Below are 115,343 nucleotides of genomic sequence, written 5' to 3'. Positions count from 1 at the left end.
GGCACCTGCTCGCGGTGTTCCTGCGGCGGGGCGGCGCGCCGCCGCCGGAGGAGCGGCCGTCGTTCCCGTACGTCGCGCTGCTCGCCTCGGGCGGGCACACGGCGATCTACCGGGTGGACGGGCCCTCGCTCGGCGCGATCCGCGAGCTCGGCGCGACGCGCGACGACGCTGCGGGCGAGGCGTTCGACAAGGTGGCGAAGCTGCTCGGCCTCGGGTATCCGGGCGGCCCGGTGGTCGACCGGCTCGCGGCGACGGGGGATGCGGCGGCCGCGTCGGAGGCGGTGCCGGCGGTGATGGCGCGGAAGGAGTCGCTCGAGTTCAGCTTCTCGGGCATCAAGAGCGCGGTGGCGCGCCACGTGGCGAAGCGGGGTCGGCCCGAGGGGCAGGCGCTCCACGACCTGTGCGCGGCGTTCCAGGGCGCGGTGGTCGACGCGCTCGTGCAGAAGACCGTGCGGGCGGCGCGGGTCGAGGGGGTCGAGCGGGTGGTGCTCGCGGGGGGCGTCGCGGCGAACCGGGGGCTCCGGGCGAGGATGGCGGCGGCGTGCGAGCGGCGGGGGCTCGCGCTGTTCGTCCCGCCGTTCGCGAGCTGCACGGACAACGGGGCGATGATCGCGTATGCGGGCGCGCTGCGGCTCGCGGCCGGGGAGCGGGACGCGCTGGATCTCGCGCCGGAGACGAGGACGGCGCTGCCGCGGGTCACCCGGAAGGGCGGCGGCGCGCGGTGAGCGGAACAGGCCGGTAGCGGGGCGTCGCGGGGAGCGGCATGGGCGCGGGGCGCGAGGTGTGTGGGGCCATGGCGGGCGCTGGCGAACGGTGGCGAACGGTGAAGGCACGGCTGGTGCCGGGGACTACCTCGGACTTGTCGGCTGCGGCGAGCCGTGGTCTGATGAGAGCTCAGGACTCAGGCCGGCCCGCGCTGGCCGTTTTTCCGGCCTCACGGGACAGGACAGCTTGGGATAGCCGCCCGTCGGGGCGCGAGGTTTGAGGGCCATGCAGGTTGTTCTACCGATTGTGCTTGGGTTGGTTGCGGTGGCGTGCGGCGCGGGCGTCGTGTTCTTGCTGATGCAGGTGGCGCCGCTGAAGCGGCAGCTGAAGGACGCGAACCAGCACATCGAGGCGCTCCGGCAGGCGAAGAACCAGCTGGAGCAGATGCGGGGGCAGTACGCGCAGCTCCAGCAGGCGCTCGAGATCGCGCGGGGCGAGGATCGGCAGAAGGTCGACTGGCTCGACGCCCAGCAGAAGGAGATCGACTGGTACAAGAGCGAGCTCGATAGCCGGCCGAAGATCACGCAGAAGCGCTACAAGATCCTGACCCTGGGCATCAAGTGGACCGGCAAGACGTCGCTCACGCTCAAGTGGGCGAATCCGCTCGTGGATCTCGGCACGCTGCAGGGGACGAAGATCGAGCGGTACGAGCGGACGGTCAGCCACGTGCTCACGAAAGAGGTCTTGACGGAGCACGTGTTCGAGATCGGCGACTGGGGCGGCGAGCACATCGTGGACGCGCAGCAGGAGCTCATCATGGAGGAGATCCATGGGCTCCTGATGGTGGTGGATCTGGCGGGCAAGGACGGGCAGAAGCTCGAGCCGTCGCGGATCCAGGAGCAGCTCCGGGAGTTTCAGCCGCAGTCGCTGCAGTTCTTCTTCAGCCCGAAGACGCTGGCGTCGTGCAAGGCGGTGGTGCTGTTCATCAACAAGTCCGATGTTCTGTCCGGGACGCCGGCCGAGGTGGAGAAGGAGGCGCGCGGGTATTACAAGCCGCTCATCGACAGCCTCGAGCGGTACAAGAACCACATCGACATTCGGGTGCTGGTCGGTTCGGCGAGCTACGGGCACAGCACGCACCATTTGTTCTCGCACTTCGTGGAGCGGATCCTCCCGAAGAACGCGTATGATCCGCAGCTGCTCCAGCGGATGAAGGCGGACATCGGGCCGAATCCGGCGCTGTCGCGGACCGCGCAGCTCCCGGCCCCGCAGTTGCCGCAGCAGCAGGTCAGGCCCAATGTACGGTAGCGAGGGCGCCTCGGGGTATGTGATCCCGCGGTACCGCGCGCCTGCGGAGGCGGCGTGGTATCACGTGCTGCACGGGAACATCCCTGGGCATCAGATCGATTTCATGTACTGCCCGGAGGTGCCGCAGGGGGCGCTGACGACGACGCATTTCAGCCACCTGGCGCGGCTGATGAAGTACATCGAGCCCGCGACGGGGGCGACGCATGCGTTCGCGATCGGCAACCTGTCGCGCGACGACACGCAGCACGAGCCTGGGCACGGCGCGGTGGGGCTCATCTTCGGGTTCCGGATCGGCGGGGCGATGGATCACGCCGGTCGGGGGAATCCGCCGTTCGCGCACGGGCTCGTCGCGGTGGATCGGGACCTCGGGTACACGTCGCTCCTGGAGGCGTCGGCGACGTTTTACCGGCACGTGATGAACGCGACGGAGGTCAACTCGTCGGCGGGCATGTTTTACCGCGAGTACGTGGGCGCGGTGCGCGACGCGCCGGAGCGGGTGGCGCACGTGCTGGAGCGGTACGTCGAGGAGTTCGGGGATCTGCCGTACCTGCGGCGGAGCAGCGCGACGTGGGACTGGGTGGCGGACGAGGGGTCGCTGCCGAAGCGGGTCGTGATCGTGCACAAGCACGATGAGCCGTTCGGGGCCATCGCGCACGCCGCGGCGAGGATCGCGACGGTGCTGTACCGGTCGAACATCAAGTGGACGTCGATCACGAGCGGGCGTGAGGCGGACATCCCGGGTGGGGTGTCGGTGCGGTTCGTGCGGGAGCGCGACGTGACGATGGAGGATCGTCACGGGGCGCTGCTGCGGATCGAGGACGTCTCTGAGGACGAGGGGGAGATCGCGCGCAAGCTGTTCGGGGCGCGGCCGCAGGGCGAGACGGGGGACAAGCCGCAGTTCGGCGGGTGGCGCGAGCGGTACGCGGCGCAGCAGGCTGGGGGCGCGGCGCACCTGGCGCAGACCGCCGGGGGGGCGGCGCCGGTGCCCGCGGGGCCGGTGTCGGAGCGGGGGCGGGTGCCGTCGGCGCCGCCGGCGCAGCGGCGGGTCGAGGCGCACGCGGTCGAGGGGGCGAGCGCGGGGGCGGCGTCGTCGGCGATGGGGCCGAAGGGGACGCTGGTCATCGACGCGGAGAAGCTGCTGCGCGAGGCGGGGCTCGTGGAGGCGGCGGTGGGGAATGCGGTGATCGGCGGGGTGCCGCCGATCTCGAGGGGTCCGGCGGACGTGGCTCGGCTCGGGGCGGGGGCGCCGCCGTTGCCGATGGCTGCAGGCAGAAGCGTGCAGCAGGCGCCGGCGATGCCGCCGGTCTCGGCGCGCAGCGCCGCGGGGGAGGACGAGGGCGGGGAGATACCGATCGTCGTCGAGCAGCCTCAGAAGTCCCGGAAGGCGCTCTGGGCGGTCGCGGGGCTCGGGTGCGCGGCCGCGGCGGGGGCGGTCGCGTGGGCGGTTGTGTCGAGGGGCCCGGGAGCGCAGCCGGCGCCGCCGCCGGAGCTGCCCTCGGCGGCGCCGACGACGGTGGGCGGGGCGCCGGGCACGAGCGTGAAGGAGGGGGCGGAGGCGGCAGCGCCGCAGGCCACGGCGGGGCCGCAGGCGACGGGGGCCGCGTCGGCGCCGGAGGGGGCGGCGAGCGCCGGGGAGGATGCGCAGGCGAAGCCGCAGGCGTCGGCGTCGACGGCGAGCCAGCAGCGGAAGACCGGCGGCGGCAGGGCGGGCTCGAAGCCGTCCGGCGCGCAGCAGCAACGCGGCAAAGACGGGAAAGAGACTGCGCGCGACCCGGAGGACCAGAAGCCGGTGGGCGCGATTCAACCGAAGGTAAAGTTTTGATCATGCGTCTCGCGCAGAGTGTTCCGTGGATGTGCTTCGTCGGCCTGCTGACGGCCGCCTCGCCGAGCGAGGCGCAGCCGAAGGGCGGCGCCTCGCCGAGGGGCGCGGGGCAGCAGGGCGCAGCGGGCCAGACGGCGATCCAGGCGCCGCGCGCGCCCGGCGAGGCGATGAGCGACAAGGCCAGGAAGCTCTACATGGAGGGCGTGACCGCCTCGGAGAAGGGGCGGTGGGCCGACGCCTATGCGTCGTTCGTGGCGGCGTGGGCGCTGCAGAAGCACTACACGATCGCCGGCGGGATCGGCACCTGCGAGCTGATGCTGCAGCGCTATCCGGACGCCGCCAAGCACCTCGCCATCTACGTGCGCGAGATCGAGAAGGACACGACGGCGACGCCGGAAGAGCGCGCCGCCGCGCTCAAGACGTACGCGCAGGCGCGGGCGAAGGTGGGCGCGGTCAAGCTGCACGTCAACGTGGAGGACGCCGAGGTGCGCGTGGGGCAGGAGGTCGTCGGGACCGTGCCGCTCGAGGACCCGGTGTTCCTGGAGCCGGGGGCGCATACGATCTCGGTGCGGCGGCAGGGATACGAGCCGGCGAGCGTCGAGGTGGAGCTCAAGGCGGGGGAGGAGATCGAGCGGAGCGTCGAGCTGAAGAGCGCGCGACCGAGCGAGGGGCCGGTGGGGGAGAGGCCGAAGAGTCCGGGACAAGGGACCATCGTGGCCCACCCCGTCCCCGGGCCTAACAAGACGCTACTCATCGCTGGAGGAGCGGCGGCCGGGGTGGGGCTGATCGCGGGGACGGTGCTCACGATCCTATACTTCGGGAAGGCGGGCGATGCAGAGGCTCTACGTCAGGATATCCTTTCCGGCTCCGGCGGCGCGCCCGAAAGATACTGCCCCAATGCCAACTCGCCGCCAATCTGCGCAGAATTGAACGATACGGTCGACGTCCAGTACGTCTTCGCCAATGTAGCCGTCGGCAGCTTCATCGTCGGGGCAGCCGGGGTGGGGACGATGATCTACGCGCTCGTGGATAGGCCGTCCGTACCGGACCGTCGCGTGCAGGTCGCGCCGCTCGTGGGATCGGGCGTGACCGGCCTTTCCCTGAACGGTCGGTTTTGAGCGGAGAACGCGTGAACCGGGGAGTCGGTAGAATGGGTCATCGTCTTGGTTGTCGCTTCGCGGCGACGCTTCTCTTGGCGGCGATGTCCGCGGGGATTCAGGCGAGCGGATGCTCAGCTGAAGAGTGCGACAGGTTAGAGCTGCCGATTTGCCTGAGAATCGCTGACGGGACCGGCGGTACGGGCGGCGACGGCGGCAGCGGTGGAATCGTTCTTCCGCCCCCAGGGTGTGACCCGGAAACGGCCGACGGTATCGTCGGCGATGATTGTGGGGTATTCGTGTCCACGAACGGCGTCGATGGCGCCGACGGCACCAAGCAGGCACCGCTCAAATCGCTCAACGAGGCCTTCGGGCTCGCTGCGAGCGACGGCAAGAAGCCGGTCGTCTACCTGTGCGCCGGGGTCGAAGACGAGGGCTTCGACGAGATCGTCACCATGCCCAAAGGCATGACGGTGTACGGCGGGTTCGACTGTGAAAACTGGGAGTGGAACCGCACACGCTTAACGGTCCTGACAGCACCACAAGGGATGGTCCCGCTTACACTGAACGCGACTGGCGGGAGCGTGCGAATCGTCAACTTGCATGTCAAGGCTCCGACCATCGTCATCAATCCGAACATCCCGAGCGATACCGCCAAGTACAGCAAATCCTCGATCGCCGCGATCGCCGATGGCGGCAGCGTCGAGCTCGTGCGGTGCACGTTGGAGGCGGGCGATGCGGCGCGGGGCGCACCGGGGGGACCTGCCGACCCCGACCATCCGCGCGCCGACGATGGGCACGACGGCAGCGATGGTAGCAAGGCGTGCACGGCAGTTACCGTATCTTCAAACCCAACTCCAGAGAACGACTGCGGAACACCGGACGACCCCAACGACGACCCCATCGGCGGACTAGGTGGCAACGGCGCGCGCAACCAAGCAGCCCAGGGCGCCAACGGTCTTCCCGGCGACATTACAAATCCCAATGCCGGCACTCGCACCGAGACTGGAGAGTGCGGCGACGGTCGTGTGGGCAGCGATGGCAAGCCCGGTGGCGCAGGCGACAACGCAATCGGAAAGGGTACCATCTCCAACATGGGGTACACCGGCTTGTCTGGCGATGATGGCAAGCCCGGAACCCCCGGCCAAGGGGGCGGAGGCGGCGCGGGCGCAAAGGGCAGCGGCGCATGCAGCGGCAGTGCAGCGAACTACGGCGGGGCCAGCGGCGGGTCCGGTGGCAACGGCGGCTGTGGCGGCAAGGGCGGCAAGGGCGGCGGATCAGGCGGCTCCAGCATCGCGCTCGTCAGCATCGAGGCAGAGCTCGTCTTTCAGGATGTCCGCCTCATCGCCGGGTCCGGCGGCAACGGCGGCACGGGCTCCGAGGGCCAGCCCGGCGGCAACGGCGGCGACCCGGGGCTCGGTGGCGAAGGTCCGACCGCGCTGAGCACTGGCTGCAACGGTGGCATAGGCGGCAAGGGCGGCAACGGCGGCAAGGGCGGCAAGGGCAGCGACGGCCATTCCCTTGGCATCGCCTTCCTCGGCTCCCAGCCGCCAGTGGAGAGCGACGGTGTGGTCACCATCGAAGTCGGTGCTGCCATTGGCAACGGCCTCGCGGATAAAACGCTAGATTTCACCAACGCCTCGCCGTGAGGTCCTGCCGACATCTCGGCCCGGCGCTTCTCCTCGGGCTCACGCTCCTGGCCACCGCGCCCACCACCGTCGCCCAGCCGTCCCCGCCGACCGCCGAGGCAAAGCTCGCGGCCAAGGCGCTCGCCGACAAGGGCTGGGAGCTCTTCAACGCCGGCCGATACGAAGACGCGCTCACGGCCTTCCGCGACGCCGAGGCCCAGGTCCACGCCCCGCCGTTCCTGGTCATGGCGGCGCGCTCCTGTGAGCGCCTCGGTCGACTGGTCGAGGCGCGCTCGCACTACCAGCGCGTCCTAGACGAGCCGCTGGCGGCCAACGCTCCGCACGCCTTCCAGCAAGCGCAAGCCGATGCGAAGGCCGAGCTCACTGCCCTCGCTCCGCGCATCCCGACCCTGGAGGTGGCCCTCGGCCGCACGCCGCAAGGGGCGGTGGCGCTGACGCTCGACGGAGAACGCATCGCCCCGGCGAAGCCGGTAGAGGTTGACCCCGGCGAGCACACGGTGTCCGGCGTCGTGCCAGGGCGCCCTCCGGTGACAAGGACGATGCGCCTGGACGAGAGGGCGAAGGGATATATCGTCCTCGACTTGATGCCGCCCCTCGCCGAAGCTCCGCTGGCGCGCAGCGCGCCAGCCGCGTCAGGACGCGATCTGCGAAAGCCGTTGCTTATCGGCGGCGGAGTTGCGGCCGGGGTGGGCATCATCGCGGGCACCGTGTTCACGGGTCTCGCGCTCGGCGACGGGAGCGACGCCGAAGATCTGCGCGGAAAGGTCGATTCCGACCGCGAGCTCCGCGGGTATTGCCCGAGCACCCAGCACCCGCCGTTATGCGCTGAGCTGAGTGACACGGTCGACCGTCAGTACGCATTCCTCAACGTGGCCATCTACAGCTTCATCATCGGAGCAGCCGGCGTTGGGACGGCGATCTACGCGCTCGTCGATCGGCCTGCGGCGCCGGCCAGTCGCATGCGGGTCGTGCCGCATGTTGGAGCTGGCTCGACAGGCATTTCCTTGATGGGTCGATTCTGAGCGGAGGCACCGATGAGCCGAGGAGTCAGCAGGATGGGTCATCGTCTTGGTCGCCGCTTCGCGGCGACGCTCCTCCTGACCGCGGTGAGCATGGGGCTCCATGGGAGCGGATGCCTCGTAAGAGCTGACGATGCAGACAAGAGGCGCGATGGCTCACCCGGCACTGGCGGAAACGGCGACACTGGTGGGGATGGCGGCACTGGTGGAATCGTTCCTCCGCTTGAGGGATGCGACCCGGAAGCCGACGGTGGCGTCGGCAAGGATTGCGGGGTGTTCGTGTCCGCGGAGGTCGTCGAAGGTGCGGTCGGCACGAAAGAAAAGCCGTTCAATTCGATCAACGATGCCATCGCGCTCGCGGTAAGCAGCAACAAGAGACGCGTCTATGTCTGCGTCGGGGAGTTCAAGGAAGTCGTCTCCGTGCCGAAGAACGTGACGATTTTCGGAGGGCTCGACTGCAAAGCGGAAGGGGAGAAGTGGCCATGGGCGCGCATGGAGAAGACGGTCCTCACGACGCCGTCCACCGCGTCGCCAGGGACGGCTCCGCTCACGATAAGCGCTGCGGGCGGCAGCGTGGAGATCAAGGATTTCCATGTCAAGGCACCAGCGATCGTGGTCGATACGGAGAACCCCGGGAACCCTGAGAATACTGACAAGTACGGGAAGTCGTCGGTGGCGGCGATCGCCGACGGGGGCACCGTCTCCTTCGTGCGGTGCATCTTGGAGGCGCACGATGCGGCGCCGGGAGCTCCGGAGAAAGCTGAGGCGTCGGCCGCTAGGCAGGGGGAAGATGGCAGCACAGGCAAGGCGGCGTGTACGGATAGTTTCGTGACCCCGAACCCGCCCCCGGAGAATGATTGCAGCACAATAGACCATCCGAATTACATCTCGATCGGCGGACCGGGCGGGAACGGTTCGTCAACCCAGGCCGGCGCCGGTAACGCAGGCTCTCCCGGCGATACGACAAATCTCAACGGCGGCACGCGCACGGGCGACCAGTGTGGCTACGGCAAGGCGGGTCTCCCCGGCGAAATGGGTGACGAGGGCGACCCGGGGAGCGGAATCGGAACGATCGCGAGCGCCGGTTACACGGGCATCCCTGGGGGGAACGGCAAGCCCGGAACCCCCGGCCAGGGAGGCGGAGGCGGCGCCGGCGCACGGGGTGGCGACAGCGCCTGCCCCACCGGATCCATAGGCAAAGGTGGCGCCAGCGGCGGCTCCGGTGGAGCCGGTGGTTGTGGCGGCATGGGCGGCAAGGGCGGCGGACCGGGAGGCTCCAGCATCGCCCTCATCAGTATCAATGCAACGCTCAGTTTACAGGAGGTCCGGTTGAGTGCCGAGGCCGGCGGCGCTGGCGCCAGCGGCGCCCCAGGCCAGCGCGGCGGCCGGGGTGGCGATCCGGGTCTCGGTGGCGCTGGGGGGATAACCGCCTTCAGCAGGGGCTGCGACGGCGGCCGAGGCGGCGAGGGCGGCGAGGGCGGCCCCGGCGGCAAAGGCAGCGACGGCCATTCCCTCGGCATCGCCTTCCTCGGCCCCCAGCCGCCAGCGGAGAGCGAAGGGGTGGTCACCATCGACGTCGGTGCTGCAATCGGCAACGGCGTCGCGGAAAAAACGCTGGATTTCACCGCCCCCTGACTCCCGACAACGATCGCCGCCCGCTGGACCTGCTCCTCCTCCCCGCCCCACGGAGACCCGCCCCGAGACGGATCGACCGTCCAGGCCGCCTCGCCAGCCGCTACGTCAGCGCCAGTCCCGCAGCAACACGACCGGCCTGCCCAGGTAACGACGCCCGACGAGCCGCTCGACGCCCGACGAGAGCCGCTCGATCCTTGCGCGTCCCACCACAGCATCCCGACGCCCCGCCCCCTCGTCGAGCCCGCCAAAATCCGCTGCGAGCGCTCCGACCGCAGGTAAGATGGTCCCCATGCGCCCCTCCCAGGTCGTCCCGCTGCTCTGCCTGCCAGCGCTGCTCGCCTCCACCTCGCCGGCCGCCGCGCAGCCGAAGAGCAGCGCTCCGCCCACGAGCGCCCCCGCGCCGAAGGCCGCCCGCCGCCCCAGGATCCAGCGCGCGCCCAGCGATGCCATGAGCGACAAGGCGCGCAAGCTCTACATCGAGGGCGTCGCCGCGTCCGAGCAGAACCGGTGGGCCGATGCCTACGCCTCGTTCGTCGCGGCCTGGGCGCTGCAAAAGCACTACACCATCGTCGGAGGCATCGGCACATGCGAGCTGATGCTGCAGCGGTACCGGGACGCCGCCGAGCACCTCGCGATCTACGTGCGCGAGCTCGCGGAGGACACGACCGCGACCCCGGAGGAGCGCGAGGCCGCGGCGGCAGCCTACGCGCAGGCGCGCGCGGAGGTGGGCGCGGTGGTCGTGAGCGCCAACGTGCCGGGCGCGAAGGTGCTGGTGGACGGCTCCCCCGTGGGGACGACGCCGCTCGTCGACCCGGTGTTCGTGGAGCCGGGACCGCACACGATCACCGTGCAGCACGACGGCCATGCACCGAAGAGCAGCGCGGTGGACGTCGCCCGAGGGGGCCAGAGCGAGCGCGCCTTCGAGCTCGAGAAGCTCGAGGTCAGCGCGCCGCCGGAGCCGGCGCCAGCGCCACCGCCGCCCGACGTGGCGGAGCGGAGCTCGGCGCCGATCGTGGCCGGCGCCTCGGCGGCCGCCGCGGGGGTGATCGCGGGGGTCGTGTTCACGCTCGTCGCGAACGCCAAGGCGAGCAGCGCGAGAGAGCTGCACGCGACGATCAAAGGGACGAATGTGAATGAGGGAGGCGTGAACTGTACGAACCCCGCCGGCACCGAGCAGAGACAGCAGTGCAACAGGCTGAGAACGCTGGTCGACGACAGAGATCTCTTCAGCAACCTGGCGCTGTGGAGCTTCGTCGGCGGAGGCGCGATCGCCGTCGGGACGCTCGGTTACTGGCTTGCCAGCCCATCGACCCCCACGGAGAAGCGGCACGTCCGCGTCGTTCCCCTCGTGGCGCCTGGCGGCGGGGGGATCGTCGCTGGCGGTGTTTTTTGAAGCGAGGAACGCATGAACCGACACGCTAAGAGGGCAATGCGGCTCACCGCTCACAGCGCTTCGGCGATGGTCATGACATCGCTGATAGCGGCGGTGCTCGCGGCGAGCTGTGTCTATCAGACTCCATCCCCCAACTGCGAGGACCGGCATGAAGACTGCTTCTACGCAGGCGCAGGCGCTGACGCTGGCACGGATGGGCAGGTGCCGGATCCTCCCGACGCTCCCGACCCTCCCGACGCGTCGGAAGACGAGGAGGAGACATGCGTACCCCGTGACAAACCCGATGGCGTGGACGACTCCTGTGGCGTCTTCGTGTCGGCGCGCGGTGGCGCATCCAATAAGGCGGGGACCAAGGCGGAGCCGCTCAGCTCGCTCCAGGAGGCCGTCGATCTCGCGAAGGAGAAGGGAACCCTGCGCGTGTACGCGTGCGCCGGCGCTGGCGACGGCGATGACTTCAACGAAGCGGTTGTGGTGCCGGGCGGCGTGGCGATCTACGGCGGGCTCGACTGTGACGACGGCTGGAAGTGGATCGGCGGTACGAAGAAGACGAGCCTTACGGCGGGTAAAGGGGTGATCCCGCTGACGATGCGCGGGCTGCCGGGAGCCGTGCACATCGAGGATCTGCACGTCGTGGCGCAGTCGACGGCGCAGCAAGACCAGAACGGAGCAGGGCTATCGTCGATCGCGGCCCTCGCGCACAGCACGAGCGTGGAGCTCGTGCGATGCGTGCTCGAGGCCGGCCTCGCGGCATCGGGGGCGGTCGGGGCTGCTCATATGGGCACTGCCGCGCAGGGCGCGCCGGGGGAGGCGGGAGGCAATGCATGCTCCGCCGGCCGGGACGTCGACGTGCGCGGCGGCCGCACGGTAACGAATCAATGCGGCACGCCCGACGATGCGGCCGATGACTCGTGGGGGGGCAAGGGCGGGAATGGCTCCGTGAGTGTCGGAGACCGCGGATACGATGGTCGACCCATTCTCTCATCCACGGATGGATCCGAGAACGGCGGCTTCGGCCACAACGGCATACACGACTGCGCGCCTGGCCGCCCAGGCAACGCCCTCGACGACGGCGCGCCTGGAACAGCGGCCTCTGGCAGCCCTGGCGTGGACGCCGCGGGCATCGGAGCGATTTCCCTGAACGGCTACGCTGGCGTCTCCGGCGGTGATGGCGGCCGTGGGGCGCCTGGGCAAGGCGGCGGCGGCGGCGGTGGTGAGCGGGGTGTGATTACGGCAACGGAAACCCGTTATTGCCCGGGCGGTCGTCCGGGCGACGAGCAAAGGCGCGCCGGCGCGGCTGGCGGCTCCGGCGGCGCCGGCGGCTGCGGCGGCGCCGGCGGCCGAGGCGGCCTGCCGGGCGGCTCCAGCATCGCGCTCATCAGCCTGGATGCCGCGCTGTCCTTCGAGGACGTGACCCTCAAGGCCGGCGACGGAGGCAACGGCGGCCAGGGCGGTCCCGGACAGCCGGGCGGAGAGGGTGGCGAGGGGGGCCCAGGCGGAAGCGGGGCCACGGGACTACGAGCAGCCTGCATGGGCGGCAAAGGCGGCAACGGCGGCAACGGCGGCAACGGCGGCGGCGGTCAGGGCGGCCACTCCGTCGGCATCGCGTTTCGCGGAGCCCCGCCGTCCACCGACGGCGCCGCCATCGAGCTCGGCAAAGCCGGCACCGGCGGGCAGGGCAGCGATGCCGGCCACAGCGGCGTCCCTGGGATGGCGAGCAATACGCTGGAGTTCAAGTAGACGCCCTACCGCCTAGATGCGCTCTGCAACCATGACCATCCGCCGACATCTCCGCCTGGGTCTGCTCCTCGCGCTCACGCTCTCCGCCGTGCCGGCCACCGCGGTGTCCCAGCCTGCCCGGCTGGACGAGCAGGCCAGGGCCGCGGCCCGAGCCCTCGCCGACAAGGGCTGGGAGCTCTTCAACGCCGGCCGCTATGAAGAGGCGCTCGCGGCCTTCCGCGACGCCGAGGCGCAGGTCCACGCCCCGCCGTTCCTGCTCCTCGCGGCGCGCTCCTGCGAGCGGCTCGGTCGCCTGATCGAGGCCCGCGCGCTCTATCGACGCGTCGCCGACGAGCCGCTCGACGCCGGCGCTCCGCGGGCGTTCCATCAGGCCCAGGCCGACGCGAAGGCCGGGCTGGCCGCCCTGGCGCCGCGCATCCCGGCCCTGGAGGTCGCTGTCGCGGGCGCAGCGCCGAGCGCGGTGGAGCTGACGCTGAACGGAGAGCGCATCGCCCTGGGGACGCCCGTGGAACGCGACCCCGGTGAATACAAGCTGGTCGCGACCGCGCCGGGCTACACCCCGGTAACGAGAATGTTCCGGTTGACGGAGGGAAAGAGAGAGCGCGTCACCATCGAGCTCTCGCCTGCCTCCACCGCGGCAGCAACGGCGCCGCTCCCGGACCGCGCGCCTCCAGCAGCGGAGAGCGATGCGAGGACGATCGCGCTCATCGGCGGGGGGGCAGCTGGAGCTCTGGTGCTCGCGGGCGTCGCGTTCACGCTCGTCGCCAATGGCCATGCGAGCGACGCGAGACAGCAGTGGAGGACGGTCAACGCCATGGCCGGCGGTCCGGTGAACTGCTCCAGCCCCGCCGGTAACGATCAGGCGATTCAGTGCCAGAAATTGAGCTCGATGGTCGACGACAAATACCTTTTCAGCAACCTCGCGGCGTGGAGCTTCATCGTCGGTGGAGCGAGCGCGCTCGGAGCGCTCGGCTACACCTGGCTCGCTGCAACGCCGAGCGAGCCGGAGAAGCAGATGCACGTCTCGCCGCTCGTGACACCGGGCGGCGCGGGGCTCGTCGCTGGCGGCGTGTTCTGAGTCGACGACGCCATGAACCGACGAACCAAGAGGGCGATCCGACTGGCCGCACGCGGGGCACCGACGCTGGTCATGATCTCGATCGCAGCAGCGATCCATTCGTCGAGCTGCCTTGGACCAGACTGCTTTGAGCTGCATCAATGCGGAGGCGCTGCTGCAGCCACAACATCGCCGGAGTCGCCGGATCCGCCGGACAACCCTCCCGACCCGCCCGACCCGGAGGAGGCGAAATGCATGCCCCGCGAAAACGTCGATGGCGTGGACGACACCTGCGGCGTCTTCGTGTCGGCGCGCGGTGGCGCATCCAATGAGGCGGGAACCAAGGCGGAACCGCTCAGCTCGCTCCAGGGGGCCGTCGATCTCGCAAAGAGGAAGGGAGCCCCGCGCGTGTACGCGTGCGCCGGCGACGGCGAGGACTTCATCGAAACGGTCGTGGTGCCCGGCGGCGTGACGATCTACGGCGGGCTCGACTGCAACGACGGTTGGAAGTGGGTCGGCGATACGGAGAAGACGATCCTGACGGCACAAAAAGGGGTAATCCCGCTGACGATGCGCGGGCTGCCGGGAGCCGTGCACATCGAGGATCTGCACGTCGTGGCGCAGTCGACGGCGCAGCAAGACCAGAACGGAGCAGGGCTATCGTCGATCGCGGCCCTCGCGCACAGCACGAGCGTGGAGCTCGTGCGATGCGTGCTCGAGGCCAGACACGCGGGAGCGGGGGCGGACGGGGCTGATCATCTGGGCACTGCCGCGCAGGGCGCGCCGGGGGAAGCGGGAGGAGACGCGTGCTCCGCCGGCCGGGAGGTCGACGTGCGCGGCGGCCGCACGGTAACGAATGAATGTGGCACGCCCGGCGATGCGGCCGATGACTCGTGGGGGGGCAAGGGCGGGAATGGCTCCGTGAATTTCGGAGACCGCGGATACGATGGTCAACCCATTCTCGCATCCATGGATGGAGCCGAGAACGGCGGTTTCGGCCACAACGGCCTACACGACTGCGCGCCTGGCCGCCCAGGCAACGTCCTCGACGACGGCGCGCCTGGAACAGCGGCTTCTGGCAGCCCCGGCGCGGACGCCACGGGCATCGGAGAGATTTCCCTGAACGGCTACGCTGGCGTCTCCGGCGGTGATGGCGGCCGTGGGGCGCCTGGGCAAGGCGGCGGCGGCGGCGGTGGTGAGCGGGGTGTGATTACGGCAACGGAAACCCGTTATTGCCCGGGCGGTCGTCCGGGCGACGAGCAAAGGCGCGCCGGCGCGGCTGGCGGCTCCGGCGGCGCCGGCGGCTGCGCCGGCGCGGGCGGCCGAGGCGGCCTGCCGGGCGGCTCCAGCATCGCGCTCATCAGCCTGGATGCCGCGCTGTCCTTCGAGGACGTGACCCTCAAGGCCGGCAACGCAGGCAACGGCGGCCAGGGCGGTCCCGGACAGCCTGGAGGAGAGGGAGGCAATGGGGGCAAAGGCGGAAGGTTTCCGGACAGGTCCGCGGGATTCCGAGCAGCCTGCGATGGCGGCAAAGGCGGCACCGGCGGCACCGGCGGCAAAGGCGGCGGCGGGCAGGGCGGCCACTCCCTCGGCATCGCATTCCGCGGCGCCCCGCCTTCCAGCGACGGCATCACCGCGATCGAGCTCGGCGAGCCGGGCACCGGCGGCCGAGGGAGCGCCGCCAACGGCAGCGGCGCGCCTGGGATGGCGAGCAACACGCTGGAGTTCAATTAACGCCCAGATTGCGTGCGGCGCACAGTCGGTGGCTCCACCGGCGGTTCACGCTGCCGCATGCACCGCGAGCTCCACACCGCCTCGCTGCGACGGCCGCTTGCGCCGCTCCGACCTCCGCTGCCATCGGTGGAAGCCGTACCTCGCCCCATCGGTGTCCGCCTTCGTTCAGGCGAAGCGCAACATCGGTCGCTCGATGTCCGCCTTCGGCCGCTCGAAGCACCGCATCGATTTTTCGATGCCCGACATCGGGTTAACGACGTCTCACATCGCTTTTTCGATGTGAGACGTCGATTTACAGCAATTACCCTTTGACAAGCGCCTGCACCGAGCAAAGCACCGCGCGCTTTCTCAGAATCCCCAATCTGGCTGTCCGGGTACCGCCTTCTGAGGCGCCGCTGCTCTTGCCGGCTTTGACCCACCTGGACTGGAGGGTTGCGCTCCCCCCGAACGCTTGTCCTTGGGTGCTCCCCCCTGCACCGAGGGCGCCGGCGCGGCGCTCGTCCCCGGCGAGCCTGTCGGAGCAGGCTTCACTTCCTCGGGCGGTGCGCTCGCTCCAGCGTCGCTCTCCGGCGCAGGCGCGCTCAACGCCGGCCCCGGCAGCAGCGCCGGCTCCTCGCCTGTCGCCGCCGCAGGCGCCTCCCCTGTCGCCACCGCAGCCGCCGCAGCTCCAGGCGCGCTCGCCGCGACCTCCGCGGACGCCCCCGCCACCGCCACCGGAGCCGCCGGCTCCTCCAGGGCACGCCGCAGCGCAACCCCCAGCCCCAATCCCATCACTGCGAGCCCCACGCTGCCCGCCAGCACCCAGGCCACCCGCGCGCCCCGCGATCGCGACCGCTGCGACGCCGCCACACGGATCGCATCGGTCAGCGTCCCCGGCTGCGCCTGCACCTCATGCCCCGCGGCCGCTCCATGCCCCCCCGCCTCACCGCTCGCCCCCACCCCCGGCGCCCCACCCGCAGCGCCATACCCCGCGCCCCTCCTCCCGCCGGCGCCCGCCCCTGGCCCCCCGCCCGCGCCGCTCCCGCCCGCACCGCCTCCCCCCGCGCCACCCCCGCCGCTCCCCCCCGCTCCCGCCCACGGCGCCCCCGCCGCTCCCGTCACCCCCACCGCCCCCACCGCCGTCCACCCGAACGGGCTCGACCCCCCGATGCCCGACGACGTGAACACCGGCATCCCCGTCGCCCGCCCGAACTCCTCCACCATCTCGCGCACGCTCTGGAACCGCTGGTTCCGGTCGCGCGCCAGCGCCCGCGTGAAGAACGCGTCGATCGCCGGCGGCAGATCCGGCGCGAGCTGCCGCGGCGACGGGATCGGCTCCACGAGGATCCGCGTCATCACCTGCGCCAGCACCTCACCCGGGAACGGCAGGTACCCCGTCACCATCCGGAACAGGATCACCCCCAGCGCCCAGAGATCGCTCCGCGCGTCGATGTCGCGCTCCGCGCGGAGCTGCTCCGGGCTCATGTAGTGCGGCGACCCCATCACCTCGCCGGTCGTCGACGCCTCCGACACGAGCTTCGTCGCCGTCTCCTTCGCGATCCCGAAGTCGATCAGCTTGAGCATGTCCTCGTCCTCGCCGTCGACGCGCGCGAGGAACAGGTTCGCCGGCTTCAGGTCGCGGTGAACCAGCCCGGCGTCGTGGACGCTCCGCAACGCCTTCCCGGCGTGCACGAGGAGGCGCTGCGTCTCCGGCAGCGAGAGCCGGCGCACCCGCGTGAGGCGCGCGCTGAGGTCCTCGCCGCGCAGGAGCTCCATCACGAGGTACGGCACCCCCTGCTCGAACCCGAAGTCGTGCACCTGCACGACGTGGGGGCTCCGGAGGTGCGCCGCCGCGCGCGCCTCACGCTCGAAGCGCGCGCGGAACGCCGGCGACCCGGCGTAGGCCGTGCCCATGAGCTTGACGGCGACGTGCGTGCCGAGCTGGACGTGCTGCGCCACCCACACCGAGCCCATGCCGCCCGCCGAGAGGGCGCGCTCCAGGCGGTATTTGCCGGCGATGATCGAGCCTGATTCGAGCTGCATGCGCCGGGGCGCCTCCTGCGGGTGGGAGCAGCGTACCCGATCGCACGCCGGACGCGCAGGCCGAGCGCGACGGACGCGGCGAGAGGGCGCGGCGCACGGGCAGCGCCTCGAGGCGAGCTCGAGCGCGGCGCCGTGGCGCGACGTGCGCCGAGGCGACGGGCCAGCCTGCTCAGAACGGCCGGGGCGGCGGCGTCTTCTCCGCGGCGCCAGCCGGCGACACGGCGCGGGCGGGAGGCGGCGGATATGGCGACGGCTCGTCGTCGTACACGGAGTCCGGGGCCGTCACCGGCTTTCCAGGGACGGACGCTCGCCCGGGCGACGGCTTCGACGTTCCCGTCGCAGCGGCTGCCGTCCCCGTCGGCGGCGACGGCCTCCCCTGGTCCGATGTCCCTCCGGAGCCAGACGAAGCCGGCGGAACCTCCCCTTGCTGCGGCGCCGCTCGCGACGGCGGCGCCGTCTGGGCCGCGCTGGCCTCCCGGGCCGCCCTGGCCTCGTGTTGCTCCCGCTCGATCGGCGCCGCCCCCTCGACCCCCGCGTCCGCGCCCTCCGCGGCTCTCTCCATCGCGGCTGGCTGCCCCGGCCCTGCGGCAGCATGCGTCGCCGCTGCCGCAGCCGGAGCCCTCTCGCGCGGCATCGCCTCCGCCGCGCCCACGGCTGGCTCGCTGCCTCCATCGGCTCCCGCCGGCGGGGTCGGCTTTTCCGAGCCGAAGAGCCACGTCGTCGCGACCGCGCCCGCGATCACGCCAACCACCAGCGTCACGGCCACGGCCGCCGTGGCCTTCCCTCCCCTTCGCCTCGCCTTGCCGGCGGCTCCCACCTGCGCTGCGGGTTGCGCGCCCGCGGCGCGCGCGCTGGCCTGCTGCGCCTGCGCCGCGCGCATCCTGGCCATCGCCGCCTGAACCTGCGCCTCGGCGGCCTCCCCTTGCATCACGAGCGTCCCGCGGAGCGTGACCACGGGTCCGGCTCCGGCGGCCGGGGCGGCGGCGCTCGTGCTCGGCGCGGCTGCTCCTTGCAACACCCGCCCGGCCGCCGCCCCGCCCTGCGGCGCGTGCGCGCGCTGCTGCCCCGGCGCGCTCTGCACCACCGACGGCGCGCTCTGCACCACCGACGGCGCGCTCTGCACCACCGACGGCGCCCCCTCCATCGCGTGCGCGCCCTGCGCGCCCACCCCCCATCCCTGCGCGCCCTGCCTCACCGCGCTGTTCCCGCCGCCGCTCTCCCTCGCCGGCGCCCCCGGCCCCGCCAGCGGCGCCGTCGTCGCGAGCTCCTCCGCGGACGCCGCGCGCCCCTGCCCTCGCGCCGGCGCCACCACCGTCTCCTGCTCCACCGCGCTCCCCAGCGGCAGCGCGGTGCGCTCCCCCGTGACCCGCAGCCCCCCGCGCCCCGCCTCCCCCGCGTCCTCCCGGAGCCCCCACGCCTCACCGGCGGCCGGCAGGACGAACGCCGCCAGCTCCCGCGCCACCTCCTCCGCCGTCCCGAACCGCTCGTGCCGCTCCCTGCGCAGGCACCGGTCGACGATCCACACGAGCCGCTCGTCCACGCGCCGCAGATAGCGAGACACCTTCGGGATCTCCCCCGACAGGATCTGCGACAGGAGCTGCGGCCCCTCGCCCTGGAACGGCCGCACGCCGGTGAGCATCTCGAACAGCATCACCCCGAGCGACCAGAGATCCGCCCGCGCGTCGAGGTCCTCGTCCGCGCGCAGCTGCTCCGGGCTCATGTAGAGCGGCGAGCCCACCACGTCGAGCGTCGACGTCGCGCCGCTCGCGGCCGCGAGGCTCTTCGCCACCCCGAAGTCGAGCACCTTGACCACGAAGTCGCCCGCCTCGCTCGGCCGGTGCAGGAACACGTTCGCCGGCTTGAGATCGCGGTGCACGATCTGCACGGCGTGCGCCGCCCCGAGCGCGCCCGCCACGTCGCGCGCGATCCGCGCGGCCAGCGGCGCCTCCAGGCGGCGCCGCGCCTCGAGCAGCGCGGCCACGCTGTCGCCCACGAGCAGCTCCATGATGAGGCACGGCTCGCCGCTCTCGGTGCGGGCCACGTCGATCACGTCGACGATGTTCGGGTGCTGCAGCGCGCCGCAGGACTGCGCCTCGCGGAGCAGCCGCTTGCGCAGCGACGGATCGGGGCGCGCGATCACCTTCAGCGCCACCTCGCGCCCGGTCGCCTCGTTCCTCGCGGCCCACACGACGCCCATCGCGCCCTGCCCGATCTTGCGGCCGAGGCGGTACTTCCGCGCGAGCAGCATGCCCGGAAGAAGCCTGTACGCCTCGATCGGTTCCGACATATGCCCCCCGGGTCGCGCCCCAAGCCCAGCGCGGGCTTACCATCGCTCCCGCGCGACCGGAATCGCGGAACCCGGGCCCTGGCCGCCGAGGCCGCTCAGGGGGCGTATGGATCCCGCTTCCGCTCGTTCTCCCGCAGGCAGTTGGTCCGCATGAACCCGGTCTTCCCCGCGCACGGATCGACCTTGGGCCGCTTGGCGGCGGGCTGCTGCTGCGCCGTAGCCGCCGGCGCGGGCGTTTTCACGGGAGCCTTGCCCCCGGGTTGCGCGGCAGCGGCGAGCCGCAACGCAGGCGACGCCGCCGCTGGCGCCGCCTTGGCCGGCGCTGCCGCCGCTGGCGCCGCCTTGACCGGCGCTGCCGTCGCAGGCGCCGCTGCCGCAGGCGCCGCTGCCGCGCCGGCCGCCGCCGCCGTCGCCGCTGCGGCCGGCGCGCTCGGCGCCGGTGGCGACGATGCGTCCGCCTGCGCCGGCTCCGCGCTGCTCGCCACGCCCGCATCCGTGTCGCCCTCGCTCGGCTCCGCCGCCGCCGGAGCCTGGGGCGCGGACGCCGCCGGCGCAGCCAGCGTCTCGGCCGGTCGGGCGACGCTGCTCTCGACGCTCTCGCGCTCGCCGCCGGCCTCCATCGACGCGTCCGGCCCTGCGGACACCTCGCTGTCACCCGCGGACCCGCGCAGGGCGAAGAAGAGCACCGCGCCCACGAGGCCAGCGCCAAAGGCAGCCACCAGCGCCAGGATCGCGCCGGGGACCTGGATCCTCCCCGGGCGCCGCTTCGGCTCCGGCGGCGGCATCGGCGGCGGCGTCGCGCGCGCTGCCCACGGCGACGGCTGCGCTGCCGCCCGCCCCGCCTCCGGACCCGGCGCGGGCGTCGATCTCCCCGCTCTCCCCGGCTCGTCCTGACCCCACGTCGGCGAGGCGCCCGCTCCCGCGTCCGCGCCCACCATGACCTCCGGATCGAGCTTCTGGGTCAGCTCGGCGTTCCACACCGGCTCGGCCGCACCGCTCGCGCCTGGCAGCGGCGGCAACCGCGCCGGCGCCGCGCTCGCCCCCAGCGCCGCGGGCAACCCCGCCGGCACCACGCTCGACCCCAGCCCCGCCGGCGCCACGCTCGCCCCCAGCGCCCCCGCCGGCACCACGCTCGCCCCCAGCGCCGCGGGCAACCCCGCCGGCACCACGCTCGACCCCAGCGCCGCGGGCACCCCCGCCGGCGCCGCGCTCGCCCCCAGCCCCGCCGGCATCCCCGCCGGCGCCGCGCTCGCCCCGAGCACCGGCGGCGATACCGGCGCCACGCTCGACCCCAGCCCCGCCGGCATCTCCGGCGCCGCGACGCCGCCTCCACCCCCGCTCCCCACGGCGGCGCCCGCCCTCCCGCCCGACCTCGCGCCCGCGGCCGTGTACCCGTCGAGGAGCTCCGCCAGCTCCGCCGCCGACCCGATCCGCTCGTCCCGGTGGCGCGCCATGCACCGCGCGACGAGCTCCACGAGCCCCGGATCCACTCGCCGCAAGTACCTGGAAATCTTGGGGATTTCGCCGGTCAAGATCCCGGTGAAGACCGCCCTCGCGTCCCCCTGGAACGGCCGCGTGCCGGTCAGCATCTCGAACAGCACCACGCCGAGCGCCCAGATGTCGGCGCGGTGATCGACGGTCGGATCGGCCTTCACCTGCTCCGGGCTCATGTAGAGCGGCGACCCCACCGCGCCGCCGGTCGCCGTGCGGATGCCGTCGTTCGTGGCGAGGTTCTTCGCGACGCCGAAATCGAGCACCTTCACCACCGGCTCGTCCGTGTCCGGCTCGCGGTGCAGGAAGATGTTCGCCGGCTTCAGATCGCGGTGGACGATGTGCGCCGCGTGCACCGCGGCGAGGCCCCGCGCCACGTCGCGCCCGATCGCCGCGGCCACGTCCGCGTCGAGCCGGCGCCTGCGCTGGAGCAGCTCCGCGAGCGTCTCTCCCGTGAGCAGCTGCATCACGAGGAACGGCTCGCCGAACTCGGTCTCGCCCATGTCGTACATGTCGATGACGTTGCCGTGCCGCAGCGCCCCGCCGTTCCGCCCCTCGCGCTGGAGCCGCCGCCGGAGCTCGGGATCCGGCCGGTGGATCAGCTTCAGCGCCACCTCGCGCGACGTGGACAGGTTGAGCGCAGCCCACACCACCCCCATGGAGCCCTCGCCGAGCCTCCTCACCAGCTTGTACTTCTCGGCGATCACCAGGCCGGCAGCGATGTGCGTGAAGGACTTGGACATCGAGCTCAACAGGGTTGTTCGGGGCGCAGCAGCGGAGCGCGCAAGGTATCGTGACGTACCACGGAACGAAAGGGCGTCACCACGAGGTAACACGCGCGCCACCGCGACCTTCGGGGGTCTCCGCCCCGGCGCGCAACAGCAGGTACCCCGCGGCCATGCCGATCCCCACGAGGACCACCGCGGCGAGCACCGCCAGGGCGATCCACACCGCCGCCGGGCGAGCCACCGCGGGCGGCGATCGCTCCGGCATGCGGAGCGTCTCCAGCGGCACGGTGCCGCCCCCCGGCGTCGGCGCCGGCGCCGGCTGCGGCGCGATGGCACCGGCAGGACGCGCCTGCGCGGCGACGAGCGCCTGCCGATGAACGTCCGCCGCCGCCGGTGAGAGCTTGATGGTCCCGTGCTCCCCCAGCAGGGAATGGCTCGACATCGGCGGCCGAGGCGCCGGCGCCGCCGGGCTCCCGTTCGCCGGAGGCGTCGGCGACGCGCCCGCCCCTCGCGGCAGCGGCGTCAGCGACGCGCCCGCCCCTCGTGGCAGCGGCATCGGCGACGCGCCCGCCCCTCGCGCCGACGTCGCCGGCGGCGGCGCGCCGCCGTGCCCGTGCGGGACCTGCAGAGACGCCACCGACGCCGGAAGCGGCGTCGCGGTCGCCGGCATCGGCCCGGGCGCCGCCCCGCCCCACGGCCCTCGCCCCGGCTGCTGCAGCACGTCGTACCGAAGATCCGGCGACGAGCCCGGCGACGAGGCGCTGCGCGGCCGCGGAGGCGGCGTGACGAACGGCTCGAGCGCCGCCGCCACCTCCGCCGCCGAGCGCGGCCGCCGCTCGCGCTCGCGCTGGAGACACTGCGCCACGAGGGCGTCGAGCCCGGGGTCGATCTGCCAGACGATCTGGGAGACCGTGGGGATCTCGCCCTGGAGCACGTTCCTCAGGAGCTCGTGCGCCCTGCCCTGGATCGGCCGCCGGCTGGTGAGCATCTCGAACATCACCACCCCGAGCGCCCAGAGGTCCGCGCGCGTATCGAGCTCGCCCTGCGCGCGCACCTGCTCCGGGCTCATGTAGGCGGGCGAGCCGATGAGGATGCCTGTCGCGGTGCGGATCTGATCAGCCCCCGTGGGGAACTTGCTCACGCCGAAGTCGAGTATCTTGACGACGTAGTTGCTCTCGCCAGGGTCGGTGTGAAGGAAGATGTTGGACGGCTTCAGGTCCCTGTGGATGATGCCGCGCTCGTGCGCCGCGGCGAGGCCGCGCGCGATGTCGCGCCCGATGCGCGCGGCCTCGGGGACGTCCAGCTTTCGCTTGCGCTTGAGCAAGGACGAGAGCGTCTCGCCCGAGAGCAAGGGCATGACGAGGAACGGATCGCCCTCCTCGGTCTCGTCCGCATCGTAGATATCGACGATGTTCCGGTGGCTCACCGCGCCGCAGGCCCGCGCCTCCCGGAGGAGCCGGACGCGGAGCTCCGGGTCGGGCCGCACGAGCAGCTTGAGCGCGACCTCGCGCGAGGTGGCCTCGTTGTGCGCGGCCCAGACGACCCCCATGGCCCCCTCGCCGATCTGACGGAGCAGCCGGTACTTGCCGCGAACGAGCGTACCTGGCGGCGGGCCGCCGGGAGGCGAGGGAGATGGCATGGATGGGCTCGCGTTAGGGACGACGCGGGGGCAGGTCGCAGGCGCTCTTCGGGGAATTGTCGCAGGTGAGACAGCACACGGTCAAGAACGGGGGCGCGCCGGCGCGGCCGCGGCGTCAGCGCGGGAGACGCGGCGCGTGACCGGGGAACAGAACGCCTATTTCTTGAACCTCGCCTCGCACTTTTGCTTCTCCATGAACTTGAGACCAGCGCACGGATTCGAGGGCGGTTTGGCGGTCTGCGCCGTCCCGGTCGGAGGCGAGCTCCCTCCGGTGCGCGGCTTCGCGCTGCTCGGCGTCGCCGGCGCGGTGGCCCCCGCCGCGGCGCCCGCGCCGGTGCCCGTCGCTCCGGCGCCGACCCTTGTCGCGCTGCCAGCGCCCGCCGTGCCGGTGCCCGCCGCCGTCCCGGCGTTGCCGCTCGCCGCCGGCGCAGCGCTGCTCGCCGGCCCAGCGCTGCTCGCCGGACCGGCGCTCGGCGCCGCCGTCGGCTCGGGCGGCGGTGCCGTCGCGGAGCCTGGCGGCAGCCCCGCGGGCTGCTCCGGGAGCCGGTCGTCCCGCGTACGAACGCCGCCGCCCTCGGGCGGCGTCCCCTCGTCCCGTCCCGAGGTGATCTCGGGCAGCACCGCGCTCTCGGACGGCGCCGGCGCGGCGGGCGCCGGCTCCTGCGATCGCAGCGCGATCAGCATCCCCACGAGGATCAGCGACAGCGCGGCAGCCGCGATCGCCAGCGTCGCGGCCGTCCGCTTGCGCTTTTGCTCGTCGCCCTGCAGCGCTGGCTCCTGGGCGCCCTGGGCCGGGTGCGCCCCGGTCTGATGGACCGACGGGTGGTTCGAGACGAGCGGGGTCGTCGACGAGCTCGCCCCCTGCTGCGGCACGCCCGTGCCGGTGGTCGCGCCCGGCCTGGAGTCGGAGGCGCTCGCGCCCGGCTCCGACGCGAGCTTCACCGTCGACTCCGGGATCCGGCTCGACGACGCGCTGGCGCTGCCGGAGGCCTGCGCGCCGGCAGCGCCGAAGCCCCCCGGCCCCGCCGTCCCCTCCGGCGTCGGCGGCGAGGCCATGCGCACCGTCATCCCCCAGGGACCGCGCTCCGGGATCGCCCCCGGCACGGGGTGCGCCGGCGCGGGCTGCGCAGCGCTCGCGTGAGACGGCCCTGACGCCGCCGTGGGGAGCGGCGTCAGCAGCGCAGCCGCGGGGTGTCCCGCCGCCGGGTGCTGCCCCGAGCCCGCGCGCGGCCTGCCGGCGCCGGCCGCCTCCGCGCTCCCTCGCCCGAGCGGCAGGGTCGCCACGTCCTCTTCCCACAGCGCGCGCCCCGCCGACGCCGCGGCAATGTGCTGGCCCGAGCTCCCGGCGCGCCGAGGCGACGCGACCCCCGCCTGTCCCGCATCCGGGCTCGCGCTTGCCGCCTGCCCGGCGGCCGCCTGCCCAGGGCCCAGCGACGGTGGCGCGCCCGCCCCCGGCGGCTCCTGCACCGGGATCGGAGCCCGCGGCCCGCCGCCGAGCAGCGCCAGCGGCAGCGCTCCCGCGCCCGCGTCGGCGCCCCCCAGCCCGGGCTGCGTCGCCAGCCGAGGTTGCGCCACCGACCCGGGTTGCGCCACCGACCGAGGTTGCGCCACCGACCCGGGTTGCGCCACCGACCCGGGTTGCGCCACCGACCCGGGTTGCGCCACCGACCCGGGTTGCGCGGCGCCGGCCTGCGCCCCCTGCCAGCCGCCGTCCGTGGCCTCGCCCGGAAGCAGCCCCTGCTCCTCCGGCGACGTCTGCCGCAGCGCCGCGTCCATGCCGGCGCCGGCGCCCCGCGCCGCGTACCGATCGAGCTGCGCCGCGACCTCCGCCGCGGAGGCGATCCGGTCCGCGCGGTCCCGCCGCATGCAGCGCGCGATCAGATCGACGAGCCCCTGGTCCACCCGCCGCAGGTACTTGGACACGGTGGGGATCTCGCCGGTCAGGATCCCCATGAACACCGCCTGCGCGTCCCCCTGGAACGGCCGCATGCCGGTCAACATCTCGAACAGCACCACGCCGAGCGCCCAGATGTCGGCGCGGTGATCGACGTTCGGCTCCGCCCGCACCTGCTCCGGGCTCATGTAGAGCGGCGACCCCACCGCGCCGCCCTGCACCGTGTGCAGGCCGTCGTTGACCGAGAGGTTCTTCGCGACGCCGAAATCGAGCACCTTCACCACCGGCTCGTCCATGTCCGGCTCGCGGTGCAGGAAGATGTTCGCCGGCTTCAGGTCGCGGTGGATGATGTGCATCGCGTGCGCCGCCGCGAGGCCGCGCGCCACGTCGCGCCCGATCGACGCCGCCACCGGCGGATCGAGCCGGCGGCGCCGCGCGAGCAGCTCGGCCACGGTCTCCCCCGTGAGCAGCTGCATCACGAGGAACGGCTCCCCGGCCTCGGTCTCGCCCATGTCGTAGATGTCGATGACGTTCCGGTGCCGCAGCGCCCCGCTGTTGCGCGCCTCGCGCTGCAGCCGCAGCCGGAACTCGGCCTCGGGGCGGTGGATCAGCTTCAGCGCCACCTCGCGGGAGGTCGCCACGTTGACCGCCGACCAGACGACGCCCATGGCCCCCTCGCCGATCTGGCGCACGAGCCGGTACTTCTTGTCGATCAGCACGCCGGAGGCGAGCAGCGTCGAGCTCTTCGGCGATGACATCAGCGACTTTCCAGCAGCGCGGCGCGCCCCGCCGTCACGGAGCACGCCCGGACGGACGCGGCCAGCGGGGCGAGGCGAGCCGCGGCCCCCGTCCGGCGCCCCCGCCCAGCGCTCGCGCCGTCCGTTCCCTCACGCGCCTGCTCCCGCGCGACGTAACATCCGATTCCCAGGTCCACGGGACGCGCCTCCTGAGCGGGGCATCTTACAGCAGTTCTCCCCGCCGCGATACGTTCTCTGCAGCGCGGGACGGACGACGAACGACCGACCAGGAAAGCGGGAGAAGCCCGATTCGCGCGTGTCAGGCTCGGACCCACGATCGCGCCCACGCTCGCTGCAAAACCCGGCGAACGACGCGAGGAAAGCGAGGCGCACATGGGCGATACAACCATCATGAAGGTCTCCTCCGGCCGCTCCCCGAGAGGCCAGATGGGCCAAAAATACCTGGCCTCCGGAATCCAGGTCTCGATGCGACTCTGGGAGCGCGAGCCGCCGGGCGACGCCAAACCGCCGACCGTGCGCGATTACGAGACCGTGGGGTTCGTCATCGAGGGGCGAGCCGAGCTGCACCTCGAGGGGCAGATGGTGCGCCTGGAGCCGGGCGACTCCTGGACGGTCCCTAAAGGCGCATCGCATTCTTACAAGATCATCGAACCGTTCACGGCGGTGGAAGCGACGAGCCCGCCGGCCAGCGTCCACGGACGCGACGAGACATGAGGAGGCCCACCGGCGGGGCCTGACCGCGGCGCTGGCCGTCGTGCCCGGGACGAGCTCACCCGGGCCGCCGGGCGGCGCGCCTCAGAGCGCGGTGCCGGCGCCGGCCGCGGGCTTCTCCCGGTCCTGCGCGCCCTTGGCGCGCCCTGCCGGCTTCTTCTCGTCCGCGCCGCCCGGCGCCGGCTTCGTTTCGCCCTCGGCGGTCTTCTTCTCCTCCGGCGCCGCTCCGGCCTGATCGCCCGCGCCCGCCGCCGCCCCCTCGCGCTTCGCCGGCTTCGTCTCGCCCGCCTCGGCCTTCTCGGCCCGCGCCGGCTTCGTCTCGCCCGCGCCCGCCGCCGCCCCCTCGCGCTTCGCCGGCTTCGTCTCGCCCGCCTCGGCCTTCTCGGCCCGCGCCGGCTTCGTCTCGCCCGCGCCCGCCGCCGCCTCCTCGCCCTTCGCCGGCTTCGTCTCGCCCGCGCCCGCCGCCGCTCCCTCGCCCTTCGCCGGCTTCGTCTCGCCCGCCTCGGCCTTCTCGGCCCGCGCCAGCTTCGTCTCGCCTGCCTCGGCCTTCTCGGCCCGCGCCAGCTTCGTCTCGCCCGCACCCGCCGCAGCGCCTGCCGGCGCGCTGCTCCCGTCCTTGGCGCTGCTCCCGTCCTTGGCGACGGCCGCCTTGCGGCCCTCCTCCCCGGCGGCCGTGGCCGCGGCGGCCGTCGCCGGCTTCACCGGCTCGGCGGCCGCGGCCTTGTCGCCGTCGTCCACCGCGCCGGCCGCCTGGGCCGACGCCACGCGGACCTCGTCCTCGCGCGGCTCGCGCGGCTCGACCGGCGGCGGATCGTCCGGCAGCGAGGTCGGCACGTACACCACGAGCCGATCCCCGGGCATCAGCGGGCTCCGCCTCGAGCGCTGGTTGATCCGCTCCAGGCTGCCGACGCTGAGGCCGTAGCGGGTCGCGAGCTTGCTGAACGTGTCGCCCTCCCGCACCGCGATCTCGATGCGCTTGCGCCCCTTCAGCCCCTCGAAGTGCGCGAAGAACTCCTCCGAGCCGACCGGGAGGATGCGCGCGTCCGCCTCGTCGAGCAGGAACACCCCGTCGTAGCGCTGCGACCTCGGGACGAACAGCTGGAGCGTCATCCCCTCGTGCAGCGACGCCCCGGGCGAGAGCGTGTTCCAGCGGCAGATCTCGTCGGGCGTCACCGACAGCACCGCCGCGAGATCCCGGATCGCGTCGCCCGCGACCACGCGGTAGAAGACGCGCCGGCGCCCCTCGTACGAGAAGCGCTGCGCCGGGACCACCACGACCGGCTTCGCGTCCGACGACAGCGGCGCGCCGTTCGCGAGCAGGTGCTCCGCCGCCGCCACGCCCACGCCCTCCGCCGCCGGGACGAACAGGAGCGTCCCCGGGCGCACCGGCTCGCCGGCCCGCAGGCCGTTCAGCGTCTGCAGCGTCCACCGCGTCGTCCCGCGGAACGTCGCGATGTCGTCGAGCGACTCGCCCCAGCGGACCAGGTAGCGCTCGAGCTTCGGCTCGCGCTCCAGGAGCTTCGGCATCGCCTTGGCCGCGCGCGCCCCCGCCCCCGCAGGCACCCGGACCTCCCAGCGCGCCTGCTCCTTCGCGTCCACCGGCAACGGCGGCGTGCGCTTCGCCACGAGCTGCGGGTTCAACGCCTCGATCTCCGGCGCCCCCGCCCCGACCGCGGACGCCACCGACTGCAGCGACACCCCGGACCCGAGAGAGATCTTGTCGAACGTCACCGCCGGATCGAGCTCGACCTCGTCGCAGCCGAACACCTTCAGGTTCCGCGCCACGATCGCGATCGCGAGGATCTTCGGCACGTAGAGCGCCGTCTCGAGCGGCATCCCCGCCTCGAGCCGCGACAGCTCCCAGAAGTCGTTCGTGTTGTACTTCCGGATCGACGCGAGCAGCCCGCCGTACCCCATGTTGTAGGCCGCGAACGCGAGCTCCCAGCCGCCGAAGCGCCGCCGCAGATCCGAGAGGTACCGCGCCGCGGCGAGGGTGGAGCGCTCCGGATCCAGGCGCTCGTCGACCCATCGATCGACGGTGAGGCCGTAGATGCGCGCGCCCTCGGGCATGAACTGCCAGAGGCCGGCCGCGCCGGCCGGCGAGTGGATGGTCGGGTCGAAGCCGCTCTCGACGAGCGAGAGCCAGAGCAGGTCCTCCGGGAGCCCCTGCTCGCGGAGGACGCGGCGGATGGCGGCGCCGTAGCGGCCGCTCTTCTTGATCCAGGAGACCACGGCGGAGCGGCCGCGCGGGTCGTCCTTGTAGTACTCGAGGTAGCGCACGACCCGGCCGTCCCAGCGGACCGGGATCTCGGGCAGCTCGAGCTGCCGCAGCCAGGAGATGTCGCGGGTCTCCTCGGCCTGCGGCGGCGCCACGGACAGCCCCGAGGGCGGCAGGCCGGACGCCTCGAGGCGCGGCTCGCCCGCGCCGAGCAGGAGCGTGCCGTCGACCGGCCACGCGGGCCCGGCGCTCGGGGTCGCGCCGGGGAACAGGGCCTGGTCGATCTCGCGCATCGTGCGGAGCTCGGGCGACTCGGCGACGCTCGCCCCCGCCGGCGCCGCGGTGCCCGCGATGACCCGGCGAGCGGCCTCGTCCGGCGCGCCGGGCTCCCCCGGCTTGCGCGTGATCTTTGTCGCGCCCTTCTTCGGCGCCTTCGATCGCGCCGCCGGCTTGGCCGGCGCCTTGGCGGCCACGCGCTTCGCGCCGCCCTTGCCGCTCGACGCGGCGGCGGACCTGGCCGGCGCGGGCTTCTCCGGCGTGGCCTCCGCCGCGCCAGCCTTCTTCGCCTCCGGCCGATCCGCCTTGCCGTCGGCCGCCGCATCCCGCTTCGCCTCGACCTTGGCCGGCTCGGCCGCCGCGGCCTCCGGGGGCGCGGCGAGGCCGTCGAGAGCGACGCCCGAGAGGGCGGCCATCCAGCCAAGACAGACAAGCCTGCGTGCGGCGCGTCGGATCCGCATGTCAGCGCCCGACCTGTCTCACGATGCGCCCGAGGGGTCAACTTTGGCAGTCAGGCGGAACGGCCGCGAACCGTCCACGACACAGAGGGCTGGCGCACATCGCACCGGCGGAGGTGTGATGAAGAGAGAGATTTCAAACTACAGAGGCACAGAGGATGCGAACCGCGATGGCGGTTCTTCTGCGGATCCGGCTGACTTCCCGCAGCAGCGCTAGGAGAGCAGCGCGATGAAGTCGCCGATCGCCGTGAAGGGCAGGCTCTCGTTCACGACCCCCGCGCGCACCGCGGCCCCGGGCATGCCGTAGACCACCGCCGAGTCCTCGCTCTCGGCCACCACCGTGCCCCCGGCCGCGCGGATCGCCCGCGCGCCGTTCACCCCGTCGTCCCCCATCCCCGTCAGGATGATGCCCACCGCGCGGCTGCCGCCCACCTGCGCCACGCTCCGGAACAGCCGGTCCGCGCTCGGCACGTACCGATCGCCAGGCGCCGGCGCCCCCACCCGGATCCGGATGTCGCCGCTCAACCCCACCCCGCTGCCCGGCGTCACCGCAATCTCCATGCACATCCGCCCTGGACACACGTAAGCCTTGCGGGCCACCACCTGATCGCCGTTCTGCGCCTCGACCACCCGGAGCCCGCCCTTCCGATCGAGCCGCTCCGCGAACGTGCGGGTGAACTTGTCCGGCATGTGCTGCGCGATGAAGATCGCGCCGGGGAAGCGATCCGGGATGCGGTTGAAGATCTCCAGGAGCGCCGTGGGCCCGCCGGTCGACGAGCCGACCGCGACGAGGTGGCGCAGCGAGACCCCGAGCCGCGACGACTCCTGCACCGGGCGCTGCAGCGCAGGCTGCGACGCCCGCGCCGGAGCCGAGGCCGCCGGCATCGGCGACCGGGGGCGGAGGTAGCGCACGAGCAGGACCTTCTGGATGATCTCCTTGCGGATCTGCGCGTCCGCCGTGAACTGCCGGTCCGGCTTCGCCACGAAGTCCACGGCGCCGAGCTCGAGCGCCTTGAAGACGTTCTCCTTGTGGCTGTAGCTCGAGACGATGATGACCGGCGTGGGCTGCCTCGCCATCAGGATGCGGAGGAAGGTGAAGCCATCCATGCGCGGCATCTCGAGGTCCAGCGTGATCGCGTCCGGCCTCAGCTGGGCCGCCTGACGGAGCGCGTCGTCGCCGTCTCCGGCCTTGCCCACGACCTCGATCTCGTCGCTTCCGCTCAAGATCTCGGCGATGTTGCGCCGGTTGTACGCGGAGTCGTCGACGACGAGCACGCGCAGGGGAGCGAATGTCATGAGCGCAAAACCTTCCGCCGGAGGTTCATTCTACCCCACCAGGAGCGCCATGGGACCACCCGTCGCCCGTGCAGCCTCGACTTCGTCGGCGTCTCATCCGCCACGCTCACCGTTCTCCCACTCACCGCCCCCCCGGCTCACCGCCCCCCCACTCGCCGCCCCCGCGCTCACCACCCCCCCACTCGCCGCCGCCCCGCTCGCCGCCCCCCCGCTCCGGAAAGAGCTCCGCGAGCCCGAGGCGCATCGTCGCCGCCGGCTTGCGGTACACGAGATCCTCTCGCAGGTGCACGATCTCGAAGGCGGTCGTGACGTTCAGGAGCGACTCGGAGTGGCCGAGCAAGAGGAACCCGCCCGGCGAGAGGCGCTCGTAGAAGATGTCGATCACCCGGCGCCGCGACTCCTCGTCCAGGTAGATGAGCACGTTGCGGCAGAAGATGACGTCCACCCGCCCGACCACCGCCGCGCGCGACGAGTCGAGCAGGTTGAGGTGGCCGAACTGGCAGAGCGCGCGCAGCTCGTCCACCACGTGGAACCCGTCCGGCCGCTCCGTGAAGTAGCGCCGCTTCAGCTCGGGCGGCGTCACGCGGAACGACGAGGCGCCGTAGACCCCCTTGCGCGCGGCGACCACGCACCGGCGCGAGATGTCGCTGCCGAAGACGCGCACCTCGCGGCGATCCGCGGCGCCCGACTCCCGCGCCGCGATCGCGATCGAGTAGACCTCCTCGCCCGTCGAGCAGCCCGCGCTCCAGATGGACAGCCGGCCCTTGGCGCCCCCGGCCTTGACGATCATCGGCACGATCTCGGTCATGAGCGCGCGCAGCTGGTAGTCCTCGCGGAAGAAATACGTCTCGTTGACCGTGATGAGCTCGAGCGCCTCGTCGAGCTCGGCGCGCCCGCGGCTGTGGGAGCGCAGGTACTCGTGGTACTGCGCGAACGACGAGAGCCCGAGCACCACCACCCGCTCGCGGAGCCGCCGCTCCATGGACGTGCGCGCCTCGGGCCCGAACTGGAGCCCGCAGTGCTTGTTGAACAGGTCCCGCAGCCTCTGGAACTCGTCAGGCAAGAGGCGGATCTCGTCGTCCCGCCGCCGGTTCACAGCACCTTCCCCGACGGCGGCCCGCCGGACATCCCCGAGGTGGACACCGGGCCCTCGCCGCCATCGATCGAGACGGGCGCGCTCAGCCGGTCCCCGGCCTCGCCCCACGGGGGATCCGAGCGGAACGGCGCGCCCCCCTGCGCCGCCGCCGCGACGAGCTCCGGCTCCCCCGACGCGCGCACCAGCGAGAGCAGCTCGCGGGCGCGCGCCCGCTCGTCGCCCGCGCGATCCGAGAGCGACGCGTACAGCCGGCCGAGCGCGCGCGCCGCCGCGAGCCGGACCTCCCGCTCCTCGTCCGCCAGCGAGAGGCTCAGCACCTCGAGCGCCGAGACGCCCGCCGCCGCCGCGACCGCGGTCACGGCCGCGCGCCGCGCGCGCACGTCCCCGACCGACGCGACGCCCGTGAGGAACGCGATCTCCTCCTGGTCCGCCGTGCCGAGCGCCTCGATCACGATCGCCGCCGCGAGGTGGGTCTCCCCCGCCTGCATCAGCCGGCGCGCGAGCGCGCGCGCCGACTCGGGGTACCGCTCCGAGAGCCCCGCGAGCGCGCTCTCCGCCGCGCGCGCGACCGGCAGCGAGATCGCGCGCGTCTGCGAGACGACGAGCGGGAAATCGTCCGCGGTCCCGATCTTCGCGAGGCCGTAGAGCGCGCTGGTCGCCACGAGCGTCGACGGGCTCTTGACCGACCTCCGCACCGCGCCGAGCAGCTCGTCGAGCGTCGGGTCGGCGGTGGGCTGCGGCGGCTGCGGCGGCTGCGGCGGCTGCGCCGGCGCGCCCTCGCGCCCGCGCTGCTCCGCGATCGCCACGGCGCCGTCGATGAGCGCGGCCGTCGCGTCGTCGAGGCCCTCCCAGAGATCCGGATCGGGATCGATGTGCCGCTCGAGGTAGGCGAGCACCGCGGGCAGCGCCTCCCCGCCGAGCAGCCCGAGCGCGCGCTGCGCCGTCTCGACGAGCGCGGGCTCGATCATCGCCTGCACCGCGGCGTCGGCCGCGCCCGGCGCGCGCGCCATCGCCGCGAGCACGAGCGCCTGCGCGCGCCCGCTCACCGGATCGGCGCCGAGGCCGCGCCACGACGGGGGCTCCGCGGCGCCCGCGCCCGGCGAGGCGGCGGCGGCCTGCACGAGGCGGGCGCCCACCTCCTGCGGGGCGGCCCGCAGCGCGTCGACCGCGTGCGACGCGAGCGGCCCCTCGACGAGCCGCGCGAGCGCCCGGACGAGCTGCGCGAACGCGCCGCCGCGCGCCGTCGCGAGCGCCGCGACGAGCGCCCGCGGCGCCTCCGGGCTCTCCGCGAGCGCCGCGGCGACCAGCGCCGCAGGGCGGAGGATCGGGTCGTCGATGAGCTGCGACAGCACCCGCCACGGCACCGGCGCCTCGAGGCCGTTCAGCCCGTTCAGCGCGGTGAGCCGCACGAAGCGATCCCGATCGCCGAGCCGCTCGTACAGGATGTCCGTCACCCGCTCGCGCGCGATGAGCCCCATCCCGGCGATCGCCTCGATCGCGCTCTGGCGCAGGTTGTCGTCCTTCTCGGCGAGCGCCGCGTAGAGCGCGTCGAGCGCCGCCGGGTCGCGCGTGCGGCCGAGCGCGTCGAGCACGAGCTTGCGCTCGTCGCCCTTGAGCTCGGCGAGCGCGCCGACGAGCGCCGGCGTGGCGTCGCGGCCGCAGTAGCCGAGCACCTCGATGGCCGCGTTCCTGAGGCCCACGTCGTCGCTGGTCCGCAGCGCGTCGAGGAGCGCGCCGACGAGGACCTGCGCGGCGGACGGCCGCTCGCCCTCGGCGCCGGCCGGCGGCGCAGCGGGCCGCTCGCCCTCGGCGGCCGGCGGCGACGAGGCCTGGATCAGCCGGTGGCAGGCGTAGGTCGCCTCCTTGCGGACGCGCCAGTCGGGATCCCCGAGCGCGCGCATGAGGAGCGGCAGCGCCTCCGCGACGTCGGCCCGGCCGAGCCGCGCGGCCGCCTGGCGGCGCTCCTCGGCGTCGTCCGCGGCGAGCGCCGTGGCGATCGCCGCGATCGGCATCGGCGTGCTGCGCACGCTGGGCGAGATGGACTCGGGCTCGGTCGGCCACGGGCCCGCGTCGCTCACGCGCGGGCCCCCGTACGGGCCGAGATCGTCGAACGCGCGGCTCACGGCGCCTCCAGGAGCGCGCCCGACGCGGCGAGCGCGAGCGCGAGCTCGACGAAGCGCCCGACGTCGAGCACGAAGATCATCCGCTCGTCGTGGGTCGTCACCCCGACGATGCCGCGCAGGTCGCTGCTGCCGCCCACCGGCGGCGTCGGCCGGTAGTCGCCGCTCGTCCCGAAGACCTCGGTCACGGCGTCGACGACGAGCCCCACCGTGTGCGTCCCCACGTCGACCAGGATCCACTTGGTGCTGCGGCTCGGCTCGACCGGAGGCAGCCCGAACCGCACGCGGAGCTCGATCACCGGAACCACCTCGCCGCGGTGGTTCGCGACGCCGGCGACCTCCGGGGGCGTGTGCGGCAGCGTGGTCACCTCGAGCGGATTCACGATCTCGCGCACCCGCGTGATGTCGATCGCGTACTGCACGTCGCCGACCACAAAGCCGACGAGGCTCTTGTGCGGGTCGGGACGGCTGCGCTCTCCAGTCAACGGCATCTGAGCCTCCGAGCGCCCGGGCTCTACGAGCCGCCCGGGCGCGGACGATTCGTCCGTTAGGACGCGAGTATGGCCTGCAGGTCGAGCAGGATGATGACGCGCGGCTGCGCCTCGCCCTGGGTGCCGTCCGACGCGCTCGCCCCGTGCATGGGCCGGGCGATGCCGGCGATGTAGCCCGCGACGTCGCCCCCGAGCGCCGTCGCGGCGTGCTCGATCTCGGCGTCGGCGAGCCGGTAGACCTGCTGGACCTCGTCGACGAAGAGGCCGAGCGTCTCGCCGTTCGCCGCGTCGACGAGCAGGATGCGCGCCCGCCGCTGCGGCGCGCCCTCGTGCAGCCGCATCCGCCGCCGCAGATCGATGACGGTCACGAGCTGCCCGCGCACGCTGACGATGCCCATCGTCGAGTCCGGCGCGCGCGGCACCGGCGTGAGCGGGGGCGGCTTCAGGATCTCGCGCACGAGCGAGACGGGCGCGGCGTAGGTGTCGCCCGCGAGCGTGAACGCGAGGTACTCGGTCCGCGGGCCGCTCGCCTGCGCGCGCGGGTTCCTCTTCGAGACGGGTATCCGGGCGGGCCTTCGGGAGAGGTTAGCCATGGGTGCTCCGCGGATCGTTGCGCTGCCTGTCGCCGCCGTGGAGGATCTCCTCGATGAGCGCCGGGGCGTCGAGGACGAGCGCGATGCGCTGGTCGCCGAGCTCGGTGGCGCCGGAGAAGCCGCGCACCGACGAGAGCGACGGGCCGAGCGCCTTGATGACGACGTCCTGCTGGCCGATGAGCGTGCTCACGACGAGCCCGAGCCGGCGCGCGCCGACCGACGCGACCACGATGTACTTGCGCTTGCTGCCCCCCTGCAGCCCGAGCGTCGCGCGGCCGTCGCCGCGGCGCCCGCCGGACACGGCGGCCCGCGCCGCCGAGCCGCCGCGCGCCCCGCCGAGCAGGCCGGCGATGCGCGCGCTGAGCTCCTCCTCCTCGTTCAGGCCGAAGAGCCGCGCGAGGTAGCAGAGCTGGAGCGTGCTGTTGCGCAGCGTGATCATCTCGCGGCCGTCGATCTGGCGCACCGTGCTCTCGTCGAGCGCGACCGCCTCCTGCACGTTCGTGAGCGGGATCGCGAAGAGCCGGTCGGCGACCCGGACGATGAGCGCGCTGATGATCGCCAGCGTGATCGGCAGCGTCACCGTCATCTTGGTGCCGATGCCGGGCTCGCTGTGCACGTCGATGACGCCGCCGAGCTTGCTGATGTTCGTCTTCACGACGTCCATCCCGACGCCGCGCCCCGAGATCTCGCTCACGTCGGTCTTGGTCGAGATGCCCGGCTGGAAGATGAGGTTCAGGACCTCGCGGTAGCTCGTGGTGCGCGCGTCCTCCGGGGTCATCACCCCGCGGCGCAGGGCGGCGTCGAGCAGCTTGTCGACGTCGATGCCCTTGCCGTCGTCCTCGATCTCGATGACGACGTGGTTGCCCTTCTGAAAGGCGTTCAGCGCGATCGTGCCGACCGCCGGCTTGCCCACCGCCTCGCGCATGCTCTTCGACTCGATGCCGTGGTCGATGGCGTTGCGCATCATGTGCATGAGCGGGTCGCTGAGCTCCTCGACGATGAGCTTGTCGACCTCGGTCTCGGCGCCCGTGATGACGAGGTTCACGAGCTTGTCGGCGTCGCGGCTGATCTGGCGCACGACGCGGGCGAGCTTGTCGAACACCTGCCCGAGCGGGACCATCCGGACCTCGAGGATGCCCGCCTGCATGGCGGCGAGGTGCCGGTCGAACGTGCGCTGGAGCCGGTGGAGGTCGAGGGAGAGCTCGCGCTCGGTCGGCGCCGCGCGGAGCCGCTCGACGAGGCGGCCGAGCGCCGATCGGACGAGGGCGAGCTCGCCGACGATGTTCATCAGCCGGTCGAGCTTGTGGATGTCGACCCGCACCGTCTGGGCGACGGAGCGGATGGAGCTGAGCTCCCCCTTGCGCCCGCCGCGCGCGCTCGACGGCGGGCTCGCCTGCATCGAGCCGGTCAGGTCGACGGCCCGCGACACGCCCGTCGGCGCGCCGCCGCGCAGCGCCGCGGACATCGACGGCATGCCCGGCGGGGCGACGCGGCCGTGCCCGTTGTTGTTGCGCCGCGGGATCTCCTCGACCGCGGCGCCGGCCTGGTGCAGGGCGCGCTGGAGCTCCTCGAGCGGCGCGCGCGACGCCATCAGGATGTCGAGCTCGATCGAGTCCTGGTCCGCGCCCGCGCCGGTCGGCAGGTAGGTGATGATCTCGCCGTACGGCTTCGCGGTGATCTTCAGGTCGTCGAGGGCCTGGTCGATCGTGGCGAGGTGGAACTGCACGCGGAGCCGGAACAGGGTCATCCCGCTCGCGATGTTCGTGCGCAGCCGGTGCTCCTCGTACTCGGTGAGCACGGAGAGCAGCCCCGGATCGAGGTCGTAGTTGTCGTCCGGGAGGCCGGCCGCGCTCGGGCCGGCGTCCTGGTGGAGCTGGCGCAGGAGGTCGTCGACCTCGGGCATGGGCGCGTCGCGCCCGTCCTTCTCGTTCTGGAGGATGCGCCCGTAGAGCTCGACGCTGCGGAACAGGAGATCGAGGACGGACGCGCTGATCTCGATGCGGCCGAGGCGCAGGTTGTCGAGCAGCTCCTCGAGCTCGTGCGACAGCGTGGCCATCCGGGTCGCGCCGAAGAGCCCGGCGAGCCCCTTCAGGGTGTGCACGGCGCGGAAGACGTCGTTGATGACGTCGGGGTCGACCTTGTTGGTCCGCACCGCCTCGTCGAGCGCGAGGAGGTCGCGCCCGAGCCCCTCGACGATCTCCTGCGCTTCCGAGAAGAACTCTTCTCGCGCTCGATCGCCGCTGTCGACCATCAGCCGCCGCCTTCCTCGCCGGAGCCGGGCTGCTTCGTGCGGGTCACCGGCTCCGGGGCGCGGGCGGCCGGCGGGGCTCCGCCGTCCTCGGCGCCGCCCTCGCGATCGGCCGGCGGCGAGCCATCGGGCTCGGCGAGCTGGGGCCGCCCGTCGAGGCAGGCGACCACCGCGTCGCGCAGCGCCTCGGGCGTGAACGGCTTCGGGAGGAAGCGATCGGCGCCGAGGCGGAGCCCGCGCTGGATGTCGCGCTCGGCCGCCTGCGTCGAGATGATGAGGATGCCGACGCGGCGGTAGCGGTCGCTCTGCCGGACGAAGCGGATGAGCTCGAGCCCGTTGATGTCGGGCATGTTGATGTCGGTGATGACGAGGTCGAACGCGCCGCGCGGCAGGAGCCGGAGCGCGTCGAAGCCGTTCATCGCCTCGACGATGTCGACGTCGCCCGCGAGCCCGAGCACGCAGTCCTCGAGCGTCGAGCGTACGTACGCTCGCATTGCCGGCGAGTCCTCGACGATCAGGATGCGTGCCATGTCGGCGACAGGGTAACGGAAATCCGCCGGGGAGGAGCAACTCGCTGACGCTGACGGTCCGGCGGCGGCGCGCGCGCTTCGACGGCGCGCCGGCTATGTACGGCGGACTCCTTCCCGGTGTAAACCGGCGCGAGCGCTTCCGGGAAGCCTCCCGGCGGCCCCGCGCGGCGGCCGCCGGGCTGGGTCTCCGAGGAGCCTCTGGGGAGGGAGGGCGCCGCCCTGCCCGCGGCGCGGCCGCGCCCGGCCGTCGCGCCGGCCGCCCGTCGGTCGGCTACGGCAGCGAATTGACAGCGCGGCGTCCGATGCGCGCTAATCGCGCGCGTGAAAATCCTCCTTTGTTCTCCAGCGTTCCGGATCCTGCTCGCCGCCCTGTTCGCGCTCTCGAGCGTGGCCTGCGGCGGCGGGCTGCGGGTAACCCGGATCAACTCCGCCCAGAAGAAGCCGAACAACGTCTGGGTGTTCTTCAGCGTCGACGCCGGCGAGGACGAGCCGGTGGGCGGCCTCACGGCCAGCGACTTCGAGATCTACGAGGACGGCGACCTCGTCTCGACGTTCGAGAGCAAGCAGACCATCCAGAACCCCGAGGTCGCGGCGGTCATGTACACGATGCTGCTCGTCGACATGAGCGGCAGCATCACCGAGTCCGGCCAGGCCGACGCCCTCGTCGACGCCGCGCAGTCGTTCAGCGATCGGGTCGGCAAGAGCCAGAAGGTCGGCGTCTACGCGTTCGACGGCGAGGCAAAGATCCACTCCGTCGTCCCGTTCACCGAGGCGCAGGGCTCGGTCCAGGGTGGCCTCGAGGGGCTCCGGAGCTACAAGCCCAAGGACACGTCGACCAACCTCCACGGCGGCGTGGTCGAGGGCATCCGGGAGCTCAAGAAGCAGCTCGACAAGGACCGGCGGCCGCTCAAGTTCGGCACGCTCGTCGTCTTCTCGGACGGCACGGATCGCGCGAACCGCGTGAGCCGCGAGGACATGATGAAGGAGCTCGACAAGGAAGACTACGAGACCTACCAGATCTTCGTCGTCGGCGTCGGCGCCGAGATCGAGAAGGCGCGGCTCGACGAGATCGGGCGCGACGGGACCGAGCTCGCGGCGGACCAGGCCAAGGTCAAGGAGTCGTTCGACAAGATCGCGGCGAAGATCGAGGCGCACATGAAGCGCTTCTACCTGCTCTCGTACTGCACGCCGGCGCGCGCGGGGGAGCACGAGGTGGAGATCAAGGCGATCCGGAAGGATCCGTCGGCCTCGGGGTCGGTCGCGTGGAAGTTCAACGCCGACGGCTTCGGCCCGCCGCCGGAGTGCGACCCCAACACGCCGCCGTCGTTCGATCTGAAGGCGACCTCGCCCGTGGACGATGGAAACGGGGGCGCGGGCGCGAAGGCGAGCTTCAAGGCGAACGCCAACGTGAAGGTCGAGGCGAAGTGACGGGCGTCGCGGCCGCCCTCCGCGGCCGCGGCGCGGCGCCCGAGCGCCGCTAGCGCGGCACGTCGGGGATCAGCTCGGCGCCGAGGCGGAAGATCAAGAAGTCCTTGGTGACGTTGCCGGCGCTGCCGCTGGGCCACAGGAACGGGCTGCCGGCGCTGCGGTCCGGCTCCCACTCGTACCACATCCACCGAGCCTCCTCGTCGATGCCGCAGACGACGGGAAACTCGTTGCCGGGCTCCGGGATCTCGCGTGCGGTGTCGTTCGCTTCGCCGAACACGACGTGGCCGCGCGCGGACGCCTCGGTCGTCACCCAGCCGGCGCTGCTCGTCTGCGGGTCGAGGTCGCCGCGGTTGCAGCTCGCGAGCTGCTGGTTGATGGTCTCCAGCGTCGGCCCGTGCGAGCCGAGGTCGTAGTCCTCGCCCGTCGCGCAGACCTCCCACCCGCCGTTGCCGGTGAAGACGGGCTCGGCCCCCTCGCGGAAGAACTGGCCGATCACGCCCTGTGTCGTGAGCTTGTCGGCGTACGTGATGATGTAGAGGTAGTGCCCGGCGTTCGCGGACTCCGACGGCACGGTGTACGACTCGGGCCCGTGGCCGATGGGACAGGAGAAGATTTCCGCGGCGAGGTTGTTCTCGATGCCTCCGAAATAGCTCAGGAGCGTGTCGCCGGTCCCGTAGCCGAAGCCATACGCGTTGTCGGCCGTGATGATCACGCTCACCGCGCTCGAGAGCCCGGTCCCCCCGCCGCCGCCGGCGATCTCGCCGGGACCGCCCTCGCCGTCGCCGCCGGCGCCCCCGTGACCGGCGCCGGCGCCGGCGCCGGAGTCGCCGGGATCGGAGCCGGCGTCCGAGCACCCGGATGCAGGGAGCGCGATCGCAAGGGTCAAAGCTGAAAGAAGACGCAGGTTCATCGCATCAAGATCGTCGAAGCCGCGCGCATGGTAAAGGCTCGTCGGATTACCATTTTGCGCCATCCTGGCGTCGCGCAGGATCCTGGCTCGGCAGCGGCGGCCTCGGGGGCGCGGCGCGGGCCACCTGCAGGGTCCGCCACACGGTGGCGCCGAGGATGATGGCGCCGCCCGCGGTCGACCAAAACCCGGGGCGCTCCCCGACGAGGAGGAGCGCCCAGATGGGGTTGAGCACCGGCTCCACCAGCGCCAGCAGCGAGGCCTCGACCGCCGGCGTGTGACGCACGCCGCGGCTGAACAGGGCGTACGACAGGCCGATCTGGACCGCGCCCAGGAACATCAGGAGCCCGAGGTCGACCAGCCCCGGGCGGGCGGCGCCGGCCAGCGCCATTGGGAGCGCGCAGAGGCACGCGAGGAGGTTGCCCGAGACGAGCACCGCGGCGTGGTCGTCCGGGAGCGCACGGAAGCTCATAAGGCACAACCCGCACGCGAGCCCGGAGAGGAGCGCCAGGGCGTTGCCGAGGAGCTGTCCCGCCGAGAGCTGGTCCACGAAAAAGAGCCCGAGGCCCAGGAGGAACACGGGGACGGCGAGCTTCTCGTTGCGAGAGGGTCGCTCCCCGAGCAGCCGGGGGCTGAGCAGGAGGACGTACACGGGCGAAGTGGACTGCAGGAAGATCGCGTTCGCCGCCGTCGTCAGCTTGGTGGCCAGCACGAACAGCACCATCGTGACGGCGTAGAGCGCCGCGGCGCCGAGCGCGCGCCGCGACGGCCAGCGACGCGCCCCCGGCATGACCAGGCCCAAGGTCAGCGCCGCGATGAGCGCGCGGCCCGCGATGATCTGCCACCCGTCGAGGGAGATCAGCTTGATGGCGGCTCCTCCGGTGGACCAGAGGACCGCGGCGGCGAGGATCATCAGTCGAGAACGGACCATGCGGACGAGGGCGCCGAGCCTACCCGAACCATCGGCCAGATGCTCAGGCGAGCGGCGTCGCGAGCGCCGCCCGCGCGACCGGCCGCAGCTCAGGGCACGATCTCGCGGACGCTGCCCTTCCGCCGCCGAGGCCGCCGCCGCCGGGACCGACGTTGCTGCTACCGCCGAGGCTGCCTGTGCGCGGCGAGCAGGCGAGAGACGAGCAGGCCCATCAACCCATCACCGCGCATCACGCCTCATCCGGCGAAGAGGCGGTCCGCGCGCGACGGGCGCGACGATCAGGCGCAGCTTGCCCGCGCGCCTCGCCGTCTCCGGTCCGCGGCGCTGCCCTGCGGGCCTTGCCAAGGTGAACAGAGCACCCAAGGTTGGTTCGGTTCATGGAGCTCAAGCGAAAGCTCGCGATCCTCGCGGACGCCGCCAAATACGATGCCTCGTGCGCCAGCAGCGGCTCCAGCCGCCCCGCCCTGCCGCAGGGGATCGGCAGCACGGAGGGCATGGGCATCTGCCACAGCTACACGCCGGACGGCCGCTGCGTGTCGCTGCTCAAAATCCTGCTGACGAACGTCTGCATCTACGATTGCCAGTATTGCGTGAACCGCCTGTCCAGCGACGTCGAGCGCGCGAGCTTTTCGCCCAAAGAGGTGGTCGCGCTCACCCTCGACTTCTACCGGCGGAACTACATCGAAGGGCTGTTCCTGAGCTCGGGAGTCCTCAAGAGCCCCGACTATACGATGGAGCAGCTCGTGGCCGTCGCCCGATCGCTGCGCGAGGAGCACCGGTTCGGCGGCTACATCCACCTGAAGGCGGCGCCGGGCGTCTCTCCCGAGCTCCTCGACGTGGCGGGGCGGTACGCCGATCGCCTCAGCGTCAACGTCGAGCTGCCGACGCAGCGGGATCTCGCGGCGCTCGCGCCCGAGAAGACGATGCCGGCCATCGAGGCCGCCATGGCGGAGATCCACGCGAAGATCGCCGAGGCGCGCGACGACCCGAGCCCACGCAGGCCCGCGTTCGCGCCCGCGGGGCACAGCACGCAGATGATCGTGGGCGCGACGCCGACGAGCGACCAGGAGATCCTCGCCACCGCCTCGCGGCTGTACACGGCGCACGGGCTCCGGCGCGTCTACTACTCGGCGTTCAGCCCGATCCCGCATGCGGACGCCCGGCTCCCGGCCGAGTCCCCGCCGCTCGCGCGCGAGCACCGGCTGTACGAGGCGGACTGGCTGATCCGGTTCTACGGCTTCTCCGCGGGCGAGCTCCTGAGCGCGACCTCGCCGAACCTGGATCTGACGATGGATCCGAAGCTCGCCTGGGCGATCGCGCACCGCGAGTTCTTCCCGGTCGACGTGAACACCGCGCCCCGGGAGGCGCTCCTCCGCGTGCCCGGGCTCGGGGTGCGGACGGTGAAGCGCGTGCTCGCGATGCGCCGCCACCGGGCCGTGCGGATGGCCGACCTCGCCCGGCTCCGCGTCCCGGTTGGCCGCGCGGCGCCGTTCCTGGTCACCGCCGACGAGCACCGCAGCGCCGCGCGGGATCTCGACCGCGCCGGGCTCGCGGCGCGGGTGCGCCCGCCGGCGCAGCTCGGGCTGTTCGAGGCGCGCGAGGTGGCGCGCTCCGGGGAGCAGTGATCCGCGCGCCCATCCCGCCGACGTTCGAGGCTTTCCGCGACGCCGCCCGCGCGCTGCTCGCCCGCCATGCGGCGCCGGAGGACGTCTTCTGGGAGGACATGGTGGAGGGCCAAGGCGTCCTCTTCGACGCGGCGCGCCCGGCGCTCCCCGCGCCGGCCGCGGGCGCGCCGTCCTCCCCGGCGCCGGGCGCGCCGTCCTCCCCGGCGCCGCGCGTCCCGGCCGCGTTCATGAGCCTCGCGAGCGCCGCGGCCTGCCATCGCGATCCCGGGCGGTTCGCGCTGCTCTACCGCGCGCTGTTCCGCCTGACCCACGGCGAGCCCTACCTGCTCGACGTCGCCGCCGATCCCGACGTGGCGAGGCTGCGCGCCCTGGAGCAGGCGGTGCGGCGCGACGTCCACAAGATGCACGCGTTCGTTCGCTTCCGGCGGGTCGAGGACGCGGGCGGCGGCGAGCGCTACGTGGCGTGGTACCGCCCGGATCACCGGATCGTGCGCCTCGCCGCGCCGTTCTTCGAGCGGCGCTTCCCGTCGATGGCGTGGTCGATCCTGACGCCGGACGAGTCGGCGCACTGGGACGGCGCGGAGCTCCGCTACGGCCCGGGGCTGCCGCGCGACGCGGCGCCGCGCGAGGACGAGCTCGAGGAGCTGTTTCGCACGTATTACCGGGCGATCTACAACCCGGCGCGGGTGAACCTCCGGGCGATGCGCGCGGAGATGCCGGCGAAGCACTGGAGCACGCTGCCCGAGACGTCGGTGATGGGCGAGCTCGTGCGGGACGCGGCGTCGCGCGTCGACGCGATGCAGGCGGGCCGCAGCGGGGCGGCGAGCGCGGCGGCGGCGTACGTGCCCGGCGCGCGCGAGCTCCCGGTGCTGCGCGAGGCGGCGGCGTCCTGCCGGGCGTGCGCGCTGTGCGAGCGGGCGACGCAGACGGTGTTCGGCGAGGGTCCGGCGGGCGCGGCGCTGATGCTGGTGGGGGAGCAGCCGGGCGACGAGGAGGACCTCTGTGGGCGGCCGTTCGTCGGCCCTGCGGGTCGCGTGCTCGACGAAGCGCTCTCCGGAGCGGGCCTGTCGCGGGGCGGCATCTACGTGACGAACGCGGTGAAGCACTTCAAGTGGGAGCCGCGCGGCGAGCGCCGTCTGCACGCGAAGCCGGTGGGCCCGGAGATCCAGGCCTGTCGCGCCTGGCTTCAGGCGGAGGTCGAGGCGGTGCGGCCGCGCGTGATCGTGTGTCTCGGCGCGACGGCGGCGCGCTCGTTCCTCGGCGGTCGATTCAGCGTCACGCAGAGCCGCGGGCAGGTCTTCAAGACGCCGTGGGCCGAGGCGTGGATGGCGACGTACCACCCGGCGGCGCTGCTGCGCATGCCCGACGAGTCGGCCCGCGCGGCGGCGCGGGCGCATTTCCAGGCGGATCTCGTGAAGGCGGCGAGCTTGGTGGCGGGTGGAGCGCAGGGGAGCGGATAAGGGCGCTGCGGGGCGTCGAGAGCGATGTCGGCGGCGTGCGTGCCAGATGACTTACGGGGACGGCGTTGTTTTCGTTCGAGGATTGCACCCTTCGCTGTGCTTCGAGCCTGAATCATTCTGAAACGCTGTCCCGCGGGGAGCCCGCTGGGTGGCACCGCGCCGGCCGCTTGAATGGGTGCTGTCCATGCTACAGTACCTGCCCATGTCGACGACGGCCCGTGAGGAGCTCCTGTGGCGGTTCGCCAGGACCGGCGACCCTGAGATCGACGCGCGCCAGGACCGCATCCTGGAAGTCCTGCTCTCGGCCAATCCCAAGATGAAGCAGCGTCTGGTCGACGAGGGCCGCCTCGAGGGTCGCCTCGACGAGGCGCGCGCGGCCCTGCGCCGCGTGCTCGCACACCGGCAGCTCGACCTCACCCCGGAGGATGCGGCGCGCATCGAAGCCTGCGCCGACCTCGCGACGCTGGAGCGGTGGTTCGGTCAGGCGCTCACCGCGCCGAGCGCATCTCAGGCCCTGCGCTGAGCGCCGCCGCCGGCGCTCAGCACCGGAACGGCCGCGGCAGCATGAGCGGCCCTTCCGGGAAGGGCCCGCGCACCATGAGCCGCACCGCCCCCGCGCCGCCGAGGGCGCCGTCGCCATCCACGAAGACGTGCGGCTCCGCCGCTGCCGTATGCCGAGCGCGTCCGGGCACGCGAACAGCTCCACGCGCCGCACCTGCGCCGGCAGCCGGAGCAGGATCTCGTCAAGTGGCGGCAGCTCCGCGGCCACCGCGTCCATGAGCGCCACGAGCGGCGTGCGGAGGCCCGGCTCCGACCAGGATCTGCGCGATGTCGTCATGTGCGCTCTCTATCCCCACATATCGCGGTCCCGATTCGAGGAGAACGGCTCTACGCCGAGGCAGACGAAGAGAGAATCGAACCACAGCGGCAGAGAGGCACAGAGGACAGAGAAATAACGGAACAGAGGTCTGGGCCTTCCTCTCCCCCTCTGCCTTTCCGCTCCCCTTTCTCCCCTCTCCTCTCTGCCCTCTGTCCCTCTGTGGTTCAATTCTTCACATTCATATCTCCATCGCTCGCGGTTCCAGCAGGATTGCGGCCTCCAAGCGCCCGCCCCATGAGATCCCCCGAGCATCGCTCTGCAATGCGGTGCACCAAGGGGGGAATCATGAAGAGTTCACTCGTCGCGCTGGTCCTCGGCGCGCTCTCGTTGTCTGCCGTGCTGTCCAGCAGCGAACCGGCGCAAGCGCAACGACGACCGCCGGAGGGCTCCTATCTCAAGACGTGCAGGGACGTCCGGGTGAATCGAGGCTCGCTGAACGCGATGTGCAGGGACCGGAGGGGGCACTACCACAGGACGCGCATGGTCGACTTCCGGCGGTGCCGCGGAGACATCACGAACGACAACGGCCACCTCCGCTGCGGCCGCCGCTGACGCGCGCCGCAGCCGGACAGGGCGCCCGCCACGCGGCGGGCGCCCTCAGCGGCGAGGGAGCGGGGCCCCCGCCGGGATCCGGCCCTCCTCCACGGCGACCACGTACGGCGGCAGGCGGCCCGCCCGCACCGCGCGGACGTCGGCGCGCATCGTCGCCGCGTCGGGATAACGCTCGACCTTGTGGAACGCGAGGGCGCGATCCACGACGTCGCACACCTCGGAGGGCACGCCCGGCGCACACAGCGCGAGCGACGGCGCCCGCTCCGTCGCCGCGGCGATGAGCAGGCGCGCGTCGGCGACGTCGCCGTGAATCGCGCGGCCGGAGAGCAGCCGGAACATCGTGGCGCCCAGGCCGAAGACGTCGGTACGGCCGTCGATCTCGCGCACCATCCCCGTCGCCTGCTCGGGCGCCATGTACTCGCTCGTGCCGAGCGCCACCCCCGTCCTCGTGGCCGTCTTCTCCGGCAGCTCCCCCATCCCGAACGGCAGCGGATCGAGCACGCGCGCGATCCCGAAATCGAGCACCTTCACCCGCCCGTCGTTCCCGACGTGCAGATTCTCGGGCTTGATGTCCCGGTGAACCACGCCGTGCGCGTGCGCCACGACGAGCACATCGAGGACCCGCTCCGCCAGCGCCATCACCTGGCCCACCGGCAGGCTCCCCGCCCGGGCCATGCGGTCGAAGACCGTCTCGCCCTCGAGCACCTCCATCGCCAGGTAGGCCGCCCCGTCGTCCGCGATGCCCGACTCCAGCACGAGCGGCAGCCCCTCGCAGAGCGGGCCGACCGCGGCCAGGGCGCTGCCGATCGGGCCCTCGCGCAGGAAGCGCTTCCGCAGCTCCTCGATCTGGCTCAACGACGGGTGCAGGACCTTCACCGCCGCGACCTGGCCGTCCGCGCGCCGCCCGAGGAAGACGCTCGCCATCCCGCCGCCCCCGAGCACGCGCTCCACCCTCCAGGTGCCGATCCGCGTGCCGATGCGCCGCGCCGCGAGCTCCTCGTCGTCCATCATCGCGCGCGGAGGTTACCAGACCGCCGCCGGCCCGCTCGGGAAACCCCGCCAGCACCGCGAAACACGCCCGATCCCGCCCCGAGCTACCCCTTCCGCTCCTTCCACGGATCGTCCTGATAAAGGTAGTTCGGCTTCAGGATCTTGTTCTCCATGTTGGTGTGGAACACCGCCATGGTCGACGCCGACATCGGCGGCACGATCCACGTCCAGTCCGCGTAGACCGGGCGCTCGCATTGCCGCTCCTGCTGCTCGAACTTCTTGAAGTACTCCGAGAGCGTGTGGTGGTCGAGCATCCGCACCTTCGCCTGCCGGAACGAGTGCAGCACCGCGATGTTCAGCTCGACCAGCGCGGCGTCCTGCCACAGCGTGTCGCTGCGCGACCGGTCCAGCCCGAGGCGATCCGCGATCAGCGGCAGCTGGTTGTACCGCGTCACGTCGCTCAGGTTGCGCGCGCCGATCTCGGTGCCCATGTAGAAGCCGTTGAACGGCGCCGCCGTGTAGTGGATCCCGCCGAGATCGAGGGCCATGTTGCAGACCGCCGGCAGCGCGTGCCACTTCAGCCCGAGCTCCGCGAACCACGCGTGCCGCGGGTGCTCGATCGGCACCTCGAGCACCCGCTCCCGCGGCAGCTCGAACAAACGCGGCCGCGCGTCGCCGATCTGGATGATCAGCGGCAGCAGATCGAACCGCGTCCGCTCCCCGCCCGGCCACCCCAGCGAGAGCGCCTGGTCCGTCAGCTCCACGTTCGCCGGATCGCCCAGGATGCCCCCGTCCGGGAGCCGGTAGCCCGCGTAGCGGATGAGCTGCCCGTTCCAGATGCGGATCCGCGGCTCCCCCGGCCGGAACACCGACATGGTCGCCCGGATGTCGCCCCCGTTCGTCGCCAGATCGAGGTGCTCGACGAGCGCCTGGAAGAGCTCCTCCTCCGTCTTCAGGTGCCGCAGGTCGCGCACGTGGAGCGTCGACCAGAAGAAGCGCCCGATGCACCGCGAGCTGTTCCGCCACGCCAGCCGCGCCCCGTAGGCGAGCTCGTCGGGCAGGTGCGCATAGGTCCCGTGCTTCTCCAGGCTCGCCCGCACCTCCTGCCAGCGCTCGTCCACGGCCGACGGCACGCCGAGCTCCGCGTAGCACTGGCGCAGGAACGCCTCGGCCTCGGTCAGCGCCGCCGCGGGCGCCGTCGGGGTCAGCTGAAACGACCCGTGCTCGACCGGACAGACGCCCCCGGCCGCACGGACGGCGCCGGCCCGCCGGAGCGGCGCCTGCCGGATCGTGCCCGCGGCGTCGACGTTCGAGGTGAACAGCTCCCGCTGGATGGCGTCCGCCGGCCAGCCCGCCGCGCGCAGGTGCTCGTGCGCGTCGCGCATGAAGCCCTCGGGCCCGCACACGAGCGCCCGCGAGCCCGGCCGGTACGGGTACAGCTCGACCACGTCCTCCGCGGAGAGCCGCCCCTCCGCCTGCGTCGCGCGCAGGCGGAACGCGGCGCCGGGCGTGCGGCCGGCGATCGCGCGCAGCTCCTCCTCGAAATAGAGGAAGTCGGCGGCGCGCGACGCCGACCAGTCCAGGAGGAAGGCCCGCGCCTCGGGGCGGTCCGCCCTCCCGTCGAGCGCCCGCAGCATCGCCATCGCCGGCGTGACGCCGATCCCGCCCGCGAGGAACACCACCCGCTCCACCGGCGGCGCCGGGAGGACGAAGCCGCCCCGCGGCGCCGAGGCGCGCAGCAGCGAGGCCGCGGCGCGCTCGCACAGCCACCGGGAGAAGACCCCGAGCTCCTCGCGCTTCACCGTGATCTCGTAGTCGCCGCCCGCGCGCGCCGGCGCCGAGAGCGTGTACGCGCGCGCCACCCAGCGCCGATCGAGGTAGCCCTGCACGAGCACGTGCTGCCCGGGCACGGACGCCGCCGGCGCGCCGCCGACCGGCGACAGGGCGATCTGGAAGATCCCGGCGGCGAGCTCCCGCGCGCCCTTCACCTCGGCCTGCACCAGGCTCGACCCGCCGAACATCTCCTCGATCGCCGGGACGCAGCCGCCGCAGATCTGGCCCGCCCGCGTCCGCTCCGACAGCTCGGCCACCGTCGCGCACCCGCCCTCGATGAGCCCCGTGATCTGCCCCCGCTTGACCCCGGCGCAGTTGCACACGACCTCGTTCGGCTCGCACAGCGCCGCGGACTGCTCGAGCTTCAGCTCGCCGAGCTCCCGGAACGTCGCGAGCTGCCAGCCGGGCAGCGGGGCGCGCGTCATGAGCTGCCGCATCGCCGAGGGGAGGCCCTGCCACTCGCCCTCGACGTGCACCCCCGCGAGCTGCCCGCCCGACACGAGCAGCGCGCGGCGCTTGTCGCGGTCCCCGCACGTCACCCACCGGAGGCTCTCGGCGGGCGCGTCGAGCCACCGCGCCGAGACGCCGCTCCCGTCGAGCGCGCGGAAGAGCGTGAGGATCCGGCCGCCGCCGTCCACGATCGACGAGACGGCGGCCTGCTTGCCGGCCAGCGCGCCCATCGCGGCGCCGTCCTCGACCGTCGCCTCGCGCTGCGAGAGGAGCCCCTGCCCGGGGAGCAGGTGGACGTTGACGTAGTCGAGCGCGTGCCGCTCCGCCCACGCGTCGACGCTCGCGGGCGGGAGCTCGAGCCAGGCCTCGGCCGGCCCCTCGGGGATCCCTTCGGCGGCCACGCTCGCCCAGCCCTCCACCAGCGCCTCGGCCGCCGCCCGCCGCAGGCCCGCCCGCACCAGCGCGGCGACGGCCTTGTCCGCCGGCGTGTCGACGTACCGGATCTCGAAGGTGTCCTCGCGGAGCAGCTGCTGGACCAGGTTGTCGAGCCGCCCCCGCAACCCGGCGGTGAACTCCTCGAAATCGAGCGTCCCGTCCCCGGTCGTGTCCGCCGCCACGAGCAGCGCCCTCGCCTCGTCGGCCGGGATCCCGAGCCCGGTGAGGTAGGGCAGGAGCTCGTCCTCGCTGAGCGCGCGGTTGTTGTCGCGATCGATCTCCTCGAACCTGCGCCACGCGAAGCGCTCGCTGGCGAGGGCGGCCCGGACGGCGCGGGAGAGCGCGGCCGCCACCTCGGCGCCGGTGCACGCGGCGGGGCCGCGGACGACCGGCGCCTCCACGCCGGGCTGCTCCAGCGCGCGGATCGCCATGCGGGCCACGTCGGCCGGCGCCACCCAGGGCAGCGCGGCGCCTCCGAGCGGCAGCGGCAGCGTGCGACGGAGCCGGATGTCCTCGCGCCAGAGGTTGAGCGCGCTGAGCAGCGGCCCGTGCCACACGGCCGTCACCCGGTGGCCGGAGGCGCGCACGAACGCCTCAGCGTCGCGGATCTGCTGCCCCAGCGGGCTCGAGGGAGGAACGTAGGGCGCCACCCAGAGCAGGTGCGACGCGCCCACCTCCTTCGCCGACGCGACGAACGTCCGCGCGGCGACGTGCGGATAGGCGAGATCCGCGGTGCTCAGCACGAGCGCGACGACCGGCTCCGCGGGCTCGATCGGCAGCGACTGGAGGAAGGAGGCGAGGTCGTTCTTCGGCTCGGAGCAGACGATTTTGAGGAAGCTCATGGTGCTCGGCGGGGGCAGCGCGGAGGAGCGGAGCTCGCCCTTCCGCGCGCCGGTCGATGTCGATGGATGCGGGCAGGCGCGCGATCCCGCCCGCCAGGATACGGCGCAACGCCCGCGTTCCGCGGGCGAAACGTCGGCCCGGCGCGTCAACGCGAAACGTCAGCTCGATGCGTCGCACATGGTGGCGTCAAGTCGCCAAAACACGCGGAGCGTCAGGGCATCCCGCATTTTGAGTGAAGGGAATCCGTCCGCGCGTAACAATCTGCCCCATGGGGCACTTTGGCGCCCCGGTCAGCGCTCTCACCGTGTCGGGTAGATGGCGCTCCTGTGACCACCGCGCGCAGGTCCGCTCCGGATAGCCGCTGACGACCGCCGACGGCCTCGCGCGCTCGCCCGGGGTTTCGGGTCGACGAACTCCGCTGGATTCGCGGGAAATCACGCGAGCGCGGGCGCGGTGGACGAGCGCGCCTGCGGCGCTGGCGCGCGCTCGAGCTCCGCCCGGCGCGGCTCACCACACCTCAACACGGTGTACGACTGCGAACCGGACATACGGGCACGATCCTTGAATTCGCTCGCTCAGCGCAGCCATGAAGACCCTTACTTCCGACCGGCCCCTCGCGATGGTGAGCAAGCAGACGCGGTCCTCTGCCGCGTGCCGTCCCGCGGACTCCGCCGCGCGTCACGCCATCCTGCAGGGGATGACGATGAAGCCGGCGAACGTGGCGGAAGCGCTGGTGGCGCTGGAGACGGTCGCGGCGCGGCTGCGCGAGAGGAACGACCCCCGGGCGGTGTTCCCCGACGTCTACGCCGTGATCACGCGCCGCGTGAAGGAGGCGGTCGTCGACGGCACCGATCAGCGGTTCCTCGAGCCCGCGTGGATCTCTCGCCTCGCCGGGATCTTCTGCGAGTACTACCTGACGGCGCTCGCGGCGTCGCTGGACGGGCGCTCGACGGGCGTGGAGGCGTGGGACGTCGCCTTCCAGTGCAGCCGCACCGACGGGACGGCGGCGGCGGTGCACGCGCTGCTCGGCATCAACGCGCACATCAACTACGACCTGGCCCTCGGGCTCTACCGGAACATCGTCCAGCACGGCGCAGCGCAGGACGCCCGCCTTCTCCACCGCTACCGGCACGACCACGATCTTGTGAATGAAATTCTCGCGGCAGCGATGCCGGAAATCTTCGCGATCCTGAGCGATCGTTATGGCTGCCCGCTCGCCCGGATCGCGACCTTTACCAAGGACGTGCAGCGCACCGTGTCGAGCGTCGTGCTCTTCATGCTCAAGGGCTGGCGCGACCGGGTCTGGAGCGACCTGCTCTCCTTGCTCGACACGGTCGAGGCGGCCGACGCGATGGCCAAGCGCGCTGTGGTCGTCCGGATGAACCAGCACTCCGGGAAGGTCGCCCGCACGTTCGCGGCGGGCAACGGGGCGCTGCGGGTGGGCGCGCCGTTCGTCCGGAGCGCCGCCCTCAAGCTGGCGCTGGCTGCCTGACGCGGGCCATCCCCGCGAGCTGGCCGCAGGCGCCGCCCACGTCGCGCCCCCGCGGCCGCCGCACCAGCGTCGTCACGCCGTGGCCGGACAGCCGCGCCACGAACGCGTCGAGCCGCTCCGCGGACGGCGGGCGCAGCGCCGGATCCGGGCCGGGGTTGCAGGGGATGACGTTCACGCGGCAGCGGAGCCCGGCGACGTACGCGGCGAGGAGGTCCGCGTCGTCCGGGGCGTCGTTGTACCGATCGAAGAGCACGTACTCGAACAGCACGCGCCGGCCCGGCGGCAGCGATCGCGCGAGCGCCTCCTTCAGCGCCGCCATCGAGAAGCGCGCGTTGACCGGCATGATCGCCTGCCGGCGCGCGTCGTCCGGGGCGTTGAGGCTGACGGCGAGCTCCGCCCGCGCCTCGCGGAAGAACGCCTCGATCTTGTCCGCGACCCCGACGGTGCTCACGGTCACGTGCGACGGCGCGAACCGGAACGCGCGCGGGTCGGTGAGCAGGCGGATGGCCTTGAGCACCTCGCCGAGGTTGTCGAACGGCTCGCCCATGCCCATGAAGACGAGGTTCCGGAGCGGCGCGCCGCGGCGCGCTCGTCCTTCGGCGAGCGCGAGCGCCTGCGCGATCCGGACCTGATCGACGATCTCGCCGGCGGTGAGCTGGCGCGCGAGCCCGAGCCGCCCCGTCTCGCAGAACGCGCAGGCCCGGGCGCAGCCGACCTGGCTCGAGACGCACAGCGTGGTGCGGGCCGGCCCGGGGATGAGCACCGACTCGATGAGCGCGCCGTCGCGCGCGCGCAGGACCAGCCGGAGCGTGTCGTCCTCGGACGGCGCCCGCTCGGCGACCTCGAGCGACAGGCCGGGCTCGAGCGCGAGCAGCGCCTCGTGCGCCCACGCTCCGACGCCCAGGGCGGCGAGCGCGGCCGCGTCCCACGCCGGCGCGGGCCGCTCGGCGCCCGGCTCCGCGCCGAACGCGTGGCGCACCACCTTGCCGGCGACCGCGCGCGCCGCGGACGCCGTGCCGCCGGCCTTGCGGAGGAGCTCGGCGAGCGAGGCCGCGTCGTGGTCGGCGAGGCGCGCGCGCCAACGCGGGACGCGCGCGCTCCTCCGGATCAGCGGTCGCGCCGGGACGGGCGCCGGCGGCGGCGGATCGCCGGCGCCGAGGGCCGGCGCGCCCTCTTCGGGGATTTCCGGAACGCGCATGCGCACCAGCTAGCACGCCGCGCGCGACGCCGCGCGGCCCTGCGCTCGTGGCCCCCGCGCCCGGCGCGGCGCCCGCGCCCGGCGCGGCGCCCGCGCCCGGACGGCCGCCAGGGGGCCGAGCACCCCGGCGAGGCCCCAGCGGCCGCCGGGTCCGCCTCCACAGGTCGTCACGCGGCTGTCAAGGAAGACCGGACACCCGGACCCGGCCATCCCCTTCGGTGCCCGCAACGGGGACGAAATCTGACCCCTGTCTGGGGTCATCGGGTGTCCAAGCTGTGGACAAGCGGTTGGGCTTTCAAACACGGCTCAGATGCGTGATTTTTGGGTTGCAGATCGGGCTCGGAGGAGGGAGTTTAGCGCCCGGAAGTTCTGCGGCGCGTCGGGCCGCGGAGTGCCCGAGATCGCAGAAAAAAATCGGTGGCATCGGTGTGGGCGGCGCGTCCATGCCCGGGCTGGCGTTGGCCGGCGCCGGCGCTTGGAGGAGCTGCCGCCCCGCGAGCGACGCAGGACCCGGGCAGCTTCCCAGAAGATGTCGAGGGACCCCGTCTGGGTATTCCACAAGCTGGGAACAACCTGTGGATTATTTGTCCGTGCTGCGCCCTCCGTGCGGCGGAGGCCGGCTGGGCGGTACACCTGCCGCGGAGTTTTTGTAGCGCTCGCGGCCACACCGGTGGGCTACGTTGCGGCCCGATGCCCCTACGCAACGGCTCCGCTCTCCGCGCGCCGCGCGCGCTGGTCGCGATCGCGGCGGGGGGGCTCTCCGGGTGGCTCGTCGCGGGCGCGGCGGCCGCGCAGGCGCCTCCCCGGGATGCGCAGGCGGAGGCGGCCCTGAACGAGGCGATGGGGGTCGACTACTTCGAGACCCGGTTCGATCAGGCGGAGCGCAAGCTGCGGGCCGCCATCGACGCCTGCGGCGCGTCGGAGTGCTCGCCCGCGATGAAGGCCAGGCTGTTCGTCGCGCTCGGCTCCGTGCTCGCCCAGGGCAGAAAGGAGCTGGGGGACGCGCGCGACGCGTTCGCGGACGCCCTGCGCATCGATCCGTCGGCGAAGCCGAGCCCGGATCTCGCGACGCCGGAGGTCTCGTTCGCGTTCGAGCAGGCGCGGGCCGCGACCGGCGTCGCTGCGCCCGCGGCGTCCGGGCCGCAGCTCACGATCGCGCCGCCGCCCGAGCAGCGCATCCGCACGCCCGTCCCGATCTATGTCGAGGTCCCGGCCGAGCTGCTGCCCAGCGTGAAGCAGGTGACGCTCTGGTACCAGGCGCCCGGCGAGCGCGAGTACCGCCCGCTCGTCATGAAGAAGCTGCGCGGCCAGGGGTTCGGGATCAACGTGCCGTGCGCCGCGACCTCCGCGGAGGGGACGCTCCGCTATCACGTCGCGGCCGTCGACGAGGACGGCGCGATCCTCGCGAGCGCGGGCGCGCGCGACGCGCCGCTCACCACGGAGATCGAGGCGCGCATCACGTCGGCGCCGCCCCGCTGGCCGGGCCACGCGCCGCCGGCGATGTGCGCGGCGCCGGAGCGGGAGCGGCCGCGGCAGTGCATCGACGACCGGCAGTGCAGCCGGGGGCTCGCCTGCGTCCGCGGCGCGTGCGTCGAGAGGCCCCCCGCGGAGGTCGCGCCCAGCGTCTCGCGGAACTGGGTCGGGCTCACCTTCTCCCCCGACGTCGCGCTGCTGTCCGGCAGGGAGGTGTGCTCCCTCGCGTCGCAGGAGCGCCGCAACTTCGTCTGCCTGCGCGGCGACGGGACCCGGTACGACGGCGCGCCGACGCCGGACGTCGCGAACGACGTGAACCTCGGCTTCGCGCTCGCGACGTCGCGGGTGGCGCTCGCCTATGATCGGCTGGTCCTCGACAACCTCACGGTCGGCGGCCGCGTCGGCTTCGCGGCCGGCGGCACGACGGGCGGCGGCGCCTCGTTCCTGCCGCTCCACCTCGAGGCGCGGGCGCAGTACTTCCTCATGGCGCGGCCGTTCGAGCAGCTCGGCGCCCGCCCGTTCGTGCTCGCCGCGGCCGGGGTCGCGCAGGTCGACGCCGAGGTCGACGTGGAGGTCCTCGAGGACGCGGCCGCGTGCGGGGCCGATCCTGACGACATCACGAGCCCGTGCACGAGGCCCGGCCGGAGCGGGAGGGTCGAGGAGCGCCAGCAGACGCTCGCCGCGACCCGGCAAGCGGGCCAGGGGTTCGCGTCGCTCGGCGCGGGCGTCGCCTATGCGCCGCTCGAGGCCGTATCGCTGAACCTCGCGCTCCGCGCGAGCCTCACCTTTCCTGCCGTGACCGCCGTCCTCTCTCCGGAGGTCGGCCTCTCCCTGGGGTTCTGAATGGCCGATACGTCGGATCAGCGCCGGGGCGCGACGCCCCCGGGCGCGCTGCGCAACCCGAAGATCGACGCCGCGATCGAGCGCGCCGTGCAGCTCGGCGACCCGGCCGAGCTGCTCGCGCTGCTCGATCGCAGCTCCGGGCTCCCTGCCCGGCGCGGCGGGGGGCGCGCGCCCGGGCCCGACCTCGGCCCGAACGCCCCCTTGCCGCGCGTGAACCTGGATCTCGCGCGCGCGGTCGGCGCGGCGATCGCGGACCGCGGCGCGCCGGCCGAGCGCCTCGTGCGGGCGCTCTGCTCGAGCGCCGAGGAGTACGCGCTCATCGTGGCGGCGCAGGCGCTCGCGGCGATCGCGGCGCAGGGCGCGCAGGCGGAGGTCGCGGCCAGGTCGGGGCGGCCGCCGCGCGCGCGGGGCGGCCGGGGCGGGCTCGATCCGCTGGGCGAGCTCGGGCAGCTGGCCGAGGATCCGCGGCGCGTCGTGCGCGACGGGGTGGTGGCGGCGCTCCGCGCCGTCATCGCGGCGCGCGGCGACGCGGTGGTCGGCGAGCTCTCGTCCTGGACCGACGGCTACTTGCAGGCGTACGTGGCCCTCGAGGCGCTCGCGGAGCGCACGCTGCTCACGGGGCTCTCGGCGGGCGCGGAGGTGGTCGCGCGGCTCGAGGAGGCGTTCGCGATCTCGGATCGCTCGCCGCGGGCCGACGAGCGGCTGCAGGGGCTGCGCCTCCTGCGGCAGGGGATGCCCGCGCAGATCGCGACCCTGGCGGGGCGCTTCCCCGAGGTGGTGCGCTGGCTGGAGGAGAAGGCGCAGGCGGAGCGCCCCGAGTCGCGCGACGTCGTGGGGCAGGCGATCGCGGCGCTCCGGAAGGGGTCGTTCTCGGACGCGGAGACCGATCGGCTCGCCGCGGCGCTCTCGGCGACCGCCCCGCCGCCGCGCGACCCGTCGCGCATCGTCCAGGGGACGCGCAAGCGGAGCAAGGGGCGGCGGTAGAGGGGCCGGGGGGGCCGCGTGCTGCGACGCTGGAGAGTCGCTGGCCGCTGGCCAGCCATGCCGCCCCCGCGCCCTGAATCAGACGCCGAGCCGGCGGACCTCGCGGCGAGCCTCCGTCAGGGAAGGGACATGCGTCTCTTCATCGGCGGCGGGAGGTGTCCAGGCATCCACCGCGCGCTGCGGTGAGTACTCGCCCCGCTCGATCTTGCGACCGACGACACACCCCGCCTCGTCGTCCTCCTTGTAGCGTGTTTGCTCGTCCACCGGACGATGACCGCATAGCCACGCGATCCACGCCTCGATGTGCCAGGTGGGGACGACGATGGCGACCGGATCCGAAGGGGCGATGGGCTCCAACCTGGAGTCCTTGAGCTTCTGTGCGAGCTGTTGCCGGCGTCGCGCGACGCCGTGCTCGTCGCCGTCGACCACGACGAGCAGTCCCACGTTCGGGTCATGGCTCTCGGCTCGCCACTGCCTCACTGCGTCCGTGTAGCGCTCGATCACGTACTGCGCTGCGGATCCGCGCGCCTTGGGCGAAGCGTCGATCTTGCGCTGCCTCGGTCCGATCCCCCACCGGTCGGCGAGGCGCTCGACGAACCGCTGCTGCAACGCATCCTCGCAGAGCACGTAGAGTCTACGACGCTTCTTCATGCTCGTCCTCGTAAGCCCATGGACGTGAGAGCCACTCGGAGATCCGAGCTCCGCCAGCCGTCTCCAGCGTTACCTCATCGATGCGTACCGGTCCTCCGGCAGGTCGCGAGAATCGGACCGTCCGAGCCGCAGCCATATAATCGATGACCGCGGGATGATGCGAGGTCACGACAGCCTGACCATCGTGCTTGTCGAGCGCGGCCGACATCGCGGCAAGCCAAGGCTGCATCTCGTGGGGCGCGAGGCCGGTCTCCGGCTCATCGAGGAACGCCAGCGTGGCATGCTCGATTGCGCCGAGGAGAAAGCCATAGAGCACGACCAGCGTCCGCTGACCGTCCGAAAGCTCACCCGCCGACAACTTGTAGTCCGCTCCTCCAGTCCGAAATGTCAGCATCAGCTCGCGCACTTCGCTGCTGATGCGCTCGAACGCGACGCTCCGTAAACCCGGCAACGTGGGGCTCAGCGCCTCGAGCAGCGCGTTGCCTAGCCCGGGTCGCTCGACGAGGACACCTCGGAACCATGACGAGAAGTTCCTCCCGTCCCGATCGAGCCATGGAGCCTCACCCGCCGTCGTCGGATCGAGGCGCCGCGGGGAAGGCGCGAGTAGCCATACCTTCGCGAGCGCCTCGCGGAAGGCGATAGTACGCTGATTGTCGTGACGTGGCTCCATGTCCGGCAAGAAGGAGCGCTTGCGGCCGAATGGAAAGCTCGTGCGCGGCGCTCCCATCGGGCTGTCCCCATAGAGACGCACGTCGCCGTCGAGCGCCTCGTAGAGTGTCTTTCCACTGGAGGTCAGCTCTTCGCGCCGGATTGACGCCTGCTGCCGTGCGATATCGTGAACGATCTCGATTTCGTAGTGATACGTCTCTGCATCGAGATCCATGTCGATGGCGAACCGCTGCACGGGGTCACCGTTCAGCCAGCGAGTGAGCGAGCGCGTGGGGAACGCGCTCGCTGCCTCGGTGCTACGGACGATGAGGTCCTGAAGACCGGCGAGCGCCTCCCATAGGCTCGTCTTCCCCGACCCGTTGCTACCGACGACCAGGAGCCTTCGTGGAAGCTCCATCGCGAAGTTCACGAAGCAGTTGTAATTGTGGATGAAGACGCTGGTGAGCATGAGCCTGCCGTGCGTACAAAGTATCACGCCGACGAGCCCTGGTCCTCTCTCTGTTCCGCGGGCGCTCCTGCGCCTGGCTCAAGCCGCCTGCTGCGACCCCTCCGCCCCCCCGGCGCCGCCCTCCGGCCGCTCCGCGGCGGCCTCGGCGAACAGGAACTGCAGCGCCCCCGGCGCGCGCCGGCGCCACGCGTCCTCGGAGTGCGTCCCGCCCTCGTCCGGGCAGAAGAGCAGGTTCGGCTCGCCGTAGCCCCGCTCGCGCAGGTGCTCCACCAGCCGCGCGGCGTCGCGCAGCACCGAGCCGCCGTCCTCCTGCGCGCCGGCGTCGACGTACAGCCGCGAGCCCGGAGGGACGGGCTGCGACGCGATGACGTCGAAGATCTTCCGCTCCGCGAACCAGAGCGACGGCGACATACAGAGCGCGGCCCCGAGCACGTCGGGGCGGCGGAAATGCGCGTAGAGCGCCGCGAGGCCCCCCATCGACGAGCCGCCGATCGCCGTGCCGGCCGCGTCGCGCCGCACCGGGAAGCGCTCCCGCACGGCCGGCACGATCTCGGACGCGATCCAGCCGAGGAAGTCGTCGAGCCTCCCCTCGCTGCCGTCGCCCGGGAACGGCGACAGCTCGGTCAGCCGCTCGCTCCCGCCGTGATCGATCCCCACGAGGACCGGCGCCACCTGGCCTCGATCCGAGAGATCGCGCACCGCCTCGTGCAGGTGCCAGCCGCCGCTGTAGGAGGGATCGTCGTGAAAGACGTTCTGCCCATCGAACAGAAAGAGCACCGGCGACGGCGCGGCGTGCGCCCCCTCGCTGGGCAGATAGACACGGACGTTGCGCTCTCCCTGAAAGCCGGGAATCCGATACGGACCGAGGAGATAGATGATATGTTCCGCCATGGGCTCTTCCAGACGGAGGACCCGCGCAGCCCGATCGCCCGAGTCCTCCGGTCGTTCGCGATTCTTCGCCTGCGCGGAGGTCCGTTCCGCCGCCCCGGTGTGAAGCAATCGCCAGGCCGCCCCTCGTTCGCGGCGTACCGGCCGCGGCCCGCGGCGCGGACCTGGGCCTCTTCCGCCCAGATCGCGCCGCGCCGCCGTGGCAGAACGCCTCATGCGTGACAGGCTGCTCCGCGCCGTCGGCGGCCGCGCACGTGCGCGGCATCACGGGTGCTCGCCGCTAATTGCAGCTCGCGTCCGACGCGCCGCCGAACATCGTGGTCCAGTAGGACCCGTACGTCCCGCCTCCGGTCGCCCGCCCGATGCCGATGACCTTGTAGGACGACCCGAGCATGTTCTTGTTGTGGCCGTCCGAGTTCTTCCACTGGGTGAACGTCGCCTGCGCCGCCGAGTTGCCCGCGGCGATGTTCTCGGCCATGGCGGTCCTGCCGGCGGACGCATAACAGGCGTTGGCCGCGCGATCCCACGGCGTCCGGCCATCCTGGCTCGCGTGATCGAAGTAGTTGTGATCGCGCATGTCCTCGCTGTGCCCCTGGGCGGCGCGGCTCAGCGCGGTGCACGCCGAGAGCGCCCCGAGGCCGTTCTGCGCGCGGTACTGGTTGATGATGGACAGGAACGCCTGCTCCTCGGCGTCGAGCGGCGTGGTGCTGGGCCCCGCGCCGCCGCACGTCTCGCCGCCTGTACCCGTCGAGCCGCCTTCGCCCGTCGAGCCGCCCACGCCCGTCGAGCCGCCCACGCCCGTCGAGCCGCCCTCCCCCGTCGAGCCGCCCTCCCCCGTCGAGCCGCCCTCCCCCGTCGAGCCGCCCGTGCCCGTGCCCGTCGAGCCGCCGTCCGGCGCCGCGGGGGCGCACGCGACCTGAACGTACATCCGCTTCGCGCTCCTCCTGCACGGATCGCCGAAGGTCGCGTTGCTCGCCCGCACGGTGCAGCTCGACTGCCCGAGGCACGCGCGCTCCACCACCGCCTTCGACGTCGGCGCGTTGCACGAGGTCGCGCGGTAGCTGCCGCAGACCCCCCGCGGCGTGCCGTAGCTCGCGAACTCGACCGCCGTGATGACCTCGCCGGCCGGACAGGAGAGCGAGATGTCCGAGCCCTCCGGAGCGGTATCGCAGACCGCCCCCTCGACCGGCTCGGACGCCTCGCCAGACGGCTCGTGATCGACCTCGGTCGATGCGAGACAACCGACGGCCGAACAGCCAGCGATGAAGGCGAGGACCAGCGTCCGGTGCAAAGCGCTCATATGCATGCTCCTTGTGATTAAGCCCGTCTGAGCTCGGCCCGCCCCGGCCCCGCGGCTCGCGCCGGCAGGTACGCCGGGGCACACGGCGCCATGGCGGGCCACCCCAGTACAGCGTTGTTCAGGGGGCGGAGTAGCGCCCAGCGCGATCCCGCGCAGCGCAGCGCCTCCCTTCAGTTCGCTGACAACACGGTGTCACCTGACCGCTGGCATGTCCAGATACGAAACACCCCCAACCGCATGATTTACCGCCGAATCACTGAACCTTTCCACGACGCGTGGAATCGACCTTCACAAGGCTCCATGAGACAGGATTTCTTCACTCGAGGCCGGTGCGCGACAGGGCGCCAGCAGGACACCCCATCTCCCTTGAGCCGAAGGGTAGGTGTTCATGCTCCGAGAGGAGACCGAGACCAGCGATCCGTCGATGCCGGCAACACCGTGTCAGCGAGACCACGACTGACCTGCTGGACAGGGCCCCTCCAGCGGCCGACGCTCGACGGGAGCGGCCTTTCCCGGCCCGCGCGCGGCCCCGTCGCCCATCGGCGCGCTGGACCGAGCCGGGCGCCGCAGCGTCGCTCGGCCGCCACAGCCCACATCCCGCGGCCCACCTCGACCGCCCGGCGCGCTCGTCCCGCGCTCGTCCGGGGCGAGCTGCGCGCCATGCGTTGAAAGCCCCCTGACATCCGAGGCTCCCGGCCGATCGTCGCCGCGTCGCTCTGCGCCCTTCGGAGCCCTCGCTCGCTCCCGTCCACGGCAGAGCCTGTCCTCGCGCCTCGCGCCTCGTGCCGCGCGCGACGCCCGCGCGGGGCGTCGCGCGCAGCGTGGCGTCGCGTGGCGTGGCGGACGGCCGCGCGCGATCACGCGATCACGAGATCGCGCCGCGGGCCCGCACCCTCGCCGGGTCCTGTGCTATGACCGCCCTCCATGCGCCTCAAGGACCGCGTTGTCTTCATCACCGGAGCTTCCCGCGGCATCGGTCGGGCCGTCGCCCTCGCCTGCGCGCGGGAGGGCGCGGACATCGTCGTCGCCGCGAAGACGGAGGTCGCCGAGAACCCGCGCCTGCCGGGCACGATCCTCGACGTCGCCCGCGAGGTCGAGCAGCTCGGCCGCCGCGCGCTGCCCGTCAAGCTCGACGTGCGCGACGACGAGGCCTGCAAGGCCGCCGTCGCCTCGGCCGTCGAGCGCTTCGGGCGCGTCGACGCGCTCGTCAACAACGCGGGCGCGCTCTGGTGGGCCGACGTCGCGGACACGCCCATGAAGAAGTTCGACCTCATCATGGGCATCAACGTGCGCGCGTCGTTCGCCCTCTCGCAGGCCGTCCTCCCCCACATGATCGCGCAGAAATACGGCCACATCATCATGATGTCGCCCCCCGTCGAGCCCGAGGCCTGCGCCCACCACGGCGCCTATGCGGTCTCGAAGTTCGGCATGACGATGATCGCCAACGCGATCGCCGGCGAGTACGCCGAGCACAACGTCACCGCCCACGCCCTCTGGCCCGCGACCGCGATCGAGAGCTACGCGACCATGAACTTCGGCCTCGGCGGCCCGGAGCTCTGGCGCAAGGCGGACATCATCGCCGACGCGACCGTGGCGCTGCTCGCGCGCGAGCCGTCGGCCCGCCCCGGCAAGGCGTGGATCGACGAGGTCCTGCTCCGCGAGGAGGGCGTCACCGACTTCTCGAAGTACCAGTGCGTGCCCGGCGTGGAGCCGCCGCACTTCCCCTTCAGCGCGATCCCCAAGGCGACCACCACCAAGAAATGAGGCGCGACGCGTGAGCCGCGACGACGACGACGAGAAGACGCGCCCCGGCGCCGGCGGCGGCATCGATCCCGGGCCCGAGGTCGCCGCGGTCTTCGACGATCTCGAGACGCTGCTCAAGAACGGCGACGTGATCGCCGCGCTCACCGCGCGCGGGATCAACGCGAGCCTCGCGCTGCTCGCCGCCGACGCGCTCCGCGCCTACCTCGCGGGCCGCAAGGCCGAGGCGGCCGAGGACTTCGCGACCGCCGCCGAGGAGATCCGCGGCCGGCTCGCCGTGAACGCCGAGGGCTCGGGGACGGACGCAGGATCGCAGGGGGAACCGTCACGCTCGAACGGGAGGCGCTGAATGAGCACGAGCTTCGAAGCAGAACAGAGGTCGCAGCAGGCAGGCGACGGCGCGCGGCTCGCGCCGCCGTGGGCGCCGGCCGAGGCCATCTCCGGCGCGGACTACTCGGCCGTCGAGCTCGCGCAGGGCGACGACCGCGTGTTCCTCCTCGAGCAGCGCGACCTGCCCGAGCGCGAGCGCTACGTCACCGCGACCGACGCCGCGGGCGTCGCCGAGGCCATCCGGACGATGGTGGTCCGCGGCGCCCCGGCGATCGGCATCGCCGCCGCGTACGGGATGGCCCTCGCCGCGCGCGCCGCCCGGAACGAGATCGCCTCCGGCTACCTCGCCGCCATGCGCGCGGCGGGGGAGCACCTCGCCTCCGCCCGGCCCACCGCCGTGAACCTCGGGTGGGCGGTGCGGCGCGCCCTCGCCCTGGCCCTGGAGCACGCGGGGCGCCGCGGCGAGGAGCGCGCGCGGGAGCTCGCCGCGCTCGCGCGCGAGATCCACCGCGAGGACGTCGCCGCCTGCCACCAGATGGCCCGCGCCGGCGCCGCGCGCCTGCCCGAGTCGGGCACGGTCCTCACCCACTGCAACGCCGGCGCGCTCGCGACCGGCGGCTACGGCACGGCGCTCGGGGTCATCCGCGCCGCCGTCGCCGAGGGCAAGAACATCCGCGTGCTCGCGTGCGAGACCCGCCCGTACCTCCAGGGCGCGCGCCTCACGGCCTGGGAGCTCCAGCGCGACGGCATCCCCGTCGAGGTGATCTCCGACTCGATGGCCGCGTGGTTCATGCAGAAGGGCGAGATCGGCGCCGTGGTCGTCGGGGCCGACCGCATCGCGCGGAACGGCGACGTCGCCAACAAGATCGGCACCTACGGCCTCGCCTGCCTCTCGCGCCACCACGGCGTCCCGTTCTACGTGGCCGCCCCGTGGAGCACGATCGACCTCGCGACCGACACCGGCGCGTCGATCCCGATCGAGGAGCGGACCCGCGACGAGGTCGCCGTCGTCGGCGGCCGCCGCGTCGTCCCGCCCGGGGTGCCGGTCCGCCACCCGGCCTTCGACGTCACCCCCGCGGAGCTCATCACCGCCATCTTCACCGAGCGCGGCAAGCTGACGACGCGCGAGATCAGCCGCTCCGTGCCGCCGGGCGGCTGACGCCGGCCGCCTCCCCCTCGCGCGCACGCGCCGCATGGGCTAAGGACACCCCTGATGGCGCAGTTCTCGCCCAAGCCTGAATGGCTCAAGGTCCGCGCTCCTGGAGGCGACACCTACCACCACCTCAAGGAGACGTTCCGCAAGCTCGATCTCCACACGGTCTGCGAGGAGGCGCGCTGCCCGAACGTCGGCGAGTGCTGGCGCGAGGGGACCGCGACGGTGATGCTCCTCGGCGACGTGTGCACGCGCGGCTGCCGCTTCTGCGCGGTCACGACCGGCGACCCGCGCGGCGCGGTCGACGTGCGCGAGCCGGAGCACGTGGCCCGCGCCATCGCCCGGCTCTCGCTCCAGTACGTCGTGATGACGATGGTCAACCGCGACGACCTGCTCGACGGCGGCGCCGACCACGTCGCCCGCACGGTGAGCCGCCTGCACGCGCTCCGCCCCGACCTGCTCATCGAGACCCTGGTCGGCGACTTCCAGGGCCACATGAGCGCCGTCGACACCGTCGTCGACGCCGGGCCCGACGTCTTCGCCCACAACGTCGAGGTCGTCCGCCGCATCACCCGCGTCATCCGCGACGTCCGGTCGAGCTACGACCAGTCGCTCGCCGTGCTCCGGCGCGCGAAGGACCGGCAGCGGCGCCTCGCCGCGGACGCGGAGGGGCGCGGCGCGCCGGCGCCGCGGCGGCTCACGAAGAGCTCGATCATGGTCGGCATCGGCGAGACCGACGACGAGGTGCTGGAGGCGCTGCGCGACCTGCGCGAGGCGGGGGTCGACATCGTGACCATCGGCCAGTACCTCCGCCCGTCCTCGAAGCACGCGCCCGTGCAGCGCTTCGTCGAGCCGGACACGTTCGCCGCGTTCGAGCGGGCGGCGCTCGAGATGGGCTTCCTCTACGCCGCCAGCGCGCCGCTCGTGCGATCGAGCTACAAGGCCGCGGAGGTCTTCGTCCGCAGCCTCGTCGACCGCCGCCCTCCGGCGTCGCAGGACGGCGCCCCGGCGGGCGAGGCCCCCGCGGGCGCGCACGTCGAGGCGCTCCTCGAGGAGCGGCTCGCCGTGGCGCGCCGCGAGGCCGCCCGGATCGAGGCGGAGCTCGCGCCCGACGACGACGAGCCCCGCCAGCTCGGCGCTCCGGCGGCCGCGCCCGCCGCGCGGCTCGTCCCCGCGGCGTCCCTCGTCCGCCGCTAGTCCCGCGGGCCGGGTCGGACGAGAAACCGAACGGATTCGCCGCGCGCTGCGGCGGCCGGCGCAAGCGCCTTGACGCTCCCCGGGGATTGTCCGAGCGTTGAAGGCGGCAGGAGGGTCAAAGACCACGATGTCCGCTCCCATCGACAGGCGCGCCCGCGGCATCGCTCCGGGCGGCATCGCTCCCGGCGCGTCACGCCTCGGCGCGGAGACGCCCCGCGCGCGCGTGGCTTCCATCATCGCCCAGGCGGCGAGGGCCTACAGCGCGCGACCCCCGATCGAGGACATCACGATGCCCACCGGCTTCGATCCGGCCGCCGTGGCGCTCTTCGAGACGATCATCGAGGCCGCGTTCCTCGTCGCGAACGCCGACGGCCACTTCGACGAGGCGGAGCGCAAGCGCTTCCAGGCCATCGTCGTGGACGCATGCCAGAACCTCGTCCACGAAAAGCAGCTCGAGGCGCTGCTCGCCGACCTCGGCGAGATGCTGGCCGAGGACGGGATGGAGAAGCGCGTCGCCATGGTCTCCCGCACGATCGGGCGGACCGAGCACCAGCGCGAGGTGCTCCGCGTGGCGGCGTTCATGGCGCAGGCCTCCGGCGGCGTGAGCTTGCACGAGCGCGGCGTGCTCGAGCAGCTCGCGCGCGGGTTCAAGCTCGACGCGGCCGCGGTGGACGAGGCGCTCGCGCAGGCGGCCGAGCCCGGGAACGTCTAGCCGGGACATCGACACCGCGGCGTGCGGTGTGCGACGTGCGGCGAGGCCGCGCGCGGGCCCGTGATCGCCGCGGCGAGTCAATCCGGACGCGCGCTCGCTGCGACGAGTCAACGTCGCGCGTAAAGCGAATGAGCGAACGCCGCGTCTCGGCACTGGTCTCGGGCAGCGCCTTTGATTAGTGTCCACGCGAGCCGATGAGCACCGCGACGTACTCCACCGACCGCCCGCCGACCGTCTCAGGGGCAAGCCTGGAGCCGCAGGCTGCCGTCGCCCGGCACCCGCTCGACACGTGTGCCGACGACGTGATCAAGGTCCTGCGCGACGACGGCTCGCTCGATCCCGCGCACGATCCGAAGCTCGACCCGTCGGAGGTGAGCGCCCTCTACAAGTTCATGGTGCGCGTGCGCCACCTCGACGAGCGCCTCGTGGCGCTGCAGCGGCAGGGGCGCATCGGGTTCCACGTCGGCTCGCTCGGCGAGGAGGCGGCGATCCTCGGCAGCGCCTACGCGACGCGGCCTCAGGACTGGATGTTCCCGTGCTACCGCGAGTTCAGCGCCGCGCTCTGGCGGGGGCTGCCGCTCCAGCGGTACATCGACAACATGTTCGGCAACGCGAACGACACGGTGAAGGGGCGGCAGATGCCGGACCACTACACCTACCGCGAGGGGCACTTCGGCTCGGTGAGCTCGCCCATCGGCACGCAGATCACGCAGGCCGTGGGGTTCGCGTGGGCCGCGAAGCTGAAGCGCGACGAGCTCGCCGCGCTCGTCTACTTCGGCGACGGCGCGACCAGCTCGTCGGACTTCCACAGCGGCCTCAACTTCGCGGGCGTGTTCAAGGTGCCGGTCGTCTTCTTCTGCCGCAACAACGGCTGGGCGATCAGCGTGCCGACCGAGCGCCAGACGTCGAGCAACACGTTCGCGTGCAAGGGCGTCGCGTACGGCGTCCCCGGGGTGCGGGTCGACGGCAACGATCTGTTCGCCGTCGTGAAGGTGACGCGCGACGCGATCGCGCGCGCCGCGCGCGGCGAGGGCGCGACGCTCATCGAGGCGATGACGTACCGCCTGTCGGGCCACTCGACGAGCGACGACCCCAAGGCGTACCGCCCCGACGCGTGGCTCGACCCGTGGCGCCGGCTCGATCCGATCGCGCGGCTGCGGCGGCACATGGAGCGCGCCCACGGCTGGACCGAGGCGCAGGATCGCGAGATCGAGGCGGCGGTCGACGCGGAGATCAAGGCTTGCATCGCGGTCTCGGAGAAGGTGGCGCCGCCGTCGCTCGACTCGATGTTCGAGGACGTCTATGCGGAGCCGCCCTGGCACCTGGTCGAGCAGCGGGAGCAGCTCAAGGCGGGCCCGAGGCCCAAGGGCCACGGCGGCCACTAGCGCGTGCGGGCGCGGCGTGGACGACGGCGCGGTCGGCGGGGCGGCTCGCCGGGCGGCGCCGATGGCCGGGGTGGCGCCGCCGCCCGCGATCGATAGGGTCCCCAGGGGAGCGGGGGCGCCTGTGAGGTTGCATTCCCACCTTCTGGCCGAGAGACGGAGACGAAGAGCATGCCTCAGATGAACATGGTCCAGGCGATCAACGACGCGCTACGCCACGAGATGCGGCGGGACGCGCGGGTCGTCGTGCTCGGCGAGGATGTCGGCAAGGTCGGGGGGGTGTTCCGCGTTACCCAGGGCCTGTTCGACGAGTTCGGGGACGACCGGGTGATCGACACGCCGCTCTCGGAGGGCGGCATCGTGGGGACGGCGATCGGCATGGCGCTCTACGGGCTCGTGCCGATCCCGGAGATCCAGTTCGCCGATTTCATCTATCCCGCGTACGACCAGATCGTGTCCGAGCTGGCGAAGTACCGCTACCGCTCGGGCGGCGAGTACCCGTCGAAGCTGGTCATCCGCACGCCGGTGGGCGGCGGCATCCGCGGCGGGCACTACCACTCGCAGTCGCCCGAGGCGCAGTTCATCCACGTGGCGGGCCTGAAGGTCGTGTGCCCGTCGAACCCGGCCGACGCGAAGGGGCTCCTGCTCTCGTCGATCCGGGATCCCGATCCGGTGCTGTTCTTCGAGCCGAAGCGCATCTACCGCGCGGCGAAGGGGGACGTCCCCGAGGGCGACTACACGGTCCCGCTCGGCCAGGCGAGCGTGGTCCGGCCGGGCTGGCACGTGACGCTCGTGGTCTGGGGCGCGATGCTCTACGAGGCGCTCGACGCGGCGAACCAGGCGGCCGCGCAGGGCATCGAGTGCGAGGTGATCGACCTGCGCACGCTGTGGCCGCTCGACATCGACACGGTGGTCGAGTCGGTGAAGCGGACGGGCCGGTTCATCGTGGTGCACGAGGCGCCGAAGACCTGCGGGTTCGGGGCCGAGATCGTCGCGCTTGTCAACGAGAAGGCGTTCCTCCACCTGGAGGCGCCGCCGCTCCGGGTGACGGGCTTCGACACCCCCTTTCCTTACACCCTCGAGAACGAGTACCTCCCGCTCTCGCATCGTATCCTTCCGGCGATCCTGGAGACGGCGAGGTACTGACGCATGGGCAAGTACGAGTTCAGGCTTCCGGACATCGGCGAGGGCGTCACGGAGGGGGAGATCGTCAGCTGGCTGGTGTCGCCGGGCGACGTGGTCGTCGAGGACCAGCCGATGGTCGAAGTGATGACCGACAAGGCGACGGTGACGATCACGTCGCCGCGCTCGGGCCGGATCGTGGAGACGCGGGGCAAGGTGGGCGGGGTGGTCCCGGTCCACTCGGTGCTCGTGGTGTTCGATCTCGACGACCGGTCCGCCGCCGCGTCGCCGGCGCCGGCGCCGCCCGGCGCGGGCGCGCACGGCCGGCCTGCGGCGCCGTCGCCCTCGTCCGGGGCGGGGATGCGTCAATCCGCCGCGAAGACCGGCCCTGCCGAGCCTGCGGCGACGGCGGTCGGCGACATCCGGGAGGACCTCCCGGGGATGAACCTGATGGTGCCGGCGCGGCCCGCGTGGGCGAACGGCAGCGCGGGCGCCGGCGCGGCGGCCTACTTCAACGAGAAGCCGCTGGCGACGCCGGCGACGCGCAAGCTGGCGCGCGACCTCGGGGTCGACCTGCGGCGCGTGCCGCCGACCGGCCCCGGGGGCCGCGTGACGAAGGACGACGTGCGGGCGCTGGAGGCGCCCGAGGCGGCCGAGGTGGCGCCCGTGACGGCCCCGGCGCTGTCCGAGGTGGCGCCGAAGCGGCCGGCGGGCGCGCCGGAGCGGGCGGCGGGCGCGGCGGCCGTGGAGGCCGAGCTGCTGGACGAGGCGCCGGTGCGCGTGGCGGCCCGGCCCGAGGGGGAGCGCGGCCGCGGGCAGCCGGCGGCGGCGGGCGACGAGCGCGTCCCGCTGCGCGGCGTGCGCAAGCGGATCTTCGAGGCGATGTCGCGGTCGAAGCACACGGCGGCGCACTTCACCTTCGTCGAGGAGTGCGACGTCTCCGCGCTGAAGGAGCGCCGCGCGCGCCTGCGCCCGCTGGCCGAGAAGGCGGGCGTCAAGCTCACGTTCCTGCCCTTCTTCGTGAAGGCCGTCGTCGCCGCGCTCAAGAAGCACCCGACGCTGAACAGCACCTTCGACGAGGCCGCGCAGGAGATCGTCGTCCGGAAGAGCTACCATATCGGCATCGCCTCCGCGACCGAGGCCGGGCTCATCGTGCCTGTCGTGCGCGACGCGGATCGCCGGAGCGTGCTGGAGATCGCGCAGGAGATCGTGCGGCTCGGCGAGGACACGAAGGCAGGGCGGGTGAAGCCGGAGGATCTCGGCGGCTCGACGTTCACGATCACGTCGCTCGGCCAGCAAGGCGGGCTGTTCGCGACGCCGATCCTGAACTTCCCCGAGGTGGCGATCCTCGGGATCCACCAGATGAAGCAGAAGCCGGTGGTGCGCGACGGGCAGATCGTGATCGGCGAGGTGATGCTGCTGTCGCTGTCGTTCGATCACCGGATCATCGACGGTCACGTGGGGGCGGCGTTCGCCTACGAGATCATCGGGTATCTGGAGGATCCCGATCGGCTGTTCCTCGAGATGAGCTGAGCGCGTCCCCGCGTCGCCGCGCTCGCGAGCCCACCTGGTGGGCTCGCCTGCGCGCTGCGCCGAGCGAGCGCCCCCTGTCTCACCGGGCTCGCGAGCCCACCTGGTCGGCGTCTTCTTCGACGAGCCCTGTCACGATGTCATCGACAGGGCGGCGCCGGTGTGGGCGCGGCGCGCGCTGGTTCGCGGAGGACGGACGATGTCTGGCGCATCGCCCGCTCGAAGCGATGGGCGATGCGCGCCAACGCATGGCAGCATGTGTCGCGATGACCCGTAGCAGGGCGCCTGCGGACACCACCATTCCCGTCTTCTCCAATCACGGTGCGTCGTCCCGTTACGCCATCATCGCGGTCCTCTACGAGGGTTCAGACACCCTTCTTTACCGGGGCGTACGTGAGGGCGACGGCCTTCCCGTGGTGCTCAAGATACTCCGGCGCGAACACGCGAGCCGCCGTGCCCGCGAGCGGCTGCGTCACGAGTACGAGGTTGCTCGGGCGCTCGAGAGCACGGCGATCGTCAAGCCCTATGCGCTCGAGATGCTCGGCGATCAGCCGGCGCTGGTCCTGGAGGATTTCGGCGGCGTGTCGCTCGATCGGCTCCTGGACGGGCCGATGCCGCTCGAGCGCTTCTTCCCCCTCGCCGCCGGCATGGCGGAGGCGCTCGCCGCGGTGCATCGGCACGGCGTCGTTCACAAGGACATCAAGCCTCAGAACGTGCTCCTCCACCCCGCCACCGGCGAGGTGAAGATCACCGACCTGGGGATTGCGTCCCAGATACCCCGCGAGCTCCAGCATCTCGAGCACGTCGGGCTCATCGAGGGGACCCTGGCCTACATGGCCCCGGAGCAGACGGGCCGGATGAACCGCTGGGTCGACGAGCGGACCGATCTGTACTCCCTCGGCGTCACCTTCTACGAGATGCTGACGGGCGCTCTGCCGTTCCGGGCCAGCGATCCCGTCGCGTGGGTCTATTGCCACATCGCCCAGAAGCCGGTCCCGCCGCACGCGCTCGTCCCGTCGATTCCCCCGCTCCTGTCGGAGGTCGTGCTCAAGCTGCTCTCCAAGGCCGCCGAGGAGCGTTACCAGAGCGCGGCCGGCCTGCGGTACGATCTGGACGAGTGCTTCGCAAGGTGGCGGGCGAGCGGCGCCATTCCGCCCTTCGCGCTCGGTCAGCGCGACGTCTCCGACCGGTTCCAGGTGCCGCAGCGTCTGTACGGGCGCGAGCGCGAGGTGGAGGCGCTGCTCGCCGTGTTCGAGCGGGTGGTGACGCAGGGCCGGCCAGAGCTGGTGCTGGTGTCGGGCTATGCGGGCATCGGCAAGTCGTCGCTCGTCGCCGAGCTGCACCGGCCGATCGTGAGGGAGCGGGGGTTCTTCCTCTCCGGCAAGTTCGATCAAACCGCGAGGGACGTCCCCTACCGCGCTTTCCTTCAGGCGTTCCGGGCGCTCCTGCAGGAGATCCTCGGCGCGAGCGAGGAGCAGGTCGAGCGCTGGAGACAGCGCTTCCGGGAGGCCCTCGGCGAAAGCGGCAGGCTGCTCGCCGATGTGCTCCCCGAGCTCGGGCTGCTCCTCGGCCCGCAGCCGCCCGTGCCCGAGCTGCCGCCCACCGAGGCCCAGAGCCGGCTGCACGCGACCCTCCAGCGCGTCGTCGCCGCGTGCGCCCGGAAGGAGCACCCCATGGCGCTCTTCCTCGACGATCTGCAGTGGGCCGACGCGGGAAGCCTCCAGTTGCTCGAGCAGCTCGCCACCTACGCCGGGCCCGAGCACCTGCTGCTGATCGGCGCGTACCGCGACAACGAGGTCGGCCCCGCGCACCCGCTGCGGCTCACGCTGGCCGAGGCGCGCAAGCGCGGCGCCGCCGTCTCCGAGCTCGTCCTCGAGCCGCTCTCCGCCGCCCACGTCGAGGCGCTCGTGGCCGAGACGGTCCACGCGCCGCACGCGCCCGCAGAGCAGGTCGAGCCGCTCGCGCGGCTCGTCTACGAGAAGACGGGCGGCAACCCGTTCTTCGTGCTCCAGTTCCTGCTCGCGCTGCACCAGGAGGGGCTCGTCACCTTCGATGCGGAGGAGGGCAGGTGGCGGTGGGACATCGCCGCGATCCGCGACAAGGGGTTCACCGACAACGTCGTCGAGCTGATGGCGGGCAAGCTGTTGCGGCTCTCGGTCCCGACGCGGGACGCGCTCAAGCTCGCCGCGTGCCTCGGCAGCAGCCTGGACCTCGACACCCTCGCGATCGTCGCGGGCCATCCGGCGGCGGAGCTCCGCGATGCGCTCGAGGAGGCCGTGCGGGAGGGGCTGCTCCTCCGCCGAGACGGCGCCTATCGATTCCTCCATGACCGGGTGCAGCAAGCCGCTTACTCGCTCATCCCGGCGGGACAGCTCGCCGAGATGCACCTGGGGATCGGGCGGCTGCTCCTCTCGGCACAACGCGCGGAGGAGCGCGACGACGCGCTCTTCGACGTCGTCGGCCACCTCAACCGCGGCGCCGCGCTTCTACGTTCCCAGGCGGAGCGGGATGAGGTCGCGGCGCTGAACCTCCGCGCCGGCAGGAAGGCCAAGGCCGCCGCGGCCTTCCAGTCCGCCGCCGCGCTCTTCGCCGCGGGCCTCTCGCTGCTCGCGCCGGCCTCGTGGGAGGCGCGGCACGAGCTGACCTATGACCTGGCCTTCGAGCGCGCGCACATCGCGTACATCACCGGCAGCTTCGAGGAAGCCGAGCAGCGCCTGGAAGAGCTCATGGCTCGCGCGAGGACCCGGCACGAGACGGCCGCCGCCGCCGCGCTCGTCGCCGCGCTGAACGTCACCCGCGGGAACTACGCCCGCGCGGTGGAGATCGGGCTCTCGTGCCTCCGCGCGTGCGACGTTGATCTGCCGCTCCACCCCACCGACGCACAGATCGAGAAGGAGACCGAGAGCGTCTGGCAGGCCCTGGGCGATCGGGCCATCGAGGACCTGATCCGCCTGCCCCCCATGACGCACCCGGACATCAAGATCACGATGGGCGTCCTGCGGAGCATGTCCCTCCCTGCATTCTTCGTGGACCCGAACCTGTACAATCTCGTCGTCATGCGCATGGTGAAGCTCAGCCTGCGCCACGGCAACGCCGAGCACTCCGCTGTCGCGTACGCCGCCTTCGCGATGGTGATCAGCTCGAGGTTCGGGCGATACCAGGAGGCTTACCTGTTCGGCAGGCTTGCCCAGGACCTGGCGGACGGGAGCGGCCTCCTGACCACGAAATCGGTGGTGGTCGTCCTCTTCGGACACCATGTCGTCTTCTGGACACGCCACTACCGAGAGACGTATCCGTACACGCGCGACGGCTTCAGCGCCGCGGTCGAGTCCGGCGACCTGAACATGGCGTGCACCAACTGCATCTGGGCCGCGCTGTTCCCGCTGCTCGCTGGCGAGCCGCTGGAGGACGTGCTTCACGAGGTCAAGGAGCGCCTCGATTTCGTGCACAGGGTCGGTTACCCGTTTGCGCACAACGCCCTCCTCGGCGGCCACGCCATGATCCAGACGCTGCGCGGGAGGCCGGTCCGCTTCTCGATGCTGGACGGGTCCGAGCTGGATCCGCCGGCCTTCGAGGCGCAGCTGGAGGAGGCTGGGAAGCTGGAGGCCGCTCGCGACTTCTATTACAGCTTGAAGGCGCAGGCGCTCTTCGTGCTCGGCTCTCCCCGAGAGGCGCTGGCGGCGGCGACCCGCGCGATCGCCGAACACCCCCCCAGGGTCGTGCCGCACGCGGTCGTCGCCGAGAGCTTTTATGTTCTCGCGCTCGCGCTCGCGACCCTCTTCAACGAAGCGCACGAGGCGCACGAGGCGCAGCCGTCCCCGCTGGGGGCGCTGCCCGAGGGGCTCCTCGACTGCGAGCGGCAGCTCGGCGAGTGGGCCAGGAGCGGCCCCGACAACTTCCTCCACAAGCACGCTCTGGTCCGCGCCGAGATCGCCCGGCTCCGGGGGCACGAGCCGGAGGCCAGCCGGCTTTACGAGCAGGCCATCACATCGGCGCGGGAGGCCGGCTTCGTCCAGCACGAGGCGATCGCCTGCGAGCTCGCCGCGGGGTTCTACCGCGCGCGCGGCCTCACCACGCCCGCCGACAGCTACCTGCGAAGGGCACGCGCTGCCTACTTCACGTGGGGCGCTCACGCCAAGGTGGAGCAGCTCGATCAGCGTTATCCCCACCTCGCCCCGCGCAAGCCGATCGCCCCCACCATCACGTTCGCCGTGCGAGCCGAGCAGTTCGACGTCCTGCCGGTGGTCAAGGCCTCGCAGAGCATCTCCGGTGAGCTCAAGCTCCCGCGGCTGCTCGAGACGCTGCTGCGCACCATGGTCGAGCACGCGGGCGCCGAGGAGGGGCATGTGCTCCTGCTCCGGGAGGATCGCCTGTCGACCGCGGCGGCGATCGGGGCGCCCGGAGGCGCGGTACGGCTGCTCGGCGCGGGCGAGGCGCGGTCGGATGCGCTGCCGCAGTCCGTCCTCAACTACGTTCGCCGGAGCCACGAGCGCGTGCTGATCGACGACGCCGCCGCCCGGCACCCCTTCATGGAGGACGAGTATTTCCGGCGCAAGCGCCCGAGATCGGTGCTGTGCCTCCCGATCGTGCGGCAGGCCCGGCAGATCGGCCTGCTCTACCTGGAGAACAACCTCGTCACCGGCGCCTTCACCCCCGGCCGGCTCAGCGTCATCGAGCTGCTCGCCTCGCAGTCGGCGATCTCGCTGGAGAACGCGATGCTCTACGCCGAGCTGGAGCAGGAGAACGCCGAGCGTCGGCGGGCGGAACAGGCGCTGAAGGCCAACCAGGAGATCCTCCAGGCCATCGTCGATAACTCGGTGACGTCCATCTACGTCAAGGATCACGAGGGTCGATATCTGCTCGCCAACCGGCATGTGGGCACCTCCGTGGGCCTGCCGAGCGAGCAGCTCGTCGGGAAGACCGACGCCGAGCTCTTCCCTGCGCCCGTCGCCGAGATGATCCGCGAGCACGACCGGAAGGTGCTCGAGGCGGGCGCGGCGATGGAGTGGGAGGAGGAGGTGCCGCTTCAGGGCGGGCCGCACACCTTCCTGTCGGTCAAGTTCCCTCTCGGCAATGGGCACGCGCCCCGCGCGGTCGGCGGCATCTCCACCGACATCACCGACCGCAAGCGGGCCGAGCAGGCCGAGCGCTTCCTGGCCGAAGCGAGCCGCAAGCTGATGATGCTGGGCTACGGCGCGACCTTCGAGAGCGTGGCGCAGCTCCCGGTGCCCGAGCTCTCGGATCAGTGCGTCGTCGAGGTGCTCCTGGAAGACAGGACGCCGGGTGCGACGGCCGTCGCAGGGGTGCCCGGCGAGCAGCTGGGAGCGCTGAAGGACGCGCTGCGCGCTCTAGCAGAGGCGTCGCCGGCCGGATCCGAGGGGGAAGATGGCCGCGCCACGCCGCTGTTGCAGCAGGTGCATTCGCTCGACCCCCGGGTCAGGCCACCCTGGGATCGGCTCGGCGTCCGTTCCTTCCTGCGGGTTCCGCTGCTCGCGCGCGACCGGTACTTCGGCGTCATGACCCTGCTGGCGACCGCGCCCGAGCGCCGTCATGGTCCCGCCGACCTGCAGCTGGCCGAGGAGCTGGGGCGCCGCGCGGCGCTCGTGCTCGACAACGCCCGTCTGTATGCCGAGGCCCAGGAGGCGATCCAGCGGCGGGACGAGTTCCTCGTCGTCGCGTCTCACGAGCTCAAGACGCCGCTGACCTCGCTGCAGATGCAGGTCCAGGCGGTCGAGCGCGCCCTGCGCCGCCGCTCGCTCGCGGACGTCCCCCCGGAGCGGTTCGAGAGGATGTTCCAGACGCTCGGCCGCCAGACGTTGCGGCTCGGGCGCTTGGTCGACGAGCTGCTCGACGTCACGCGGCTGAACGCCGGGCGGCTGACGCTCGCGCGGGCGCCGGTCGATCTGACGGCGCTGGCGCGCGAGGTCGTCGACCGGATGCGCCCGCAGCTCGCGGACGCCCGCTGCCCGCTCCAGCTCGATCTGGACGAGCCCGTGGTCGGCGACTGGGACGCGTCTCGCGTGGAGCAGGTCGTCATCAACCTCCTGTCGAACGCGATGAAGTACGGCGCAGAGAGGCCTATCCTCGTCGGCGTGCGGCGGAAGGCCGATCGCGCGCTGGTGGTCGTCCGGGATCAGGGCATCGGGATCGCCGAGGCCGATCAGGGCAGGATCTTCGAGCGCTTCGAGCGCGCGGTGTCGGTGCGGAACTTCGGCGGCCTCGGCCTCGGGCTGTACATCGTGCGCTCGATCGTGATGTCGCACGGCGGATCCATCCGGGTGGAGAGCCATCCGGGCGCGGGCGCGACGTTCGTGGTGGAGCTCCCGCTGAACCCGCCGGAGGCGGGCGAGCCCGGCTAGTCGGGTAGGCAGGGTCCCGATCGGCTGTTCCTCGGGATGAGCTGAGCGCCAGGGCGCCGATCCGGGCGCTCGCGCCGCGGCCCCCAGGCGACGGACCCACCGCTCAGTGGCGCGTCCTGAGCAGATCGCGTTCGGTGGGCGCGTTCCTCGCGCTCGTTCCGCGGTCGCCGCGGGGAGCACGCGCGCTCCGCGGCGCCGGGCGGGGCTCGACCGGGCGCGCGGCCTGTTGCGCGGCAAGGGGGCGCGGCGCGGCCGCCGGGGCGGCGGCCTCCTCGGGCGCGGGGGCGTAGGCGGCGGCCGCCGCAGCGTCCCCCGAGCGCGCCGCTGGGCGCGGGCTCGCCTGGGCGGCGATGCGCGCCTGCGCGGCGCGGACGATGGCCCCGGCGCGCGCGTCGACGCTCGCCGCCCGCAGCGCGCCGGGGACCTGGACCTGCGCCCACAGCGCGCCGGTCGACAGCACGACGCCGAGCGCCACGACGAGGCCGGCCGCGAGGCCCAGCTTGCCCCGGCGCGCGGGCTCGGCGCGCGCAGGCGCCGCCGACGCGCCGACCGCGGCCTCGTAGGCGGCGACCATGGCCTCCATCGAGGGGAACCGCTCCGTCGGATCCAGGGCGAAGGCGCGCGCGAACCAGCCCGAGAGCGCTGGCGGCGCCGCCGGGCACAGCGACGACCGCGGCGGCGGCGCGCTGGCCAGGATCGAGGCGAGCACGTCGCTCATGGTCTGGCCCGGGAAGGGCAGCTGGCCCGTGAGCGCCTCGTACGAGACGACCGCGAGCGCCCACATGTCCGAGTGCGCGCTCGTGTCCCCGTCGCATGCGTGCTCCGGGCTCAGGTACGCCGGCGTGCCCAGCACCACGCCGTCGGCGGTGCGACGGGGGAAATCGGCTGGCAGGTCTTTCCGGATCCACTTGGCGATGCCGAAGTCCGCGACCTTGGCGCGCACCTCGCCGCTCCGCTCCTCCTCGAGCAGCACGTTCGTCGGCTTGACGTCGCGGTGCACGATGCCGAGGCCGTGCGCGACCGAGAGGGCCTCTCCGATCTGGCCGAGCAGCGGGGCGAGCTCCGCCGGGGACATCGGCCCCCGTTCCTGCATGAGCTGCCTCAGCGACCGGCCTCGAACGTAGCCCATGACGAGGTACGGACCCGCCTCGGGATCGCTCCCGACGTCGCGCACGGCGACGACGTGGTCGGTCTTCTGCGCCAGCTGCGCCGCGACCTGGGCCTCGAACCGGAAGCGCTCCAGCGCGGTGCCAGCCTGGCTCTCGCGCTGGACGGTGAGGAGCTTGAGCGCGACGTCGATGCGCAGGGCCCTGTCGTGCGCGAGCCACACCTCGCCCATGGCGCCGCGGCCGATCAGCCGCAGGAGCTTGTACCGCCCGGCGACGACCTGGTTGCGCCGGGGGTCCTGCGCGACGTCGCCCCGCCCGGCTGCGGAAGAGGCGGGGCCGGCGTCGCCGGAGCGGCCGGCGCGCGCCAGAGCGGCACGCGCGCTGATCGGGGGATTGGCGTCAGATTGTCCAGCGGAAGCCGATGCTTGCCACACGAGCGGTACCCTCCGTGCCGTCGCCGTGTCCAAGCTCGTTGACGCGCTGATGCGACAACGCTCCTGGCCACCGAGACCGGGGCATGTCGGCTACGATACCACCGGGAAGGCGAAACTGGAATCAGGAATGGTGGAAGCGCCTCGCTCGGGAGTCGCCGGATCCACCATCATGTGCGCAAGGGTGGTGAGTTGGCGCATGATGGCGGCGACCTCGCCCAGGTCGGAACGTGATCTTGTCGGCCGTGGTGGACGACCTCGATGGTGATTCCGTCGGCGTCGCGCACGAGCGCGGCGGAGCGGCCAGGGCGGCATGGGCGCTCGCCGGGAGGGCCGGGCGCGAGGTGGGTATGCACAAGGGGGCTCGATCCCTTCGACGAAGAAGGACGATTTCCTTGATCGCGCTTTGATCCCTTTGGGGATTCCGCGACGGCGACAGACTTTACGCCGACTTCATTTCCGCTCGCGCGTCGCTCATGGCTCGTAGTGCCGAGCAGCTGATCTCCGGCGGCAGCGCGGCCTTCTCGTGACCGCCAGCGGGAGCTCGCCACGTGGAGAGCAGCTCGATTCCGGCTGCGCGGTACGTGGCGGCGCGCTCGCGGTAGAGAACACGCGATCCGGGGGGCGGCGTCCTCATCACCCGGTTGGACGGGCGCCTCCTGGCGCGCGAGCGCCTCGATACCTTCCGCGTGAGCGCACCGTTGAACGATCTCAGAGCGGGCGGGCACTCACCGAAGGAGCACCGACGCCAGGTCGCCGGCCCGTCCGTAGACCTGGGTCGCCGGTGCTCTCACGCGCCAAGTCTCCCGCTGTTCTCGGGAGCTCGCGGCGCGCGCTCTTCTTCCACCCAATTCGACGGCGTTTTTCGGAATCTCGTTCTTCGACCGCCCTTTCAAAAAGCTGCAGATCAGCGCTCGATACCCTCGAACGCCGATTCAGGTCGCACTTTTCCCCGAGGAGCTCGCATGAATCGTAGTCGTTATTTGTTCTCGGCGCTGTCCTTACTATCCGCTCTCGTGGTCGTCGCGTGCAGCGACGCCGAGAAGGGCAGCAGCGGCTCATCCCGCTCCGGTCCGGAGAACGGCGACGCGGAAGCGCTGCCGTGCGACGTCGACAAGATCCTCTCCACGAAGTGCCAGACCTGTCACGGGGCGTCCCCTAAGTTCGGCGCGCCGCTCCCGCTGGTCGACCGGAGCGATCTGGTCGCGCCCGCGGTGAGCGATCCCAACAAGAAGGTCTACGAGCTCGTCGCCGCACGCGCCCGCGACACCGCGCGCCCCATGCCTCCGCCCCCGACCGAGCGCCTGACCGCCGCGGAGCTCGCGATCTTCGATCAATGGATCGCCGCCGGCATGCCGGCCGGTAAAGAGACGTGCGTCGACCCGGGCGGCGGCGGAACCATCGACCCTCCGACCCTGAGCTGCACACCGGATGTCCTGCTAGCGCCGTCCGCGCCGTACGTCATGCCGAAGGACGTCCAGGACCAGTATATGTGTTATGGGGTCGATGTAGAGATCGGCCAGAAACGACACCTCGTCGGGATCGCACCCCAGATCGACAACAGCACCATTGTACACCATATCCTGCTCTTCAAGGCGGATGAGGCGTCTCCCTCGACGCCCACGCCCTGTGAGGGGGGCGACATCCAGGGGGCTCTTTTGTCCGTCTGGGCGCCCGGCGGCGAGGCCACGGAGCTGCCGCTAGAGGCGGGCTTCCCGCTGGAAGGCACGGCACACTTCGTAGTCCAGGTGCACTACAGCAACATCAAGGGCCTCGACGGGCAGCAAGACAGCACCGGCTTCAACGTCTGCACGACGACGGAGCTCCGCCCCAACGACGCCGGCATCTTCTCGTTCGGCACAGAAGACATCAACATCCCGCCTCACGGCTCGCTCGACGTGAGCTGCGATTACCAGTTCCCGCGGGATATGGGGACGATTTCGGTGATCAGTGTTATGCCGCACATGCACAATCTCGGCAAGCACCTGTCGAGCAACACGGTGCCCACGGACGGCAGCGAGCCGAGCAACCTGGGGCTCGCCGATCCGTGGAACTTCGACAACCAGATCTGGTACGACAACGATACCATCCTTCGAGGCGGCGACACCGTGAGGACGCGTTGCGCGTGGGACAACCCGGGCAACAGGGCCGTGGAATTCGGGGAGCGGACGGTGGATGAGATGTGTTATAATTTCGTGATGTACTATCCGTCTCAAGAGATAGAGTTGACTACTCCGACGGACGACGCGTCCTGTGTGACGACAAAATAGACCAGCTCGTGCAAGACGCGCGGCCTGTGCCCAAGCGGAGGCGCGCGCCGTTCGGCGAGAGCGCTCGTAAGCCTGGCGAACAGGAGCACCGCGCGCGCCGCCGGGCGCCTTCCAGGGTCTCTTCGATCCGCGCGCCACCCCGACGGCCGCGTCGATCGCTTCGCTTTCAGCGAGCGGATAGGACAAGCAAACGCGTTCCGCAAAGTCGAGATTCTCGGAGCCGTTCCTGACTCGTGCAGTCCGACTGTACGAGCTCATCGACAGAACGGGCCTTGTGTGATCATGCAGGCCTTCCGCCTGGGCGGCGGAGAGCATCGACCTCGGCCTGGGTCTCGGCCACGTCGCGCCGCTGGTGCTCGGCCCGGCCGTCGTGCCCGAGATCACCGATCCAGCCGAAGCGGCGTCGGAGACGGAGCTCGCCGTGCTCTCGGCGGTGACGCACGGCAACGGGCCGAACGGGCTCGCCGTGGTCCAGGCCGCGCTCGCTGCCCTTGGCCGGCTCGACCACGAGCACGCGATGGTGTATTTCAGCTCATCTGGAACGCGTTGCGTGAGCCGATGCGGCAGGCTCTGGAGGCGTTGGTCATGGAACGGCAGATCGAAGGCGAGGCGACGTTTCCCCCGTTCGTGCAGAAGCTCATCGATCGCGGCATGCGTGAGGGCGACCTCAAGGGCATGCGTGAGGGCAAGCTCGAGGGCATCCGTGAGGGCGAGCTCAAGGGCAAGAGGGATACGCTGTTGCGGCTGCTCGCTCGTGCAGGGATGGCGCTCACCGAGGACGAGGGCGCGCGCATCCAGGCATGCACGGACGTCGCGACCCTCGACCGCTGGATCGATAACGTCCTCGGGGCGAAGACTGCCGCCGAAGTGCTCTCCTGACGGGTGACGGATGCGGCCCGACAGGGCGATGAATCAGACGGGCTTCGCCCGCTGATTGTCGCCGGGCGTTGGGCGGACATGGCGTGGTGAGGAAGCCGTGAGCGACCATCGTGTTCAGTGTCCCTGCTGCGACTACTTTTCCTTGCCCTGCCGGGGCGAGTACGAGATCTGCGAGGTCTGCTTTTGGGAGGACGACGGCGGGGCTCTCGGCGATCTCGATGAGTATTCCGGGCCGAACCACATGACGCTTCGGGAGGGACGCGACAACTTCCGTCGGATCGGCGCCTGTGACGATCGAGCGCTCGCTCACGTTCTTCCTGTGGCGGACCGCGTCCGGTTCCGGCGGGTGCCTCGATGATGCTGCTCATCCGCGAGCTCGCCGGAGCGTCACGCGCGTCCGTACCGTCGCTGTCCGTGCACCACCACGGCGCGCGCCTCGCGCTCGGCGTCTTGCGTCTTGATGGCCTCGCGCTTGTCGTAGATCTTCTTCCCCCTCGCCAGCGCGATCTCGGCCTTGGCGAAGCCGCTCTTGAAGTAGAGCCGGGTAGCGATGGCGGTCATCCCCTCACGGGCGATCGAATGGTCGATGCGCTCGATCTCGCGCCGGTGGAGCAGGAGCTTGCGCGCGCCCTTCGGCAAGTGGCCGAAGGCGGCGCCGGCCATCGCGGCGATGCTCACGCCGTGCAAGAACGCCTCTCCCCGCAGGACCGTGCAGAACGAGTCGGTCAAGTCGGCCTTGCCGTCGCGGAGCATCTTCACCTCGCTCCCCTTGAGGACGATCCCCGCCTCGAACCGGTCACCGAGATCGTAATCGAAGCCTGCGCGCTTGTTGCGCGCGATGAGAACCTCGCCCGGCCTGACCTTTTCCTTCGGCACGGAGGGACCTTAGCACGACGCTCCCGTGCCCCCCGACCATGGAGCCGCGCGAGCCCCCTGCCCGGCTGCTTCGAACAGCGATGCGCGCACCGTGGCTCAGCCAGCGCGAATTCCGTCGCCGCGGGGCGGCCCTGGGTCGAGGTCGGGGGCCGCTCCGCGCAGCCGGGAGAGCGGATGCCGCTACTGCTGCCGAGCCGAGGTCGGCCAGCGGCGGAGAGAGAGCGCTAGAGCCATTGACCTCGGGGCTGCCTCATCGTCGTTCTAGGTGACGGGCGGCGCGCCGTTGGTCGCCGCGCCGGATACCGCCGCGGCCGGCGGCGCAGCACCGGATGCCGCCGGCGCCGCCGTGGCCAGCGGCGCCACTGGAGGCGCAGGCGACGCCGGCGCCGTCGGGGCGGTCGGGGCGTCGTCCTGCGGCGCCGCGGCGTCGCTCGACGATGCCGCGCGACCACCGCGGCCCTTGTAGAGCGACGGCGCGATCGTGTCGGCGTCGCCCTCGTTCCAGCGGAGGTAGGCGATCGCGCGGCGGGTCTGATCGTAGGCGTGCACGAGCAGCGCGAACGCGCGCGCCCTCGTGTCCGCGGCCTCGGTCGGCCCGGGCCCCTTGCCGTGCTCCCTCACGCCGAGCGCGGCGAGGAGCTGCGGCCCGAGCTCGCCGGCGCGATTGACCTCCTCCTCGGTCGCCGCGGTCTTGCCGGCGATCTCCGACCAGCTCCCGCTGAACAGCGCCGAGAGCGCGACGAGATCGTTGGCCGTGTCGATGTGCCCCTGTCCCGCGCGGATCTCCGCGACCGTCTCCGCGTCGAGCAGGCCGCGGCGGGCGAGCGCCTCGGCGTCGCCCAAGAGGTTCTCGCGGAGCGGGACCGCCTCTTCGACGAGCGGCTTCAGCGCGCTCTCGGTGCCTCCGCTGGACAGCCATACGAGGTGCGCGTACCACGCGGCGAGCGCGTACGTCTCCAGCCGTTCGAGCAGCGCGACGTCGTGCTTCTGCAGCTGCTCGGCGATATCGGGGCGGAGCGCGAGGAGACCGGGCAGCACGCCCAGCACCTGGGAGACCACCCGCGGAATGTCGAGGTTGACGGCGATGAGCCGATCCGCGCTCAGCGCCTCGATCTCGGGGAGGGCCTCGTTGAACGCGGTCGCCGCCTTGAGCGGGGCCGCGGGCTTCTTGGGCGTCGGCTTCTTCTTGTTGGAGAACGGTCTGGCCATGAGGGAATCACCTCTCGTCGATGTGCGCCGCGGAGAGGCGGAAGAATAGATACGCCATGCTCCCCCACCCCCGTGCTGGACGCGATGTGACCGCCCGGCGCGCGCCGGACGTTCCGGTCAGGGATAGTCACCCTCATCTTGCTGTCAATTCCGAACGCGTGCTCCTCAGTGTCGTAATGTTGCGCCACGGCTTGTGTCGTAATGTTCCAGCATAGGTGGCGTGCCTGCATGGGCCGACGGGAGGGGCCGCCCTGCCGCCGCGCGCGCCCCTGGCATCTTGCGGGGCCGGCGCCGTGCGGGGCCTGGAGGCCGAGGGTTATGGATCGGGCAGACCCGTTCGGGCGAGGGCTGCCGAGCTGCCTGCCGGCAACCGGGTCCGGTTCCGAGAGGGCTGCCCAGCTGCCTGACCGCAACCGGGTCCGGTTCCGCGAGGGCTGCCCAGCTGCCTGTCGGTAACCGGTTCCGGTTCCGCGAGGCTGCTCAGCTGCCTGCCCGTAACCGGTTCCGGTTCCGCGGGGGCTGCCGAGCTGCCTGCCCGTAACCGGTTCCGGTTCCGCGAGGCTGCTCAGCTGCCTGCCCGTAACCGGTTCCGGTTCCGCGGGGGCTGCCGAGCTGCCTTCCGACAACCGGTTCCGGTTCCGCGAGGCTGCTCAGCTGCCTGCCCGTAACCGGTTCCGGTTCCGCGGGGGCTGCCGAGCTGCCTTCCGACAACCGGTTGCGCGACCGGGCTTCTCGCAGCGCTCCTCCTCCGCGGCGATGCGCCTCGCGAGCGCTTCCCGCGCGCCATCGAGCGCTCTCATGCGCCACCTGTAGACCGTGCTGGCGGGTATCCCTCGCATCTCGGCGATGTCTCTCACGGCGATCTCGTGGAGGTCGTGCTGGACGAGCACCGAGCGCAGCTCGAACGGCAACTCCAGGACGAGTGCTCTCAGCAGGCGCCGCCGCTCCGCCGCGAGCAGGCGCTCGATCGCCGTCGCGCTGCCGCCGGCCTCGCACAGCGCTGCGGGATCCGTGAGGATCTCGTTCCGTCGAGAAGCCTTCGCGTGGTAACGCGAAGCGACGTTCACCGCAATGCCATTCAGCCACCGCGCGACCTCGCCACGCGAGGGGTCGTAGGTGCCAAAGCCCATGATGGCCGCGAGAAAGACATCCTGGCTCAGATCGCCTCGATCGCGCTCGGGTACGCGGAGCTTCCCGAGCCACCGGTGAACGCGCCGAGCCGTCTCGGCCCGAAAGAGATCGTGAAACGCGTCCGCCCGGTCACGGGATGTCGCGCGCTTCGCCTCGTTCTGCCGAGATCCCAGCACCGCCTTCGGCACGAGCGCCGCCTCGCGCTCGGCGATGGCCCGCTGCGCGCTCCTCACCGGATCCGATCCAGCAGCGCTTCGCGCTCGCGCGCCATGCGGCCCCGCGGGAACCTGCGTCCGTGCTCCTCCAGCATGCGTCGCGCCTCGACGAGCGACGCGACATCACCGGCCTCCACGGCCGTCCGCGCGCGGGCGACCAGATCTCGCTCGCGTGCGCCGATCGCCGGGCGCCGCGCCGCGGGCCGGCCTGGCGGCACGGCGGGGCCTGCCGGCATGGCGAGGGCGGCAGTGGCCGCCACCGCCGCGGCCAGCGCCCGAGGCGCCGTCACCGCGCCGTCCAGCGCCTGGTCCACGCGCGCCGGCTCGGCGGGATCCCGCCCGGCCTGCGCGGTCGCCGGCACGAGCGTGCTCCGGGAGACCACGGCGGCCATGGACGTGCGGAGCGGCTCGACGGGCTCCCTCGGGCCCGCGGCCAGCGTGCCGAGCGCCGCCGCGCACGCGATGGCGAAGCCCGGCGCCACCCAACGCGCCGAACCACCACGCCGGAACGAGCGCCGCTCCAGGAGCCAGGGCGCGAACAGCACGGCGCGCAGCCGCCGGACGCCGCGGCCCCGCTGCCTCGCCTCCCAGCGGGCGGCCGCCTCCTCGAACTCCACCCGGGCGCGGCGCAGGCGACTCCGCGCGGTCTCCAGCGGGATCTCCAGCTCTCGAGCGACGTCGGCGATCGGCCGCTCCAGGAGCTCGCACGCGATGAAGACCGCGCGGCGCCGCTCGCCGATCTGCTCGATCAGCTGCCGCACCAGCGCCGCCTCCTGGCGCGCGATGGCGTGCTCCTCGGGGCTCTTTCGCTCGTCGCAGAGCGCCGCCTCGTCGAGGCCCGTGAGCGCCTCCTCGCGCCTGCGCGCCGCACGCCGGTGATCGCGGGCCGCGTTCAGGACGACGCTGTCGCGAAAGGCGCTCGGATTCGCGGCCGAGCGCGCCTGCTCTCGCTTCTCCCACAGCCGCACCATCGCGTCCTGCATGACGTCGTCGAGATCCCGCGCGGGCACCCCGACGTAGCTGGCGAGCGATCTCACGCGGGCGGGTAGAAGGCAGGTCGGCGTTGCTCGGTCCACGACCCACCAGACGATCCGAGCCCGGCCCGATGGTCCAAAAATCGACCGGGCCCGCGAGAGAGGGTGGGACAGGCGGCGCCACGCACGGCACACGATGGCGACATGGCGACGAGGCGGGACGCGGGCCCGGCGAGATGTCCTTCGTGCAGACTTGCAGATCCAGCCTGCCGGCGGAGCTGAGCCGTTGCCCAGCTCCGCCGTGGCCCCCTGCCCCATTCCGGCCTCTGACCTCCGGTCCCCCGCAGTGAGGTCACGGCATTACTTCATCGATGCTCCGGTTCTCTTTCGGTCGTTGCTCCAGTGACGACTCTGGCCGTCTCGAACGCCATCGACAACGATCAACAACGAGAACCCCCAGCGCTTCCGGGGACCGGCTCGTTGACATGGGCCCGCACGAAGGAGTATCCACCGAGCGGTGTGCCGCGCGCGCTGCGCCTTCGTGACGTGCGTTTTCCTTGGCGTCATCGCGGCGCAGGAGGGCGTGGCGGGCGCGCGAGAGCCCCACGCGATCTCGGGCGCGCACGAGGCATCGACGACGGCGAATCCGCTGCGCCTCGCCCGGCAGGCGCGCGACGCCGGACGGTGGGTCGAGGCCGAGGCGGCATACGAAGCGGCCCTCGAAGCGGCTGAGGCGGCGTGGACGACCGACGCGGAACGCGCCGAGATCGCGGCGGAGCTCGGCCTGTGCGAGCTCGCGCTGGGCAGGTACCGCGACGCGGCGGACCACCTGGCGCAGAGCTTGAGGCACCGCGACGGGCTCCGCCGCGCGCTCCGGGAACGCGCGGAAGACGGCCTGCTCCAGGCGGAGCGCCGCGTGGCGACCGTCTACCTGGGGGTCAATCCGCCCGACGCCGAGGTGTTCGTCGATGGCAAAGCGCTGGGGCGCCCGGCGCCGACCTACGAGCTGTTCCTGGAGCCGGGGCACCACACCGTGCGGGCCCGGCTCGATGGCCACGCCGAGGCGGTGAGCGCGTTCGAGGGGCAGGCAGGCAAGGACATCTCGCTGGCGCTGAAGCTGCCTCGCGCGCCGGAGCGCGGCGCACGGGCGCCGGAGGCGGCCGGCGCTGGCGCGGCGCGGTCGGCGGCTCCGTCGCCAGGTCCGGCGGCCCGGCCGGCGGTGCCCCTGACGGAGCTGCGGATCGGGGGCGCGGCGCTGGCGACGGCCGCGGTGGCGGCCGGCACGGTGTTCCTGCTGCGGGCCGATGTGATCGACGGCAATCTCGCCGAGCGCGAGGTGGCGCTCCGCCGGCAAGGCTGGACGCCGACGACGTGCTGGTGGCCGGACGCGCCATCGGCCTGCGCGGAGATCCGCAGGGACCTGGCCGCGCGGGATCTGTTCGCGACGCTTGGCAACGTGGCGCTGGCGACGGGGGCGGTGTTCGGGATCGCGACGGCGGCGTCGTTCCTCGCGGAAGGGTGGCTCCTGGACGAGACGCCGCCCCGCGGAGGCGTGCAGGTGGTGCCGAGCGCGACGAGAACGCAGTCCGGGCTCATCCTTCAGGGCGCGTGGTGAGGCCAGGAGGGACGATGGAGATGCGCCGGCGGCGAGGTCGAGCGAGGCTGCGTTCGGTCGCGCTGATCGTGCTCGGCTGCGGAAGCGTCTCGGGGGGCGCCGGCTGCTACTATGCCGAGGACTGCGCGAGGAGCTTCACGTGCCATCCGCTCCCCGGCGAGACGCCCCCGACGCTGCCGGCGTCGCCGTGCGACGGCGATCCCGCGACGAGCCCGGCGAAGGACGGGTGCGGGGTGTTCGTCGCGCGGCACGGGGACGACGCGAGCGACGGGACGAGGGAGGCGCCCGTGAGGACGCTGCGGCGCGCGGTGGAAAAGGCGGCGGAGCCCGGGGGGACGCGGCGGGTGTACGCGTGCGCGGAGGACTTCGAGGAGGCGGTCGTGCTGCCGTCGGGGGTCGCGATCTGGGGCGGGCGGGACTGCGGCGCGCAGGCGTGGACCTGGGGCGGCGGGGAGAGCTTTAGCGGGATCGTGACGGCGCCGGGGCGGGTGCCGCTCACGGTGGAGGCACGCCAGGAGAGCAGGACGTCGGTGGTGTTCGGGGTGCGGCTCGTGGCGGCGGATGCGGTCCGGCCGAGCGGGTCGGCCATCGGGATGATCGTGGGCGAGGGCGCGGCGGTGGAGGTGGTGTCGAGCGAGATCCTGGCGGGGGACGGGGCCGATGGGGCGGATGGGGAGAGCGCTCCCCAAGCATGGCGGGCGCCGGATGGGGCGCCTGGCCATCCAGGCGCGCCGGGGTGCCTGGCGGACTGGACCGAGGGCGCGCCGCCGGCGGTGACCATGTGCGAGGACGGCACGACCTCCATCGGCGGCGCGGGCGGCGAGGGCAACGTCGCTGCGGGAGGCGACGGTGAGCCAGGCGCGCCAGCGGCTGGCGTGGCACCGAGGCCTGGCTCGATGGAGGACGGTGAAGGGGGAAAGGGCGGGGCGATGACCTGTACGCCCGGCGATGATGGCCACCCAGGTGAGCCCGGCGCGAACGGGATCGGCGGCGGGACGGGTTTGGACGACCGGCTCCAGTACGGAACCATCAGCGCGCGCGGCTGGCAGGGTTTCTCGGGACAGGACGGCCAGAACGGGGAGATTGGCCAGGGAGGCGGCGGCGGGGGCGGTGTCGGAACGAATGGGCAGTGCCGCCCTGTGGATCCGCAAGGCGGACCGTCCGGCGGCTCGGGCGGGGGCGGCGGCTGCGGGGGGCGCGGTGGCCGAGGCGGCGGCTACGGAGGCGGTAGCTTCGGGATCATCGCGTTGCATGCTCACGTCATGGTGGACAAGACGGACGTTATCGTCGGCAATGGGGGGCGCGGCGGCAACGGAGGGACGGGGCAAGAGGGTGGCTGGGGCGGTTCACCCGGCGCCCGGGGAGCTGTCGCACCCGCAGCCTACTATGCATGCGGGGGCGGGGTCGGCGGCACCGGCGGCAAAGGCGGCCATGGCGGCGGAGGGCTCGGGGGCGTGGCCATTGCCGTCGCGCTCGTGGACAGCAGCGTTCACCTCACGGAGAGCGCCGACTGGGCTTGGGGAGCCCCTGGTGCCGGTGGACGCGGAGGCGATCCGAGCGACGATAACACCAAAGGGGAGGACGGCCGGACCGCCGTCCTCTGGGAGTTCCCCGAGCTGATTGTGCCGCCCCAATGAGGCCGTTCGCACGGGAATGATCAGGGAGAGAGGATCATGAAGATCACAGCCGCTGCATGGATCGTGCTGCTGTCCTCTCCGGCCGCCCTGGGGTGCGGGACGGAGCCGTTCGCCCCGCCGTGCGCGGAAGGGAGCACCTGCGACCGAGAGCCCGCGGCCGCGCCCTCGGAGGAGGAGTGTCTCGAGGGGCTCGCCGCGCTGCGCGTACTGGCCGGGTGCGGGGTGTTCGCGAGCCGATCGTTTGGAGACGATAGCAACCCCGGCACGATGGAGAAACCGGTGAAGACGCTCGCCCGTGCGGTCGCGCTCGCTCCGCGTGCTCGCGGGCGGGTGTTCGTCTGCCCCGACTCTTACGCCGAGGGTATCACGTTGCCCTCCGGCATCGATGTGTGGGGCGGGTTCGCTTGCTGGGCGAGATGGCGCTACTACACGGAAGGGATAACCAACAAGCCGGCGACCCTCTATTCACCAGACGAGGGGGGTCCGCCGATCACCGTGGTGGCAGCGCAGGACGACGGCGAGGGGGTCACCGACGGCGTATCGACGATCGTGGATATGCACGTGGAGCACAAGCGCAGACTGCAGCCGGATCGCTCCTCCATCGCGATGAGGCTTGAGCCGGGCGCGGTCGTGGAGGTGCTTCGGAGCGTCATCGAGGCGGACAGGGGCGGCGGAGGCAAGCACGGCGAGGATGCGGTCTACGTTGATCCGCAGCCAGCGTACGGGGAGATCGGAGCGATCGGCAGGGACGCCTGCTCGGCAGCGACCGTGGCCGGCGCGCCCGCCGTGACGACCGTGTGCGGCGACATGGTGTCGACCGGCGGCAAAGGGGGCGACGGGACCCCGGACCGCGGTGGCGATGCCGAAGACGGCAAGCCGCTGCCGGCCGCGAACCCCAGGGATACGGGCCTGGGCGGCGCGGGAGCGAAGGACGGCGTCCGGTGCGAGCACGGCCGCGATGGGGAAGACGGCGCGCCGGGCGAGCCGGGCGCAGCCGGCCAGGGTGGACGCCTCACACAGGCCGGGTGGGAAGGCGTGCCCGGCCGCCAGGGCGGCACGGGAGCGCCCGGCCAGGGGGGCGGCGGGGGAGGCGGCGCGCCGGGGGGCCGGAGCGCCTGCGGCAACGCGGCGCTGGGCGGCGCGTCGGGGGGCTCGGGCGGCGGCGGCGGCTGCGGCGGCACGGGCGGTCGCGGCGGCGGCGCGGGCGGCGCGAGCATCGCGATCTTCGCCGATCCGGGCAGCAAGCTGACGCTGCAGGAAACGCGCATCATTACGGGCCCGGGCGGCGCCGGAGGCATGGGGGGCCGAGGCCAACGCGGCGCGCAGGGCGTGCAAGGAGGCCCGCCGGGGCGGGCGCCGGAGCCGGGGGGCGAATACGCCTGCCGAGGAGGCTACGGCGGCTGGGGCGGCGCGGGCGGCTACGGCGGCGGGGGCTCCGGGGGGCCCGCGATCGGTATCGCGTATGCTGATGACGAGCAGCTCACGCTGGATCGCGTCACGTTCGAGATCGGCCCGGGGGGCCTGGGAGGCATCGCGGATGTCCTCGATGAGACGCGCGACAAGGCGAACCGAGGCAGCGGCGGCTTCGCTGCTGAGACGATGCGCTTCTCGCCGTAGGGTCTGCACCCGGGATCGCCGCCCGAGACCGCTGCCCCTTGCCCGATCGGGAGCACCGGAGGACGAGCGAGCTGGGCTTAAGCTTGTTGCGCGCGAGCAGTCATCGTGCAACCAGAGCCATCCGACCCCCGACCGCGCCGTGAGCCGTGGCGAGCCGAGTCACGTAAGGTGTGCCTCGCACATCAAAGCGACATACCCAGGCGCGATCAGCGTCGTACGCGACAGCACCTCCAACGGAAACCGGTGGTGCAGCTTGCAAGCTCGGCAGCTGCTCCAGTATCTCTTCGCCTCCCGCACGCCATCGAAAGGACCATCTACTCAATTCAGACGACCTTTCCGGATGCTCCTGACACTCGACGACGCATCCGCGGTCATGACGGGACCACGCCAACAGCCGCTCGAGAACGTAAAAATCTCCAACATGCGAGAGCCACGCATGCAGCCCGGACTTCGCCCTCATTCCGTTGGAAAACACCTTACCCGGCGCGATCCATTCGCCGGAAAGCTGCCGCAAGAGGAGCTCGTCAAACCGCGACAGCAACAGGCCCTCGGCAGTCTGCCTCGGGAAGTACCCTGCATGATAGCGCCCAAGGTTTGCAAGCTGCGGGTGGAGCACGCTACCAGACGCGCAAAATCTAGATATCGCCACGGGGGAGCGGCGACACCATAGTTTCCAGAGAGTGGCGGCGAGCACGATCTCAAGCTCAGAACACCGAGCGACGGATGGCTTTCGCTGCAAGACGTCCGCGACATCGATATAGGCTTCTACCGCCGGATCGGGCCCTCGTGGCATTGCCAGCGTCGCATCAGGCTCAAGCGCCATCATGAAGACTTGTCGCCCTCGCTCAGCCGCGGAAGCGCAGATCCTGGAGAAGCTCACCAGGCCGCGGATCGTCGGCGGCAGCGCCACGCAGATCGGTTTGCCGTCAGAGCTAGCGAGATAATTGTTGAGCTCGGCAGATGGCTCCACTCCCCAGTGCCGAGCTCGCAGGGCTCGATGACGCTTCGGATGTGCGCCCGACGGACCGAGAAGGATATTGTCATCCTCGGCGACCACCGGAGACACAATCTTCCTGAGCTCTGATTGAGCGATTCTACCTAGCGCGACGTAGACGGCATCCTGGGGCGAGCAGCTCATCATCGGAACCCACACTGTCGACACTTACACTGCGGTGGGTACGGCCTGTCATTGAGGCAGGCGTCGAGGCAGGTCCTACACGGGCTGCTACCATGGATATCGCATCCGGGGAATCCAACAATACACTTCACGCCGATGTCTTCGCAGTCGTCGAACATGTCATAGCAGTCCTTCGACGGCGAGCACCCAGCCATCAGCGCCTGTGACGCGCCATCTACATCTCCTTCTCCGTCGTCTTCCCCGTTCCTGAGGTAATCCCAGCGCCTACTGAGCCTGTGGGTATTCCAGCACCTGCGCCTCCCGGCTCCACTGTCTCGCAGTCGTAACTCAAGTCGCATGCGGGAGCGAGCACCGTCACGAGTATGCCGCATAGCACGAGGGCGATCAGCCTCATCGTTGCCCGAGATCTCATCTGTTCCTCCGAGCGGTTTCGGACGCATCGTTCCGATCATCCGGCAGCAACGCAGCGTCAAGACCGTGCTGGTCCACGTGCTCGCCCCGGTGCCCTCGCGCCCTCGCGACCGCCACGACGTCGCCCTCGCCCACAAGGGCAGCGAGGCGAGCCCGCCGGCGGCCTCCGCCCGCACTAGAAAATCCCTCCCGAGCACGATCGAGCAGGCGCGCGCGACCCTCGCGAAACCGACCCGCCCCCCACGCGTAGCACCATCGAACGAAGCGCCCGGGCCATCACAGGCCGAGGTGGGCGCCATGCAGGCGCCCGCGGCCGCTCCGGTCTCCGCGGCGTGCTGGAGGAGCGCCCACTGCCACGCGGCTCGCCGCGGCGGGGGCGATCCAGGTCGCGTCATCTCAATCACCGCTTCTGGAGGATGTTCATGAAGATTCGGAATCGCGCGCTGTCGGCCCTGCCCCTCGTCCTCACCCTCGCCGCTGCTTGCAGCGACGGCGATGGCGGCGATACCACCGGCGCCGGTGGCATGGGCGGGGGAGGCGCGGGCGGGGATGCGGTCACGAGCTTCGAGGTGACCCTCGAGAACGTGACGCCCGCGCGGGAGTACCGGGTGGCCAGCGTGTTCAACACCCCCGTCGGCGAGAGCATGCCCGGGCCGCTCTTCCCCGAGAAGAGCTTCGAGCTCCGCGTCGGCGCCCTGCCGGGCGACAGGCTGTCGTTCACGACCATGTTCGGTCAATCCAACGATCTGTTCTATGCGCCCGACGGCGCCGGGATCGCGCTCTACGACGAGAAAGGCGCCCCGGTGAGCGGCGACGTGACCGACCAGGTCCTCCTGTGGGACGCGGGCACCGAGGCCAACGAGGAGCCCGGCGCCGGGCCGAACCAGGCGCCCCGCCAGAGCGGCCCCAACACGGGCGCTCCGGACCCGGACAAAACGGTGCGGCTGGTCGACGATGACTATACCTACCCGCCGGTCGAGGAGGTCATCCAGGTGACGGTGACGCCGGAGCCAGGCAATGAGTTCACGATCCGGATCACCAACATGTCAAAGGCGGGGACGCTGATGCCCGAGGGCGGGGAGCCGGCCGCCGTGCCGCTGTCGCCGGGGCTCTTCGTGGTGCACACGATGGACAACCCGCTGTTCACGGTCGGACAGGCGTACCCCGACAACGGCCTGGAGGCGCAGGCCGAGGACGGGAACCCGACGATGCTGCACGAGGGAGCCATGCCCCGCGCGGGGCTGACCTCGCCGGTGGCGCCGGGCGTCGCGGTGGTCCACGGGTCCGGAGCGCCCCTGTTCATGTCGGGCGAGGCGGACCGGGGCAAGGGCCTCGAAATGCTGGCCGAGGACGGGAACCCGACCGCGCTCGCGGCGTCGCTGGAGGACGAGGTCGGGGGCGAGAGCGGGATCTCGTCGGTGCTTGTCTACAACACGCCCGTGGGCGCCTCGATGCCGGGGCCGCTGCTGCCCGGCGCGAAGCTCAGCTTCACGGTGACCGCGCGGCCCGGCGAGCGGCTGAGCTTCGCGTCCATGCTCGGGCAATCGAACGATCTGTTCTTCGCGCCGAGCGCGCAGGGGATCGCGCTGTTCGACGCGAGCGGCGAGCCGGTGAGCGGCGATGTCTCCGACGAGGTCACGATCTGGGACGCGGGCACCGAGGCCAACCAGTGGCCCGGCGTGGGCCCCGACCAGGCGCCGCGCCAGGCTGGGCCGCAGATGGGCGCCGACGATCCCACGGACCAGGTGCGCCCCGTCGATGACGGGTATGCGTATCCCGCGTCGAACCAGATGCTGAAGGTGACCATCACCCCGGCGCGGTAGCGAGAGCGCGAGCCTCGACCCCGCCGACGCGACGTCCGACGAGGTAGCGCTCGGCGGCCCGAGCGAAGCATCCTGTGCCAGAACGGGCCAACGCTTCTCCGGATGTCAGGGAGCGGAAGGCCCGGAGCGCAGCGGCCCGGTCGCCCCGCGCGCATCGCTCCGGAAACCCACGCGCCCGCGATCGCGGGCCGGCGCGGCACGGCCGATGCTGGGCGGGCCGGCATGATGCGAACCCTCCGAACCTGCGCTCCGCTCTTCGCCCTGTCTCTGGCCGCGATCCTCGGCTGCGAGACGTCCACCGAGCCCAACCTGCACCCCGACCCCGGGGGCGAGGCCTGCCGCGACCGCGACAAGCCCGGGTGCGTGGTCGCCTCGGACAAACAGCGCATCTCGACCCCGGACGTCCCTCCGGAGGACAAGACCGCGCTCGTCTCGGGCAACTCCGCGTTCGCGCTCGACCTCTACCAACAGCTCCGCGAGGAGCCCGGCAACGTCTTCTACTCGCCCTACAGCATCTCGACCGCGCTCGCGATGACCTGGGCCGGCGCGAAGGGCGAGACCGAGACGGCCATGGCCGACACGCTGCGCTTCGGCCTCGGGCAGGACAAGCTCCACCCGGCGTTCAACTGGATCGACCAGGAGCTCGAGAGCCGCGGTCAGGGCGCCCAGGGCGCCGACGGCGAAGGCTTCCGCCTCAACGTCGTGAACGCGCTCTGGGGGCAGATCGGCTACGGGTTCGAGGCGCCCTTCCTGGATACGCTCGCGCTGAACTACGGCGCCGGAATGCGCGTCGTGGACTTCGTGGGCCACAAGCAGGAAGCGGTCGATCTCATCAACGGCTGGGTCAGCGACCAGACCGAGGGCAAGATCGAAAAGCTGGTGCCCATCGACGCGATCACCCCCGAGACGGTGCTGGTCCTCACGAACGCCATCTACTTCAACGCGGCGTGGCGCACCCCCTTCGAGCCCACCGCGACGGCGGATGGGCCGTTCGAGAAGGCCGATGGAACCGAGGTGACGGTGCCCCTGATGCACGCCAGCCTGGAGATGCCCTACGCCGAGGGCGAGGGCTACCAGGCGGTCGCGATGCCCTACGACGGGGACGAGCTGTCGATGGTGCTCGTCCTGCCGGCCAAGGGCACCCTCGACGCGTTCGAGGCGTCGCTCGACGCGGCGAAGGTCGACGGCATCGTCGGCGCGATGAGCGAGCACCTGGTCGAGACCACGATGCCCAAGTTCAAGTTCGAGTACGAGCTGAGCCTCAAGAAGACGCTGGAGGCGATGGGGATGGAGATCGCGTTCACGTCCGGGGTCGCGGACTTCACCGGCATCAACGCCGAGGGACAGCCCTACATCCAGGACGTCCTCCACAAGGCGTTCGTCGGCGTGAACGAGGCCGGCACCGAAGCGGCGGCCGCGACCGCGGTCATCGTCGGCGACGAGTCGGCGCCCGTGCCGGCGTCGCTCGCGCTCGTGAATCCCTTCCTGTTCCTCATCCGCGACAACGCGACGGGCAGCATCCTGTTCGTCGGCCGCGTCGCCGATCCCAGCGCGAGCTGACCCGAAGGGCCCCGCGCCGGGCGCGTCCGCGCGCCGGGCGCCTGCGATGGCGAACCGCCGCCATCATGGCTCCACCAGCGCGCGCGCCGCTCGACCTGCCCGCGCCCCCGCCGGCGCGGGAGCCCGCGGCCCAGACCCCGGGGCGCGGCCGCGCCGCCTCCCATAGCATCGCGTCCGTCACATCCTCCGCGGGCCGGGTCTGCCTCAGCGACACCCGAAAGGAGACCCGTATGAGACGCGCAGCGCCGATCCTCCTGTCCATCACCACCCTGGGCACCACCCTGGCCCTCGCCGCGTGCGAGGCCGCCGACGTCGAGCCGCCCGCCCCCCTCGCCGAGGCCCCCGCGCCGCTCCAGGCCGTGGCGCCGTTCTCGGTCGTCATCGCCTCCGATCCGCAATACTGGTGGAGCGAGGACGACCTCGTGGGCGAGGACGCCGTGGAGGCCCATCTCTCGTCGGCGGACATCAAGGCCCTGGGCAACAAGACCAACCGGGATCAGGTCAAGGCGATCAACGCGCTCGTCAAGGGCGCGACGCCCCCAGGCTACAGCGCGCCAAGCGCCGTCGTCGTCAACGGCGATCTGACCTCGTTCGCCCGCCCCGACCAGTGGGCCGCGTACGAAGATCAGTATGAAGACGACCTCCTGGTCGACGTCTTCCCGGGGCTGGGGAACCACGACTACGGCAGCAACGTGCACGACAGCTGCGGCGCCTCGGCGCAGGACATCGCCGAGGCCTGCGGCTATTGCGCGGCGAGCCCCGGCTGCGACCTGTGCGAGCTCGTCGGCGCCTGCGATTGCGACAAGGGGTGCGCCGAGTGCGACCGGATGACCGGCGAGGGATCCAACTACTGCGGGAACGAGTCGCGGCGGTGGATGGAGCGCTGGATCAAGAAACACCGCGGCCAGCTCGAGGCATATGATCCGGGCAGCGTGGCGTACTCGTTCGTGAAGAACGGGATCCGCTTCATCCAGCTCCACAATCACCCCACCTACGAGGAGCCCGACTTCCACATCTCGAAATCGATCGACTTCCTCCGGAACCAGCTCGCCGACGCGGTGGGCGAGGGGCAGCGCGTCGTCATCAACATGCACGATTTCGGCGAAGACATGCCGACCACGGACGAGGAGTTCATCGGCGCCATCACCGGCTTCGAATACAACATCCTCGGCATCTTCTCGGGGCACATCCACTATCGGGCCGGCTACAGGAAGAACATCGCCGTGAACGACGTCCAGATCCCGTGTTTTTACACCGGCTCCGCGACGTTCAGCTACTTCCTGCTCGTCCAGTTCGACGGCGACAGCATGGATGTGAGCGCCGTTCACAGCGAGGGCGGCGTCCCCGTGCAGGTCACGGCGCACACGACCTCGGACTGCGACCATTACGGTGTGGGCAACTGCGCCGACGTCAGCGCGAAGTCGGAGCACCCCTACCCCATCAACCCTTGCCCGGGAGGCACCCAGCCCGACGGCACGCCGGGCAACAGCTGCGTAGTGGTGCCGGCGCAGCGGATCACCGACGGCCACACCGAGGACAAGGCCGAAAAGGACGATCATTTCGGCCGGGCGTTGGCCACGGCGGACTTCAATGGAGACGGCTACGCCGACCTGGCCGTGGGCGCGCCCTACGAGGACATCAACGGCGCGGACGACGCGGGCGCCGTCAACGTGATTTACGGATCGATCCTCGGGCTGACGAGCGGCGGAGACCAGCTGTGGCACCAGGACTCGCCGGGCGTGGTGGGCAGCGCCGAGAACGACGATCGCGTCGGCTATGCCCTGGCGGCCGGCGACTTCAACGGCGACGGCTTCGACGACCTCGCGATCGGCGCGCCCGGCGAGGACATCGGCGGCGACGACGACGGCGGCTCGGTCTACATCCTCTACGGCTCTCCGTCCGGGCTCACGAGCGCCGGCAATCAGGGCTGGGACCAGGACAGCCCGAACGTGGCCGGCGGCGTCGAGGGCGGCGATCACTTCGGCTGGTCCCTGGCCACCGGCGACTTCAACGGCGACGGCTACGCCGACCTGGCGATCGGCGCGCCCGACGAGGACGTGGACGGCCACGACGACGGCGGCGCGGTGCACGTCTTCCGCGGTACGGCGGCGGGCCTGTCGGCCGCCGGCGATCCGATGTTCCACGAGAACAGCCCGAACGTGGCCGGCAGCGTCGAGGAAGGGGACCGCTTCGGCTGGTCGCTGGCCGCCGGCAACTTCAACGGAGACGGCTTCGACGACCTGGCGATCGGCGAGCCCTACGAGGATCTCGCCGGGCACGGCGGCGCCGGCGCGGTGCACGTCTTCCGCGGTACGGCGGCGGGCCTGTCGGCCGTCGGCGATCCGATGTTCCACCAGGACAGCCCGAACGTCGCCGAAACCGTGCAGGACGGCGATCACTTCGGCTACGCGCTCGCCTCGGGCGATTTCGACGGCGACGGCAAGGCCGACCTCGCGATCGGCGTGCCGCACGAGGATTTCGCCGGGCACGGCGGCGGCGGCGTGGTGCACGTCTTCCGCGGCACCGCGTCGGGCCTCGCCGCCGCAGGGGATCCGCTGCTGAGCCAGGACAGCCCGAACGTGGGCAGCAGCGTCGCGGACGGCGATCACTTCGGCTGGGCCCTCGCGTCGGGGGACTTCGACGGCGACGGCAAGGCCGACCTGGCGGTCGGCGCGCCGCACGAGGACATCGACGGCCACGACGACGCCGGGGTGACGCACCTCTTCCGCGGCACCGCCACGGGCCTGTCGACCCTCGGCGACCCGGCGTACACGCAGGACAGCCCGGGCGTGGAGGGCAGCCTGGAGGACGATGACCGCTCCGGGTACGCGCTGGCCTCCGGCGACTTCGACGGCGACGGCAAGGCCGACCTGGCCATCGGCGCGCCCGGCGAGGACATCTCTCGCGGCGGCGACGACAACGACGGCCACGTCAACGTCCTGTATGGCTCGAGCGCCGGCGTGGTGGCCGACCGCGATCAGGTCTGGCACCAGGCCTGGTGAAGGGCCCGGCGTGAGGCGGCGAGACCGCCTCCTCACGCCCGCGCTCGCGCCGGCGGCGCCTGCATCGTGAAGCGCGCCCACGGTATGCTCCTCCCCCAGGAGCCCCTGCTTGTCCGCTGAAGACCACCGATCCGAGCCATCCCCCGGCGTCACGGTCGATCCCCAGCCATCCTCCGGCGTCACGGCGGACGCCGCGCCGTCCGCCGGCGCCACGGCCGACGCCGACAGCCTCTCCGGCGGCGGCTCCACCGCTTCCTCGCCGTCCCTCGCGTTCCTCCGCCAGATCGCCCGCGTGCCCGAGGTCGTCCCCGTCGCCCCGATCGACGCCGACGAGAGCGGCGCCTTCCTCGCCGCCGGCGAGGATCCGCCGCGCTTCGCGCTCCACCGTCGCCTCGGGAGCGGCGGGTTCGGCACCGTGTACGAGGCCTTCGACCGGAAGCGCGGCGCGCTCGTCGCGCTCAAGGTGCTGCGGCGCCCGGACGGGCAGGCCATCGCCCTGTTCAAGCAGGAGTTTCGCGCGCTGGCCGGGATCGTCCACCCGCGCCTCGTCCGGCTCTACGAGCTGCACCGGGACGACGCGCGCTGGTTCTTCACCATGGAGCTCGTCTCGGGCACGGACGTGCTCACGCACGTGCGCCGCGAGGAAGGGCCGGACGAGGCGCGCCTGCGCGCGGCCTTCCGGGAGATCGCCGAGGGGCTGGCCTTCCTGCACGACGCGGGCAAGCTCCACCGCGACATCAAGCCGTCGAACGTGATGGTCGACGCGGCCGGCGCCGTGAAGGTCCTCGACTTCGGGCTCGTCGCCGATCTCAACGCCCCCACGGCGCCCGTGCGGGCGGGGACGCCGAGGTACATGGCGCCGGAGCAGGCCGCTGGGCTCGCGGTCGGGCCGGCCGCCGACATGTACGCCGTCGGCGTGATGCTCCACCAGGCGCTCACCGGCCGCCTGCCCGCGCAAGGCGCCACGGCGCCCGCGCCGGGGCCCGCCGCGAGGGACGCGCCCGAGGATCTCGACCGCCTCTGCCGCGAGCTCCTGGCGCACGATCCCGCCCTCCGACCCACGGCCCGCGAGGCAGCGGCGCGGCTCCTCGGCCAGGCCGCCGGCGCCCCGATCGCGCCGCGCCCGGCGCCGGCGGCCCCCTTCGTGGGCCGCGCGGCCGAGCTGGGGCGGCTCCACGCGGCCCTCGACGAGGCGCGCGCGGGGCGCACGGCGGTCGCGCTGCTCCGCGGATCGTCGGGCATCGGAAAGAGCGCGCTCTTGCAGCGGTTCCTGGAGTCGGCCGGGGGCGAGCCCGGGGCGGTCCCGCTCGCGGGGCGCTGCTTTCAGCAGGAGTCGGTGCCGTACAAGGCGCTCGACGGCGTCGTCGACGAGCTCGGCCGGCTCCTCGCCCGCGCGGCGCCGGAGGACCTCGCCGCGTGGCTGCCCGACGACGTCGTCGAGCTCGGGCGCGCCTTCCCGGTGCTGCGGGAGGTGCCGGCGATCGCGGCGGCCGCGCCGCGGGAGGGCGCGGCGCCGGACGACGCGGAGCGCAGGCGCCGGGCCTTCGCCGCGCTGCGCGAGCTGTGCGCGCGCCTCGGCCGGGCGCGCGCGCTGGTGCTCGCGGTCGACGATCTCCAGTGGGGCGACCTCGACAGCGTCGCGCTGCTCGTCGAGCTGATGCGCCCGCCCGCGGCGCCGCCGCTGCTCTTCGTCGCCTCGTACCGCGCGGAGGAGGCCGAAACGAGCCCCGTCCTGCGCGCGCTGCTCGCGGCGCTGCGCGAAGGCCTCGCGGCGGACGTGCGCGTGCACGAGATCGACGTCGGCGAGCTGCCCCCCGCCGACGCCGCGGCGCTCGCGGGCGCGCTGCTCGCGGGCGCGGGCGCGCCCGGCGGCGCGGCGGCGCGGATCGCGGCGGAGGCCCACCACAGCCCGCTCTTCATCACCGAGCTCTCGCGCCTCGCGGCCGAGCGCGGCGACCTCGGCGGCGCCGCGCCCGACCTGCCCGCGCTGCTCGCGGGGCGCATCGAGCGGCTCCCCGCGCCGGCGCGGCGGCTGCTCGAGGTGGTCGCGGTGGCGGGGCAGCCGATCGCGCGGCGGACCGCGGCGCGCGCGGCCGAGGCGGAGGGCGAGGCGCTGGACGAGCCCGAGGCGCTCTCGCGGCTCGTCGCCGCGCAGGTCGTGCGCGTGCGGGAGGCGCACGAGCGCGAGGAGCTCCTGCCGTACCACGATCGCGTCGGCGAGGCGGTGCTCGCCGCGCTGCCGCGCGCGCGCCGCCGCGAGCACCACCTGCGCCTCGCGCGGGCGCTTCGGGGCCAGGGCGGCGCCGAGCCGTCCCTGCTCGTGCACCACCTCCGCGGGGCCGGGCTCGACGCGGAGGCCGCGGCTCGCGCCGTCGAGGCGGCCGCGCAGGCGCAGGCGGCCCTCGCCTTCGATCGGGCGGCGCGCTTCGCGCGCGAGGCGCTCGAGCTCGGCGAGCCTGACGCCGCGGTCGCCCGCGGCGCCCGGCTCGCGCTCGCCGCCGCGCTGGCGAGCGGCGGCCGGTCGCGCGAGGCGGCGGAGGCGTACCTCGATCTCGCGTCGCGCGAGCCGCCGCGCGAGGCGCTCGCCCACCGGCTGCGGGCGATGCAGCTGCTCCTCGCGGGCGGGTACGTGGACGAAGGGCTGTCGGTGCTCGACGGCGTCCTGGCCGAGCTCGGGCTCTCCAGGCCGGCGTCGACGCTCGAGGCGCTCGCGCAGGCGGCCGCCCTGCGCGCGCGGCTCTGGGCCCGGGGCCTCGCCTTCCGCGAGCGCGCGGAGCGCGAGATCCCGGGCCGCGACCTGCTCGCCATGGACGCGTGCCACGCGGCCGCGAGCCTGGCCGTGACCGCGCCCGTCCAGAGCGCGCCGTTCGCGGCGAGGCACCTGCTCCTCGCGCTCGACGCCGGCGAGCCGCACCGCCTCGCGCGGGCGCTCACCCTCGAGACGATCCACGCCGCGCTCCGCGGCCAGCGCGACGGCGGCCGGCGCGCCGCCGCCTTGCTGGCGCTCCTCGAGCGGGTGGCCGCGCGCTCGCCGCGCCCGGAGGCGCGCAACTTCCACCTGCTGGCCGAGGGCGTGGCCGCGTTCGCCCGCGGCGAGATCGAGCGCGCCGAGGTGCTCCTCGGGCGGAGCAGCGCGGCGCTCGGGGCGCACGGCGGCGAGAGCGGGAGCGGCGGGAGCTTCGCGCACGCGCTCCTGGCGACGGTGCTCTGGCTCCAGGGCAAGATCCCCGGCCTCGCCGCGACGACGGCCGATCTCCTCGCCGAGGCGCGCGAGCGCGGCGACCGCTACCGCGAGACGATGATCCGCCTCAACGGCGCGTACCTGCTCGACCTCGCCGCCGATCGGCCGGCCTCGGCCCGCGCCACGGTGGACGCCGCGATGGAGCGCTGGTCGCGCGCCGGCTACCACCTCCAGCACTTCCGCGAGGTCCTCGCCCGCGGGCGGATCGCGCTCTACGAGGGGGACGCGGCCGCGGCGCTGCGCTTCGTCGTGGCGGCGACGCCGCCGCTCCTCGGCTCCGGCATGGTCGCGATCCCGCTGGTGCGGGGCGAGCTCCACTACCTGCGCGCCCTCGCGTCCCTCGCGGTCGCCGCGCGCGGCGGCGCGCGGGCGGTCGCCTTGCGGGCCCTCGCCCTCGCCGACGCGCGCGCGCTCGATCGGCGCGACGTCTTCTGGGGCCCTCCCGTCGCCGCGATGATCCGGGCCAGCGTCGCCGCGCAGCGCGGCCGCGCGGCCGAGGCCGCCGAGCGCATGCGCGGCGCCGAGGCCGCGCTCGACCGGCTTGGCGCTGCCCTGCTGGCGGCCGCCGCGCGCCGCGCGCGGGGGGTCTGGCTCGGCGGCGACGAGGGGCGCGCGCTCGTCGCCGCGGCGGACGCGTGGATGGAGGCCCGCGGCGTGCGGCGCCCCGCGCGCTTCGCCGCCACGCTGGTGGGCTAGCGCCCAACGCACTTGCGAGGCCTCGTGCGTTCACCGTAGAGCGATGAACGCTAGTGGTCAACTTTGCCCGGAGAGAGTCCACATGAAGGCGGGAAGGCGGGAAGATTATTAAGGTTTTCTTCCCGCCTTCCCGCCTTCATGTTCAAATTTTACCACCGCTCGACGAACGGGGTGAAACCGCTCGAAAGAGCAGAGCCAGCCCGCAGGAGAGGACGATCCATGAAACTGTACTTCAGCCGGAACTTGAATCCACGCGTCGCCGTCGCCGTGGCGCGCCACCTCGATGCACCCGTGGAATACGTCCACGCGGCGCCTCTCGACCCGTCGCAGCAGGAGAAATTTCGCGCGCTGAACCCGAACCTGCGCGTGCCCATCCTGGTCGAGGGGAGCCAGTCGCTCTGGGAGACGGACGCGATCGCGTGCCGCCTCTCGCAGCTCACGGGCTCGGACTTCTGGCGCACGGGCGCCGCACAACCGGAGATGATCCGCTGGTTGAGCTGGGGCACGCACAACTTCGTCGCCGCGTGCGACAAGGTCCACTTCGAGCGCGTGACGAAGCAGCGCTACGGGCTCGGCCCCATCCGCGACGACCTCGTGGCGGAGGGGCTCTCGGGGTTCGCCGAAGCGGCGACGCTGCTCGATCAGGTCCTGAGCGGCAGGGACTGGCTCGTCGGGAGCGCGGTCTCGTACGCGGACTTTCGCATGGCGTCGGTGCTCCCGTTCGCGGATCTCGCCGGGCTGCCGCTCTCGGACTACCCGCACGTCGCGGCCTGGCACGCGCGCCTGTGGCAGCTCGACGCCTGGCGCGATCCGTTCGCCGGGCTCGACGCCCCGGAGCTCCCGGAGGTCCCGCGCTTCGACGCCTCCGGATCGAAGCGTTAGCCGCTCCCGCGCGCCCGCGGCGGCTGTCAGCGTCGCCCGGCGCGTGGCTCAGCGTGACACACGCCGCTCCCGGATCGCGGCCGAACCCGTCGCTCTCTTCTACAGCGGAGCGGCTTCAGCGGAGCGGCATGGCGTTTGCCGAGCTCACCGCCATGAACACCATCTCTCGCTTCGGAGCGCTCTGCGCCACGGTGTGGATCGCGGCGTGTGGGACAGAGATCTCGACAGGAGGGGATCCCCAGGGGCCCTCGATCCCCGATCCGCCTGGCGGGGCGAGCAAGCCGGACGACGCGCCGGGCGGCACCGATGGATCGGCCCAGGGCGCGTCCTCCGCGCTGCGGCTCCGCGTGCCCGGCGGCGAGCGCGTGACCGTCGACAGCCTGGTCGTGACCTCGGACGCCCCGGCGGTGCTGGACGTCGAGAGCGCGACGGGCCCGCTCATCACGCTGGCCACCGGCGACGCGGCGCTCGCGTCCGCGGTGGCGCTCGACGAGGGCGGCGAGGTGCTGGACGCGAGCACGGGCACGGCCGGGTGCTCGCTCCCGATCCCGGGCGAGGAGCGCGTGCTCGTGGTGCCGGACGCCTACCCGAGCATCCAGACGGCCATCGACGCCGCGGCGTATGGCGATACCGTCTTCGTCCAGCCCGGGGAATACCACGAGCACCTCCGCCTGCGCTCGGGCGTGAAGCTGGTCGGCGCGGGCGCGACGACGACGGTGCTCGACGGTGAGGGGCTGAGCGGGAACCTCATCGACTACACCGGCGCCCAGAACGCCGTCGTCCGGGGCTTCAGGCTGCGGAACGTGGGATCGGCGGGGGACTGCTCGCGCGACGTGCTGAATTGCTCGGGCAACTGGTACTCCGCGGCCGTCTACGCGGACGGCCACAGCGGGGATAACTGGGAAGAGTGCGCGCGTCCGTCGCTGCTCCTCACGCAGAACATCATCGAGGGCAACGAGGTCGGCGTGATGCTCTACTTCCACGCGCTCGCCGTGGTCCGCAACAACGTGTTCATCGGGAACGGCCATGGCTTCGTGGGGAGCCACCTGCAGGATCACGCGGTGGTCGCCCAGAACGTGTTCTACGAGAACCGCGATCACGCGATCGCCGCGGACGCCGCGGAGCTCGACGTCCTCAACAACGTGATCATCGCGAACGGCGCCGCGCTCGAGCAGGAGCACGTGCAGCGCGGGCGCGTGCGGTGCAACGTGCTCTTCGGGAACGAGCGCCTGGGCAACGTGATCGTGCCCGGTCAGGACGGGAACATCGATGCTGACCCGTTCTTCGCGGATCTGCTCGCCGGCGACTTTCACCTGAGCGCCGGCTCGCCGGCGCTGACGGCCGGCTGCCTCGGCGACGACGGCGCCGAGCCCGTCGCCGCGGGCGCCCACGGCGGCGCGCTCGGCGCGTGGTAGCGCCCGCGGGCGGAGCGAGTCACCCCTCGCCGAGCAGCCCCGCGCGCCGGCCCGCCTCGACGAGCTGATCCTTCACGATCTGGAAGCGCTTGCGCAGCCGCTGCGCCTCCCGCTTCAGCGCGGCCTCGTCCACCGCCTCCTCGCCGAGCATCACCCGCGCCACGTCCTTCCACTCCAGCCCCTTGTCGAGGCGCAGCACGAGCAGCATCCGATCGTCCGGCGGCAGCGCCTCGCGCAGCTCCATGAGCTTGTCCTTCGCGTCGGTGCGCAGGTACGGCCGCGTCTCGGTGCGCACCTGCTGCTCGATCGCGCTCAGCTCCGTCGTCCCGAGCGAGGGGCGCACGCGCCGCTCGCGGGCGCGCCTGTCGCGGGCGTGGTTCTTCGCCGCGTTCCGCGCGATCGTGTAGGCGAAGGTGCGGAGCGAGCACTCCCACGCGAAGGTCGGCAGCCCGCGCAGGATGCGCTCGCACCACAGCGAGAAGACGTCGTCGGGGTCCTCCTCGCGGCGGAGGAGCGCGGTCAGGAAGCCGAGGATCTCGGGCCCGTAGCCGCGGATGGCGAGCTCGGCGGCCCGCGCGACGGCGCCGCTCTCGCAGCGCTCGCGGACCTCGCGCTCGAGGTGCTCTCGGTCGAGGGACATCGTGGGGCCGAGGGTATCACCGTCCGCCGACGACCCGCAGCCGGCGCTCGCGCCGTCCCGCGGCGGCGGCGCCGCAGGCCCACGCCGCGGAGAGAGGGTCGACGCGAAGCCGGAACGCGCGGCCGGACCGCCGTCGCCGCGTCACGGCGCGAGCGCACACCAGAGGCCGTCCGACGCGCGGCCGCACAGGTCGGCGCGGCCGTCGCCGTCGACGTCGCCGGGCTGCACCGTCGCGCCGTACCGCGCGGGTAGCCACCCCTGGGCATCGCCGAAGGCGCCGATCGACGCGGGGCGCGCCGCGCCGAAGCCGAGGCGGTTCGACAGGGCGCACAGCGCGCCGGAGGCGCCGCGGCCGCAGAGGTCGGCGTCGCCGTCGCCATCGATGTCGCCGAGGCCGAGGCTCCCCCAGTGGCTCGGCGCCGCGTCGAACTCCGACCCGTCGCCGTAATCCGGCGCGCCCCCGCGGCTGTACGACCAGACGTGCGGCCGCACGAACCCGGCGCCGGAAGCGCTCGCCACCGCGCACACCACGCCCGACGGCCCGCGGCCGCAGGCGTCCGCCGCGCCGTCGCCGTCGATGTCGCCGAGCTGGATCGTGGCGCCGTACTGCTCCGGCAGCCAGCCGTTCGCGTCGGACATCTCGGCGAGCCAGAGCGCCGCCGCCCCGAAGCTCCCGGCGGTCGTGTTGATCGCGCAGCGCAGGCCGTCGGCGCCGCGGCCGCACACGTCGGCGTAGCCGTCGGCGTCCACGTCGGCGAGGTGGATCGAGCGGTAATAGCCCGGCGCGTCGTCGAACCCCTCCGCGTCGGAGAAGCTGTGCGTCCACCAGCCGCCGCCGGAGGCCACGAACGCGTCGCCGGCGGCGTTCGCGAGCTGGCAGAGGATGCCCCAGACGCCGCGGCCGCAGATGTCGGCCTTGCCGTCGCCGTCGATGTCGGCGAGCTGGATCGTGTTGCCGTAGCGCGCGGGCTGCCAGCCGTTCGCGTCGGAGAACTCCGTCGTGTACCGCTGCGCGGGGAGGAACCCGCCCGCGCCATTGCTGCGCGCGCAATACACGCCGTCGGCGCGCCGCACGCACGCGTCGGCCTTGCCGTCGCCGTTCACGTCGCCGAGCCGGACCGTGCGGGTGTAGGCCTCGCTCGTGCCGATCTGCGCGTCCGAGAAATCGTTGCCGTACGACCAGCGGGTGGGCGCCGAGAGCTGGATCGCGAACCGCTGCGCCTCCGCGCCATTGCAGTCGACCATCTGCACCGGCGTGCCGTTCGCGGCGTTGCCGCCGGCGACCGCGAGGCACCTCCCCTCCAGGCCGCGGATCTGCCCGCCGTCCAGCATCGTCCACGCCTGGCCCCTCGTGCCGGCGCAGCTCTCGAGCACCACGGGCGCGCCGTTCGACGTGCTGCCGCCGGCGACGCCGAGGCAGCGGCCGCCGGGGCCGCCGATGCGGTCCTCCGCGACGGTCCATTGCTGCGCCGCGGCCATGGAGCAATCGGCGAGGACCACGGGCGCGCCGCTCGACGCGCCCGCGGCCGCGAGGCATTTGCCCCCCAGCGCGCCGAGGCGGCCCGAGACGCCCGCGATCGCGGAGGCCACGTACCGGCGGCGCGCCCAGGCGCGATAGCTCGAGTTGTCCGGTTCGCAGGTGGTCCCGGTGCCGCACGCGCTCATGTCCGTGCAGGTGAATCGGTCGCATTGCGCATACCACCGGAACGCGTCCCAGGTGATGTCGAACTCCTCGTCGGAGACGTTCGCCTGCTCGTTGGACATGTCGTAGCCCCGGTAGGTCTGGAGCGCGTGCCCCGCGGCGTAGGCCTGCTGCGCGGCGAACGCGAACAGCGACGTGTGATAATGATCGGTGTGGTCGCCGGCGTGGCCGTGGTCGCTGTTCAGCGTGCCGACGCGGCTCGCGCGGAAATCGGACATCAGGCGGGCGAGGACGTCGATGAGCTCCTCGCGGGTGTAGTCGACGGGGAGCTCGTCGGAGGGGATCTCGCCGGCGGGGTCGTCGCACGCGTCGTTGGCGGGGTCGTCGGAGGCGCATTTGTAGTCGCACTCGTCGCCCGTGCGGTCGACGCGCGTCAGGGTCGGCGCGCCCCCGTTCCAGAGGTCGCTCAGGAGCGCCGTGTCCGGGGACGAGGGGAGCCGCAGGAACACGAGCCCGACGCGGCCGGCGCTCCCGTCGAGCGCGCAGCGCACGAGATCCTTGCCCAGCACCGCGGCCTCGGCGCAGCTCCAGCTGTTGGCGAGGCCGGCCATCGCCGCGTACGCGGCCTTCATCCCGGCCTCCCGCTCGCCCATCACGTCCAGGCAATTGCCGCCGAGGCCCGCGGTGACATAGACCGTCTCCACGGAATTCCCCGCCTGGATCGAGTCCGCGATGTCGGGGTTCATGAAGAGCAGATCGTCGTCCTGGTGCGCGACCACGTAGAGATCGCGCTCGGGCGCGGCGAGCGCCTCCCGGGCCGTGGTGGCGACGCTCTCGCGCTCCACGAAGAAGAGGTCCTGAGCGTCGCTCTGCCCGGCATAGAGGCTGTCCAGCGTGGTGTCGGCGAGCGTGCGGACGACGGCCGGCGGCGCCCCGGGGTCGATGCGGCGGCCGGCGCCCGATCCGGCCCAGATGCTCACGGTCGCGCTGTACCGGCCGTTCGCGTTGGCGGGGCCGAACACGTACCGCGCGAGCCACGTTTGCATCGTGGTCCCGGCGATGCCGCTCGTCGGGCCGGCGCCGTCGACGAGCAGGCCCGCGGGGCTCGACGTGTCGAAATGGAGGCCGGGGTGCTGGTGGGCGGTCGTCCACGAGCTGACGCCCATGGGCACGTGGTACGCATAAGCGATCGGGGGCGCGGCCATGCGGCCGGTGACAGCGATCCACCGGGTGGCGTGCGCGGCCGACAGCGGGGCCGCGAACCGGCGGCGAACGTAGGCGGCGGTCTGCACGAGCTCGCCCCCCGCCCGCGCGAAGGGCCAATCGTCCGCCCAGCCGACGGTGCCGCCCACCTCCCCGTCGTGCTCGTCGTAAGCGAGGATCTCGGCGCGCGCGCTGGCCGGGGCCGCCGTCGCGGCCAGCAGGCCGCCCAGCGCCGTCAGGGTCCGCGCCGCCTTGGTCCACAGGTGTGCTCTCAAATGGATGCGAGTCATGGCTCCGCTCCTCGGGTGAGGCCGGCCCTCCGCCGGCGTTCCCCGAGGCAGACCCGCGCCGGCGCGCGGTGTGAACCGAAATTCGACACGCCGGTGAGGCCGCGGTGGAGGGTGGTTTCGAGCGGCTTGTCAGCGCCCCTGCGCGTCGCGGCGACGCGGATATCCCACCAGGTTGCCAGGCCCGCCCGATGTCGGACGCCGAGAGGAACCGCGTCGAAGGACGCCACTCGCGATCGGCGCGATCTCCCTCACCGGCGCTCCCCCGCATGGCCCTTGGCCGGCGCCGCGCCTTCTGGCACGCTCGTCGTGTCTCCTCGCGGCGGTGTCCTCACCGGCGATGCGCCCGCGCCAGCCGAGCGCGACGTGTCCAGTCCGGGTCCGCGCGCCTCGGGGAGCGAGGGGGGGCATGCCAACGAACGTCGTCATCGAGAGCGCGATCCGCCGTGCCGCCGTGCTGCTCGCGATCGCCGCGCTGGGCGCGTGCAGCGCGGAGACGCCGCCCTACGAGGACCTGCCGCTGCGCGACGCGCTGAGCGCCGCGCCGGAGGTCCTCGCGGCCTTGCCCGAGGAGGCGCTCCACGACGTCGCGGCCCGGCTGGAGGAGGCGCACCGCGAGCAGGGGGAGGAGACGCCGATCCTCGATGCGGAGATCGCGAGCGCCCCGGCGCTGGTCCGCAGCGCGGACGCGGCGCGGGAGGAGCTCGGGAAGGACGCGATCGTCCTCGGCGCGCTCGAGCCGTCCGCCGAGGGGTTCGTGCTCCGCTCCCTCGCTGCGGAGCGCGGGTCGGAGCGGCCGCTCGCCCGGCCCGTCCTCGCGGGCCAGCCGGCGTCGCCGGAGACCGCGGGGCTCGAGGACGCGGCGCTCGGCGGCCGGGCCGGCGCGATCGTGGCGGACCTCGCGCGGCGCGCCGGCGCGCGCGAGCTCGTCCGCGTCACCGGGCTGCCGGCGGGCGTGGTCGCCCAGGAGGGGGCGGTCTACGTCAACGCCGCGTGGCTGGTCGCGCTGAGCGCCCTCCCGCCCTCGGACGCGCCCGCGCTCGAGAGCCCCCAGGGCGGCGTCGCGCTGCCCGAGCTCCCCCGGAGCGAGCCGCAGTCCGTGCGCGCCAACCCGTACCACCTCCCCGGGTCGGTCGCGGAGTGCGCCGCCGGCGTGCGGGACGTGTGCACCTGCGCCCAGGCCGGGCGATGCGAGCACGAGCGCACGGATCCGCGCTTCGCCGACGCGCAGGCGGAGTGCGCGTGGGTCAACGCCGGCGCGATGAACGCCGAGGCGCTCTGCGTGCTCGCGCTGATGAGCATCGAGGGGGTGAAGGAGTGCGTCCTCGCCGCGGGCAGCGGCGCGTGCGCCGCCCTGCCGATCGCCGACCGCGACGGCGCGCTCGCCTTCGCCGCGAACGCGGGGTGCATGGCCGTGCTCGACCGCTGCCTCCAGTACGGCGAGCCGACCTCGCCGGCCGGCGTCCCCATCGGCGCGCCGAGCGGCTCGTCGGGCGACGGCGACTGCGGCACCTGCGGCGGCGGCTGCGCTGGCTGCAACGAGGACATCGCGGGCTGCAACGAGAACTGCAGCGACTGCAACCAGAACTGCAGCGATTGCAACCAGAACTGCCGGGACTGCAACCAGAGCTGCAAGGACGGCGATCCGACGGCGGGCAGCGGCTCGGCCACGAGCTGCCGGCTGAGCGCGGGCGGGCGCGACCTCGGAGGGGGCCGCCCGGGCGCGCCCGTGCCCCTCGGCGGCGCGTTCTGGCTGCTCGTGCCCGCGGGCTACATGCTGCTGCGCATCCGGAGGCGGGCGTGAGCCGGGCGCTGATGCTCTGGCTGGAGCGCCACGGCCTGCCGCCGTGGCTCGCGCCGACCTACGCGGTGATGGTCGCCGTCGCGGGGCTCCTCGGGTCGGCGGCGTTCTTCTGGCTGGTGCGCCGGGACCGGGGCGACGTCGGGGTCGAGGGGCGCGCGCTCCTCTGGGGCTACGTCGCCGCGCTCCTCGGCGGCTACGCCTTCGAGGCGCTGCGCGCCGTGCCCGAGGCGCTCGCGCGCGGCGCGTGGGGTCCGGTGCTGCACGCCGGCCGGGCCGCGTACGGGGGCCTCCTCGCGGGCGTCGCCGTCGCCGGCCTGGTCCTGCTCCGCCGCGGCGCGCCGGTGCTGCCGTTCCTCGACCGGCTCGTGCCCGGGCTCGGGATCACGTACGCCAGCGTGCGGACCGGGTGCTTCCTCGCGGGGTGCGACTACGGCCGCGTCACGGCGGGCGCGCTGGGCGTCCGGTTTCCCGCGGGCAGCCCCGCGGCGGCGGACCACGTCGCCGCCGGCTGGGTGCCCCTCGGGGCGCCGAGCCTGCCCGTGCACCCGACGCAGCTCTACGAGGCGGCGATCGGGCTGCTGGCGAGCGCGATCGCCGCCCTCTGGCTCGCCCGGGGGCACCGGGACGGCCGCGCCTTCGGGACCTGGCTCGCGCTCTACGCTGCCGGCCGGTTCTTCGTCGAGCTCCTCCGCGGCGACGCGGGGCGCGGCGTGTACGGGGGGCTGAGCACCGCCCAGCTCGTCTCGCTCGCGCTCCTGCTGGGCCTCGCGGCGGCCGTCCTGCGCGCGCGCCGTGCCCGCGGCGGTCGCGGCGGCGCCGCCGCGGCCCCCGCGCTGATGGCGCTCGCCGCCCTGAGCCTGGCCTCGGGGGAGGCCACGGCGCAGCCGGCGCGCTCCGAGCCGCCGCCGGCCGCGAAGCCCGCGGCGGCGAGCTCGGCGCCGCCCGTGGCGCCGCCGCCGCGGGCTCCGGCGGCGCCGCCGGCTCCGGCGCCCTACCCGTACCCGCCGCCTCCGCAAGGCGGGTATCCCGCGCCCTATCCGTACCCGCCGCCCCCAGCGGGCGCGTATCCCGCGCCCTATCCGTATCCGCCGCCTCCGGCAGGCGCGTACCCCGCGCCGTATCCGTACCCGCCGCCTCCAGCGCGCGGATATCCCGCGCCCTATCCGTATCCGCCGCCTCCGGCAGGCGGGTACCCCGCGCCGTATCCGTACCCGCCGCCTCCGGCCGGCGGGCCTCCCCCGCCCTACCCGTCCCCGCCGCCCTCGGCGGGCGGGTCCCCCGCGTCTCCCCCGCCCTCGGCCGCGGCCGCCGCGCGGCCGCCCGGGCGCACGCCGAAAGCGCCTCCGGAGCCCGCGGCCGAGGAGCCCGGGACAGGCCCCCAGGCGGAGGCCAACGCGCGCCGGATGGCCCTCTCGCTCGGGATCTCCGGCTACTTCGTTCCGGCGCGCTTCGCGGTCAAGGACGGCATGTCCGTGGATCTCGACGTGCTCGCGCGCCTGCGCCTGAGCGAGACGCGCCGCTTCGAGATCGGCGTCGAGCTCCGGAGCGTCTCGACCACCGACGTCGACCAGGTTGCGGCCGGCGTGCCGCTCCGTCTCGTCATGGGCGTCGGCTCGCATCTGGAGATGTCGATCGGGATCACGCCGGGCTATTACCGCATCTTCTTCGACTCGCCGTATTTCGAGAGCGTCGGCGCCTTCGGCGGCCGCTTCGCCTGGGGGCTCCAGCTCCCGATCACGCCGCACCTGTTCGTCGGTGTCTCTCCGGTGAATTTCCTCTTGCTCGGCTCGAGCGACGTGGATGCGCTCGTGGCCTACGAGCCCGGGCTCTGGGTCGGCGCCGGGCTCCTGTGATGGAGCTCGCCGGAGCGCTCGGGCGCTGATCGAGAGGCCCTGATCGAGCCCGCTGTCACGGCCGGGGTGCGGCGACCTCTGGCTCGCCCTCGTCGCCAAACAGGAGCTCGACCCGGGGCTCCAGCGCTCAAGCTCCATTGCCGGTGCAGAACGTCTCATGGTATCGTCGCGCCCCGCCCGCTCAGCGGGGATGTTTTACCTATCCTCGCATTCGGCATGCATCGGAACCTGAACCTCAATGAGTGACGATCCCCAGCTCGCACACTGTACAGCACGAATCGGAACGGTCCTCCGGGGCAAATGGCGCATCGATTCGCTCATCGGCGTGGGCGGGATGGCTGCAGTTTACGAGGCGACACACAGGATCGGCCGGCGCTGCGCGATCAAGATCCTCCATCCGGAAATCGCGGTCTCCAAGGAGCTTCGAGCCAGGTTCGAGCAAGAGGCGCTCGCGGTGAACCAGCTCGGCCACCCCGCGGCCGTCAATGTCGTCGACATCGATACGAGCGAAGATGGCTCGCCGTTCTTGGTGATGGAGTTGCTCGACGGCGAATCGCTCGGCAAGCGTGCCCACCGCTCCGGCGGCATCGAGGAGCGCGAGCTGCTCCGCGTCGCCTCGACCGTGCTCGAAGTGCTCGACGTCGCGCACGGGCTTGGCATCGTCCATCGAGACATCAAACCCGACAATCTGTTCTTGACATCGTCAGGCGGCGTCAAGGTCCTCGACTTCGGGATCGCTCGAATGAGGCAGGGCGGCTCCAATGTTCGCACGCGCATCGGCGCGATGCTCGGGACTCTACCTTACATGTCGCCCGAACAAATCGCTGGTGGCGAGATCGATGGGCGGGCCGACATCTTCGCCGTTGGCGCGACGATGTTTCGAATTTTAGCGAAACGCCGTGTGCACGAGGGCTCCACGGAGAGCGAGCTCCTCATCAAAATGGCGACGCAGCCCGCGCCGGCCCTCCGCACCGTTGCGCCCTCTGTCAGCCCGGAGGTTTGCGCCATCGTCGATCGCGCGCTCGCCTTCGATCTGTCGCGCCGCTACCCAACGGCCCGCGCCATGCGTGAGGACATCGAGCGAGTCTTGGGCGCCAGTGCTGCCCCTCACGCGCCGACCCCAGCGTCGTTCCGAGCCGACGTGTCGTCTGCGATCAGCGTCGATGGGCCGACGATGGCCGCTCCTGCTCCCGGCCAAGCGATGCAGGCACCCATGGTCGTGTCCGTGCCGCCTCAATCTGTCGCGACCAGCCCACAAGCGGGCTCGAATTCGCCATTCTTGATGATCGCAGTGATTGGCTCTTTCGTCGTCGCCGTTCTTCTTGCCGCTGTACTGTTCGTCGTTCGTTCGCGAGGCTCCGCAGAAGACACTCGCGAGAGCGCGGACGATGAGACATCTCAAGAGGACGAGGCGAGCGGCAGCTCTCGCACGATGGCCACGTCTTCCGGTACCAGCACACCATCCTCAACCGCTGGGCCCGCGCCGACATCCCCGACCGCTGCGCCCTTACCTGCGCGCCGGCCTGCCCCCAATGGCAAGTATCGCCTCCTCATGAAGGACGGCAAGTATCCATTTTGCGTCACGTCAAAATTGAAATACGCCTATCCAGTACGCACGAATGCTGAGGGCGTCAAGGTGTGCAGCGGCACCCCCGACGGGCCCATTCCGATTGACGGTCTCAAAGCCTACCACCCCTCCGAGCTCCAATGGGAATAGCTCTGTGAGAAGCGGCGGCCTCATCTTGTACCGTGTCGGCGTGCCGAAGAGCACGCCGCCGCCCAGCTCCCCGATCGCCCGCCCTCGATGTCTTCATCGCGCCTTCGGGGCGGGGCTGGAGGTCCCGGCGATGCGGGCGGCGCAGAGACGGGCGGCGACCGGCGAGCTACGGCTCGATGCGCTGTGGTCATCCTTGTAGGCTGGTGTCGGCGTACGGGACCAGGCCCCGAACATCGCGGAACTGCCCAGCTTTTCCGTGCAGTGCGTGGATTGTGCGTGATGTCCACTCGGACGGCGGTGCGGTTCCCCCGCTCTCGGCACCTTTGTGCGTGTACACTCCTCGGCATGCCAGGGATAACTCCACCGAGGGGGCGCTCAAGCACCGACGACGTCACGGTGCCGATGCTCGGGAAACAACGCGACGCATCCGTCGTTGAGCTCTCAAGCTCGGCCCTGGGGGAAGAAATCGAGACTGCGGCACGACCGTGGTCGGACGACGCACCCACGCTGGTGCGCTCGGACAACAAAGCGCCAGCGCTGTTCGGGAGCTTGATCTCGGAGCGGTACCGCGTCCACGAGCTCATCGGGCAGGGCGGCATGGGAGCCGTGTACCGCGGCGAGCAGGTGCACCTCCGCAAGCAGGTCGCGATCAAAGTCCTCCACCCGAGCGCCCGGAACCTCCCCCAGATCGTGGCGCGGTTCGAGCGCGAGGCGATCGCGGGGGCGCATATCCAGCATCCGAACGTGGTCTCGGCGAACGACTTCGGTCAGCTCGCGGATCGGTCGCATTTTCTCGTCCTCGAGTACGTCGAGGGCGCCCCGCTCCAGGACGTGATCGCCTCGGCGCCGCTCCCCGCGCGGCGCGCGCTCCACATCGCGAGGCAGATCGCGTCTGCTCTGGAAGCGGTGCACGCGAAGGGGATCGTGCACCGCGATGTGAAGCCGCAGAACATCCTTCTCGACGCCCGTGATCAGGTGAAGCTCATCGATTTCGGCCTCGCCAAGGTGAACGTAGAGCTCCTGTCCACCGAAAGCCGCGAGGTCACGCGCAAAGGCCAGGACCTCACCGCTGCCGACCAAGTCCTCGGCACGCTCAGGTATCTCGCGCCGGAGGCCGTGCGCGGCATGGATGCCGTCGATGCTCGCGCAGACCTTTATGCGCTTGGAATCATCTTGTACGAAATGCTGTCCGGGAGAGGCCCGTTCGACGCGAGCGACGGCCAATCTTCCTTCCGGCAGCGGCTCCTCGAGGATGCGCCCCCGCTCCGCCAGCGTGCTCCGGGATTAGGGTTCCGCCCCGACGTGGAGGCGATCGTGATGTGGCTCGTCCAGCGAGACCCAACCCAACGCTATCCGACGGCTACCAGCGTGATCGCGGCCATCGACGCGGCCATCGCGGCGATGGAGGGCGCGCCGAGGGAGCTCGAGCCGACCGTTACGATGCACCACGGCGCTCCGGGGCGCCAGACGAGCGCGACATCGCGCGCGTCCAGGTGGACCTCGCCGGCGATGCGGCCGTGGCTCATTGCGTCCATCGTCGTATCGCTCTTGCTCAGCGTCGCGCTCTTGATCGCCATCCTGCTCAGCTGACAGAGGCTCAAAAAGGCCGCATCGAGCCTCGGCACCGGCGTCACCAAGCCAGTCGGTGCGCGCATCGACTGGGCGAGCCTGCTCCTCAGGGTGTACCTCGTGGACGTGTTGGCCTGCGGGGTGGCAGGCGGGCGCGGCGTGCGGCCGGGCGGCCGCGGGCGATCACGCGGTCCGCTCCGCCTCGTGGAGCTCCGTGGTGAACCGCTCGACCAGCCGGTGGGGCGTCTCGTTGAACAGCAGCCGGAGCACGTCCGGGCGCGCGTAGTGTCCCGTCGGGTCGGCCGCCGCCTTAGCGAGCGAGATCAGGCCGAGATCGACGTCGGCGTAGATCAGGCCCTCTGCGCGCTCGTCGAGCGGCTCTGCGAGCGCACGGCCATCCGGGCCGTAGATCATCGCGAAGCCGCCGCCGGACACGAGGAGCTCGGCCCGCTCCGGCGAGTCGCAGAGGAGCGCCGTCATCTCCTCAGATACCGTGGCGCACGCGGCGACGACGAAGCACTGCCCCTCGACGGCGTAGATCCGGCTGGCGGCGGCGTTCACCTCGGGGCCGAACGAGTAGGCCATGTCCCGGTAGACCGAGATGCTGGGCCACGAGGCCGCGTGCACCTGCTCGCCCTGGATGAACATCGCCTGCTTCA

The 115,343-nt window shown here is 72.4% G+C and carries 76 protein-coding genes (2 of these 76 running past the window's edge); 45 read left to right on the top strand and 31 right to left on the bottom strand.

Annotated features, from left to right (window positions below; all coding sequences use genetic code 11):
* The 11 genes from tsaD to WMF26_RS10195 all read left to right on the top strand — a co-directional run.
* On the top strand, positions 1–725 hold the 3' portion of the coding sequence (gene tsaD / locus WMF26_RS10245; RefSeq protein ID WP_437945931.1) for a tRNA (adenosine(37)-N6)-threonylcarbamoyltransferase complex transferase subunit TsaD. 340 nt of this gene lie to the left of the window's left edge; the window shows 725 of its 1,065 coding nt (coding positions 341–1,065); the start codon falls outside the window, past its left edge; its stop codon occupies positions 723–725.
* Between the two features lie 265 nt (positions 726–990).
* Entirely contained in the window at positions 991–2,013 is a 1,023-nt protein-coding gene (locus WMF26_RS10240) for a hypothetical protein (protein WP_438000178.1), read from the top strand.
* On the top strand, positions 2,003–3,835 hold the full coding sequence (locus tag WMF26_RS10235; RefSeq protein ID WP_438000177.1) for a hypothetical protein: 1,833 nt from the start codon (positions 2,003–2,005) through the stop codon (positions 3,833–3,835). Before WMF26_RS10240 ends, WMF26_RS10235 begins: the two co-directional genes overlap by 11 nt.
* A gap of 2 nt (positions 3,836–3,837) precedes the next feature.
* Positions 3,838–4,953 (top strand): PEGA domain-containing protein, encoded by a 1,116-nt coding sequence (locus tag WMF26_RS10230; protein WP_438000176.1) that lies wholly within the window; start codon positions 3,838–3,840, stop codon positions 4,951–4,953.
* Between the two features lie 278 nt (positions 4,954–5,231).
* On the top strand, positions 5,232–6,581 hold the full coding sequence (locus tag WMF26_RS10225) for a hypothetical protein (protein WP_438000175.1): 1,350 nt from the start codon (positions 5,232–5,234) through the stop codon (positions 6,579–6,581).
* Positions 6,578–7,603, top strand: a complete 1,026-nt coding sequence (locus tag WMF26_RS10220; RefSeq protein ID WP_438000174.1) for a tetratricopeptide repeat protein — start codon at positions 6,578–6,580, stop codon at positions 7,601–7,603. The genes WMF26_RS10225 and WMF26_RS10220 overlap by 4 nt, the downstream gene beginning before the upstream one ends.
* A gap of 33 nt (positions 7,604–7,636) precedes the next feature.
* Positions 7,637–9,235: a hypothetical protein gene (locus tag WMF26_RS10215; protein ID WP_438000173.1), complete on the top strand. Its 1,599-nt coding sequence runs from the start codon at positions 7,637–7,639 to the stop codon at positions 9,233–9,235.
* A 289-nt stretch (positions 9,236–9,524) separates the two neighbouring features.
* Complete coding sequence (locus WMF26_RS10210; protein ID WP_438000172.1) at positions 9,525–10,628, top strand: PEGA domain-containing protein; 1,104 nt, start codon at positions 9,525–9,527, stop codon at positions 10,626–10,628.
* 36 nt (positions 10,629–10,664) lie between these two features.
* Entirely contained in the window at positions 10,665–12,365 is a 1,701-nt protein-coding gene (locus WMF26_RS10205; protein WP_438000171.1) for a PGRS family protein, read from the top strand.
* A gap of 31 nt (positions 12,366–12,396) precedes the next feature.
* On the top strand, positions 12,397–13,443 hold the full coding sequence (locus WMF26_RS10200; RefSeq protein ID WP_438000170.1) for a hypothetical protein: 1,047 nt from the start codon (positions 12,397–12,399) through the stop codon (positions 13,441–13,443).
* 234 nt (positions 13,444–13,677) lie between these two features.
* Entirely contained in the window at positions 13,678–15,156 is a 1,479-nt protein-coding gene (locus WMF26_RS10195; RefSeq protein ID WP_438000169.1) for a PGRS family protein, read from the top strand.
* Positions 15,157–15,504: 348 nt separating this feature from the next.
* Here WMF26_RS10195 and WMF26_RS10190 read toward each other — a convergent pair whose 3' ends face one another.
* From WMF26_RS10190 to WMF26_RS10170, 5 genes are all read right to left on the bottom strand, one after another.
* Positions 15,505–17,178 carry a protein kinase domain-containing protein gene (locus WMF26_RS10190; protein WP_438000168.1) on the bottom strand — a complete coding sequence of 558 codons (1,674 nt, stop codon included), beginning with the start codon at positions 17,176–17,178 and terminating at the stop codon, positions 15,505–15,507.
* Positions 17,179–17,347: 169 nt separating this feature from the next.
* On the bottom strand, positions 17,348–19,465 hold the full coding sequence (locus tag WMF26_RS10185; RefSeq protein ID WP_438000167.1) for a protein kinase domain-containing protein: 2,118 nt from the start codon (positions 19,463–19,465) through the stop codon (positions 17,348–17,350).
* Between the two features lie 95 nt (positions 19,466–19,560).
* Positions 19,561–21,699 carry a protein kinase domain-containing protein gene (locus WMF26_RS10180; protein WP_438000166.1) on the bottom strand — a complete coding sequence of 713 codons (2,139 nt, stop codon included), beginning with the start codon at positions 21,697–21,699 and terminating at the stop codon, positions 19,561–19,563.
* A gap of 76 nt (positions 21,700–21,775) precedes the next feature.
* Entirely contained in the window at positions 21,776–23,323 is a 1,548-nt protein-coding gene (locus WMF26_RS10175) for a protein kinase domain-containing protein (RefSeq protein WP_438000165.1), read from the bottom strand.
* Between the two features lie 156 nt (positions 23,324–23,479).
* A complete protein-coding gene (locus WMF26_RS10170; protein ID WP_438000164.1) occupies positions 23,480–25,975 on the bottom strand; it encodes a protein kinase domain-containing protein in 2,496 nt (831 codons plus the stop codon).
* Positions 25,976–26,347: 372 nt separating this feature from the next.
* Between WMF26_RS10170 and WMF26_RS10165 the strand changes: the two genes are divergently transcribed.
* Positions 26,348–26,689 (top strand): cupin domain-containing protein, encoded by a 342-nt coding sequence (locus WMF26_RS10165; RefSeq protein WP_061628315.1) that lies wholly within the window; start codon positions 26,348–26,350, stop codon positions 26,687–26,689.
* An 81-nt stretch (positions 26,690–26,770) separates the two neighbouring features.
* Here WMF26_RS10165 and WMF26_RS10160 read toward each other — a convergent pair whose 3' ends face one another.
* The 8 genes from WMF26_RS10160 to WMF26_RS10125 form a co-directional block, all read right to left on the bottom strand.
* On the bottom strand, positions 26,771–29,596 hold the full coding sequence (locus tag WMF26_RS10160) for a transglycosylase SLT domain-containing protein (protein WP_438000163.1): 2,826 nt from the start codon (positions 29,594–29,596) through the stop codon (positions 26,771–26,773).
* Between the two features lie 255 nt (positions 29,597–29,851).
* A complete protein-coding gene (cheB, locus tag WMF26_RS10155) occupies positions 29,852–30,934 on the bottom strand; it encodes a chemotaxis-specific protein-glutamate methyltransferase CheB (protein WP_438000162.1) in 1,083 nt (360 codons plus the stop codon).
* A 121-nt stretch (positions 30,935–31,055) separates the two neighbouring features.
* The gene (locus WMF26_RS10150; RefSeq protein ID WP_272828168.1) at positions 31,056–32,030 is read right to left on the bottom strand and encodes a CheR family methyltransferase; all 975 of its coding nucleotides are present in this window, start codon (positions 32,028–32,030) and stop codon (positions 31,056–31,058) included.
* Entirely contained in the window at positions 32,027–34,153 is a 2,127-nt protein-coding gene (locus WMF26_RS10145) for a HEAT repeat domain-containing protein (RefSeq protein ID WP_438000161.1), read from the bottom strand. Before WMF26_RS10145 ends, WMF26_RS10150 begins: the two co-directional genes overlap by 4 nt.
* A complete protein-coding gene (locus tag WMF26_RS10140) occupies positions 34,150–34,641 on the bottom strand; it encodes a chemotaxis protein CheW (RefSeq protein ID WP_061621309.1) in 492 nt (163 codons plus the stop codon). The genes WMF26_RS10145 and WMF26_RS10140 overlap by 4 nt, the downstream gene beginning before the upstream one ends.
* A gap of 56 nt (positions 34,642–34,697) precedes the next feature.
* The gene (locus WMF26_RS10135; protein ID WP_020734010.1) at positions 34,698–35,234 is read right to left on the bottom strand and encodes a chemotaxis protein CheW; all 537 of its coding nucleotides are present in this window, start codon (positions 35,232–35,234) and stop codon (positions 34,698–34,700) included.
* Positions 35,227–37,485 (bottom strand): chemotaxis protein CheA, encoded by a 2,259-nt coding sequence (locus WMF26_RS10130; RefSeq protein ID WP_020734009.1) that lies wholly within the window; start codon positions 37,483–37,485, stop codon positions 35,227–35,229. The genes WMF26_RS10135 and WMF26_RS10130 overlap by 8 nt, the downstream gene beginning before the upstream one ends.
* Positions 37,485–38,012, bottom strand: coding sequence for a response regulator (locus WMF26_RS10125; protein WP_020734008.1), 528 nt, complete (start codon positions 38,010–38,012; stop codon positions 37,485–37,487). Before WMF26_RS10125 ends, WMF26_RS10130 begins: the two co-directional genes overlap by 1 nt.
* A 321-nt stretch (positions 38,013–38,333) precedes the next feature.
* On the opposite strand from WMF26_RS10125, the gene WMF26_RS10120 reads away from it, so the two are divergent.
* Positions 38,334–39,440 (top strand): VWA domain-containing protein, encoded by a 1,107-nt coding sequence (locus WMF26_RS10120; protein ID WP_438000160.1) that lies wholly within the window; start codon positions 38,334–38,336, stop codon positions 39,438–39,440.
* Positions 39,441–39,489: 49 nt separating this feature from the next.
* Here the strand turns inward: WMF26_RS10120 and WMF26_RS10115 are convergent, their stop codons facing one another.
* Both WMF26_RS10115 and WMF26_RS10110 read right to left on the bottom strand, forming a co-directional pair.
* A complete protein-coding gene (locus tag WMF26_RS10115) occupies positions 39,490–40,350 on the bottom strand; it encodes a hypothetical protein (protein WP_438000159.1) in 861 nt (286 codons plus the stop codon).
* Between the two features lie 46 nt (positions 40,351–40,396).
* Positions 40,397–41,278 carry a DMT family transporter gene (locus WMF26_RS10110; RefSeq protein WP_438000158.1) on the bottom strand — a complete coding sequence of 294 codons (882 nt, stop codon included), beginning with the start codon at positions 41,276–41,278 and terminating at the stop codon, positions 40,397–40,399.
* Between the two features lie 377 nt (positions 41,279–41,655).
* On the opposite strand from WMF26_RS10110, the gene WMF26_RS10105 reads away from it, so the two are divergent.
* From WMF26_RS10105 to WMF26_RS10095, 3 genes are all read left to right on the top strand, one after another.
* A complete protein-coding gene (locus WMF26_RS10105; protein WP_438000157.1) occupies positions 41,656–42,903 on the top strand; it encodes a putative DNA modification/repair radical SAM protein in 1,248 nt (415 codons plus the stop codon).
* The gene (locus tag WMF26_RS10100; protein ID WP_438000156.1) at positions 42,900–44,363 is read left to right on the top strand and encodes a UdgX family uracil-DNA binding protein; all 1,464 of its coding nucleotides are present in this window, start codon (positions 42,900–42,902) and stop codon (positions 44,361–44,363) included. Before WMF26_RS10105 ends, WMF26_RS10100 begins: the two co-directional genes overlap by 4 nt.
* Before the next feature lie 202 nt (positions 44,364–44,565).
* Positions 44,566–44,886 (top strand): hypothetical protein, encoded by a 321-nt coding sequence (locus WMF26_RS10095; protein WP_438000155.1) that lies wholly within the window; start codon positions 44,566–44,568, stop codon positions 44,884–44,886.
* 16 nt (positions 44,887–44,902) lie between these two features.
* On the opposite strand, the gene WMF26_RS10090 is transcribed toward WMF26_RS10095, so the two are convergent.
* On the bottom strand, positions 44,903–45,055 hold the full coding sequence (locus tag WMF26_RS10090) for a hypothetical protein (protein ID WP_438000154.1): 153 nt from the start codon (positions 45,053–45,055) through the stop codon (positions 44,903–44,905).
* A 473-nt stretch (positions 45,056–45,528) separates the two neighbouring features.
* Here WMF26_RS10090 and WMF26_RS10085 point away from each other — a divergent pair, with 473 nt between their 5' ends.
* Positions 45,529–45,795 (top strand): hypothetical protein, encoded by a 267-nt coding sequence (locus WMF26_RS10085; RefSeq protein ID WP_438000153.1) that lies wholly within the window; start codon positions 45,529–45,531, stop codon positions 45,793–45,795.
* Between the two features lie 45 nt (positions 45,796–45,840).
* Here the strand turns inward: WMF26_RS10085 and WMF26_RS10080 are convergent, their stop codons facing one another.
* Together WMF26_RS10080 and WMF26_RS10075 are read right to left on the bottom strand one after the other, a co-directional pair.
* Positions 45,841–46,806, bottom strand: coding sequence for a serine/threonine-protein kinase (locus WMF26_RS10080; protein ID WP_438000152.1), 966 nt, complete (start codon positions 46,804–46,806; stop codon positions 45,841–45,843).
* Positions 46,807–46,889: 83 nt separating this feature from the next.
* Positions 46,890–50,345, bottom strand: coding sequence for a nitric oxide synthase oxygenase (locus WMF26_RS10075; RefSeq protein WP_438000151.1), 3,456 nt, complete (start codon positions 50,343–50,345; stop codon positions 46,890–46,892).
* Positions 50,346–50,932: 587 nt separating this feature from the next.
* On the opposite strand from WMF26_RS10075, the gene WMF26_RS10070 reads away from it, so the two are divergent.
* Entirely contained in the window at positions 50,933–51,838 is a 906-nt protein-coding gene (locus WMF26_RS10070) for a DUF5995 family protein (RefSeq protein WP_438000150.1), read from the top strand.
* On the opposite strand, the gene rlmN is transcribed toward WMF26_RS10070, so the two are convergent.
* Complete coding sequence (gene rlmN, locus WMF26_RS10065; RefSeq protein ID WP_438000149.1) at positions 51,816–53,036, bottom strand: 23S rRNA (adenine(2503)-C(2))-methyltransferase RlmN; 1,221 nt, start codon at positions 53,034–53,036, stop codon at positions 51,816–51,818. The genes WMF26_RS10070 and rlmN overlap by 23 nt on opposite strands.
* 690 nt (positions 53,037–53,726) lie before the next feature.
* Between rlmN and WMF26_RS10060 the strand changes: the two genes are divergently transcribed.
* Entirely contained in the window at positions 53,727–55,352 is a 1,626-nt protein-coding gene (locus tag WMF26_RS10060) for a hypothetical protein (RefSeq protein WP_438000148.1), read from the top strand.
* Positions 55,353–56,336: a hypothetical protein gene (locus WMF26_RS10055; protein ID WP_438000147.1), complete on the top strand. Its 984-nt coding sequence runs from the start codon at positions 55,353–55,355 to the stop codon at positions 56,334–56,336.
* A gap of 78 nt (positions 56,337–56,414) precedes the next feature.
* Here the strand turns inward: WMF26_RS10055 and WMF26_RS10050 are convergent, their stop codons facing one another.
* From WMF26_RS10050 to WMF26_RS10035, 4 genes are all read right to left on the bottom strand, one after another.
* On the bottom strand, positions 56,415–56,987 hold the full coding sequence (locus tag WMF26_RS10050) for a hypothetical protein (protein ID WP_438000146.1): 573 nt from the start codon (positions 56,985–56,987) through the stop codon (positions 56,415–56,417).
* Positions 56,971–58,104, bottom strand: a complete 1,134-nt coding sequence (locus WMF26_RS10045; RefSeq protein WP_438000145.1) for an AAA family ATPase — start codon at positions 58,102–58,104, stop codon at positions 56,971–56,973. Before WMF26_RS10045 ends, WMF26_RS10050 begins: the two co-directional genes overlap by 17 nt.
* Positions 58,105–58,182: 78 nt before the next feature.
* Entirely contained in the window at positions 58,183–58,995 is an 813-nt protein-coding gene (locus tag WMF26_RS10040) for an alpha/beta hydrolase (protein ID WP_438000144.1), read from the bottom strand.
* A 277-nt stretch (positions 58,996–59,272) separates the two neighbouring features.
* Positions 59,273–60,292: a CAP domain-containing protein gene (locus WMF26_RS10035; protein WP_438000143.1), complete on the bottom strand. Its 1,020-nt coding sequence runs from the start codon at positions 60,290–60,292 to the stop codon at positions 59,273–59,275.
* Between the two features lie 924 nt (positions 60,293–61,216).
* Between WMF26_RS10035 and WMF26_RS10030 the strand changes: the two genes are divergently transcribed.
* From WMF26_RS10030 to WMF26_RS09990, 9 genes are all read left to right on the top strand, one after another.
* Positions 61,217–62,056, top strand: a complete 840-nt coding sequence (locus WMF26_RS10030; protein ID WP_438000142.1) for an SDR family oxidoreductase — start codon at positions 61,217–61,219, stop codon at positions 62,054–62,056.
* 10 nt (positions 62,057–62,066) lie between these two features.
* The gene (locus WMF26_RS10025; RefSeq protein WP_438000141.1) at positions 62,067–62,402 is read left to right on the top strand and encodes a hypothetical protein; all 336 of its coding nucleotides are present in this window, start codon (positions 62,067–62,069) and stop codon (positions 62,400–62,402) included.
* Complete coding sequence (gene mtnA / locus WMF26_RS10020; RefSeq protein ID WP_438000140.1) at positions 62,403–63,542, top strand: S-methyl-5-thioribose-1-phosphate isomerase; 1,140 nt, start codon at positions 62,403–62,405, stop codon at positions 63,540–63,542.
* A 54-nt stretch (positions 63,543–63,596) separates the two neighbouring features.
* Positions 63,597–64,733, top strand: a complete 1,137-nt coding sequence (gene lipA / locus WMF26_RS10015; RefSeq protein ID WP_438000139.1) for a lipoyl synthase — start codon at positions 63,597–63,599, stop codon at positions 64,731–64,733.
* 127 nt (positions 64,734–64,860) lie between these two features.
* Positions 64,861–65,445, top strand: a complete 585-nt coding sequence (locus WMF26_RS10010) for a tellurite resistance TerB family protein (RefSeq protein WP_438000138.1) — start codon at positions 64,861–64,863, stop codon at positions 65,443–65,445.
* Between the two features lie 194 nt (positions 65,446–65,639).
* On the top strand, positions 65,640–66,830 hold the full coding sequence (locus tag WMF26_RS10005; protein ID WP_438000137.1) for a thiamine pyrophosphate-dependent dehydrogenase E1 component subunit alpha: 1,191 nt from the start codon (positions 65,640–65,642) through the stop codon (positions 66,828–66,830).
* Positions 66,831–66,998: 168 nt separating this feature from the next.
* On the top strand, positions 66,999–67,973 hold the full coding sequence (locus tag WMF26_RS10000) for an alpha-ketoacid dehydrogenase subunit beta (protein ID WP_061625212.1): 975 nt from the start codon (positions 66,999–67,001) through the stop codon (positions 67,971–67,973).
* Between the two features lie 3 nt (positions 67,974–67,976).
* The gene (locus tag WMF26_RS09995) at positions 67,977–69,482 is read left to right on the top strand and encodes a dihydrolipoamide acetyltransferase family protein (RefSeq protein WP_438000136.1); all 1,506 of its coding nucleotides are present in this window, start codon (positions 67,977–67,979) and stop codon (positions 69,480–69,482) included.
* Between the two features lie 263 nt (positions 69,483–69,745).
* Positions 69,746–75,838, top strand: coding sequence for an AAA family ATPase (locus WMF26_RS09990; RefSeq protein ID WP_438000135.1), 6,093 nt, complete (start codon positions 69,746–69,748; stop codon positions 75,836–75,838).
* 103 nt (positions 75,839–75,941) lie between these two features.
* Here the strand turns inward: WMF26_RS09990 and WMF26_RS09985 are convergent, their stop codons facing one another.
* Positions 75,942–77,381, bottom strand: a complete 1,440-nt coding sequence (locus tag WMF26_RS09985) for a serine/threonine-protein kinase (RefSeq protein ID WP_438000134.1) — start codon at positions 77,379–77,381, stop codon at positions 75,942–75,944.
* Between the two features lie 962 nt (positions 77,382–78,343).
* On the opposite strand from WMF26_RS09985, the gene WMF26_RS09980 reads away from it, so the two are divergent.
* The 3 genes from WMF26_RS09980 (at position 78,344) to WMF26_RS09970 (ending at position 80,885) form a co-directional block, all read left to right on the top strand.
* Complete coding sequence (locus WMF26_RS09980) at positions 78,344–79,648, top strand: peptidylglycine alpha-amidating monooxygenase (RefSeq protein ID WP_438000133.1); 1,305 nt, start codon at positions 78,344–78,346, stop codon at positions 79,646–79,648.
* 585 nt (positions 79,649–80,233) lie between these two features.
* Complete coding sequence (locus WMF26_RS09975; protein ID WP_438000132.1) at positions 80,234–80,527, top strand: hypothetical protein; 294 nt, start codon at positions 80,234–80,236, stop codon at positions 80,525–80,527.
* A 97-nt stretch (positions 80,528–80,624) separates the two neighbouring features.
* Complete coding sequence (locus WMF26_RS09970; RefSeq protein WP_438000131.1) at positions 80,625–80,885, top strand: CPCC family cysteine-rich protein; 261 nt, start codon at positions 80,625–80,627, stop codon at positions 80,883–80,885.
* Positions 80,886–80,914: 29 nt separating this feature from the next.
* Here the strand turns inward: WMF26_RS09970 and smpB are convergent, their stop codons facing one another.
* The 4 genes from smpB to WMF26_RS09950 form a co-directional block, all read right to left on the bottom strand.
* Complete coding sequence (smpB, locus tag WMF26_RS09965) at positions 80,915–81,403, bottom strand: SsrA-binding protein SmpB (RefSeq protein WP_438000130.1); 489 nt, start codon at positions 81,401–81,403, stop codon at positions 80,915–80,917.
* A 261-nt stretch (positions 81,404–81,664) separates the two neighbouring features.
* Positions 81,665–82,612, bottom strand: coding sequence for a hypothetical protein (locus tag WMF26_RS09960; protein WP_438000129.1), 948 nt, complete (start codon positions 82,610–82,612; stop codon positions 81,665–81,667).
* 650 nt (positions 82,613–83,262) lie between these two features.
* A complete protein-coding gene (locus WMF26_RS09955) occupies positions 83,263–83,931 on the bottom strand; it encodes an RNA polymerase sigma factor (RefSeq protein WP_438000128.1) in 669 nt (222 codons plus the stop codon).
* A gap of 41 nt (positions 83,932–83,972) precedes the next feature.
* Positions 83,973–84,995, bottom strand: a complete 1,023-nt coding sequence (locus WMF26_RS09950) for an RNA polymerase sigma factor (RefSeq protein WP_438000127.1) — start codon at positions 84,993–84,995, stop codon at positions 83,973–83,975.
* A gap of 520 nt (positions 84,996–85,515) precedes the next feature.
* On the opposite strand from WMF26_RS09950, the gene WMF26_RS09945 reads away from it, so the two are divergent.
* The 9 genes from WMF26_RS09945 to WMF26_RS09905 all read left to right on the top strand — a co-directional run bounded on the left by WMF26_RS09945 (position 85,516) and on the right by WMF26_RS09905 (position 103,969).
* The gene (locus WMF26_RS09945; protein WP_438000126.1) at positions 85,516–86,547 is read left to right on the top strand and encodes a tetratricopeptide repeat protein; all 1,032 of its coding nucleotides are present in this window, start codon (positions 85,516–85,518) and stop codon (positions 86,545–86,547) included.
* Positions 86,548–86,561: 14 nt separating this feature from the next.
* Positions 86,562–88,184 carry a hypothetical protein gene (locus tag WMF26_RS09940; protein WP_438000125.1) on the top strand — a complete coding sequence of 541 codons (1,623 nt, stop codon included), beginning with the start codon at positions 86,562–86,564 and terminating at the stop codon, positions 88,182–88,184.
* 36 nt (positions 88,185–88,220) lie between these two features.
* Positions 88,221–89,801, top strand: a complete 1,581-nt coding sequence (locus WMF26_RS09935) for a hypothetical protein (RefSeq protein ID WP_438000124.1) — start codon at positions 88,221–88,223, stop codon at positions 89,799–89,801.
* Between the two features lie 1,971 nt (positions 89,802–91,772).
* Positions 91,773–93,173 (top strand): spondin domain-containing protein, encoded by a 1,401-nt coding sequence (locus WMF26_RS09930; protein ID WP_438000123.1) that lies wholly within the window; start codon positions 91,773–91,775, stop codon positions 93,171–93,173.
* A 222-nt stretch (positions 93,174–93,395) separates the two neighbouring features.
* Positions 93,396–94,733 carry a serpin family protein gene (locus tag WMF26_RS09925; protein ID WP_438000122.1) on the top strand — a complete coding sequence of 446 codons (1,338 nt, stop codon included), beginning with the start codon at positions 93,396–93,398 and terminating at the stop codon, positions 94,731–94,733.
* Positions 94,734–94,963: 230 nt separating this feature from the next.
* A complete protein-coding gene (locus WMF26_RS09920; protein ID WP_438000121.1) occupies positions 94,964–97,735 on the top strand; it encodes a hypothetical protein in 2,772 nt (923 codons plus the stop codon).
* Positions 97,736–97,844: 109 nt separating this feature from the next.
* Entirely contained in the window at positions 97,845–101,672 is a 3,828-nt protein-coding gene (locus WMF26_RS09915; RefSeq protein WP_438000120.1) for a protein kinase domain-containing protein, read from the top strand.
* Between the two features lie 219 nt (positions 101,673–101,891).
* Positions 101,892–102,554: a glutathione S-transferase family protein gene (locus WMF26_RS09910; RefSeq protein ID WP_438000119.1), complete on the top strand. Its 663-nt coding sequence runs from the start codon at positions 101,892–101,894 to the stop codon at positions 102,552–102,554.
* 152 nt (positions 102,555–102,706) lie between these two features.
* Positions 102,707–103,969 carry a NosD domain-containing protein gene (locus WMF26_RS09905; protein ID WP_438000118.1) on the top strand — a complete coding sequence of 421 codons (1,263 nt, stop codon included), beginning with the start codon at positions 102,707–102,709 and terminating at the stop codon, positions 103,967–103,969.
* A gap of 19 nt (positions 103,970–103,988) precedes the next feature.
* On the opposite strand, the gene WMF26_RS09900 is transcribed toward WMF26_RS09905, so the two are convergent.
* A complete protein-coding gene (locus WMF26_RS09900) occupies positions 103,989–104,609 on the bottom strand; it encodes an RNA polymerase sigma factor (RefSeq protein ID WP_437726389.1) in 621 nt (206 codons plus the stop codon).
* Between the two features lie 141 nt (positions 104,610–104,750).
* Complete coding sequence (locus WMF26_RS09895; protein ID WP_438000117.1) at positions 104,751–107,744, bottom strand: ricin-type beta-trefoil lectin domain protein; 2,994 nt, start codon at positions 107,742–107,744, stop codon at positions 104,751–104,753.
* 406 nt (positions 107,745–108,150) lie between these two features.
* On the opposite strand from WMF26_RS09895, the gene WMF26_RS09890 reads away from it, so the two are divergent.
* The 4 genes from WMF26_RS09890 (at position 108,151) to WMF26_RS09875 (ending at position 114,705) form a co-directional block, all read left to right on the top strand.
* Complete coding sequence (locus WMF26_RS09890) at positions 108,151–109,545, top strand: hypothetical protein (RefSeq protein ID WP_438000116.1); 1,395 nt, start codon at positions 108,151–108,153, stop codon at positions 109,543–109,545.
* The gene (locus tag WMF26_RS09885) at positions 109,542–111,398 is read left to right on the top strand and encodes a prolipoprotein diacylglyceryl transferase (protein WP_438000115.1); all 1,857 of its coding nucleotides are present in this window, start codon (positions 109,542–109,544) and stop codon (positions 111,396–111,398) included. The genes WMF26_RS09890 and WMF26_RS09885 overlap by 4 nt, the downstream gene beginning before the upstream one ends.
* A gap of 238 nt (positions 111,399–111,636) precedes the next feature.
* A complete protein-coding gene (locus tag WMF26_RS09880) occupies positions 111,637–113,115 on the top strand; it encodes a serine/threonine protein kinase (RefSeq protein WP_438000114.1) in 1,479 nt (492 codons plus the stop codon).
* 402 nt (positions 113,116–113,517) lie between these two features.
* Positions 113,518–114,705, top strand: coding sequence for a serine/threonine-protein kinase (locus tag WMF26_RS09875; protein ID WP_438002394.1), 1,188 nt, complete (start codon positions 113,518–113,520; stop codon positions 114,703–114,705).
* Positions 114,706–114,867: 162 nt separating this feature from the next.
* Here the strand turns inward: WMF26_RS09875 and WMF26_RS09870 are convergent, their stop codons facing one another.
* Positions 114,868–115,343: the 3' portion of a carbon-nitrogen hydrolase family protein gene (locus WMF26_RS09870; RefSeq protein ID WP_438000113.1), read on the bottom strand. It continues 514 nt past the right edge of the window; only the last 476 of its 990 coding nucleotides appear in the window; its start codon lies beyond the right edge, outside the window; its stop codon occupies positions 114,868–114,870.

The sequence above is a fragment of the Sorangium sp. So ce185 genome (genome assembly GCF_051526825.1).
GTDB classification, from domain to species: Bacteria; Myxococcota_A; Polyangia; order Polyangiales; family Polyangiaceae; genus Sorangium; species Sorangium cellulosum_D.
Note: the sequence above shows the minus strand (reverse complement) of the source record. Positions and strands in the feature narration are given on the sequence as shown.

What these genes read in the sequence shown, in the direction of transcription:
- mtnA (WP_438000140.1), top strand. Translation starts at nt 62,403, where the DNA reads ATGAGCACGAGCTTCGAAGCAGAACAGAGGTCGCAGCAGGCAGGCGAC.
- lipA (WP_438000139.1), top strand. Translation starts at nt 63,597, where the DNA reads ATGGCGCAGTTCTCGCCCAAGCCTGAATGGCTCAAGGTCCGCGCTCCT.
- WMF26_RS10190 (WP_438000168.1), bottom strand. Translation starts at nt 17,178, where the DNA reads ATGCAGCTCGAATCAGGCTCGATCATCGCCGGCAAATACCGCCTGGAG.
- WMF26_RS09930 (WP_438000123.1), top strand. Translation starts at nt 91,773, where the DNA reads ATGAAGATTCGGAATCGCGCGCTGTCGGCCCTGCCCCTCGTCCTCACC.
- WMF26_RS10070 (WP_438000150.1), top strand. Translation starts at nt 50,933, where the DNA reads ATGAAGACCCTTACTTCCGACCGGCCCCTCGCGATGGTGAGCAAGCAG.
- WMF26_RS10170 (WP_438000164.1), bottom strand. Translation starts at nt 25,975, where the DNA reads ATGTCATCGCCGAAGAGCTCGACGCTGCTCGCCTCCGGCGTGCTGATC.
- WMF26_RS10010 (WP_438000138.1), top strand. Translation starts at nt 64,861, where the DNA reads ATGTCCGCTCCCATCGACAGGCGCGCCCGCGGCATCGCTCCGGGCGGC.
- WMF26_RS09935 (WP_438000124.1), top strand. Translation starts at nt 88,221, where the DNA reads ATGAAGATCACAGCCGCTGCATGGATCGTGCTGCTGTCCTCTCCGGCC.
- WMF26_RS10060 (WP_438000148.1), top strand. Translation starts at nt 53,727, where the DNA reads ATGCCCCTACGCAACGGCTCCGCTCTCCGCGCGCCGCGCGCGCTGGTC.
- WMF26_RS10235 (WP_438000177.1), top strand. Translation starts at nt 2,003, where the DNA reads ATGTACGGTAGCGAGGGCGCCTCGGGGTATGTGATCCCGCGGTACCGC.
- WMF26_RS09905 (WP_438000118.1), top strand. Translation starts at nt 102,707, where the DNA reads ATGAACACCATCTCTCGCTTCGGAGCGCTCTGCGCCACGGTGTGGATC.
- WMF26_RS10165 (WP_061628315.1), top strand. Translation starts at nt 26,348, where the DNA reads ATGGGCGATACAACCATCATGAAGGTCTCCTCCGGCCGCTCCCCGAGA.
- WMF26_RS10240 (WP_438000178.1), top strand. Translation starts at nt 991, where the DNA reads ATGCAGGTTGTTCTACCGATTGTGCTTGGGTTGGTTGCGGTGGCGTGC.
- WMF26_RS10000 (WP_061625212.1), top strand. Translation starts at nt 66,999, where the DNA reads ATGCCTCAGATGAACATGGTCCAGGCGATCAACGACGCGCTACGCCAC.
- WMF26_RS10110 (WP_438000158.1), bottom strand. Translation starts at nt 41,278, where the DNA reads ATGGTCCGTTCTCGACTGATGATCCTCGCCGCCGCGGTCCTCTGGTCC.
- WMF26_RS09980 (WP_438000133.1), top strand. Translation starts at nt 78,344, where the DNA reads ATGAATCGTAGTCGTTATTTGTTCTCGGCGCTGTCCTTACTATCCGCT.
- WMF26_RS10215 (WP_438000173.1), top strand. Translation starts at nt 7,637, where the DNA reads ATGGGTCATCGTCTTGGTCGCCGCTTCGCGGCGACGCTCCTCCTGACC.
- WMF26_RS09880 (WP_438000114.1), top strand. Translation starts at nt 111,637, where the DNA reads ATGAGTGACGATCCCCAGCTCGCACACTGTACAGCACGAATCGGAACG.
- WMF26_RS10180 (WP_438000166.1), bottom strand. Translation starts at nt 21,699, where the DNA reads ATGTCCAAGTCCTTCACGCACATCGCTGCCGGCCTGGTGATCGCCGAG.
- WMF26_RS10095 (WP_438000155.1), top strand. Translation starts at nt 44,566, where the DNA reads ATGTCGACGACGGCCCGTGAGGAGCTCCTGTGGCGGTTCGCCAGGACC.
- WMF26_RS09895 (WP_438000117.1), bottom strand. Translation starts at nt 107,744, where the DNA reads ATGACTCGCATCCATTTGAGAGCACACCTGTGGACCAAGGCGGCGCGG.
- WMF26_RS10050 (WP_438000146.1), bottom strand. Translation starts at nt 56,987, where the DNA reads ATGAAGAAGCGTCGTAGACTCTACGTGCTCTGCGAGGATGCGTTGCAG.
- WMF26_RS10030 (WP_438000142.1), top strand. Translation starts at nt 61,217, where the DNA reads ATGCGCCTCAAGGACCGCGTTGTCTTCATCACCGGAGCTTCCCGCGGC.
- WMF26_RS10205 (WP_438000171.1), top strand. Translation starts at nt 10,665, where the DNA reads ATGCGGCTCACCGCTCACAGCGCTTCGGCGATGGTCATGACATCGCTG.
- WMF26_RS10045 (WP_438000145.1), bottom strand. Translation starts at nt 58,104, where the DNA reads ATGCTCACCAGCGTCTTCATCCACAATTACAACTGCTTCGTGAACTTC.
- WMF26_RS09960 (WP_438000129.1), bottom strand. Translation starts at nt 82,612, where the DNA reads ATGGCCAGACCGTTCTCCAACAAGAAGAAGCCGACGCCCAAGAAGCCC.
- WMF26_RS10040 (WP_438000144.1), bottom strand. Translation starts at nt 58,995, where the DNA reads ATGGCGGAACATATCATCTATCTCCTCGGTCCGTATCGGATTCCCGGC.
- WMF26_RS10135 (WP_020734010.1), bottom strand. Translation starts at nt 35,234, where the DNA reads ATGGCTAACCTCTCCCGAAGGCCCGCCCGGATACCCGTCTCGAAGAGG.
- WMF26_RS10115 (WP_438000159.1), bottom strand. Translation starts at nt 40,350, where the DNA reads ATGAACCTGCGTCTTCTTTCAGCTTTGACCCTTGCGATCGCGCTCCCT.
- WMF26_RS09975 (WP_438000132.1), top strand. Translation starts at nt 80,234, where the DNA reads ATGGAACGGCAGATCGAAGGCGAGGCGACGTTTCCCCCGTTCGTGCAG.
- WMF26_RS09995 (WP_438000136.1), top strand. Translation starts at nt 67,977, where the DNA reads ATGGGCAAGTACGAGTTCAGGCTTCCGGACATCGGCGAGGGCGTCACG.
- rlmN (WP_438000149.1), bottom strand. Translation starts at nt 53,036, where the DNA reads ATGCGCGTTCCGGAAATCCCCGAAGAGGGCGCGCCGGCCCTCGGCGCC.
- WMF26_RS09875 (WP_438002394.1), top strand. Translation starts at nt 113,518, where the DNA reads ATGCTCGGGAAACAACGCGACGCATCCGTCGTTGAGCTCTCAAGCTCG.
- WMF26_RS10080 (WP_438000152.1), bottom strand. Translation starts at nt 46,806, where the DNA reads ATGATGGACGACGAGGAGCTCGCGGCGCGGCGCATCGGCACGCGGATC.
- WMF26_RS10200 (WP_438000170.1), top strand. Translation starts at nt 12,397, where the DNA reads ATGACCATCCGCCGACATCTCCGCCTGGGTCTGCTCCTCGCGCTCACG.
- WMF26_RS10005 (WP_438000137.1), top strand. Translation starts at nt 65,640, where the DNA reads ATGAGCACCGCGACGTACTCCACCGACCGCCCGCCGACCGTCTCAGGG.
- WMF26_RS10055 (WP_438000147.1), top strand. Translation starts at nt 55,353, where the DNA reads ATGGCCGATACGTCGGATCAGCGCCGGGGCGCGACGCCCCCGGGCGCG.
- WMF26_RS10210 (WP_438000172.1), top strand. Translation starts at nt 9,525, where the DNA reads ATGCGCCCCTCCCAGGTCGTCCCGCTGCTCTGCCTGCCAGCGCTGCTC.
- WMF26_RS10130 (WP_020734009.1), bottom strand. Translation starts at nt 37,485, where the DNA reads ATGGTCGACAGCGGCGATCGAGCGCGAGAAGAGTTCTTCTCGGAAGCG.
- WMF26_RS10160 (WP_438000163.1), bottom strand. Translation starts at nt 29,596, where the DNA reads ATGGCCGCCCTCTCGGGCGTCGCTCTCGACGGCCTCGCCGCGCCCCCG.
- cheB (WP_438000162.1), bottom strand. Translation starts at nt 30,934, where the DNA reads ATGACATTCGCTCCCCTGCGCGTGCTCGTCGTCGACGACTCCGCGTAC.
- WMF26_RS09940 (WP_438000125.1), top strand. Translation starts at nt 86,562, where the DNA reads ATGGAGATGCGCCGGCGGCGAGGTCGAGCGAGGCTGCGTTCGGTCGCG.
- WMF26_RS09890 (WP_438000116.1), top strand. Translation starts at nt 108,151, where the DNA reads ATGCCAACGAACGTCGTCATCGAGAGCGCGATCCGCCGTGCCGCCGTG.
- WMF26_RS09990 (WP_438000135.1), top strand. Translation starts at nt 69,746, where the DNA reads ATGACCCGTAGCAGGGCGCCTGCGGACACCACCATTCCCGTCTTCTCC.
- WMF26_RS10085 (WP_438000153.1), top strand. Translation starts at nt 45,529, where the DNA reads ATGAAGAGTTCACTCGTCGCGCTGGTCCTCGGCGCGCTCTCGTTGTCT.
- WMF26_RS10175 (WP_438000165.1), bottom strand. Translation starts at nt 23,323, where the DNA reads ATGCCATCTCCCTCGCCTCCCGGCGGCCCGCCGCCAGGTACGCTCGTT.
- WMF26_RS09910 (WP_438000119.1), top strand. Translation starts at nt 101,892, where the DNA reads ATGAAACTGTACTTCAGCCGGAACTTGAATCCACGCGTCGCCGTCGCC.
- WMF26_RS10230 (WP_438000176.1), top strand. Translation starts at nt 3,838, where the DNA reads ATGCGTCTCGCGCAGAGTGTTCCGTGGATGTGCTTCGTCGGCCTGCTG.
- WMF26_RS09920 (WP_438000121.1), top strand. Translation starts at nt 94,964, where the DNA reads ATGAGACGCGCAGCGCCGATCCTCCTGTCCATCACCACCCTGGGCACC.
- WMF26_RS10075 (WP_438000151.1), bottom strand. Translation starts at nt 50,345, where the DNA reads ATGAGCTTCCTCAAAATCGTCTGCTCCGAGCCGAAGAACGACCTCGCC.
- WMF26_RS10195 (WP_438000169.1), top strand. Translation starts at nt 13,678, where the DNA reads ATGCCCCGCGAAAACGTCGATGGCGTGGACGACACCTGCGGCGTCTTC.
- WMF26_RS10105 (WP_438000157.1), top strand. Translation starts at nt 41,656, where the DNA reads ATGGAGCTCAAGCGAAAGCTCGCGATCCTCGCGGACGCCGCCAAATAC.
- WMF26_RS09925 (WP_438000122.1), top strand. Translation starts at nt 93,396, where the DNA reads ATGATGCGAACCCTCCGAACCTGCGCTCCGCTCTTCGCCCTGTCTCTG.
- WMF26_RS09900 (WP_437726389.1), bottom strand. Translation starts at nt 104,609, where the DNA reads ATGTCCCTCGACCGAGAGCACCTCGAGCGCGAGGTCCGCGAGCGCTGC.
- WMF26_RS10035 (WP_438000143.1), bottom strand. Translation starts at nt 60,292, where the DNA reads ATGAGCGCTTTGCACCGGACGCTGGTCCTCGCCTTCATCGCTGGCTGT.
- WMF26_RS10140 (WP_061621309.1), bottom strand. Translation starts at nt 34,641, where the DNA reads ATGCCGTTGACTGGAGAGCGCAGCCGTCCCGACCCGCACAAGAGCCTC.
- WMF26_RS10185 (WP_438000167.1), bottom strand. Translation starts at nt 19,465, where the DNA reads ATGTCGGAACCGATCGAGGCGTACAGGCTTCTTCCGGGCATGCTGCTC.
- WMF26_RS10125 (WP_020734008.1), bottom strand. Translation starts at nt 38,012, where the DNA reads ATGGCACGCATCCTGATCGTCGAGGACTCGCCGGCAATGCGAGCGTAC.